At 46.7% G+C, this 115,343-nt stretch carries 111 protein-coding genes and 1 pseudogene (1 of these 112 running past the window's edge); 83 read left to right on the top strand and 29 right to left on the bottom strand.

From position 1 onward, the window contains the following. On the bottom strand, positions 1–132 hold the start of the coding sequence (hmpA, locus tag ACXAG2_RS18455) for an NO-inducible flavohemoprotein (RefSeq protein WP_474869393.1). The gene continues 1,059 nt to the left of window position 1, outside the view; only the first 132 of its 1,191 coding nucleotides appear in the window; its start codon is at positions 130–132; the stop codon falls past the left edge of the window. Between the two features lie 197 nt (positions 133–329). On the opposite strand from hmpA, the gene norR reads away from it, so the two are divergent. Continuing rightward, positions 330–1,910 carry a nitric oxide reductase transcriptional regulator NorR gene (norR, locus tag ACXAG2_RS18450; RefSeq protein ID WP_474869390.1) on the top strand — a complete coding sequence of 527 codons (1,581 nt, stop codon included), beginning with the start codon at positions 330–332 and terminating at the stop codon, positions 1,908–1,910. A gap of 67 nt (positions 1,911–1,977) precedes the next feature. Then, the gene (locus tag ACXAG2_RS18445; protein WP_474869388.1) at positions 1,978–2,883 is read left to right on the top strand and encodes an HPP family protein; all 906 of its coding nucleotides are present in this window, start codon (positions 1,978–1,980) and stop codon (positions 2,881–2,883) included. Positions 2,884–2,910: 27 nt separating this feature from the next. Here the strand turns inward: ACXAG2_RS18445 and ACXAG2_RS18440 are convergent. Further along, a protein-coding gene (locus ACXAG2_RS18440) for an IS3 family transposase (RefSeq protein ID WP_474869385.1) occupies positions 2,911–4,046 on the bottom strand; the annotation gives its coding sequence in 2 pieces (ribosomal slippage) (positions 2,911–3,806 and positions 3,806–4,046; 1,137 coding nt in all). A 144-nt stretch (positions 4,047–4,190) separates the two neighbouring features. Here ACXAG2_RS18440 and ACXAG2_RS18435 point away from each other — a divergent pair. From ACXAG2_RS18435 to ACXAG2_RS18425, 3 genes are all read left to right on the top strand, one after another. Beyond that, complete coding sequence (locus tag ACXAG2_RS18435; protein WP_474869383.1) at positions 4,191–4,493, top strand: DUF4113 domain-containing protein; 303 nt, start codon at positions 4,191–4,193, stop codon at positions 4,491–4,493. An 84-nt stretch (positions 4,494–4,577) separates the two neighbouring features. After that, positions 4,578–5,087, top strand: a complete 510-nt coding sequence (locus tag ACXAG2_RS18430) for an HAD family hydrolase (RefSeq protein WP_474869380.1) — start codon at positions 4,578–4,580, stop codon at positions 5,085–5,087. 276 nt (positions 5,088–5,363) lie between these two features. Then, on the top strand, positions 5,364–9,278 hold the full coding sequence (locus ACXAG2_RS18425; RefSeq protein ID WP_474869377.1) for an ATP-binding protein: 3,915 nt from the start codon (positions 5,364–5,366) through the stop codon (positions 9,276–9,278). 29 nt (positions 9,279–9,307) lie between these two features. Here ACXAG2_RS18425 and ACXAG2_RS18420 read toward each other — a convergent pair whose 3' ends face one another. Further along, on the bottom strand, positions 9,308–10,228 hold the full coding sequence (locus tag ACXAG2_RS18420; RefSeq protein WP_474843601.1) for a LysR family transcriptional regulator: 921 nt from the start codon (positions 10,226–10,228) through the stop codon (positions 9,308–9,310). Positions 10,229–10,340: 112 nt separating this feature from the next. Between ACXAG2_RS18420 and ACXAG2_RS18415 the strand changes: the two genes are divergently transcribed. Then, complete coding sequence (locus ACXAG2_RS18415; protein ID WP_474843599.1) at positions 10,341–10,937, top strand: glutathione S-transferase family protein; 597 nt, start codon at positions 10,341–10,343, stop codon at positions 10,935–10,937. A 10-nt stretch (positions 10,938–10,947) separates the two neighbouring features. Here the strand turns inward: ACXAG2_RS18415 and ACXAG2_RS18410 are convergent, their stop codons facing one another. Then, positions 10,948–11,238 carry a hypothetical protein gene (locus tag ACXAG2_RS18410; RefSeq protein ID WP_474843597.1) on the bottom strand — a complete coding sequence of 97 codons (291 nt, stop codon included), beginning with the start codon at positions 11,236–11,238 and terminating at the stop codon, positions 10,948–10,950. A 20-nt stretch (positions 11,239–11,258) separates the two neighbouring features. Between ACXAG2_RS18410 and ACXAG2_RS18405 the strand changes: the two genes are divergently transcribed. Together ACXAG2_RS18405 and ACXAG2_RS18400 are read left to right on the top strand one after the other, a co-directional pair. Next, on the top strand, positions 11,259–12,545 hold the full coding sequence (locus ACXAG2_RS18405) for an ammonium transporter (protein WP_474869375.1): 1,287 nt from the start codon (positions 11,259–11,261) through the stop codon (positions 12,543–12,545). Between the two features lie 203 nt (positions 12,546–12,748). Further along, positions 12,749–13,492 (top strand): sugar-binding protein, encoded by a 744-nt coding sequence (locus ACXAG2_RS18400; protein ID WP_474869373.1) that lies wholly within the window; start codon positions 12,749–12,751, stop codon positions 13,490–13,492. A gap of 30 nt (positions 13,493–13,522) precedes the next feature. On the opposite strand, the gene ACXAG2_RS18395 is transcribed toward ACXAG2_RS18400, so the two are convergent. From ACXAG2_RS18395 to ACXAG2_RS18380, 4 genes are all read right to left on the bottom strand, one after another. Next, positions 13,523–14,206, bottom strand: coding sequence for a chemotaxis protein CheB (locus tag ACXAG2_RS18395; RefSeq protein ID WP_474869371.1), 684 nt, complete (start codon positions 14,204–14,206; stop codon positions 13,523–13,525). Then, positions 14,190–17,858: a chemotaxis protein CheB gene (locus tag ACXAG2_RS18390; RefSeq protein ID WP_474869369.1), complete on the bottom strand. Its 3,669-nt coding sequence runs from the start codon at positions 17,856–17,858 to the stop codon at positions 14,190–14,192. Before ACXAG2_RS18390 ends, ACXAG2_RS18395 begins: the two co-directional genes overlap by 17 nt. 86 nt (positions 17,859–17,944) lie before the next feature. Then, positions 17,945–19,117 (bottom strand): flagellar assembly protein T N-terminal domain-containing protein, encoded by a 1,173-nt coding sequence (locus ACXAG2_RS18385; RefSeq protein ID WP_474869366.1) that lies wholly within the window; start codon positions 19,115–19,117, stop codon positions 17,945–17,947. 4 nt (positions 19,118–19,121) lie between these two features. After that, complete coding sequence (locus ACXAG2_RS18380) at positions 19,122–19,877, bottom strand: flagellar basal body L-ring protein FlgH (protein WP_474869364.1); 756 nt, start codon at positions 19,875–19,877, stop codon at positions 19,122–19,124. A gap of 183 nt (positions 19,878–20,060) precedes the next feature. Here ACXAG2_RS18380 and ACXAG2_RS18375 point away from each other — a divergent pair, with 183 nt between their 5' ends. Then, the gene (locus tag ACXAG2_RS18375; RefSeq protein ID WP_474869362.1) at positions 20,061–20,888 is read left to right on the top strand and encodes a hypothetical protein; all 828 of its coding nucleotides are present in this window, start codon (positions 20,061–20,063) and stop codon (positions 20,886–20,888) included. Positions 20,889–20,940: 52 nt separating this feature from the next. On the opposite strand, the gene ACXAG2_RS18370 is transcribed toward ACXAG2_RS18375, so the two are convergent. After that, a complete protein-coding gene (locus ACXAG2_RS18370) occupies positions 20,941–23,163 on the bottom strand; it encodes an ATPase, T2SS/T4P/T4SS family (protein ID WP_474869359.1) in 2,223 nt (740 codons plus the stop codon). 513 nt (positions 23,164–23,676) lie between these two features. On the opposite strand from ACXAG2_RS18370, the gene rpsJ reads away from it, so the two are divergent. The 12 genes from rpsJ (at position 23,677) to ACXAG2_RS18310 (ending at position 30,711) form a co-directional block, all read left to right on the top strand. Beyond that, the gene (gene rpsJ / locus ACXAG2_RS18365; protein WP_008845776.1) at positions 23,677–23,988 is read left to right on the top strand and encodes a 30S ribosomal protein S10; all 312 of its coding nucleotides are present in this window, start codon (positions 23,677–23,679) and stop codon (positions 23,986–23,988) included. An 18-nt stretch (positions 23,989–24,006) separates the two neighbouring features. Beyond that, the gene (gene rplC / locus ACXAG2_RS18360; protein WP_119499828.1) at positions 24,007–24,645 is read left to right on the top strand and encodes a 50S ribosomal protein L3; all 639 of its coding nucleotides are present in this window, start codon (positions 24,007–24,009) and stop codon (positions 24,643–24,645) included. Between the two features lie 18 nt (positions 24,646–24,663). Then, on the top strand, positions 24,664–25,269 hold the full coding sequence (gene rplD / locus ACXAG2_RS18355; protein WP_119499829.1) for a 50S ribosomal protein L4: 606 nt from the start codon (positions 24,664–24,666) through the stop codon (positions 25,267–25,269). Beyond that, a complete protein-coding gene (gene rplW / locus ACXAG2_RS18350; protein WP_119499830.1) occupies positions 25,266–25,565 on the top strand; it encodes a 50S ribosomal protein L23 in 300 nt (99 codons plus the stop codon). The genes rplD and rplW overlap by 4 nt, the downstream gene beginning before the upstream one ends. 14 nt (positions 25,566–25,579) lie before the next feature. Next, a complete protein-coding gene (gene rplB / locus ACXAG2_RS18345) occupies positions 25,580–26,404 on the top strand; it encodes a 50S ribosomal protein L2 (protein WP_119499831.1) in 825 nt (274 codons plus the stop codon). 15 nt (positions 26,405–26,419) lie between these two features. Continuing rightward, positions 26,420–26,695: a 30S ribosomal protein S19 gene (rpsS, locus tag ACXAG2_RS18340; RefSeq protein WP_119499832.1), complete on the top strand. Its 276-nt coding sequence runs from the start codon at positions 26,420–26,422 to the stop codon at positions 26,693–26,695. A gap of 10 nt (positions 26,696–26,705) precedes the next feature. After that, positions 26,706–27,038, top strand: coding sequence for a 50S ribosomal protein L22 (rplV, locus tag ACXAG2_RS18335; RefSeq protein ID WP_119499833.1), 333 nt, complete (start codon positions 26,706–26,708; stop codon positions 27,036–27,038). 9 nt (positions 27,039–27,047) lie between these two features. Then, positions 27,048–27,752 carry a 30S ribosomal protein S3 gene (gene rpsC, locus ACXAG2_RS18330; RefSeq protein WP_119499834.1) on the top strand — a complete coding sequence of 235 codons (705 nt, stop codon included), beginning with the start codon at positions 27,048–27,050 and terminating at the stop codon, positions 27,750–27,752. Positions 27,753–27,755: 3 nt separating this feature from the next. After that, positions 27,756–28,169 (top strand): 50S ribosomal protein L16, encoded by a 414-nt coding sequence (gene rplP / locus ACXAG2_RS18325; RefSeq protein WP_070125803.1) that lies wholly within the window; start codon positions 27,756–27,758, stop codon positions 28,167–28,169. Beyond that, positions 28,169–28,360, top strand: a complete 192-nt coding sequence (gene rpmC / locus ACXAG2_RS18320) for a 50S ribosomal protein L29 (protein WP_119499835.1) — start codon at positions 28,169–28,171, stop codon at positions 28,358–28,360. The genes rplP and rpmC overlap by 1 nt, the downstream gene beginning before the upstream one ends. Then, positions 28,360–28,617 carry a 30S ribosomal protein S17 gene (gene rpsQ / locus ACXAG2_RS18315; RefSeq protein WP_119499836.1) on the top strand — a complete coding sequence of 86 codons (258 nt, stop codon included), beginning with the start codon at positions 28,360–28,362 and terminating at the stop codon, positions 28,615–28,617. The genes rpmC and rpsQ overlap by 1 nt, the downstream gene beginning before the upstream one ends. Positions 28,618–28,833: 216 nt before the next feature. Then, the gene (locus ACXAG2_RS18310) at positions 28,834–30,711 is read left to right on the top strand and encodes a DUF885 domain-containing protein (RefSeq protein WP_474869356.1); all 1,878 of its coding nucleotides are present in this window, start codon (positions 28,834–28,836) and stop codon (positions 30,709–30,711) included. A 49-nt stretch (positions 30,712–30,760) separates the two neighbouring features. Here ACXAG2_RS18310 and ACXAG2_RS18305 read toward each other — a convergent pair whose 3' ends face one another. Then, complete coding sequence (locus tag ACXAG2_RS18305) at positions 30,761–31,393, bottom strand: MOSC domain-containing protein (protein ID WP_349583541.1); 633 nt, start codon at positions 31,391–31,393, stop codon at positions 30,761–30,763. 122 nt (positions 31,394–31,515) lie between these two features. Between ACXAG2_RS18305 and ACXAG2_RS18300 the strand changes: the two genes are divergently transcribed. The 5 genes from ACXAG2_RS18300 to dnaB all read left to right on the top strand — a co-directional run bounded on the left by ACXAG2_RS18300 (position 31,516) and on the right by dnaB (position 35,699). Further along, on the top strand, positions 31,516–32,082 hold the full coding sequence (locus tag ACXAG2_RS18300) for an RNA polymerase sigma factor (RefSeq protein WP_474869352.1): 567 nt from the start codon (positions 31,516–31,518) through the stop codon (positions 32,080–32,082). Then, on the top strand, positions 32,075–32,596 hold the full coding sequence (locus ACXAG2_RS18295) for a hypothetical protein (RefSeq protein ID WP_474869349.1): 522 nt from the start codon (positions 32,075–32,077) through the stop codon (positions 32,594–32,596). Before ACXAG2_RS18300 ends, ACXAG2_RS18295 begins: the two co-directional genes overlap by 8 nt. Before the next feature lie 14 nt (positions 32,597–32,610). Next, positions 32,611–33,588: a DUF4097 family beta strand repeat-containing protein gene (locus ACXAG2_RS18290; protein WP_474869346.1), complete on the top strand. Its 978-nt coding sequence runs from the start codon at positions 32,611–32,613 to the stop codon at positions 33,586–33,588. Between the two features lie 154 nt (positions 33,589–33,742). Continuing rightward, complete coding sequence (locus ACXAG2_RS18285) at positions 33,743–34,237, top strand: hypothetical protein (RefSeq protein WP_474869343.1); 495 nt, start codon at positions 33,743–33,745, stop codon at positions 34,235–34,237. Positions 34,238–34,310: 73 nt separating this feature from the next. After that, entirely contained in the window at positions 34,311–35,699 is a 1,389-nt protein-coding gene (gene dnaB, locus ACXAG2_RS18280) for a replicative DNA helicase (RefSeq protein ID WP_119503267.1), read from the top strand. Positions 35,700–35,807: 108 nt separating this feature from the next. Here the strand turns inward: dnaB and ACXAG2_RS18275 are convergent, their stop codons facing one another. The 4 genes from ACXAG2_RS18275 to ACXAG2_RS18260 form a co-directional block, all read right to left on the bottom strand. Then, positions 35,808–36,938: an OmpA family protein gene (locus ACXAG2_RS18275; protein WP_349583555.1), complete on the bottom strand. Its 1,131-nt coding sequence runs from the start codon at positions 36,936–36,938 to the stop codon at positions 35,808–35,810. Between the two features lie 108 nt (positions 36,939–37,046). Continuing rightward, positions 37,047–37,481, bottom strand: coding sequence for a secondary thiamine-phosphate synthase enzyme YjbQ (locus ACXAG2_RS18270; protein WP_474843563.1), 435 nt, complete (start codon positions 37,479–37,481; stop codon positions 37,047–37,049). Beyond that, the gene (locus ACXAG2_RS18265; RefSeq protein WP_119499843.1) at positions 37,471–37,935 is read right to left on the bottom strand and encodes a chemotaxis protein CheX; all 465 of its coding nucleotides are present in this window, start codon (positions 37,933–37,935) and stop codon (positions 37,471–37,473) included. Before ACXAG2_RS18265 ends, ACXAG2_RS18270 begins: the two co-directional genes overlap by 11 nt. Next, entirely contained in the window at positions 37,925–38,398 is a 474-nt protein-coding gene (locus ACXAG2_RS18260; protein WP_119499844.1) for a transcriptional repressor, read from the bottom strand. Before ACXAG2_RS18260 ends, ACXAG2_RS18265 begins: the two co-directional genes overlap by 11 nt. A gap of 212 nt (positions 38,399–38,610) precedes the next feature. Between ACXAG2_RS18260 and nudC the strand changes: the two genes are divergently transcribed. Together nudC and hemE are read left to right on the top strand one after the other, a co-directional pair. After that, positions 38,611–39,444, top strand: coding sequence for an NAD(+) diphosphatase (nudC, locus tag ACXAG2_RS18255; protein ID WP_474843560.1), 834 nt, complete (start codon positions 38,611–38,613; stop codon positions 39,442–39,444). A 265-nt stretch (positions 39,445–39,709) separates the two neighbouring features. Beyond that, complete coding sequence (gene hemE, locus ACXAG2_RS18250) at positions 39,710–40,801, top strand: uroporphyrinogen decarboxylase (protein ID WP_474869340.1); 1,092 nt, start codon at positions 39,710–39,712, stop codon at positions 40,799–40,801. A 30-nt stretch (positions 40,802–40,831) separates the two neighbouring features. On the opposite strand, the gene queG is transcribed toward hemE, so the two are convergent. Further along, a complete protein-coding gene (gene queG, locus ACXAG2_RS18245; RefSeq protein WP_474869337.1) occupies positions 40,832–41,974 on the bottom strand; it encodes a tRNA epoxyqueuosine(34) reductase QueG in 1,143 nt (380 codons plus the stop codon). Between the two features lie 7 nt (positions 41,975–41,981). Between queG and ACXAG2_RS18240 the strand changes: the two genes are divergently transcribed. The 15 genes from ACXAG2_RS18240 (at position 41,982) to ubiG (ending at position 59,564) form a co-directional block, all read left to right on the top strand. Next, positions 41,982–43,481: an NAD(P)H-hydrate dehydratase gene (locus ACXAG2_RS18240; RefSeq protein WP_474869334.1), complete on the top strand. Its 1,500-nt coding sequence runs from the start codon at positions 41,982–41,984 to the stop codon at positions 43,479–43,481. 20 nt (positions 43,482–43,501) lie between these two features. Then, the gene (tsaE, locus tag ACXAG2_RS18235; RefSeq protein WP_474869331.1) at positions 43,502–43,984 is read left to right on the top strand and encodes a tRNA (adenosine(37)-N6)-threonylcarbamoyltransferase complex ATPase subunit type 1 TsaE; all 483 of its coding nucleotides are present in this window, start codon (positions 43,502–43,504) and stop codon (positions 43,982–43,984) included. 41 nt (positions 43,985–44,025) lie between these two features. Then, on the top strand, positions 44,026–45,360 hold the full coding sequence (locus ACXAG2_RS18230; protein WP_474869329.1) for an N-acetylmuramoyl-L-alanine amidase: 1,335 nt from the start codon (positions 44,026–44,028) through the stop codon (positions 45,358–45,360). 19 nt (positions 45,361–45,379) lie between these two features. After that, a complete protein-coding gene (mutL, locus tag ACXAG2_RS18225; protein WP_474869328.1) occupies positions 45,380–47,188 on the top strand; it encodes a DNA mismatch repair endonuclease MutL in 1,809 nt (602 codons plus the stop codon). Next, the gene (gene miaA, locus ACXAG2_RS18220; protein ID WP_474843546.1) at positions 47,185–48,117 is read left to right on the top strand and encodes a tRNA (adenosine(37)-N6)-dimethylallyltransferase MiaA; all 933 of its coding nucleotides are present in this window, start codon (positions 47,185–47,187) and stop codon (positions 48,115–48,117) included. The genes mutL and miaA overlap by 4 nt, the downstream gene beginning before the upstream one ends. A gap of 80 nt (positions 48,118–48,197) precedes the next feature. Further along, on the top strand, positions 48,198–48,452 hold the full coding sequence (gene hfq, locus ACXAG2_RS18215; RefSeq protein ID WP_119499852.1) for an RNA chaperone Hfq: 255 nt from the start codon (positions 48,198–48,200) through the stop codon (positions 48,450–48,452). 17 nt (positions 48,453–48,469) lie between these two features. After that, positions 48,470–49,759: a ribosome rescue GTPase HflX gene (hflX, locus tag ACXAG2_RS18210; protein ID WP_119499853.1), complete on the top strand. Its 1,290-nt coding sequence runs from the start codon at positions 48,470–48,472 to the stop codon at positions 49,757–49,759. Between the two features lie 113 nt (positions 49,760–49,872). Next, positions 49,873–51,021 carry an FtsH protease activity modulator HflK gene (gene hflK / locus ACXAG2_RS18205; protein WP_119499854.1) on the top strand — a complete coding sequence of 383 codons (1,149 nt, stop codon included), beginning with the start codon at positions 49,873–49,875 and terminating at the stop codon, positions 51,019–51,021. Between the two features lie 3 nt (positions 51,022–51,024). Beyond that, positions 51,025–51,909, top strand: coding sequence for a protease modulator HflC (hflC, locus tag ACXAG2_RS18200; RefSeq protein ID WP_474843541.1), 885 nt, complete (start codon positions 51,025–51,027; stop codon positions 51,907–51,909). Between the two features lie 214 nt (positions 51,910–52,123). Next, on the top strand, positions 52,124–53,722 hold the full coding sequence (locus tag ACXAG2_RS18195) for an AbgT family transporter (RefSeq protein WP_474869325.1): 1,599 nt from the start codon (positions 52,124–52,126) through the stop codon (positions 53,720–53,722). A 187-nt stretch (positions 53,723–53,909) separates the two neighbouring features. After that, positions 53,910–54,989, top strand: a complete 1,080-nt coding sequence (hemH, locus tag ACXAG2_RS18190) for a ferrochelatase (protein ID WP_474848904.1) — start codon at positions 53,910–53,912, stop codon at positions 54,987–54,989. A gap of 60 nt (positions 54,990–55,049) precedes the next feature. Continuing rightward, positions 55,050–55,466 (top strand): DUF4112 domain-containing protein, encoded by a 417-nt coding sequence (locus ACXAG2_RS18185; RefSeq protein WP_474843535.1) that lies wholly within the window; start codon positions 55,050–55,052, stop codon positions 55,464–55,466. 102 nt (positions 55,467–55,568) lie between these two features. Continuing rightward, on the top strand, positions 55,569–57,209 hold the full coding sequence (locus tag ACXAG2_RS18180) for an acetolactate synthase large subunit (protein WP_474869322.1): 1,641 nt from the start codon (positions 55,569–55,571) through the stop codon (positions 57,207–57,209). An 11-nt stretch (positions 57,210–57,220) separates the two neighbouring features. Beyond that, complete coding sequence (locus ACXAG2_RS18175; RefSeq protein WP_474869319.1) at positions 57,221–58,648, top strand: aldehyde dehydrogenase family protein; 1,428 nt, start codon at positions 57,221–57,223, stop codon at positions 58,646–58,648. Between the two features lie 151 nt (positions 58,649–58,799). Then, positions 58,800–59,564, top strand: a complete 765-nt coding sequence (ubiG, locus tag ACXAG2_RS18170) for a bifunctional 2-polyprenyl-6-hydroxyphenol methylase/3-demethylubiquinol 3-O-methyltransferase UbiG (RefSeq protein WP_474869318.1) — start codon at positions 58,800–58,802, stop codon at positions 59,562–59,564. 32 nt (positions 59,565–59,596) lie between these two features. On the opposite strand, the gene ACXAG2_RS18165 is transcribed toward ubiG, so the two are convergent. Continuing rightward, a complete protein-coding gene (locus tag ACXAG2_RS18165; protein ID WP_474869316.1) occupies positions 59,597–61,291 on the bottom strand; it encodes an alkaline phosphatase D family protein in 1,695 nt (564 codons plus the stop codon). A gap of 147 nt (positions 61,292–61,438) precedes the next feature. Here ACXAG2_RS18165 and rnr point away from each other — a divergent pair, with 147 nt between their 5' ends. From rnr to rplQ, 21 genes are all read left to right on the top strand, one after another. Next, positions 61,439–63,838, top strand: a complete 2,400-nt coding sequence (gene rnr, locus ACXAG2_RS18160) for a ribonuclease R (RefSeq protein ID WP_474869313.1) — start codon at positions 61,439–61,441, stop codon at positions 63,836–63,838. Next, a complete protein-coding gene (gene rlmB / locus ACXAG2_RS18155) occupies positions 63,839–64,579 on the top strand; it encodes a 23S rRNA (guanosine(2251)-2'-O)-methyltransferase RlmB (protein ID WP_119499863.1) in 741 nt (246 codons plus the stop codon). A 292-nt stretch (positions 64,580–64,871) separates the two neighbouring features. Continuing rightward, positions 64,872–66,248: a DUF4397 domain-containing protein gene (locus ACXAG2_RS18150; RefSeq protein WP_474869311.1), complete on the top strand. Its 1,377-nt coding sequence runs from the start codon at positions 64,872–64,874 to the stop codon at positions 66,246–66,248. Between the two features lie 129 nt (positions 66,249–66,377). Further along, complete coding sequence (locus tag ACXAG2_RS18145; RefSeq protein WP_474869309.1) at positions 66,378–68,435, top strand: GAF domain-containing hybrid sensor histidine kinase/response regulator; 2,058 nt, start codon at positions 66,378–66,380, stop codon at positions 68,433–68,435. A gap of 220 nt (positions 68,436–68,655) precedes the next feature. Next, on the top strand, positions 68,656–69,024 hold the full coding sequence (rplN, locus tag ACXAG2_RS18140; RefSeq protein ID WP_070125772.1) for a 50S ribosomal protein L14: 369 nt from the start codon (positions 68,656–68,658) through the stop codon (positions 69,022–69,024). A gap of 12 nt (positions 69,025–69,036) precedes the next feature. Continuing rightward, positions 69,037–69,351, top strand: a complete 315-nt coding sequence (rplX, locus tag ACXAG2_RS18135; RefSeq protein WP_119499867.1) for a 50S ribosomal protein L24 — start codon at positions 69,037–69,039, stop codon at positions 69,349–69,351. A gap of 16 nt (positions 69,352–69,367) precedes the next feature. After that, a complete protein-coding gene (gene rplE / locus ACXAG2_RS18130; RefSeq protein WP_119499868.1) occupies positions 69,368–69,907 on the top strand; it encodes a 50S ribosomal protein L5 in 540 nt (179 codons plus the stop codon). Between the two features lie 13 nt (positions 69,908–69,920). Next, a complete protein-coding gene (gene rpsN, locus ACXAG2_RS18125; RefSeq protein WP_070125769.1) occupies positions 69,921–70,226 on the top strand; it encodes a 30S ribosomal protein S14 in 306 nt (101 codons plus the stop codon). 13 nt (positions 70,227–70,239) lie between these two features. Next, the gene (gene rpsH, locus ACXAG2_RS18120; RefSeq protein WP_119499869.1) at positions 70,240–70,632 is read left to right on the top strand and encodes a 30S ribosomal protein S8; all 393 of its coding nucleotides are present in this window, start codon (positions 70,240–70,242) and stop codon (positions 70,630–70,632) included. A 14-nt stretch (positions 70,633–70,646) separates the two neighbouring features. After that, the gene (gene rplF / locus ACXAG2_RS18115) at positions 70,647–71,180 is read left to right on the top strand and encodes a 50S ribosomal protein L6 (RefSeq protein ID WP_474843514.1); all 534 of its coding nucleotides are present in this window, start codon (positions 70,647–70,649) and stop codon (positions 71,178–71,180) included. Positions 71,181–71,192: 12 nt separating this feature from the next. Continuing rightward, positions 71,193–71,546 (top strand): 50S ribosomal protein L18, encoded by a 354-nt coding sequence (gene rplR, locus ACXAG2_RS18110; protein WP_119503270.1) that lies wholly within the window; start codon positions 71,193–71,195, stop codon positions 71,544–71,546. 12 nt (positions 71,547–71,558) lie between these two features. Beyond that, a complete protein-coding gene (rpsE, locus tag ACXAG2_RS18105) occupies positions 71,559–72,059 on the top strand; it encodes a 30S ribosomal protein S5 (RefSeq protein WP_119499871.1) in 501 nt (166 codons plus the stop codon). A 6-nt stretch (positions 72,060–72,065) separates the two neighbouring features. Then, entirely contained in the window at positions 72,066–72,245 is a 180-nt protein-coding gene (gene rpmD / locus ACXAG2_RS18100; RefSeq protein WP_014950907.1) for a 50S ribosomal protein L30, read from the top strand. Positions 72,246–72,248: 3 nt separating this feature from the next. Next, positions 72,249–72,683 (top strand): 50S ribosomal protein L15, encoded by a 435-nt coding sequence (gene rplO, locus ACXAG2_RS18095; RefSeq protein WP_119499872.1) that lies wholly within the window; start codon positions 72,249–72,251, stop codon positions 72,681–72,683. A 5-nt stretch (positions 72,684–72,688) separates the two neighbouring features. Beyond that, a complete protein-coding gene (secY, locus tag ACXAG2_RS18090; RefSeq protein ID WP_119499873.1) occupies positions 72,689–74,008 on the top strand; it encodes a preprotein translocase subunit SecY in 1,320 nt (439 codons plus the stop codon). 25 nt (positions 74,009–74,033) lie between these two features. After that, positions 74,034–74,150, top strand: a complete 117-nt coding sequence (rpmJ, locus tag ACXAG2_RS18085; protein ID WP_073325329.1) for a 50S ribosomal protein L36 — start codon at positions 74,034–74,036, stop codon at positions 74,148–74,150. 161 nt (positions 74,151–74,311) lie between these two features. Further along, complete coding sequence (gene rpsM, locus ACXAG2_RS18080) at positions 74,312–74,668, top strand: 30S ribosomal protein S13 (protein WP_119499874.1); 357 nt, start codon at positions 74,312–74,314, stop codon at positions 74,666–74,668. 16 nt (positions 74,669–74,684) lie between these two features. Further along, positions 74,685–75,077 (top strand): 30S ribosomal protein S11, encoded by a 393-nt coding sequence (rpsK, locus tag ACXAG2_RS18075; RefSeq protein ID WP_070125761.1) that lies wholly within the window; start codon positions 74,685–74,687, stop codon positions 75,075–75,077. Between the two features lie 24 nt (positions 75,078–75,101). Beyond that, positions 75,102–75,722 carry a 30S ribosomal protein S4 gene (gene rpsD / locus ACXAG2_RS18070; RefSeq protein ID WP_119499875.1) on the top strand — a complete coding sequence of 207 codons (621 nt, stop codon included), beginning with the start codon at positions 75,102–75,104 and terminating at the stop codon, positions 75,720–75,722. 19 nt (positions 75,723–75,741) lie between these two features. Continuing rightward, complete coding sequence (locus tag ACXAG2_RS18065; protein ID WP_119499876.1) at positions 75,742–76,731, top strand: DNA-directed RNA polymerase subunit alpha; 990 nt, start codon at positions 75,742–75,744, stop codon at positions 76,729–76,731. Between the two features lie 41 nt (positions 76,732–76,772). Further along, positions 76,773–77,171 carry a 50S ribosomal protein L17 gene (gene rplQ / locus ACXAG2_RS18060; protein ID WP_119499877.1) on the top strand — a complete coding sequence of 133 codons (399 nt, stop codon included), beginning with the start codon at positions 76,773–76,775 and terminating at the stop codon, positions 77,169–77,171. Between the two features lie 803 nt (positions 77,172–77,974). Here the strand turns inward: rplQ and ACXAG2_RS18055 are convergent. Further along, positions 77,975–79,107: pseudogene (locus ACXAG2_RS18055) on the bottom strand (IS3 family transposase); the annotation flags it as partial. Positions 79,108–79,600: 493 nt separating this feature from the next. Beyond that, complete coding sequence (locus ACXAG2_RS18050) at positions 79,601–81,277, bottom strand: hypothetical protein (RefSeq protein WP_474869306.1); 1,677 nt, start codon at positions 81,275–81,277, stop codon at positions 79,601–79,603. A 596-nt stretch (positions 81,278–81,873) separates the two neighbouring features. Between ACXAG2_RS18050 and ACXAG2_RS18045 the strand changes: the two genes are divergently transcribed. The 13 genes from ACXAG2_RS18045 (at position 81,874) to ACXAG2_RS17985 (ending at position 93,248) form a co-directional block, all read left to right on the top strand. Further along, positions 81,874–83,571, top strand: a complete 1,698-nt coding sequence (locus ACXAG2_RS18045; protein ID WP_474869303.1) for a GspE/PulE family protein — start codon at positions 81,874–81,876, stop codon at positions 83,569–83,571. Continuing rightward, the gene (locus tag ACXAG2_RS18040; protein WP_474869300.1) at positions 83,568–84,773 is read left to right on the top strand and encodes a type II secretion system F family protein; all 1,206 of its coding nucleotides are present in this window, start codon (positions 83,568–83,570) and stop codon (positions 84,771–84,773) included. The genes ACXAG2_RS18045 and ACXAG2_RS18040 overlap by 4 nt, the downstream gene beginning before the upstream one ends. Positions 84,774–84,809: 36 nt before the next feature. Continuing rightward, positions 84,810–85,241, top strand: coding sequence for a type II secretion system major pseudopilin GspG (gspG, locus tag ACXAG2_RS18035; RefSeq protein ID WP_474869298.1), 432 nt, complete (start codon positions 84,810–84,812; stop codon positions 85,239–85,241). 3 nt (positions 85,242–85,244) lie between these two features. Next, entirely contained in the window at positions 85,245–85,664 is a 420-nt protein-coding gene (locus ACXAG2_RS18030) for a prepilin-type N-terminal cleavage/methylation domain-containing protein (protein ID WP_474869296.1), read from the top strand. Between the two features lie 3 nt (positions 85,665–85,667). Further along, entirely contained in the window at positions 85,668–86,096 is a 429-nt protein-coding gene (locus ACXAG2_RS18025) for a type IV pilus modification PilV family protein (RefSeq protein WP_474869293.1), read from the top strand. A gap of 2 nt (positions 86,097–86,098) precedes the next feature. Then, a complete protein-coding gene (locus tag ACXAG2_RS18020) occupies positions 86,099–86,734 on the top strand; it encodes a prepilin-type N-terminal cleavage/methylation domain-containing protein (protein WP_474869290.1) in 636 nt (211 codons plus the stop codon). After that, a complete protein-coding gene (locus ACXAG2_RS18015) occupies positions 86,731–87,813 on the top strand; it encodes a hypothetical protein (RefSeq protein WP_474869288.1) in 1,083 nt (360 codons plus the stop codon). The genes ACXAG2_RS18020 and ACXAG2_RS18015 overlap by 4 nt, the downstream gene beginning before the upstream one ends. Further along, positions 87,767–88,861, top strand: a complete 1,095-nt coding sequence (locus tag ACXAG2_RS18010) for a hypothetical protein (RefSeq protein WP_474869286.1) — start codon at positions 87,767–87,769, stop codon at positions 88,859–88,861. Before ACXAG2_RS18015 ends, ACXAG2_RS18010 begins: the two co-directional genes overlap by 47 nt. A gap of 7 nt (positions 88,862–88,868) precedes the next feature. Further along, positions 88,869–89,462, top strand: a complete 594-nt coding sequence (locus ACXAG2_RS18005) for a hypothetical protein (protein ID WP_474869284.1) — start codon at positions 88,869–88,871, stop codon at positions 89,460–89,462. Then, positions 89,459–89,923, top strand: coding sequence for a hypothetical protein (locus ACXAG2_RS18000; protein ID WP_474869281.1), 465 nt, complete (start codon positions 89,459–89,461; stop codon positions 89,921–89,923). The genes ACXAG2_RS18005 and ACXAG2_RS18000 overlap by 4 nt, the downstream gene beginning before the upstream one ends. 70 nt (positions 89,924–89,993) lie before the next feature. Continuing rightward, complete coding sequence (locus ACXAG2_RS17995; protein WP_474869279.1) at positions 89,994–92,003, top strand: secretin N-terminal domain-containing protein; 2,010 nt, start codon at positions 89,994–89,996, stop codon at positions 92,001–92,003. 39 nt (positions 92,004–92,042) lie between these two features. Then, positions 92,043–92,570 carry a ribonuclease E inhibitor RraB gene (locus tag ACXAG2_RS17990; RefSeq protein ID WP_474869277.1) on the top strand — a complete coding sequence of 176 codons (528 nt, stop codon included), beginning with the start codon at positions 92,043–92,045 and terminating at the stop codon, positions 92,568–92,570. 15 nt (positions 92,571–92,585) lie between these two features. Beyond that, on the top strand, positions 92,586–93,248 hold the full coding sequence (locus ACXAG2_RS17985) for a DsbA family protein (RefSeq protein WP_474869275.1): 663 nt from the start codon (positions 92,586–92,588) through the stop codon (positions 93,246–93,248). A gap of 75 nt (positions 93,249–93,323) precedes the next feature. Here ACXAG2_RS17985 and ACXAG2_RS17980 read toward each other — a convergent pair whose 3' ends face one another. From ACXAG2_RS17980 to ACXAG2_RS17935, 10 genes are all read right to left on the bottom strand, one after another. Further along, complete coding sequence (locus tag ACXAG2_RS17980; protein ID WP_474869273.1) at positions 93,324–95,078, bottom strand: sulfotransferase; 1,755 nt, start codon at positions 95,076–95,078, stop codon at positions 93,324–93,326. Positions 95,079–95,116: 38 nt separating this feature from the next. Beyond that, positions 95,117–95,752, bottom strand: coding sequence for a sulfotransferase family 2 domain-containing protein (locus ACXAG2_RS17975; protein WP_474869272.1), 636 nt, complete (start codon positions 95,750–95,752; stop codon positions 95,117–95,119). Between the two features lie 66 nt (positions 95,753–95,818). Then, complete coding sequence (locus ACXAG2_RS17970; protein ID WP_474869269.1) at positions 95,819–97,264, bottom strand: hypothetical protein; 1,446 nt, start codon at positions 97,262–97,264, stop codon at positions 95,819–95,821. Between the two features lie 285 nt (positions 97,265–97,549). Further along, complete coding sequence (locus ACXAG2_RS17965; protein ID WP_474869268.1) at positions 97,550–98,482, bottom strand: GSCFA domain-containing protein; 933 nt, start codon at positions 98,480–98,482, stop codon at positions 97,550–97,552. A gap of 35 nt (positions 98,483–98,517) precedes the next feature. After that, positions 98,518–99,585, bottom strand: coding sequence for a glycosyltransferase family 61 protein (locus ACXAG2_RS17960; RefSeq protein WP_474869266.1), 1,068 nt, complete (start codon positions 99,583–99,585; stop codon positions 98,518–98,520). A 45-nt stretch (positions 99,586–99,630) separates the two neighbouring features. Beyond that, positions 99,631–102,030, bottom strand: a complete 2,400-nt coding sequence (locus tag ACXAG2_RS17955) for a rhamnan synthesis F family protein (RefSeq protein WP_474869264.1) — start codon at positions 102,028–102,030, stop codon at positions 99,631–99,633. Positions 102,031–102,032: 2 nt separating this feature from the next. Continuing rightward, complete coding sequence (locus ACXAG2_RS17950) at positions 102,033–103,187, bottom strand: polysaccharide pyruvyl transferase family protein (RefSeq protein ID WP_474869262.1); 1,155 nt, start codon at positions 103,185–103,187, stop codon at positions 102,033–102,035. A 2-nt stretch (positions 103,188–103,189) separates the two neighbouring features. Continuing rightward, the gene (locus ACXAG2_RS17945; RefSeq protein WP_474869259.1) at positions 103,190–104,353 is read right to left on the bottom strand and encodes a hypothetical protein; all 1,164 of its coding nucleotides are present in this window, start codon (positions 104,351–104,353) and stop codon (positions 103,190–103,192) included. 26 nt (positions 104,354–104,379) lie between these two features. Next, positions 104,380–105,591, bottom strand: coding sequence for a glycosyltransferase (locus tag ACXAG2_RS17940; protein ID WP_474869256.1), 1,212 nt, complete (start codon positions 105,589–105,591; stop codon positions 104,380–104,382). Continuing rightward, positions 105,588–107,267 carry a glycosyltransferase family 2 protein gene (locus ACXAG2_RS17935; RefSeq protein ID WP_474869253.1) on the bottom strand — a complete coding sequence of 560 codons (1,680 nt, stop codon included), beginning with the start codon at positions 107,265–107,267 and terminating at the stop codon, positions 105,588–105,590. Before ACXAG2_RS17935 ends, ACXAG2_RS17940 begins: the two co-directional genes overlap by 4 nt. A gap of 325 nt (positions 107,268–107,592) precedes the next feature. Here ACXAG2_RS17935 and rfbA point away from each other — a divergent pair, with 325 nt between their 5' ends. The 6 genes from rfbA to ACXAG2_RS17905 all read left to right on the top strand — a co-directional run bounded on the left by rfbA (position 107,593) and on the right by ACXAG2_RS17905 (position 114,048). Beyond that, positions 107,593–108,474 carry a glucose-1-phosphate thymidylyltransferase RfbA gene (gene rfbA / locus ACXAG2_RS17930; protein WP_474869250.1) on the top strand — a complete coding sequence of 294 codons (882 nt, stop codon included), beginning with the start codon at positions 107,593–107,595 and terminating at the stop codon, positions 108,472–108,474. A 42-nt stretch (positions 108,475–108,516) separates the two neighbouring features. After that, a complete protein-coding gene (rfbC, locus tag ACXAG2_RS17925) occupies positions 108,517–109,062 on the top strand; it encodes a dTDP-4-dehydrorhamnose 3,5-epimerase (RefSeq protein ID WP_474869248.1) in 546 nt (181 codons plus the stop codon). A 9-nt stretch (positions 109,063–109,071) separates the two neighbouring features. Further along, positions 109,072–109,950, top strand: coding sequence for a dTDP-4-dehydrorhamnose reductase (gene rfbD / locus ACXAG2_RS17920; protein ID WP_474869245.1), 879 nt, complete (start codon positions 109,072–109,074; stop codon positions 109,948–109,950). Further along, a complete protein-coding gene (gene rfbB, locus ACXAG2_RS17915) occupies positions 109,947–111,029 on the top strand; it encodes a dTDP-glucose 4,6-dehydratase (protein WP_474869242.1) in 1,083 nt (360 codons plus the stop codon). Before rfbD ends, rfbB begins: the two co-directional genes overlap by 4 nt. 84 nt (positions 111,030–111,113) lie before the next feature. Beyond that, positions 111,114–112,829, top strand: a complete 1,716-nt coding sequence (locus ACXAG2_RS17910; RefSeq protein WP_474869239.1) for a glycosyltransferase family 2 protein — start codon at positions 111,114–111,116, stop codon at positions 112,827–112,829. 34 nt (positions 112,830–112,863) lie between these two features. Then, positions 112,864–114,048 carry a nucleotide sugar dehydrogenase gene (locus tag ACXAG2_RS17905; RefSeq protein WP_474869237.1) on the top strand — a complete coding sequence of 395 codons (1,185 nt, stop codon included), beginning with the start codon at positions 112,864–112,866 and terminating at the stop codon, positions 114,046–114,048. A gap of 43 nt (positions 114,049–114,091) precedes the next feature. Here the strand turns inward: ACXAG2_RS17905 and ACXAG2_RS17900 are convergent, their stop codons facing one another. Continuing rightward, positions 114,092–114,862, bottom strand: coding sequence for a hypothetical protein (locus tag ACXAG2_RS17900; protein ID WP_474869234.1), 771 nt, complete (start codon positions 114,860–114,862; stop codon positions 114,092–114,094). Positions 114,863–115,343 lie beyond the last annotated feature (481 nt).

Genomic DNA, 115,343 nt, shown 5'->3' with positions numbered 1-115,343 from the left:
GTTAAATATATTTTTAAGCTCAGGATTATGTAAGAACATTCGGGCGTAAAAATGTTCGGTAATTGCGGTTCCTCCCGAAGCAAGTAGTGGAATGGTCGCTTTGACAGTATCTATATGAGTTTGAGTAAGCATTAACATACCTTTAATGACGTTAAGTATTTGGTAGCTATGAGTAATGCGACTCGTGTGCCAAATTTTATTTCACTTAGTATCAATGTGTTACGAATAACTCTTTAAGATATGTGTCAAAATGACTCATCACTTAATCGGCTAATTAGGATCGTTTGTGTCATAATGACCTATACTTCGTGTTAATACAAAATGGTCTCATGAGTAAAATATCTCAATTTAGTTTGGTTAACTTTGCCCTTGATCTGTCCGCCGCAGTTTCGATGAATTGTTTTTATGAAAGTTTGATTTCTGCCGTTTGTGCAACTATTAAAGCAGATGCTGTAGCACTATTGATTTTTCGACAAGAGACACTTGTTCCCGTTGCGCAGAGAGGGTTGTCCGATGACGTCATGGGGCGACGGTTTATTCCAGAGCAACATCCACGTTTAAAAGCAATCTGTAGCACGAGAGCGGTCACTCGCTTTTCAGCTGATTCGCCGTTACCAGACCCCTATGATGGAATGATTGCAAGTCATAACCATAATATGAACGTACATTCCTGTATGGGAATTCCTTTATATAAAGATGAAACGTTGCTAGGTGTAATTACTCTCGATAGCATGGAGCCTAATGAGTTTGATGCGCTTGATGCCGCTTCAGTTGACACACTGTCCAGGCTGGCAGCCCGGCTTTTATATGCTGCGTTATATATCAGAGAGTTAAATAAACAGAAGACTCATACTCAGCATGTATTACGGGCAATGAATGAGAATAGCTCTGAGCATCATCAGGGTGAAGAAATAATAGGAAATAGTGTTACGACAAAAAAATTAAAGCAGACCATTCGACTGGCAGCTTCGTCCGACCTCACAATTTTAGTGCAAGGTGAAACTGGTGTGGGCAAAGAACTTGTTGCCCGTGAGCTACATTATCAATCAAACCGGCGGAATAAACCGCTCGTATATGTAAATTGCGCTGCTATTCCTGTTCATCTGATAGAAAGTGAACTCTTCGGCCACGTGAAAGGTGCGTTTACCAGTGCCGCAAACGACCGCGATGGTAAGTTCTTACTTGCTGATGGCGGAACATTATTTCTGGACGAAATTGGAGAGCTTCCGCTTGAAATTCAGGGTACATTGTTGAGAGTAATACAGAATCAGGAAATCCAGGTGGTCGGTCAGGATAAGAGCCGAAAAGTGGACGTTAGAATTATTGCTGCTACGAATAGAGAGTTAGGGCATGAAGTTCAAAATAAACGCTTCCGGGCCGATCTTTATCATCGTCTCATAGTGTTTCCGATATATGTCCCGCCTCTTAGAGACAGACAAAGCGATGTTCCGCTTCTGGCTGGCTATTTTGCAGAGAAAATGCGGCGAAGTCTGGGACTGCAAAAGTTGATACTGGCTAAAGAAGCAATTTATAAACTGACAGTTTATCACTGGCCGGGAAATGTAAGAGAGTTAGAGCACGTCATATCACGCGCAGCACTTTATGCTCGAGAGAAGAATCCAACCGGAAATACAATAATTGAGCCATCTGACATTACCGGTTTAACCGTGTCTTCAGACTCTTTAACAAGTAAAGACACAGATTCGTCCACCGTATGTTTCGAGACCGATAGCCATACCGACTTACGGGAAGCAACAGATAAATTTCAACGTCAACTCATTATCAAGGCATTGCATCACGCAGAAAACAACTGGTCTAAGGCAGCCAGATCTCTGTCAATGGACCGTGCAAATCTTGTCAGACTGGCGAAGCGCCTTAATATCACCCTAGTGAAAAAGATAAGAACGTAGCTTTTCGTTCACAGAAATTATAGATATTGTCTATACGTTTCCTATATCTGACCTTACAAAGGAATATATGTTAAATACGCTAAAACGGTTTTGGGGTTTTCAAAACAACGTAGTTGTATCAGAAAAAGTCGTTGCCACTATCGGTGGAATGCTCGCTATATTTTTATGCTTTTTTCTTACAACATGGTTGCTAGGCACGGAGGGAGCAGCGGCAATTTTACCATCCATGGGAGCGTCAACGGTCCTTCTTTTTGCTGTTCCTCATGGCCAGCTATCGACGCCATGGGCATTCTTCGCTGGCAATGTTCTTTCTGCTATTGTCGGCGTTACAAGTGCACAATACATTGAAAATCTCTTTATTGCCGCTCCGGTAGCAGTGTCGCTTTCGATATTTATTATGCACCTATCCCGCTCACTACATCCTCCAGGTGGTGCTACCGCTTTGGCAGCTGTAATTGGTGGGTCTGCGATAACGGATTTAAGTTATTGGTACGTGCTCACTCCAACTATTATCAACTGCATGATTCTGTTTGCTGTTGCGATACTGTTCAACAATCTTTTTCACTGGAGGCGTTACCCGCAAAGTCTTATGCGATATAAGGAGATAGGCTATAACCCTGACACGAGACGCATAAAAATGCGACATATCCATGAGGCAATCAACCGGTCAGAATTGGTTATTGATGCCAGTGACGAGCAAATTAAACATATCATTGACTTAGCTGATACGATTTTACACGAAGAATTAATAGCCGGTTTTGAGCTCGAAATGGGCGCATTCTACACAAATAACCAACCCGGGCGTTTATGGTCTGTTCGTCAGGTTGTAGACGAAAGAAAACATAATAGTAAGCATAAGTACTTGCTTATATATAGGGTGGTTGAAGGTGATGGGAAGGGATTCTCCGATTGCTGTACCTATCAAGAATTTGCCGAATGGGCAAAAATGAAAATGACGCCATCGCAAGTTTAGCATGCTGGTTAATAGTCAAACTGATACTTAGTTTAATAAAGACGTAAACTTGTTGTCTTGATTAGCAAGTCTACGTCGCATTCTCGGATTATGGAACCGTTCAACATAATCAAATATATCTGCTCTGGCTTCATCTCTTGTTCGGTACTGCCGATAGTTGATGCGTTCACGTTTCAACACCCCGAAGAACCCTTCGCAGGCTGCGTTATCTGCACAATGCCCAACGGCGCTCATACTGCTGGTTAAGTTTTTCTGCTTCAGTAACCGCTGATAATCGCCACTGGTAAATTGTGTACCGCGATCAGAGTGTAGGATCACGTTATGTTGTTCCTGACGTTGCCATACGGCCATCTCAACAGCCCGCATCACCATATGACGGTCCTGCCGATGATGCATCGACCAGCCGACAATGAGTTTGCTGAACAGATCCAGCACAACACACAAATAGAGTTTTCCTTCCAGCGTCCCGACCTCTGTGATATCAGTCACCCACTTGGTTTCTGGTTCACTGGCGTAAAAGTCACGTTTTAAATGATTGGATAGTCCAGTTGGTCGCACTGATTTACGCTTTGCTCCCCGGCCTTTCTTACGCGGCCAGCCATAAAGTCCATTTACAGCCATCAACCTGGCTACACGATTTAAGCTTGCCTTTATCCCTTCAGCCAGGAGATCTTCGTGCATGCGAGGCGCACCAATAATGCCTCCACTGTCGTCATGGATTTCGCGCATTCGCTTTAGCAGTTTTGCGTTTGCCTGTTCTCTCGCACTTGGCTGACGCTCCACCCAAGCGTAATAACCGCTGGGAGAGACATTAAGACAACGACACATAAGACGAACAGAGAAGGTATCGCGGCAACGCGATATCGCCAGATACCTTACGGTAACTCTTTGGCGAAGAACGTTGCCGCTTCGCGCAAAAAATCCCGTTCCTTTTTAACTTTGGCAAGTTCTCGTTTCAATCTTGCCATTTCCTCATCACGAGGGGAGCCGCTGCCTTTGAATGCTTTATCTTTAGATTGCTCAGCTTCGCGCTTCCAGCGACTCAGAAGATTGGGATTGATACCGATATCCAACGCAATCTGACGACAACTTGCATCAGGCTGCTGGGCAAGTAATACCGCTTCGCGTTTAAACTCTGGAGAATACTTTCTTCGTTTGGTCATAGACACTCCTTTCAGGCACAGTATGCCTCTTTATGGATGTGTCCGTAAAATCTGGGTAGAACCCATGCGAATCCTTTCGCTGCCAGCGGACATTATCATAAAGTTGTACAGCACCGTTTTGCCATTGCCACGGCGGATACACGAATGCTGTCGGAGGCCGCCGGTAATGCAGCTGATACCTTGTATAAGGAAGGGGTTTTGTTTCATAAGTGCGGCGTGGGAGCAATTGAAATTCAGGATGAAGATGTAAAACAGCCGGATTTATTCGCACAAAGTGAAGGGAATACAAAGCTGATGGCATGCATGGACGCCATTAACAGAAAATACGGCAGCAGTACCATCGGCATCGCGGCGAAAGGTGACCATCAACCCTGGCGTATGAAGCGGGCGTATTTATCTCCTCAGTACACAACTAACTGGCGGCATTTACCCCAAAGTCAGTGTTGATGACATAAATGTTAGATTCAAAAGCGACATGGTTCGCTACACTAGGGATGTACCGAATGCTTGGCAACAAAAGGGAGAAAAGAGATGAAGTTAGATTTGACGAATGTCAGCGGAGTAATATTTGATTTAGACGGTACGCTGGTGGAGTCTGTCCTCGACTTTTCTCAAATGCGCCGCGAAATTGGTTGCCCTGCCAGCGAAGATATCCTTACCTTTATCGATAACCTGCCTGATGAAACCTCAAGAGCATCGGCACAGCAGATCATTCTGGATCACGAAATGGCAGATGCAGAGAATGCGAAATGGCTGCCGGCTGGAAAATCCATGGTAGATGCCGTAATCAACGCTGAGCTGCCCGTTGCTATTGTTACCCGCAACTGCAAACAGGCCACAGCGCTTAAAATCAGCAACAACCAAATCCCCATTTCAACGGTCCTTACCCGTGAATGCGCCCCTGCCAAGCCCGATCCCACGGCACTACTTATGATTGCCGGACAATGGCAAATAGCCCCCGCACATATCCTTTATGTGGGAGACTATATCTACGATCAGCAAGCTGCAGAAAATGCGGGCATGCAGTGGTTGTTGGCTTAATCTAAACTTGAAGGATAAACAGGTAACTTAGGCGGAGCCTTTGGTATTACGGCCGAAGTCTGCTCAATCGTATTTGTCTCCGGTAACGTTCCTCCACTGATAAACTCCAAAATATCGGCATTACCCAACTCATCCGATGCGTTAATTTTATACAATATTTCCATTGTAATCTTCTCCATGTTTATGATTAATATAAATAAGAACTCATTAAAAGCGTGATGATTATCTCGTTTTTCAAAGCAATGGATTGTCTTAAAAGGTCATGGAGTGTCCAAAATGAAGTTTTTTGGTGTATTTGTCCTATTTTGTATATTAAATGTCTCATTGAGTGTAATTGCCTCCGGTTTCCAGTCTGAACTTGACTATTCCTACGAATCTCCTGACCTGACCATAGGTATCCCCTCTGCGATAATTGTATCGGAAGACGGTGTCTGGACCGGCGGTGAGAATGGGTTAATGGATATAAGGGCCGGAGAATTATTAAAATTCTCAAAGGCAAAAAATAGTGCAGGAATATCGACATGGGTAACTGATATCGACCGCCTGAATAATCGCTATTTGCTTATAAGTGTTTATGGGAATGGCTTGTACTTAATGGATACAAGTAGCAACGAAGTAAGGCCTGTTAACACATCAGGTATTAAGAACAGAGGCTTTTGGAAAACAGATATCGGCCACGACAAAATCATCGTTAGTACGCTCTCAAACATCCACATTTATGATATTGCGACAATGCAGGAGAGTTCAAATTTAAGGGGTAAAGGAATTGTCATTGGTGACCAGGTCGTTGATTTGGCAGTTGACGATTCATCAGACGGAATTTGGTGGATTGACAGAGATGAAGGACTTTTCTTCTATTCTTTTGCTAACGAATCGTGGGCACAATTTAATCTCTCAATCGAGCCTTCTCAAAAACTGCATACACTGACCATTGACGAAGAACACCTGTACATTGGCGCAGATAGTGGTGTGCTTATTTTTAATATGATGACAAAAGGTGTGAGATTAGTCAGTTCCAGAAATATTCCCGACGAGGATTCACAACCAGTCCGTTCAATTTTCATCGATCAGAATGAGAAGGTATGGGTGGCAGCAGAAAATTTATATTATCTGGATTCGAAACAGGAACAACTGATAGCACACGAATTTTTGCAAGCTGAAAATGAACTTCTTATAGTCACAGATATGGCTGAAGACAGATACGGGAATTTGTTTGCAGTTGATACAACCCATGGCCTGGTTGTCCTCTCTGACTTAATCACATCCATCTCCGCTACGAACCTGCCATTCACCGGGCAGGAGGTAATGTCTGTAGAATCCATGACTAATTCAGATATTCTGCTGTTAAGAAATAATTCTCAAGTTGCTGTTACGAGTATTTCCGAAGATAGCGAAATGGAGAATACTATTTTCCAGGTTGAAGGGAGAAGGGTGCTCTATGGTCATGAGGCTGTATATCTGTTTGATGAAGAGTTTAACCTTTACCCGTTAGATAAAGAAGTAAATGAAAGCCATCCCCCTTCCGGCATATCAGAAAAAATCGACGAAGTAGTTTTTAAGAGTGTTTTAGAGGCATTTGAGGTAGGCGGGATAATCTACGCGCTGGTTCAGGATTCAGAAGGGAACAAGTTGCTTAATCTCAGCCATGGCTACAAAGAAGTATTACCTTATTTCATTTCAAATATACGAAGAACGACAAATGATTCTTTAATCCTGACCGTCGACGGAGTGGGGATTTTCGAGATTGCAGGTAACTCCGGAATAAAGCAAATTGACTTCGGAATATCTCACCAATATCAGGTATATACATCTATTTATTCTGATAATGAAAGTTTACTGATCGGTACATCAGGTAACGGATTCCTCTTTAAAGATTTAATGTCAGGCGACGCCGGGATAAAAAATTCCGGCCCCGGATTCATTCGTGATGTTGTTTCTTTGGATAAATACTGGCTTGTAGCTGCAAACAACGGATTATTCGCTATTGGTAAAGAGCATGGAGAAAACATTTTTATAGGAAAGAGCTTTGGAATTACCGATTCAGACTTTCAGTTTGACGGGATCGAGGTTACGAAGAACTTCATCTTGGTAAGGGGTGACAAGCAAAGCAATTTGCTTGAAAAAAATAGCTTTTTGGGAAATCTGAAGCAACTCAGTCAGAATAAGCACAACATCGATACATCAAAGATTAAAATTGAAGTTGCTGATAGTTCTGTGGAAATGCTGGGTAGCGAAAAGGGGATCTCCACTGTAGAAGACAGTTTTACAATTGGTCTTCCTTCGACAAATTATGTTGCCAGAGGTTTACTCAGCTACGAATACAAATTGACGGGCAGAGATTCCGACTGGATCAAATTAGCTCCGGAAGAAAGAATAATTACTTTAAGCGAGCTTCCTGTCGATAGTTACTCGCTGAAGATCCGCATCCACGATCCCAGAAGCCATGTAGAGCAGCCTGTTACTACTATCCCATTGAACGTACTTCCACCGTGGTGGCGCACGTGGCAGGCAATGATGGTCTATCTGTTGATAGTCATTATTGGTCTTTATCTCGCTTACAGAAGCTATTTGAAACGGGTTGATGAACAGGGGGCTATGCTTACAACGCTGGTAGAAGAGAAAAATAGTGTCATTCAGGATACCAACCAGTTTATGCAGCGGATGCTGCGGAATAAACAACGTGCCATGGCGAATTTGTCACACGAAATCCGTACACCACTCACGCTTATACTCGGGCCTTTGAAGGAAGTGCTGGAAGCGCCGGATTCAGACAAAACGGTGGAGCGGGTTGAGCTCGCTACGCGAAATGCAGACCGGATCAGTGTGCTGGTTGACCAGATGCTGGAACTGGAAAAACTGGAATACATCAAGACTCTGCCTCCCCAGCATTATGAGCTGGATCATGATATGCCCCGCATCATGTTTGACTTAAAAGCATACGCGGCGCTGAAAAAACACCAATTAACATGGCAGTGCTCTGGCCAGAAGCGAATTACGTTATTCACTGACAGTCTCGAAAAAATTCTCAGTAACCTAGTCTCCAACGCAGTGAAATATACACCTGAAGGCGGAAAGATCGGCGTATCGGTAAAACAGCGGCAGTTGCAGCTGGTCATCGAAGTGAGTGACAACGGAGCCGGCATGACTGAAGAGCAGGTGGATAAGATTTTCGACCGTTACACCCGTCTGGAAAATGAAGCCGAAGGTACAGGTGTGGGGCTGGCGCTGGTGAAGGAACTTGTTATTGCTAACGGCGGGCATATTAAAGTGGAATCTGAGCCCGGAGCCGGTTCCTGTTTTACCGTATTTTTGCCTATGACGGGATCAACAACAAAGTCGCAGGCCATAGCGAAGGAAGTGAAAGAGAACCCGGCACGTCATTACAACATCGATCGTGAACTGGTGGGTGAAGGAAAAGTCATTCTGGTAGTGGATGATAACGAGGAATTGCGCACCTATATCCGGGACTTACTGGGAGGCGTTTATCGTTGTCTGATGGCATCGAATGGCAAAGAAGCGCTGGATATCATTGCCAGAGCAAAGCCTGACCTTGTTCTGACTGACTATAAAATGCCGGATATGGATGGTCTGGCTTTCGCAAAAGCCCTGCGCAGAGATGACTCTCTGGCGAAAGTGCCGCTAATTTTCATGTCTGCCTTTGGCGATCCTAAAAGTATACGGCTGGCACTTGAAGCCGGTGCCGACAGCTATATGACCAAGCCGTTAGAGAAACCGCTGTTGCTATCCAGAATAAGTAATTTATTTGAACGCTATCAACCTGTGGAGCCGGAGGTGACTGAACATGTCACAGAAGAACCAGAGGACGAATTACCCGAATTTGAAAATGAGCAGGGGCAGCGGTTCTATTTTAAAGCACTGGAATTAATGGAAAAACACTATGGAGATGAAGATTTCACAAAACCTGTGTTCGCTGAAATGATGGCGGTCAGTGACAGGCATCTTCAGCGCTTGTTCCTGTCGTCTTTTGACAAGCCATTCAATGCCGTGATCAGAGAATTCAGACTTGAAAAGGCCAGAGGCATGCTGGAAGAGGGGATGCAAATCACTCAGATTTCTTACGATACAGGGTTTGCTTCACCTTCCCACTTCAGCAGGGCTTTCAAAGACGTTTACCATACAACGCCGTCGAAATATCAGAAAGAGCACTATCACTTCAAACGAAAGGCGTAGAAGCGGGCTAAGCTACGCACACGGTCTTTTTATCGTTCTGCCCCGGATTCAGCTATTTGAATCAAATCCTGTTGCAACGGCCTTGTCAGCCAGTCCGTCATCGTCCGCAGTCGTTTCGTTTGCAGCTTTACCGGCGCATAGAGTAAGTGTACCGGCAGCGGGTGAGGCTCATAATCCGGAAGTACGATAACCAGTTTGCCTGCCTGCACCAGTTCCGCTACCTGATAGTGCAAAAAACGACAAAATCCCACGCCACTGACACAAGCTTCTAACGCTGCATCCACCTGATTGGTGGTAAGACGACTGCTGAGGGCAATCTTCTGACTCTTCCCGCCTTTTGTGAACATCCACTCTGACGGGCTTTCCAGTACGCTTAAATGAATTGCCGGCAAGCCGTTGAGTGAATCCGGTGACAACACTGACTGGTGAGCAGACAGAAATACAGGGCTGGCACAAAGCACATGGCGCATGGTGCCCAGTTGTCTGGCAACCAGATTATGATTACCGATGCGTCCTATCCTTACCGCTACGTCCACGCCTTCACTGAGCATATCCACCGGCCGGTCCAGCAGTAACAAATCTACCTGCATTTTCGGATACCGTGACAGGTACTGGCTGATCTTAGGCATGACATGGCGTTTGCCGAAGGTGACCGGTGCCGTCACTGTGACTTTTCCCTGAGGTTCCGTTTGCCGGTCTGTCAGGCGACTCTCAGCTTCTGTAACTTCGGCCAGTATTGTCTGACAGCGGGTGTAGTATTCGCGCCCCTCATCAGTAATGACAATACTGCGTGTAGTGCGGTGAAATAACCGCACTTCGAGATGATTTTCAAGGGCCGCCAGAGTGCGTACTACGGATGTCAGAGATGTGTTCAGATGCTCTGCTGCCCCGGTCAGGCTGCCCTTGTCTGCGATGGTCACAAACACCTGCATGGCTTTAAACTTGTCCATAACCCTTCTATTAGTGCGAAAAACGGTTTACTGAAATTAACTATCGCATCTTTATTGCGATATGCATACGGTTTAACGTGAAACAAATCGTTAACAACGTGGTGGAAAATACATGAAGCTTTATGATTTGGAATTATCAGGAAACTGTTACAAAGTGAGATTATTCGCGGCTCTGGCGAACATTGAGCTGGATATTGTGCCGGTGGATTTCATTAATGGTGAACACAAAAGTGATGCCATGCTTGCCCTGAACCCCTGGGGCGAAATTCCGGTGCTGACAGATGGCGATATTACGCTCAGAGATGCTCAGGCCATCCTTATTTATCTCGCCCGCAAGCACGACCTTGAAAGCTGGTTGCCGGCAGATGCTCAGGGTATGGCAGAAGTGCAGCAATGGTTGTCAGTGGCGTCGAACGAAATACAGCATGGTCCGAACGCCGCACGGCTGGTAGATAAATTTGGTTATGCGCTGGATAAAGTCACCACGCTGGGTACCTCTGAACGTATATTAATGTTACTTGAGCAGCGTTTGTCAGTGCACGACTGGCTGGCGCTGGAGCGTCCGACAATAGCCGATTGCGCGGTAATGCCTTACGTGGCGCTGGCCCCTGAAGGTGGCGTGAGTTTATCAGATTACCCTGCTGTGAACCGATGGATTGCACGTATCAAAGAATTGCCGGGGTTTGAACCTATGCCTGGTGTTGAATAATTCCCAGCTGTCATGCTGCGCCTGTCAGAAGGTGCAGCATCATATTCTGATGTCCTGCCTGATTATTGAACGAAAACACAGCAAACCATAAATAATTGCTTAACAGTGCATAAATATTCATTAATTTAGACTTTTTACTAATACGAAGGTCAGGTATATTTTTGATAAAAATGCGTCTCGCAAAAAATAAAAGCAATAAGCGCGACAAGGAGGCGTTTCCGATCCGGTAATCCGGCACGGGGTTGCAACCTACGATATGGAAATAAAAGACGCCACAAAGGCGCGATAAATCCAAACTCATTAAAAAATCAGGACAACATTATGCGTAACTGGCTTCCAGCTGTTGCTTTACTCTTGCCGTGCCCGGTATTTGCTCAGGCGTCTGCCGATACGGGCGATACCGCCTGGATCCTCACTTCAACTGCACTGGTACTGTTTATGACATTACCGGGGTTATCCTTCTTCTATGCTGGCCTGGTACGCAGTAAAAACGTGCTGTCGGTACTGATGCAATGTTTTGCTATTGCCTGCGGCGCATCGCTTATCTGGCTGATTGCCGGTTACAGCCTGGCGTTTGGTGAAGGAAACAGCTTCATCGGCGACTTCTCAAAAATGTTCTTAGATGGCGTGACGAAGGACAGTTTGTCCGGCACCATCCCTGAAGCATTATTTTTTATGTTCCAGCTCACATTTGCGGTTATTACACCTGCGCTGATGGTGGGCGGCTTTGCCGAGCGTATGAAGTTCTCTTCCGTGCTGATATTTGCGCTGGTGTGGCTGGTACTGGTTTATCTGCCAGTTTGTCACTGGGTATGGGGCGGCGGCTGGCTGGCTGAAATGGGACTGCTGGACTTTGCCGGTGGTACCGTTGTCCACATTACTGCAGGTGTGGGTGCTCTGGTGGCTGCACTGGTGATTGGAAACCGCACGGGCTATGGCAGTGCTTCCATGATCCCGCATAACCTGACGATGACTGTAGGTGGCGCAGGTATGTTATGGGTAGGCTGGTTTGGCTTTAATGGTGGTAGCGCTGTGGCTGCGAACGGTGATGCTGCAATGGCGATGCTGGTGACTCATATCAGTGCTGCAGCAGGCTCGCTGGCATGGATGACACTGGAATGGAAAAAATACGGTAAGCCTTCTGTACTGGGTATTGTCACCGGTATGGTTGCCGGACTGGGTACAATTACGCCAGCTTCGGGGTTTGTTGGCCCTGCGGCCGGTCTGGTTATCGGTTTATCTGCCGGTGTGATTTGTTTCTACTGCACCAACCTGATCAAACAGAAATGGAAAATCGACGATTCTCTGGACGTTTTCCCTGTGCACGGTGTTGGCGGTATTCTGGGAACGTTCCTTGCCGGGATCTTCTGCTCACCAGATTTAGGGCTGTTCAGCGGCTATGGTTTCGGTGGCGACAACACCAGTATTTCTGAGCAGTTAACCGTGCAGGTGATTGGTATTGTGGCGGTATTTGCTTACACAGCCGTGGTCTCCTGGTTACTGCTTAAAGTGGTATCTGTAATGACTAACGGTCTGCGTGTGGATATGGAAACCGAGCAGAAGGGCCTGGATATCTCAAGCCACGAAGAGCGCGGATATAATCTGTAATCCCGCTGCTTTGTTGTGAACAGACGCCGCGTTATGACACGCGGCGTTTTTGTATCCTCACGAAGAATGCTGTTTAAAACAACTCTGCTCAGTCGTAATAAATAAAACCCTCTGATCAGGGGTTCACATTATGTGCAGAGCGTGTAAAAATTCTGTGAATGTTATCGGTAACGTTGAGCGTATTTTCCACACAAGGAACCAGTATGTATAAAAGATTGCTCACCGCGGGGGCGTTAAGCTTCAGCTTACTTTCACCTGTTGCCATGGCGATGGATGCTACATTTGCCAAAAATGGTGTCACTGTAAACGGTGCCGGTGATGATGCTGTGTGGCAGGAAGCACAATGGCACCCGCTTGAACATTTGATGGTAGGAAGCATGCCATCAAAAGAAGATTTTTCCGGTCGTTTTAAACTGGCATGGGACGAGGGCAAGCTCTATCTGCTGGTGGAAATTGTGGATGATATTCTCATTGATACCCATCCGGATCCAAAGGATAAATACTGGGATGATGATTGCCTGGAAGTGTTCATAGACGAAGATGCATCAGGCGGCAATCACCAGTACAGTTATAATGCGTTTGCCTATCACGTTGCGCTTGATGGCAATGCTGCTGACTTTGGTGATGAGAATGATGGTAATGGCGTGGTGTTGCTGAACGACCATGTGGAAAGTGAATGGCATCGCGATGAATCATCGCCGTATACCATTACCTGGGAAGTGGCGATTGATATTTATGATGATTCATTCAGTACCGCTAAGCCGGGCGACCCGCTGTCATTAGAAGAAGGTAAGATAATGGGGTTTATGCTGGCGTACTGCGATAACGACGGCAGCCCTGAGCGTGAACACTTTGTGGGTTCTCATGAAATTACGCCGGTTAACGGTGATAAAAACTTGGGTTTCATTGATGCCTCGGTGTTTGGCAAAATTACGCTGGTGAAGTAATCAGATAAAAGAAGTAGCAGCGGTGTACTGCTACTTCAGTTTCTTTTTCAGTTCCCCGGCAACCTTTGCCGATTCAATGGCTACACTTTCCTGATCGTCAAAATGAGGATGTCGGCTAAGCTCACACATAAGCTTGGGGATATCTTTTAACGGCAGTACATGTGATGGATGGTCGTTCATAACAGCATTCAGCGGCAGGTAGGGCGCATAAGCATCTTCCGGAGACTGTGCTACGGTGATACCGCCCTGTGCCGATGTTTCCCGTAAACCCTGAACACCGTCGTCCAGATTCCCGGTAAGCAATATGGCAACCGTTCTGTCGGTATACTCCCGCGCAGCAGATTTAAACATCACATCGATGGCAGGTCGCCAGTAAGACTCATCAGGGGTTTCATAAAATTTAATACGGTTGTCCTCCACCCCTATGTGAAGGTTATCCGGAGGCAGATAGATATGACCTGATCTGACAACCTCTCCTTCAACAGCGTTTTCCACGGTTAGCCGGGTTTTTGCCTGCAATACCATGCGCATATCACCGGCTTTTATATCGCTGTTTTTTATCCGGTGTAACAGCAGGAAAACCGGAGCAGGAAAGTCGTCAGGCAGATTTTCCATAAGATGAATAAACGCCTTAACGCCACCTAATGAGGCACCGATAAAAAATACCGGACTGACCTCAGGGTATCTGACCACGCTATCAACTTGATTTTCCATCCAAATATTTCTCCAGCAAGCCATGAAGTTTAGCTATTTCTACGGGCTTGGGAAGAAAATCGCTCATTCCGGCCTGTTTGCAGCGGTTGATGATGTCCTGATGAACATGGGCGGATACTGCTACAACCCGGGTATTCTGAAGCTTGTCACCGGGGAGTTTTTTAAACTCTTCGAAAAAGGTAAAGCCATCCATTTCGTCCATCTGCAAATCCAGCAAAATAAGTGCATAAGTGCTGTCTTTCACTTCATTGAGGCCTTCTTTACCATTGCGGGCTACATCGTACTGCACACCCAGCTCATCCAGGTAAGACGACAAAATGAAAATATTGGCTTCGTTATCCTCGATAATGAGTACCCTATGGTCGCCTGTATTGCGAAGCTTAAGCTGGCTCACCGGTACATTGGTGACCGCTTCCCTGACCACCTTGGGCGTTTGCATGGGCAGATTAATTGTAAAGGTAGTGCCTTTGCCTTCTTCACTTTCAACGTCGATGCTGCCGGCCATCAGACTAACCAGTTCTTTGACAATAGACAGCCCGAGGCCGGAGCCGCCGAAGCGTCTGGCAATGCTTGAATCTGCCTGCGTGAACTTATCGAATATTTGTTTGATATGTTGCTCAGACATACCAATTCCGGTATCCGAAACTTGCAGAACCAGTTGATAAACCGGTTTGTCCCAGTGACCTTTAGCAATAATCTTTATTGTGCCGTTTTCAGTGAACTTAATGGCATTTGACAGCAGGTTAGTGACTATTTGCTGTATTCTTAACGGGTCGCCGATAAATGTGTCTGGCAGATCTTTGTCAAAAACAGCCGAAATCTTGCGGTCGCTGTTCACATTATCCATGGAATACAAGTCAATGAGATCGCGGATGATGGCTTTAGGCGAAAATTCCGTATATTCCAGTGACAGCTGCCCGGATTCCAGCTTGGCAAAATCCAGTAAGTCGTTGAGTAGATCCCGTAACTTCTTCGTGGCGTTATCGAGAATTTTGAGCAGCCTGGCCCGCTTTTCTTCATTATCAATTTGCAGGCCGAATACTTCATTTACACCCACAATAGCGTTGAGAGGTGTACGAATTTCGTGGCTGACATTAGCCAGAAACTCTGTCTTCGCCAGGTTAGCTTTCTGAGCCTGTTCCCGTTTCAGATCCAGCTCTTTTTGCTGATGCACCAGTTCAGTATTGTCGATGAAACTGAGGATCGCGCCTTCAATCGACTGGTTAGTCGCGTAGTAGGGGGTGATGTGCACCCAGAAATGTTTGTCTTTGTATTCTGCCTGGATGGTTTGAGTACCGGCAGTAGACGCCACTTTTTTGATGATTTTATGCAGATCAAAGCTCTCGAACCGCTCCTGAAGACGTTCGGCGAAGTGTTCCAGCTCCGTTGTTAAAGAGAAGAACTTTCGGGCAGCCAGGTTTGCCCTGACGGCATTCGAATCACTGTTAACACATACCAGCGGGAACTGCAGTGAATTCTTGATATTAACCAGTTGATTCGTCACCTGCTCCAGTGAGGTGGTTTTGTCATTTAACTGGTCGTTCATCGTCACTAATTCTTCATTAGTGGACTGCAGCTCTTCGTTAGTGGTTTCCAGTTCCTCGTTAGAGGACTGCAGCTCTTCATTGGACGATTGCAGTTCTTCGTTCATGGACTGCAATTCTTCGTTAGATGTCTCCAGTTCTTCCACTACGGTCTGGATGTGCTCCCGCGCCATTGAAAGTTCGTCTTCCAACTCTTTAATGCGCTCTGACGATTCGTCATGAATTTCCTGACTTGCCGGCTTTTGTACATCAGCCGTTCTGGTAAAACAGACAAGCAGGAACTTCTCATCCTGCTCTTCTATTTGTACCGGCAGCACCTTCATTCGTACCTGGCAAGGTTCACCGTCAATGGTCAGGCGGCGTAACTGACTTTCAGACTGCTTTTTGGTGCGGGTCACTTTATATACCAGAGGCCGGATTTCATGGCGGAACATTTCAATGACAATCTCGTTTAAGTTAAACGAGGGTTTGCCTTTGGGAAACTTAATATAGTGGGCACTGTTACCGTATATGTGCTCAACATCCAGGTTATCGTTAATTAATACACAGGCATCGCCGAGTTGCTCTACCAGTGCATCCGGTAAGCTGGGTGGCCGGGAGGTGTCTGTAACGCGCTGAGGTAACTCTCCGATAGATACAGAAGATTTGCCGCTTAAATGGAACCGTTGCGGATTAAACGAAGTAACGCTGCGCTTCTGGAAGATTTTGTCCTGAGAGTTCACAGAACGGAATATATCCGTTACCTGTGATGTACTTTCAGATTTCCCTAAGAACAGGTGACCGCGTTCACGCAAGGCGTAATGGAAAATACGGTACACCTTCTTCTGCAATTCCTGATCGAAGTAAATCAGCAAGTTGCGGCAAGTGAGCATGTCGATGCGCAGGAAGGGAGGATCGTCAATAATATTATGACCGGAGAAGAGAATGATGCGTTTGAGTTCGTCTATGACCTCATAAGCATTTCCTTTCTTTTTGAAGTATCTCTCTTTGTATTCTTTCGGCACATCCGCCATGGATGCTTCGCTGTACAGGCCGCGTCTGGCTACTGCCAGTGCATCGGTGTCTACGTCTGATGCAAATATCTGGTGCTCTTCGCTGCTGATTTTATCCGGCCCGCCAAGTGCTTCTGACAGCATGATGGCCAGACTGTAAGCTTCTTCACCGGTAGCGCAGCCAACAACCCATAAGCGAACCGGTTCGCCGGAGGATTTGCCTGATTTAATGTCCTCAAGAACAGGGGCCAGTTGACTGAACGTAGCGGGGTCGCGGAAAAAGTTGGTCACAGAGATAAGAATGTCTTTGTATAACATCCGCACTTCTTCTGAATCGTGGCTCAGCAGTTCCACGTAGTCGTTAAACTCGTCCACCTTCCTGGCCAGCATTCTGCGCTCAATGCGTCGCTGGAGCGTCGCCTTTTTATAATGCTTGAACGATACACCACACTGTTTCCTGACAATATTGACCAGGTCAATGAATTTGTCCTGTACCTCGTCAGCTTCGATTTTTACTCTGAGTTCCTGAGGCAGTTTGGTGCTGAGATCTTTAAGATGTTTGCCGATACCGGACGGGCCCAGACAAAAGTCTACACACCCGGTGTCAATTGCCGAACGGGGCATGCCGTCGTAACCGGCAGTCTTTGTATCCTGCGCGTAGGTGATGCCACCATTGGCTCTGATCACCTTAATACCATGAGCGCCGTCAGTCCCCGTGCCTGACAAAATTACTCCAACCGCATGCTCTTTTTTCGCTTCAGCCAGCGAAACAAAAAGTGCATTCACTGAAGGTTTGGCTAGTGAGTTGGTTTCTTTATCTGACAAATACAGTTTATCACCCTGAACGGTGACGTCATATTTAGGTGGCGTGACATGAATGACGTTAGGTTGGGCAACCATTCCGTTGGTAATGGTTTTGACTTTCAGCCGGGTATTGCGCTGAACCAGTTCAGTCAGTTTGCTATCGTGTTTAGGAGACAGGTGCTGGGCGATGATATAAATCATATTTGAATCGCCGGGGAGCTCCTCACACAGATTTTGTATGGGTTCCAGTCCACCCGCTGAGGCACCAATACCTACCCAAAAATAACGCTGTTCAGGTGACGGAGATTGCATCTAACCAACTTGAAGATAAAGAAATATTGGCCTCATCTTATCATTTAGTCTAACGAGATCCATCAAAACCGGGGTTGGATTATGGTTTACGGAGCAGGGGCGGGCATCACAAGGTCATACAGGTCCGCCAGCGCAGGAGACTGCGCTGCAGCACTCTTCAACAGCGCAGCATGAGGGTTCACTTCTGCAACGGTAAACAGTACATCGCCCAGTGTATTTTGCATGGCAAGGCCAGTGTAGGTAGTTCTGCTTAACGTGCGCTTTTTCAACAGAGCGAACGTGTCTCCGACGACCACGCCGTCTGCACTGCCCATACCAATCACCAGTTCACCTGACAGTTTGTCGACAACCTGCGTTACGGTGGCCTCGCAGGTGATAATGCTGGTAATGTCGGACACGGCAGCATTCACTGTGTTCAGCGCCACACGGCCAAAGTCGCCGCGCCAGAACAGGCTGTTATTGGTATCTACACTTTGTCCTTCCGGGTAGCTCCAGTTCGCTTCGGCATGGTAGCTTTCCTGAAACAACAGGGAGTTTCTGAAGGCATCAACAACATACACATCCAGGGTAAAGTTTCGCCGTCTTGATACATCATCATCGTCTTCAATGTTGATTTGTTCGAACAGGCTGATGTCGCGAATATAGCCAAAAACAATGAACTGCCGCCCCTGGGTCTGTGCCAGATAGGAGGCTTTGTCGTAAATAATCTGCGGCGTCAGTGAGTTGAACGCGCTGGTAGAGGCAAACGCCTTATCCAGCAACTGCACATTGAGTTGCTGTTGCTGGCGGATTAACTGTTGCTCCAGCCGTTTACTGATTTGGTGGCCAAAATCGTAAATATCGCCGTGGGCGGCCTGTCTTGGTCGTAATAACTGAAATTGTGTCACCAGTACTGAGCGGCTGTATTTGTCGCTGTCACAGGCAAAAATAGGTGTGATGTTCACTTTTACTGAAACAGTGAGGTAGCCGTCCTCTAATGTTTCATCGATGATTTCAACCCGTTGAATACGTCCGGTGGAGTGGATCTCAGCTTTGCTGCTTATGAGGAGTCCGTTTAAAACCACATCTTCAGCCGTAATGAGGCTGCCTGATTTAAACGACGCATCGGCGATAGCATTTTTTATGGCCATAATGCGTACGTCGTCCAGCGGTGCATTTTTAACTGCCAGCTTTGCTTCGCCCTGTACCCATTCTGCATGGACGGGACGAGACAGCATCACCATTGCAACGACAGCACATAAACAGCGGATTAAATACATACAGCTACCCGAAAATAGAAAACAGTTTACTTAACAGGCTGCGCTTCTGATTATCCTGCAGCTCGCCTTTACCGCTGTATTCAATAAGTGCATTACCGACTTTTGCAGAGCTGACGGTATTGTTCACATCAATGTCTTTAGTCCTTACCTCGCCGGAAAAACGGATAAACTCCTTCCCCTGATTCATGGTGATCCACTTTTCACCGGCCACCACCAGGTTGTTGTTCGGGAGTACTTCTACCACGTAAACCGTGATCTTGCCCTCCAGGGTATTGGACTGGCTGGCATTAGCAGAGCTGTTAAATTCACCCCCCTGTTCATGGTCAACATTTAAATCGTCATCGCTGATGTGTATCGGACCTGCGTTCACAGTAAGCGGTTGGATCTGAAAGCTCGCGCTTTTGTCTTCATTGTAGTCGACAGACTTTTGCGAAGATGTTTGTTCGTCCAGTTCTATCAGCACCATATCGCCTACACGGAAGTTGTGATGCAGCTCGTACAAGCCCGCTGCATTGTCCGGGTCAAACAGCGAACCTGTAGGAACACGGACTACTGACACAGTCTGACTGCGCGGCGGACGGAAAGTGGCTTCCCCCTGTGAGACTTCCTGCTGACTGGTATCAATGGCGCGCTGTTTTACGTTCGGATTTGTCGGACTGGACGCCACCACTTCCTCTTCTTCAGACAGGGTTGATGTGCAGCCTGCCAGAGCCAAATGTAAAGAAGCGAAAATCAGTAAATACTGGCATTGTAATTTCATAGCTGTTTAACCAAATGTGCTTGCTGTGCACGAAATTTATTATGTTCTATATGGAGTAAATGGCCGCCGTCCTTTGCGATTCGAAACAAATACTAACTGACAAACTCGTAAAAACACGCTCAAACATGAGCGATTTGCGAAACCTTTACAATGTTGACAAATGCCTGCCGGGTAGGGGGATTTATGCGTATTTTCGATGCAATTGGCGATTATTTTACCACAGCAGATGAGTCCGCTCAGGCCGTTTCAGACGTGGCAACTACCGCTGCGGAAGTGGTATCTGACAGTAACGGCTTTACTGCGATGCTGGCTATGCTCACATCCGCTGACGATGACACACAAACACAGGCGCAGGATGCGACGATTGCGGATATTCAGTCTCATTTCACCTCTTCACTGGGGATCCCGGGACTGGATGAAGACGTGCTGTCATCGCTGACATCAGACTCCGGGCTGGCAAAAATGCAGAACGCATTTCTGGCTATGTTGCAGGCTGATTTGCTCTCTTCATCTGAGGCATCCTCTGAAGACACCGGAGAGACTGCGGCCTCAGATTCTGAGGCTGAAAGTATTGCGCTGGCAGACGGGGAAACAGGCTGGGACAGCTTCATGAATGCCGCTTTTGGTGAGGACGGGGTCGACTGGAACGATGGCTTTGATGCGGTGAATCTGCTGCATCATATACCCATTGTCGCCGATGTGTATCAGTCGGTATCGTCAACAAATATCAGTGCGGTATCTGATCTGGCTGGCAGCTTTATGTACGGTGGTCCGGCTGGCCTTGCGTACTCTGCAGCGAACCTTACCGTGCAGGAGTTTACCGGCAGTTCGATTACCACAAACCTGTGGGAACTGGGTTACGACTGGCTGTTTAACCGTGACGTGACCGGTGGTAATGAAAGTTTAACTGAAGCCGTTGCCGGGGAAGGCGGAGAAGCTGTTGCCCATTCAGCTTATCAGTTTGCCAGACGGCAATTTGATGCTGATGCGGCGGAAGAAAGCGGCAACTGATTGCCGCTTTTTTGATTGTTAGCCGGTGAAGCCTGCCGGAATTGCTGAAATATTATTCGGCACCACTGACAATCTGGACCTGCGCCAGATCGGTGTCGCCCTTAATGACTTTATAAATGGCATCCTGCACCAGCGTGCGCATGCCATCTTTCATAGCCTGTTCTTTCATATCAGACACACTGCCTTCTTTATATATCAGGCCACGAAGTTCCGGCGTCATCCCTAACAGTTCGTGAACGCCGGTACGGCCACGGTAACCTGTTCCGCCACACTCTTTACAACCGTCCGCTTTATGCAGCATCAGAGGGGAGGGCAGATCCAATTCGTTCAGGTAGCTTTCACCGTACTGACGTTTAATGAACGCAATATCATTTTCTGACGCAGGATATTGTTGCTTACAGCTTTTACACAGGGTGCGGATAAGACGCTGGGCGAGAATTCCCACACAGGCATCAGAGAAGTTCACCGGGTCAAGACCCAAATCAAGCAGACGGGTTATCGTTTCCGGTGCTGAGTTGGTGTGCAGTGTGGATAATACAAGGTGACCGGTGAGTGATGCCTCAATGCCGGCATGAGCCGTTTCTTTATCACGCATCTCACCGATAAGAATAATATCCGGGTCGGCCCGTAAGAATGCCCGTAATGCATTAGCAAACGTAAATCCGATTTTCGGGCTTACCTGCACCTGTTGCAGGCCGGCCTGGGTAATTTCCACCGGGTCTTCTGCTGTCCAGATTTTCTTTTCAGGGGTGTTGAGATAACCGAGTACGGCGTGCAACGTAGTTGTTTTACCTGAACCGGTGGGGCCTACTACCAGCAGAATACCGTGAGGCTTGCGGATCATACTCTCCAGCCGGTTCATATTAGATGGTGCCAGGTTCATCTTATCGATGGGCATAGCGCCGCCGGAGGCAAGAATACGCATTACCACGCCTTCACCGGCCACAGTCGGAATGGTTGCTACCCGAACTTCAACCAGCTGACCATTCATCCGGAAAGCCAGTTTTCCATCCTGAGGTACACGTTTCTCTGCGATATTCAGATTGGACAGGATTTTAATCCGCGCAATAACTGCACTGTGGTGAGACTGAGGTATCTGACTCATATCCCGGCAAACACCGTCTATGCGCATGCGAACCCGTGTGGGGCCACCTTTTTCAGGGTCAACGTGAATATCGGAGGCATTCAGTCGTTTAGCATCGTGCAGAACCCGGCTTACAAGGCGGACAACTGCCGGCGCATCGTCCGACATCTCATCGACCTGGTCTTCGCCTTCGTCATCACCGGCGCTGATTTCATCGAGGATCTCACTCATCTCGCCGGGCGCACCATTGCCACCGCCTTCACCCAGGTATTGTAAAACCTGATTAGGCAGCGCCACGGCGATTTCGTAACTGTCGATACCCATGGCGCTTTCAATTTCCATGAGCAGGGCGGCGTTGTTCGGCTCTGCCATCAGAACAATAGGGCGCTCATGAACATCTGCAATCACGGCAACGAGGTTACGTTTCAGATAAGACAGGTTCAGGCGGCTGTCATTCTGAAACAGATGGTACTTTTCCGGCAGATAAGAGATATAAGGAACCTGATAATGCACCGAAAGGGTATTACCGATATCGTGTTCACGGATGCTGTGTTCAGACATAAGACGCTGCACAATCGTGCGCTGGTCGTTGGTGCTGTTCAACAGGTCTGTGAGCGCAGCGGGTGCTATCTGATTTTTATGCAGTAATAAGTCAAAGGGGTGATTAGTACCACCCAGCTCATAGCGGAACTTATTGCCGAGTAGCTCAGTAAGTTGTTTCGCGACGGTAAGGTCGCTGCCATTGAACGGACCGGTCTGCTTATTTATAAGCTGCATGACACCGAGTAGTACGCCGGCATTTAATACCGGTACACAAAGAATGTTGTTGGTCCGGAAGTTACTGCTCTTATCGAATTTATCTGCAAAGCGCAGGCGGGGATGAATACCTTCGAGTTCTTCTTTATTATAGGGATCTGCAATGACGATGGGGCGTTGGGCAAGTGCTACGTAACCGGCAATAGACAGCGGCGAGATGGGTACTTTAATTTCCTGCGTCGCTTTACCGGTTTTGAACCGTGCGACCAGATCCTGGTGCTGACGTCTGCGCTGGAAAATACTCATTCGCTGTGCATCGAACAACTCAAGAATGATGGGTTCGATTTCACTGAAAGCATCTAATAACGACGAATGCTTCGCCAGAATCGTATTAATTTTATCAAAAGCGAGTTGCTGACTACTGTTTCCAAGCATAAATAAAGTATCTGTCTGTGACTTATAATACAAAAAGGCAGTGCTGCCCGGCACAACCCGGAACCGGTATACAAAGAAAAACCGGTACCTATATAAAGAGGTTTCACAATAACCCTTTATGACCAAAGCGGCAACTTGACCGTCAGACCAGAAGCGACATTTACGCTTTATTACAGTCCGGTCCGCACCATTCTTTTCCGGTTCACACCCTGTTGAATAAAAATAGATCAGTTTTTCGCATTTGTGAGTTGCGCTTAACCGATAATTCTGTATAATTCGCGCCCACTTGCCCTGTACAACATGTAACAGGAGCATGGTTTCGGCCGCAGCTACACTGCTTTTAGGGTAGATGCCGAAGCTACAACAGCGAGTAATCGGTGACGTAGCGGGCGTGTCAGAAACAAAGAACAAGATTCCAATTGGGAATCACTGGTTTATACGCACATCTTTTCGTCCCATCTAAAGAGGGAGTGAGAAGATGATTTTTTTGTTCTTTCGATTGGAGCTTAATCGATGCCAAATCAAAGAATTCGTATTCGTCTGAAAGCGTTTGATCACAAGTTGATCGATCAGTCTACGGCTGAAATTGTAGAAACGGCGAAACGTACTGGTGCTCAGGTAAGCGGTCCTATTCCTCTGCCTACTCGCAAAGAACGCTATACAGTTCTGGTTTCTCCGCACGTTAATAAAGACGCGCGTGACCAATACGAAATCCGTACTCACAAGCGTTTGGTAGACATCATCGAGCCAACTGATAAAACAGTTGACGCGCTGATGCGTTTGGACTTGGCTGCTGGCGTTGATGTTCAAATCAGCCTGGGCTAATAAGAGAGGGTATTAACAATGGCGATTGGTCTAGTCGGTCGTAAAGTGGGTATGACCCGCATCTTCACTGAAGATGGCACGTCTATCCCTGTGACTGTTATTGAAGCGACCCCAAACCGTGTTACTCAGTTACGTACTGAAGAAACTGACGGTTATCGCGCTCTTCAGGTTACTGCTGGAACTAAGAAAGCGAACCGCGTAAACAAAGCTGAAGCAGGTCACTTTGCTAAAGCTGGCGTTGAAGCAGGCCGCACTCTGGTAGAATTCCGCCTGGAAGATAACGAAGGTGCCGAAATTGAAGTGGGCAGTGAAATCACTGTTGAAATCTTCAACGACACTAAAAAAATTGATGTAACTGGTACTTCTAAAGGTAAAGGTTTCCAAGGTGCAATCAAACGTTGGAACTTCAGTTCTCAGCGTATGACTCACGGTAACTCTTTGTCTCACCGTGCACCTGGTTCAATTGGTCAAAACCAATCACCTGGTAAAGTTTTCAAAGGTAAGAAAATGGCTGGTCAGCTTGGTAACAAGCAGGTGACTACCCAATCTTTGGAAGTAGTACGTGTTGACGTAGAAAATAACCTGATCCTGGTTAAAGGTGCCGTACCTGGCGCAACTGGCAACGATGTAATCGTAAAGCCAGCTGTTAAAGCGTAACGTCTGGGGAGTGAAGTGATGGAATTAACATTGAAAGATGCGCAAAGCGCTCTTGAAGTATCCGAAGCGACCTTTGGACGTGAATACAACGAAGCTCTGGTTCACCAGGTAGTTGTAGCATACGGTGCAGGTTCTCGTCAGGGTACTAAAGCGCAAAAAACGCGTTCTGAAGTACGTGGTGGTGGTAAGAAGCCATGGCGTCAAAAAGGTACTGGCCGTGCACGTGCCGGTACAATCCGCAGCCCAATCTGGGTTGGTGGTGGCCGCGCATTTGCTGCTAAGCCTCGTGACTTTGATCAAAAAGTTAACAAAAAAATGTACCGCGGTGCTATCAAAAGCATCCTGTCTGAACTGATTCGTCAAGACCGTCTAGTTGTTGTTGAGAAGTTCGCAGTAGATGCGCCTAAAACTAAGGCTCTGGTAGCTAAGCTGAACGAACTGGAACTGAACGACGTTCTGATCGTAACTCCTGAAGTTGATGAGAACCTGTTCCTGTCTGCACGCAACCTGTACAAAGTTGATGTACGTGACGTTGCGGGTATTGACCCGGTCAGCCTGATCGCTTTTGAAAAAGTGCTGATTACTGCTGATGCAGTTAAACAGCTTGAGGAGGCGTTAGCATGAACGAAGAACGTCTACTGAAGGTGCTGAAAGCACCTCACGTTTCAGAAAAGTCTACAATGGCGGCTGAAGCCAGCAACACTGTTGTATTCAAAGTAGCTAAAGACGCGAACAAAGCTGAAATCAAAGCAGCAGTTGAAAAACTGTTTGAAGTTGAAGTAGCTGACGTACGCACTGTGAACGTTAAGGGTAAAACCAAGCGTCACGGCATGTCTTTCGGTAAGCGTAGCGACTGGAAAAAAGCGTATGTATCGCTTAAAGAAGGTCAGGACATCGACTTTGTCGGTGGCGCTGAATAAGAAGGGGATTAGAAATGCCATTAATGAAAGCTAAGCCAACTTCTGCCGGTCGTCGTCACGTTGTTCAGGTTGTTAACCCTGATCTGCACAAAGGTGCTCCTTATGCGCCTCTGTTAGACAAGAACAACAAGTCTGGCGGCCGTAACAACAATGGTCGTATTACCGTACGTCACATTGGCGGTGGTCACAAACAGCACTACCGTATCGTAGATTTCAAGCGTAACAAAGACGGCATCCCTGCCAAAATTGAGCGCTTAGAATATGATCCTAACCGTTCTGCAAACATTGCTCTGGTACTGTATGCAGACGGTGAGCGTAAGTACATCCTGGCACCTAAGGGCCTGCAAGCTGGTGACACTATCCAGTCTGGTTCTGATGCTGCAATTAAAGCAGGTAACGCCCTGCCTATGCGCAACATCCCTGTAGGTACAACTGTACACGCTATCGAAATGAAGCCTGGCAAAGGCGCGCAAATCGCTCGCTCTGCTGGTCAATACGCTCAGATCCTGGCACGTGAAGGTAACTACGTTACTTTACGTCTTCGTTCAGGTGAAATGCGTAAAGTATTGTCTGACTGCCGTGCAACAATCGGTGAAGTTGGCAATGCAGAACATATGCTGCGTTCACTGGGTAAAGCTGGTGCGACTCGCTGGCGTGGTGTTCGTCCTACAGTCCGTGGTGTTGTAATGAACCCGGTTGATCACCCGCACGGTGGTGGTGAAGGACGTACATCAGGTGGCCGTCACCCAGTTACTCCATGGGGTGTTCCTACTAAAGGTAAGAAAACCCGTAGCAACAAGCGTACTGATAAGCTTATCGTACGTCGTCGTAACAAGTAATAGCGAGGATTCACCATGCCACGTTCTCTCAAGAAAGGTCCATTTATCGACCTTCACTTGCTGAAGAAGGTAGAGGCTGCAGTGGAAGCGAACGACCGTAAACCAATTAAAACCTGGTCACGTCGTTCGATGATCATCCCAGATATGATTGGGTTGACCATTGCGGTCCATAACGGTCGCCAACATGTACCTGTCATCGTAAGTGACGAAATGGTCGGCCATAAGTTGGGCGAATTTGCGCCAACGCGTACTTACCGCGGCCATGTCGCGGACAAGAAAGCTAAACGTTAAGGGGTAGGAAATGGAAGCATTAGCTAAACATCGCTTTGCCCGCACGTCGGCTCAAAAAGCACGCTTGGTTGCGGATCAAATTCGCGGCCTGCACGTTGAAAAAGCTCTTGAAGTTTTAGCGTACAGCCCGAAGAAAAGCGCAGCATTAGTTAAGAAAGTACTGGAGTCTGCTATTGCTAACGCAGAGCATAACGAAGGTGCTGACATCGACGAGCTGAAAGTTGCGAAAATCTTCGTTGACGAAGGTCCAACGATGAAACGTATCAAGCCACGTGCCAAAGGCCGTGCCGATCGTATCTTTAAGCGCAGCAGCCACATCACTGTAGTTGTAGCGGATAACTAGGAGTAGAAAATGGGACAGAAGGTACATCCTACAGGTATACGCCTGGGTATCAGCAAACCATGGACTTCGACCTGGTACGCTAATACTGCAGACTATGCAGACAACCTGTATAACGATCATCAGGTACGTCAGTATCTGACTAAGCAGCTGAAAAACGCTTCACTTTCTAAAATCGTGATCGAGCGTCCTGCTAAGAGCATCCGTGTGACTATTCACACTGCTCGTCCGGGCGTTGTTATCGGTAAGAAAGGTGAAGACGTAGAAAAGCTGCGTAATCACGTATCTAAGCTGGCCGGTGTGCCTGCTCAGATCAACATTGCTGAAGTACGCAAGCCAGAGCTGGATGCACAGTTAGTAGCTGACAGCATCTCTAGCCAGCTGGAGCGTCGTGTAATGTTCCGTCGCGCCATGAAGCGTGCGGTACAAAATGCAATGCGCCTTGGTGCCAAAGGTATCAAAGTTGAAGTTAGCGGCCGTCTGGGCGGTGCAGAGATTGCACGTTCTGAATGGTACCGCGAAGGCCGTGTTCCTCTGCACACTTTCCGTGCGGACATCGATTACGCGACTTCTGAAGCTTTAACTACCTACGGTATCATCGGTACTAAAGTTTGGATCTTCAAAGGTGAGGTTCTGGGCGGTCTGCCTACAAACCAGGAGCCGGCTGCGCCAGCTCAACCTAAGAAGAAAGGCCGCAACGCTAAGCGAGAGGGCTAAATCATGTTACAACCAAAACGCATGAAATTTCGTAAAATGCATAAAGGTCGTAACCGTGGTCTTGCTATTGCTGGTGGCAAAGTAAGCTTCGGTACTTATGGCCTGAAAGCAGTTGGCCGTGGTCGTATGACTGCACGCCAAATCGAAGCAGCGCGTCGTGCTATGACTCGTCACGTTAAGCGTCAAGGTAAAATCTGGATTCGGGTTTTCCCTGACAAACCAATTACTGAGAAGCCTCTTGAAGTGCGTCAAGGTAAAGGTAAAGGTAACGTTGAGTACTGGGTATGCCAAATTCAACCTGGCCGTGTTCTGTACGAGATGGAAGGTGTTCCTGAGTCTCTGGCACGCGAAGCGTTTGAACTGGCAGCGGCAAAACTGCCATTTAAAACAACCTTTGTAACTCGGACGGTGATGTAATGAAAGCGACTGAACTGAAAGAAAAAAGCGTAGAAGAGCTGAACGCAGAGTTGTTAAACCTGCTACGCGAACAGTTCAACTTGCGCATGCAGCATTCAACTGGTCAGCTTGAAAAAACAGACCAGCTGAAGAAAGTGCGTCGTAACATCGCGCGTGTTAAAACCATTCTGACTCAAAAGGCTGATGCGTAATGACTGAGCAAAAAATTCGTACAGTACAAGGTCGTGTGGTTAGCAACAAAGGTGATAAGTCTATCACTGTTGTTGTTGAGCGTTTCGTTAAACACCCTATCTACGGGAAGTTCATCAAGCGTTCTACTAAGCTTCACGCCCACGACGAAAGCAACGTTGCTAACGAAGGCGATACAGTCACTATCCGTGAGTGTCGTCCTGTTTCCAAGACTAAGACTTGGACACTGGTTGACGTTGTAGAAAAAGCTAGCATGTAATTGCTCGTTATTTTCTTAAAAAAGCCCGGTAAATCCGGGCTTTTTTGTGCCTGCAATTTGCCATTCATAATTACTTACATACTCTTCAGGCGCGAATCTCTGTTTAACGATATCCTTTGTGTTTTAAAATAGTGTTACTGTGCGTGTGCGAAAACACACATCTGCACTGACTTCACAGCGCAATAAGAAATAATAATGAATAACACGGAGACGGAAATGAAACCCAATATGAAAACCCTCGCAGGCTTTGCAGTGAGCCTGGTAGCTGCATCTATCATCGGATGTTCACCTGCCAGCGAAAAGACGCAGGAAACCACTGCCCCTGTTGCAGCGGAACAAACTGCGCAATCAGAAACAGAAAGGCTTAATGCCTGGTTTGAAGAGCAGTATGAGAAGCAACTGCAAATGTCACCCATCACTTTAACCATGCGTGGCCGCAAAGAGCGCTACGGTGAAATTGATGATGCATCGGAAAAAGCTGCTGAAGAGCGTTTTGCCATGCTGGAAGCCGCTGTTGAAGAAATGAAATCCACCTTCGATTACGACAAGCTGGATGATGCGGCAAAGATCTCATGGAATATCCTGGTTTACTCTTATGAACAGGATAAGCTGATGAAGCCTTTTGAGCGCCGTGAATATATCTTTAATCAGATGTTCGGTATGCACACGTCACTTCCTACAGTATTGATTAATTATCATAAAGTGGAAAGCGAACAGGACTTAAAGGACTACGTAAGCCGCCTGGGTGAAACCGGTCGGGCGATGGATCAGTTAATCGACCGCGCGCGCATCAACGCCGATGAAGGTGTGAAATCACCGTACTTTGCCTATCAGGGCGTCATTGAACAAAGTAAGGGCATTATCTCCGGAAAGCCCTTTGACGATTCTGAGAACGACAGCGCCCTGTATGCAGATTTTAAAGCCAAAGCACAATCTCTTGTCGACGCCGGTGAGCTGACACAGGAACAGGCTGAAGGTTACCTTAAAGACGCCGAAACCATGCTTACCACTAAGCTTGGGCCTGCATATCAAACGCTGATTGACTGGTTTGAAGCTGATCTGCTTTCGCTGGATAAGAATGCTGAAGGTGTCTGGGCACTGCCGGACGGCGAAGCCTATTACAATGCCATGCTTGCACGCTCCACTACCACAGACATGACTGCGGATGAAATTCACGAACTGGGTTTAAAAGAAGTCGCCCGTATTCGTAAGGAGATGGAAAAGGTAAAAGCAGAGCTTGGGTTTGAAGGTTCTCTTCGTGAGATGTTTGATTACTTCCGTGAAGATAAAACCGATGAACGTCTCTATTATCCGAATACCGATGAGGGCCGTGAGGGTTATCTGAGTGATACCCGTACCTACATCAACAACATGAAAGAAATGCTGCCTGATTACTTTGGCCGTCTTCCTAAGGCAGACCTTGTGGTGAAACGGGTTGAGCCTTTCCGTGAGCAACCGGGTGCTGCACAGCATTACTATCCCAGCTCTCCTGATGGTAAGACGCCTGGTGTTTATTACGTGCACCTGATTGATATGACCATGATGCCAAAAAGCGAAATGGAAGCGATTGCTTATCATGAGGGCGTACCGGGCCACCACATGCAAATTGCCATTGCTCAGGAACTGGAAGATATTCCCACCTTCCGCACACAAATGTTTTTCACCAGTTATGTGGAAGGCTGGGCACTTTATGCAGAGCGTCTTGCCAGCGAAATGGGCGCTTACAAAGAGCCGGTAAATAACTTTGGCCGTTTGCATTCTGAAATGTGGCGTGCAATCCGTCTTGTTCTGGATACCGGAATTCACGCGAAAAAGTGGACAGAGCAACAGGCTGTAGACTATTTCATTGATAACTCGCCGATCTCAGAAGGTCAGGCGAAATCAGAAGTACAGCGCTATTTTGTTATGCCGGGTCAGGCGACTGCTTACAAAATCGGTATGCTGAAAATTCTGGAACTGCGTGAGAAAGCAAAAACTGCGCTGGGTGATAAGTTCGACATCCGCGGATTCCACGACCTGGTATTGGGTGGCGGTGCCGTGCCACTAAGCACGCTGGAGCTGATGGTAGACGACTGGATTAAATCTCAGTCTTAATGTTGCCAGAGGTTGTTCAGGGGCGTTCCCCTGAACAACCTGCTTCATACTATTGTCCGCGTTTAATTACACGTTCGCATTTTCCCTTCCACTCATCGTCCAGTACATCCAGTTGCATATACTCTGCTGCTTTTTCAGGATTGCCCTTGTCATAAACGGCCGTCATTAAATCAGCAACGCTGACCGTTTTATCTGCTCTGGAAATCAGCTTTACTTCATCGCCGGCTTTCAATGTGCCTGTTTCAATCACTCGGAAATACCAGCCGGTAATGCCTTCATTTCCGACGAAGCGATCAAGGTTCTTTATATCGAAGCGTTGGGAAATTTTATTACAGGGGGCGCGGGGTGCACCAACCTGTACAACAATCTCACCCATCTGCCAGACGTCTCCGATGAATACGTTAGTGTCGTCCATGCCTTCAACTATCAGGTTTTCGCCAATGGTGCCCGGGACAAAGTTACCCTCAGGAAACGCTTCTGATAAACGTTCATAACCACGGTGACTGAATTGATGGAGCACTTTCTCCGGACCACCGTGCAGCTTTTTATTACCCTGTTCGTCTTCCTCAGTACCCGACATCAGTACAGTGAGAAAAGGAACGGGTTGTTTCTGAATGGCGCTGGGCGCTCCCCGCGGACCAAAGGGGACCGGTTTAGCTGCGTATAAAGCTTCGATATGCATGATAGTTTCCACAACAGAGAAGGGTTAGCGTGTTACTTTAAAAAAAACTGCAGCGTATTTAAACCTTTTACATGTCGTCTGCGACTAACCTGAAAACACACCGGATAAAACGGAATATGGACATGGCAGAGTCTGAAACGGAAGCACACTCCCGTTCAGAACAACAACAATTAAACAGACTCGTTGCATTGGCTGTAGCCGGCGATCGTGATGCCTATCGTCAGATCTACGAAACACACGTGAACCAGGTTTACGCCCTTTGCTACCGGCTAACCGGAGACAAGTCGCTGGCTGAAGATGCGACACAGGAAGTCTTTATACAGGTATGGCGGAAGCTCGGTAATTATCAGGGACAAAGTCTGTTCAGTACCTGGCTGCACAGCGTAACCGCGAATGTGACTATCAGCTATATGCGTAAGCAAAAAAGCTGGATGCGGCGGCTATTCGATACCACTGAGCAAATTGACAACGAGGCCGGTGTAACATCATGCAGCAGCGAAGTGGATCTGGAACGATATATCCGGCAATTGCCGGAGCGGGCACGGGTAGTGTTTGTGTTGCACGCCATAGAAGGTTACAGGCACGACGATATCGCCGTAATGCTGAATATTGCACAGGGCACCAGTAAAGCGCAGTTTCACCGTGCGCGGCAGCTATTAGAAGCGTGGATGGGAGAGAGTGATGTCTGATAAAGAGTCTGAACTTAATAAAGCGCTTGAGCGCCTGCCAAAGGAAATTAAACCTGATCGTGATCTGTGGACCGGCATTGCGCTTTCTATCGAAGCCGGAGAAATGGAAATGCAGGAAACCGCCGGAAAGGCGCCGGTGAACCGGTTGCGGTATATGGCGATGGCTGCCAGCCTTTTACTGGTGACCTCCCTGTTTATCTTTATCAAGCCTTCTGAGTATTTCGGCAGCGACAGCGGCGCCGGAGATGCCCGGGGACAGGCTCTGGTGAATGTACTGAGCCGGCAACACGAACAGCAAAAACAACAACTGCTGGTGCGTTTTCAGGACCAGACAGCGGTCACTGACGACTGGCAGACACAAATTCAGGAACTTGAAGATGCTGCAGCCGCAGTAAAGCTTGCTCTGAAGCAGGATCCTGACAACACAGCGTTACTGGGTATGCTGCAACATATTTATCAACAACAACTGTTACTGATTGAGCGGGTGCACGCGCCCAAATGGCAACAAATTTGATAAAAGGACCGACAATGCGGTTAATTCAACATTTACACCCCACAATAAAACAAACATTTCTGTTAGCGGTAATACCGGCAATCAGTTTCAATGCAATGGCCGGAGAAAAGGTGGATAAAACGCTTACCACTTCCGCATCGCCTATTGTTGAAATAGAGCATGTGGCAGGCAAGGCAACGATCACCGGCTGGGACAAAAAGGAAGTGAAAGTGACCGGTGAATTAGGTGACCGGACAGAAGCGTTTATCTTTGAGAAAAAAGGCGATGACGTCATTCTGAAGGTAGAAACAAACCATCGTAAAATTGACTGGCGGGATAAAAATCCGGGCGATGGTGATGATTTAACTATTTTTGTACCGGCTAAATCCGGTTTGTCTTACACCGCCGTTGTGGCGAATGTGGAAGCCAGCGGGCTGACTAATTCTGTTCAGTTTGATGTGGTCAACGGCGATATCGATGTGTCGGACCTAACCGGTAAGGTGAAACTGGAATCAGTAAACGGAGATATTAAGCTGGATAACATTTCAGGGCTGCTTCAGGTCGAAACCGTCAATGGCAACATTTCCGGCAATCATGAAGGGGATAAAAGCACCCGGATCATCACGGTTAACGGTGATATCAAATTGAAAACGTCCAGCCCTGATGTGCAACTGGAATCAGTGAACGGCGATGCCAAACTGGAACTGTCTGAAATTGACGTGCTTTCTCTCACTACAGTAAACGGCGATATCACTGCCAGTTTAACGCTGGCAGAGAAAGGGGATGTGGATGCCTCGTCAGTTGGCGGAACACTGCATCTTAAAATGCAGAAAGGTGTGTCTGCGAGGGTGGAGATGCAGGCACATGCCGGTGGCGATATCGTGAACAGGCTCACTGCAGATAAACCATCTTCAGCGAAATATGGTCCTAATGAATGGCTGGAATTTACGGCAAACGGGGGCAGAGCCACAATAGAAATGTCTACGGTTCATGGAGAGCTCATCGTTGAGTAAAGGCTGTGATGTTATTTTTATGTAAATAAACTGAACGAATCCTCTGGCTAAAAGACTAACTATCCGGAAACGACGATAAGCCGCAGGGTATGTGGCTTGTCGTTGGACTTTATACCCCCATATTCGTATACGTATGAAAATTATGGAGAAGTAGATGACAGCGCGTCGATTAAGCGCAAGAGGATGTTCACCGGTAGCCTGGTTCACAGCCTTATTTTTAACTGCAGGCTCAGTGCTGATGAGTTGTGCCGTAAAGGAACCTGCCAGCGTGGAAGGTACCTGGGTAATCACCTCGTCGGTAACACCGGGCATTAGTGCTATGTTGCCTGAGCAGGCTGAAATGTGGCTGGGTCAGTCATTTCAGTACACCCCCGATAACGTGATCCTGGGACAAACGCAGTGTGGTCCCGCTGAGTGGAAAGAAACCTCTCTGTCCGGCGATGATTTTCTTCGCGAATATCATGTATCGTTTGAAAGACTCGGCATTGTTGCCAATCGTGTAGCCCGTTTCGATGTCAGTTGCCACGGCGAACATGTACCCGGCCAGTCAATACTGGTTGCCGGTAAAGACAAAGCGTTTACTCTGTGGGACGGAGTTTTCTTTAAAATGGAAAAAGCCGGACCTGACCCGCAACAATTCGCCGGATAAAAAGCCCTCAGGCATTGCTTTTCGCTCTGATTCACGGAAAATATCAGATCCCTGATTTTTGGATGTGCGTATTGTGAAAGCTGTTTCCACCTCAAAAGACAAAAATGTCGAAAAGCTGAAAGTACCGCCGCACAGCATCGAAGCTGAACAAGCGGTGCTGGGCAGTATGCTTATCGATCGTGAGAGCTGGGATAAAGTCGCAGAACTGGTCACAGACGCAGATTTTTATAATCATTCCCACCAGGTCATATTCAAAGTTATTCTGAAATTGCTGGGCGAAAGTCAGCCTGTGGATTTGATCACTGTTTCAGAAGCCCTGGAGCATCGCAATGAGTTAGAAGACGCCGGTGGTTTCGCTTACCTGGCTGAGCTTGCCAAGAATACCCCCAGTTCTGCCAACGTGACGTCCTATGCGAAAATTGTCAGTGAACGGGCAATTACCCGGGAGCTCATTGGTGTAGCCCACGAAATTGCAGAAGTGGGATACAACCCCGAAGGCCGGGACAGTGCCGATATTCTCGATATGGCCGAGAGTAAAGTATTTGAAATCGCCGAGAAGCGTACCGGTGAAAATGAAGGTCCCCGTGACGTCGACTCGGTACTGGATAAGACTATCAAGCGGCTTGAGTCGCTGATCGAAACCAGTAAAGAAGTAACCGGGGTAACCACAGGTTTCAGTGATCTGGATAAGAAGACCAGCGGATTACAGCCCTCCGACTTAATCATTGTCGCGGCCCGTCCTTCGATGGGTAAAACCACATTTGCCATGAACTTATGTGAAAACGCTATGATGGCTGAAACAAAACCTGTACTGGTTTTTAGTCTTGAGATGCCGTCGGAACAAATCATGATGCGTATGCTCGCATCACTCAGCCGTGTTGACCAAACCCGTATCCGTACAGCACAGCTGGACGATCAGGAGTGGGCCAGGGTATCTAATACAATGGCTATGCTGAAAGACAAAGATAACCTGTTTATTGATGACTCCTCCGGTCTGACGCCCATGGACGTGCGTTCCCGTGCCCGTAAGCTGGCCAGAGAGCGCGGGGGGATCAGTCTCATCATGGTGGATTACCTTCAGCTTATGCGTGTACCTTCGTTAAGTGATAACCGTACGTTGGAGATTGCTGAAATCTCCCGCTCACTGAAAGCGCTGGCAAAAGAACTGGAAGTGCCTGTTGTGGCGCTGTCACAGCTGAACCGTAGTTTGGAGCAACGGGCAGACAAACGGCCGGTGAACTCTGACTTGCGTGAATCCGGTTCAATCGAGCAGGATGCCGACTTAATCATGTTTATTTACCGTGATGAGGTGTATCACGAGAACAGTGAGTATAAAGGTATTGCTGAGATCATCATCGGTAAGCAAAGAAACGGTCCAATCGGAACCAGCCGGTTAACCTTCCAGGGGCAGTTCTCCCGCTTTGATAACTATGCCGGTCCGGCATTTGATGACGAATATTAATCAGCCCGGGAAAGGTGAGTTCGTACCGGAAATGCTTAACTGCTTTGCCAGATAAACAGACACAAAAAAGGCGCCGTAAGGCGCCTTTTGCATATCTGATTTGTTGAATTAACGCTTTTCAGGTACTTCAACAATCGCTGTTACGCGAATAGAGATACGACGGTTTACACGGTTAGCTTCTGCAGAGCTACCTTCCATCAGCAATTCTGATTCACCGAAACCTTCAGTGCTCAGACGTGATGCATCGATACCATATTCGTTAACCAGTACATTTTTGAATGCTTCAGCACGACGCTCAGACAGCTCCATGTTGTAGCTTTCAGTACCAGGCGCAGATGCGTGGCCTTCGATTACCGCTTCAGTTTTACCGTAGCGCTTGAAGAAAGCAACGAAGTCTTCGATGTCAGCAGAGTGAGGTTCTGCAACTTCAGCACTTTCGTTTGCGAACAGTACACGCAGGTTGTGGGTTACTTCTTCTTTATCAAATACAGTACAACCGTCAGAATCAACTTTGTCGTTCATTGGTGTGTCAGGGCACAGATCTTTACCATCTGCTACGCCGTCTTTATCGCTGTCCGCGATAACAGCACAACCTTTAGAATCAACTTGCGTACCGGCAGGCGTGTTAGGGCACTGATCCATGCTGTTCAGTACGCCGTCATTGTCGCTGTCGCCGTCTACAACAGGCGCTGGCTTGCTGTAGCTTGAAGTCTTAGACTGGCCAAACGGGAATGCCAGACCTACTTTTACACTGTAATCGTAGTAAGAATCATCAAAATCACGGTAAGCAGCGATTTCAGTTGTCAGCTTAACGTCGTCATTGATGTCCCAGTGTTTACCAATACCAACATTGGCAAGGTTGTAGTTTTCGTCTAACAGTTGGCGCTTAACACCACCGAATACGTACCACAGGTCGTCTGGCAGGAAGTATAAAGCGTCAACACCGAACATGTGACCAGAGATGCTGTCTTTTGAACCCAGCACTTGTTGGTAGTCTAAATCCAAAACAGTATATTCACCACGCACCGCCCAGCTCTCGTCGAAACGCCAGCCGTATTCGAAACCGAAACCAAAACCGTCGTCCATCAGATCCGGTGCTGGCTTAGTCTCTTCCGTGTTGTAATACATGCCATGCAGCCCTAACCAGCTGTCAAATGGCTTGCCGTCTTCCTGAGCCGCTACATTCGCAGATGCTGCAACAGCAAAAGCAAGAGCAGTAAATTTAAAAGTTTTGTTCATTTTCACATCCTGTATAACGTTGAGTGATTAGTAAAATCGAGTGGATGATAGCTCTTAGCACACGCCGTGCCAATAGACAAAAGAGCATAAAATAGATAATAACTAATATTATCGCCAAATTCCTTGCAAAGTGGCTATGATGCGCCGGTTGCCACCAGAATTGCGATGTTCGCCTAAAATTATGCCTTGCCAGGTGCCAAGTTGTAACTCCCCGTTTTTAACGGGAATTGTTACCTCACATCCTAATAAACTGGACTTAATGTGTGCGGGCATATCATCACTTCCTTCATAGGTATGTGTAAAATATGCCGTGCTTTCCTGTACAGTATGGTTAAACCACGCTTCCAGATCACTTCTCACCGACGGATCTGCATTTTCATTGATAGTCAGACTAGCACTGGTGTGCTGTAACCAGAGGTGCAATTGCCCAATCTTTACATTGTGAAGTTCAGGCAGGGCGCGCTCTACGTGGGAGGTAATTAAATGAAAACCCCGCCTGAAAGCGGGGAGAGAGAATTCCTGCTGATGCCAGTTACTTGTCAAAGCAGATTTCCATATGCGCCAGACCCGCATCACACATAAACGGCATAATAAGCTTTGCACCATCTACCTGATGACTGATGGTATGTTGCTTTCCGGATACAACGATAGGCGTAGCCATACCAAAATCAAAGCCCTTTTCAGCAAGATCCCGTTTTGCGTTGCCGCAAATCATGTTGGTTACTTCACCCACCATGTCGCCAACTTCCGCATCCAGTTTCTCCGGACGTTCACCCACCATACGCTCCATAATGGTCAGCGCGAGACCTTCATCAAACGTAATCGACATTGACCCTTTTACCTGCGGGCCCACCATGCCAATTAACCCTGAGACATCACCCTGAGCAACATCGCTTTGTTTTCTCTTGGGTTTTCCGGGCTTTAACGTGGTTTGTGCCATGGTTTCCATGACATTTAGTAAACCATTGATGAAAGGATTAACAAACTCAACATTCATGATTTTTTTCCTCAAGCTCCGCACTTTCTGCATCCTGACAATCTGCACAAAGGCCGTGAGCTTCAATTGTTTGCTTTGATACTTTGAATCCGTGCTGTTTTGCCTGACTGTCCAGCGTTTCCTGCAGCCCTTCTGACTGTATCTCGGCAACATCACCGCAACTGTCGCAAATTAGGAACTGTACCGGATGGTGACAACCAAAATGATGACATGCAACAAAAGCATTGGTCGATTCCAGCCGGTGAATGAAACCGAATTCCAGTAGAAAATCCAGTGCACGGTACACCGTGGCCGGTTTTGCGCTTGATTCCGTTTCCTTGAGGGCATCAAGTAATTCATACGCCCCCATAGGCCCGTGTTTACCCAACAAGATTTCATATACTTTTTCCCGCAGAGGGGTGAATCTTGCTCCCCGTTGTTCACAATAGGCACGGGCTTTATTAATGAGGGTAGTACTATTCATGATGTTTTACCGGCAAACGTCTGATTTTTTTTGTCTGGTGATCATGCGATTAAACAGCAGACTGCGTTCAATGCATCTGATTTCTATTCTCAGTATAACATTGGCCCGTACCTTAACAATGATATCGCGTTGAGTGAAATGCATTTACTGTAAATTGTTGTGTAAAAAAACTAAACTGGGCGGCATTCTCAGCTCTCACCGGGGTATGTTCAATGATCAAAGCGGTATCTGACCGGCAGTTGCAATCTGCTCAGGCACACTGGCTGATATTCAGCCGCGATAAAATACTCGTTCCTAAATCCACTACTTCACTTTATCTGGGCGGCTGGTCTGCACTGGAATTTATTGCTCATCATCAGGCCAGCATTGTGGAGCTGCCGCCGCTTTCAGAACATCATGCTGTGGGCGCGCCTGTATACATTATTGATACGGGGGCAGAGCACATTGAACAGGATGACTGGGAACTGACATCCCTGCGCACCTTACTGGCGGCTGGTACTGATGAGCAATTTAATGTTCTGGCCAGAGCCTGGCAGTATGTGCATTTTCTGCGCACACACCGCTATTGCGGTCAGTGCGGGGCTAAGATGGAACAGGTTGACTGGGAAATGGCGATGCAGTGCCATCAGTGCAAGCACCGTGTTTATCCACGCATCTCGCCATGTATTATTGTTGCTATTTACCGGCATAATCAGATTTTGCTGGCCAAAGGGGTGAGGCACAAGGACACCAATATGTATTCCACCATCGCCGGATTTGTCGAAAGTGGTGAGAGCCTCGAGCAGGCGGTACACAGGGAAGTGGAAGAAGAAGTGGGCGTAAAGGTGAAAAATCTCACTTACTTTGACAGTCAGCCCTGGCCATTTCCTCACTCATTAATGATGGGTTATCTGGCAGAATATGAAAGCGGTGACATTGTGCCCGAAGAAGGAGAAATCGTTGATGCGCAGTGGTTCGATATTGATGCACTGCCGGACATTCCGCCCAAACTATCTATTGCAGGACGTCTTATTGAGGCAGTGTTGAATAAGCACAAAGGAGGATAACAGATAATAAAAAGCCCCGCGATGCGGGGCCTCAGGATTGTGCGTCGGTCCCTTTTAATGATGTTAAACAAAATTAAAGGGCTTCTTTATGTTGTGTCTATTATTATCGACATGTACTTAAGTAGCAAGACTAAAGTCTTATACTTTTGGTTATTTTTATGCCATTTGGTGTCAAAAACTGTGATTACTTGATCTGTGACCGCCGTTTCAACCTTATTTATTGGTATACTCCCGCCAGAATCAGTATTGAAAACAGAGGAAATGCATGACGGCTAACAGCCCTTCCACAGCGCGTCCGGCGCTGAAAAATGACAGATATCTACGCGCATTGCTGAAGCAACCTGTTGATGTAACGCCGGTTTGGATGATGCGACAGGCCGGTCGTTATTTGCCTGAATATAAAGCAACCCGGGCTGAAGCCGGTGACTTTATGTCGTTATGCAAAAACGCAGAACTGGCTTGTGAAGTGACTTTACAACCCCTGCGTCGCTTTCCTCTGGATGCTGCGATTTTATTTTCAGATATCCTGACGATTCCTGATGCAATGGGATTAGGTCTGTATTTCGAAGCCGGAGAAGGTCCGCGTTTTAAAAATCCGGTTACGTCAAAAGCGGATGTGGACAAAATTGGTGTCCCTGATCCCGAAGGGGAGCTTCAGTATGTGATGAATGCTGTGCGCACCATCCGCAGAGAATTAAAAGGTGAAGTACCGCTTATCGGTTTCTCAGGCAGTCCCTGGACGCTGGCTACTTATATGGTAGAAGGCGGATCAAGCAAGGCATTCACGAAAATTAAGAAAATGGCATTCGCAGAGCCTGCGATACTGCATGCGCTGCTGAGCAAACTTGCCGACTCTGTCACCAGTTATCTGAATGCACAGATTGCTGCAGGCGCGCAGTCAGTGATGATTTTCGATACCTGGGGTGGTGTACTTTCTCCGCGGGATTACAAAGAATTTTCTCTTCAGTATATGGCACGTATTGTCGAAGGGCTGACCCGTGAAAGTGAAGGGCGCCGGGTGCCGGTGACACTGTTTACCAAAAACGGTGGCATGTGGCTGGAAGCAATTGCTGCGACAGGTTGTGATGCAGTTGGTCTGGACTGGACAATTGATATTGCAGATGCCAAAGCCCGCGTGGGGGATAAAGTCGCGTTGCAGGGCAATATGGATCCGTCCATGCTGTACGCGCCACCTGTGCGTATTGAAGAGGAAGTGGCGGGCATTCTGGCCGGCTTCGGTGAAGGCTCAGGGCACGTGTTTAATTTAGGCCATGGTATCCATCTGGACGTGCCGCCTGAGCACGCCGGCGTTTTTGTTGATGCGGTTCACCGTCTGAGTCGTCAGTACCACAAATAAAAACGACGCTGTTTTTCTTTTTGGAAGGGGCTACGCATCACGCGGCAGCCCTTTTTTTATTACCCGGGTGAGACGCTGCTGTTGCCGGTTGCTGACTGTTTCCCTGTCTTGCTTCCCTGCCTGTTGTGTCAGCGCCCAGTCAATGTGTTCCTGAACCATCTCTGACACACTTCCCGAACGACCTTCAAGAGCCGATACAATGGCTTCACTGGCCGATGCATTGCCCATGGCGACGGCAATATTACGTAACCATTTTTCATGCCCTATCCGCCGTATAGGTGAGCCTTCAGTATTCTTCAGGAACGTGGATTCATCCCAGGCAAACAGGGTGGTCAGAGGCTGACCGTGCAATTGCTTGCGGGCGTGGAAGTCTGTTTCTTCTGTAATTGAAGCATAGCGGTTCCAGGGACACACCAACTGACAGTCATCACAGCCGTAGATGCGGTTTCCCATCAGCGGGCGATATGTTTCCGGTATCGGCCCGTTATTCTCAATGGTGAGATAAGAAATGCACTTTCTGGCATCAACGGTATAAGGCGCGACGATGGCTTGTGTGGGGCAAATCGTCAGGCAGGCAGTACAACTGCCGCATCCTTCTTCTACCGGCTCGTCTACAGGCAGCGGCAGGTTGATGAACAATTCGCCGAGAAAAAACCAGGAGCCGGCTTCTTTACTGATAGTGAGGGAGTGTTTACCTGTCCAGCCGGTACCGGCTTTTTCAGCAATAGCGTGTTCCAGCACCGGTGCGGAGTCGACAAAAGGTCGCCATTGCGCATCCTCAAACTGCGCAGATATTTTTTCACCCAGTTGTTTCAGACGTTGCCGCAGTACTTTGTGGTAGTCACGGCCAAGCGCGTACCGGCTGACATAACCAATATGATCATCAGAAAGATGGCGGGCAAAAGACGCATCCGGAGGAAGATAGTCCATGCGCACACTGATTACTCTCACGGTGCCGGGCAGTAACTCTGCGGGCCGGGCCCTTTTGGTGCCGTGCGCGGCCATATATTCCATATCACCGTGATAACCCTTTTCCAGCCATGCCATCAACTTCTCTTCATGCTGACTGAGATCAACATCACTGATACCCACGTGCTGAAAACCTAGCGCGCGGCCCCAAGCCTTGATATCGTTTGTTAATCTATTGAGATCGATTGATTGCAACGCGGACATGGAAACTATGCTGGATACTAAACTCGCGACAAGCTTATCACATAAACTCTTTCGCGCCGAACAGGTAAGAGAACACGAGCAGGCCGCAGCGGAGCAATCCGGCTGCGATCTGGCCACCCTGATGGAGCGTGCAGGTGCTTCGGTATTCCGTCAGTGTCAGAGCCTGCTGCCAAACACCCACGTTTATCTTGTGATGGTAGGGCAGGGTAACAATGCCGGCGACGGTTATATCGCTGCACTGAAAGCGAAAGAAGCAGGCAAGCAGGTGCATGTGTGCGCCGTCGAACCTCACCGTATTCTCGATGGCGATGCTGGCCGGGCACAAAAACGCTGGCTTGATGCCGGTGGTAAAATTGAAGTCTTCGATAAAGGCTTGCTGGATAAAGCGGGACTGGTTGTCGACGCAATGCTGGGTACCGGAATCACCAGTTATATACGCAATGAATTTGCTGACATTATTGATGCCATCAACGCTCATACTATTCCGGTGGTCAGTATCGATGTGCCCTCCGGTCTGGATGCTAATACCGGTCAGTCATTAGGTCGCTGTATTGAAGCTGATGTCACCGTCACATTCGTGGGTATTAAACCCGGCTTGTCTACCGGTGCCGGTAAGCAGTCCTGCGGTAAGTTAGTTTACGATGACCTCGGAATCGGTAAAGCCTTCTCTGAACTCGCCCGTTCGTCAGCCAGCTTACTGGATATCGAACAGTTTCGCGGTATGGGTCCGCGTGCTGTACACAGTCACAAAGGTACATACGGCCGGTTATTGTGCGTTGGCGGCAATAAAGGCACTGCCGGGGCAATCCGTCTGTCCAGTGAAGCTGCGTTGCGCAGCGGTGCCGGTATGGTGCGGGTTTTTACCCATGAAGCGTCAACCATTCAGGTCAGCGCCGGCCGTCCGGAACTGATGGTGACAGATGAAAACCTGGAAGATGCATTGAGCTGGGCGACCTGCGTGGTGATCGGACCCGGTCTGGGGCAGGATGACTGGGCAGAAACCGTATTTCAAACGGTGATGAAGCATTGTCAGACTCATCCGAAGCCCATGGTGCTGGATGCCGATGCGTTGAATTTGCTCAGCCGTCAGGCCACTGCGTATACCATTAATGACTGTATTTTAACGCCACATGCCGGAGAAGCGGCGCGCCTGCTGGGTGTGTCTGTGGATGATGTGGAAGCCGAACGTTTTAACTATGCCAGACAATGCGCCCAGCGTTATCATGCCACCTGTGTGTTGAAAGGCGCGGGAACCATTATTGATAACGAGCGGTCTACCTGGGTAAGTAAACACGGTAATCCGGGTATGGCAACGGCGGGTAGCGGTGATGTGCTCAGTGGTATTCTGGGAGCGCTGCTAGCGCAGGGGCTCTCACGGGATATCGCAGCAAAATATGGCGTCACTGTGCATGCTAAAGCCGGTGATGATCTGGCTGACTTGTACGGCCAACGTGGTATGATTGCCAGCGATTTATTTGACGCCGTCAGGGTGCTCATCAACCAGTAGTATTTGTTGAAGCAGAGTTTATGTCGTACGCAGAACATGTTTTCCGGTCAGATTCACCGGAAGCCACACAAAAAATTTCAGAGCAAATAGCCAGCGCTGTTAAGAGCAGACTGCCAGCCGGCCTGGTGATTTATCTGGAAGGCGACCTGGGCGCCGGCAAAACGACATTTTCCCGCTTTTTCATTCAAACACTCGGACACGCGGGGCACGTAAAAAGCCCCACGTATACCCTGGTGGAACCTTACGAACTGGATGAAGTCTCTGTTTATCATTTTGATCTGTACCGTCTGGCGGATCCTGAAGAACTGGAATTTATGGGGATCCGTGATTACTTCGGTGAAAAGAGCGTTTATCTGATTGAATGGCCTCAAAAAGGGGCCGGGTTCTTGGCATCTGCGGATTTAGTGATTAGTATTAACTCACATGATGATGTGCGGACATTGCACATTGCCGCGAAATCAGCGGCCGGTGATGCTGTTGTTTGTGCACTGAGTGCCCCATAAAAAATAAAAAAGCTGACGAAAGGAAATTTTCAGGGCGAAATATGTTGCGCGTAATCGTTTACACAATCTTTTTGTGGTCACTGGCATGCGCTGCCTGGGCACAAAACCAGATTAGCGGAGTCAGGGCTGCACCTTCCGGTGACAGGACCCGCGTTGTGCTCGATCTTAAAACGGCGCCTGTATTTACCTATTTTTCATTAGACAACCCTGCCAGGCTGGTTATTGACCTTGCGGATACCGATAACGGCAGCGATTTGTCACAGGCTGATATCACCGGTGACCTGGTAAAGCGGGTGCGCCACTCAACACCGAAGAACAGTCAGTCAGCCCGTATCGTTATCGAAATGGCGAGAAAGGCAAAGCCATCCATTTTCCCTGTTGAGCCTGATGGTCCCTACGGACACCGCCTGGTGGTTGATTTAATTGATCCGAACCCCGGCCCTGCTGCGCCGCTGGCGTCTACTTCCGTCGTGCTGGATACGAAAAACAACAGTCGGGACCGCGATATTATTGTTGCCATTGATGCGGGTCACGGCGGTAATGACCCCGGTTCTATCGGCCGTGCCGGTACTTACGAAAAACACATTACCCTGAGTATTGCCAAATACCTTGAAAAACTGGTTAATGCTGAATCCGGCATGCGTGCAGTAATGACACGGGAAGGCGATTATTACGTCGGGCTGAACCGCAGACCAGAAATCGCCCGCAAAAGTAAAGCTGACTTACTGATTTCAATACACGCTGATGCCTTTACCACAGCCGGTCCGAGAGGCGGATCTGTGTGGGTATTGTCAATGCGCCGTGCTGATACTGAATTGGGTCGCTGGCTGGAAAGAACCGAACAGCATTCTGAATTACTGGGCGGCGCAGCAGAAGTGATTTCTGATAACGCCAGCGAGCGTTATCTGGCAGAAACCATTCTCGGTTTGTCCATGGATCATTCTATGTCAGCCAGCTACGACCTCAGTCAGAAAGTGATAAAAGAGTTGCGTGGCGTAACACGTATGCACAAGTCTTCTCCGCAGGCGGCCAGTCTCGCCGTTCTGACAGCGCCGGATATTCCGTCAATTTTGGTAGAAACCGGTTTTATCAGTAATCCGCAGGAAGAAAAAAACCTGAACTGGAGTGAATACCGCGAGCGGCTGGCCACCTCAATGTTTGAGGCAATCAAGACGTATTTTCGTCAGGTCCCGCCGGACGGCACCTTATGGGCTTCACAAAAATCCCGTAATTTAATTCACAAGGTTCGCAGTGGTGAGTCATTGTCCTTGCTGGCGCAACGTTACAATGTCAAAATCAGTACCATTAAAGCGGCAAATAACCTTAGCGGCGACACCGTACAGATTGGTCAGGAACTGACCATCCCGAGAACCTGAAACAAAGTCTGGAATTCCCTTGCCTATACAGCTACTCCCACCGCAGTTAGCGAACCAAATCGCTGCCGGCGAAGTGGTAGAAAGACCTGCGTCTGTTGTTAAAGAACTAATTGAGAACAGTCTCGACGCCGGTGCCACACGTATCGAACTGGATATTGAAAAAGGCGGGCATAAGCGCATCAGATTGCGTGACAACGGTGGCGGCATCTGTAAAGACGAATTACCCCTGGCGCTCAGCCGTCATGCAACCAGTAAAATTGCAACGCTGGATGATCTCGAACAAATCATGTCGTTAGGGTTCCGCGGTGAAGCACTGGCCAGTATCAGCTCAGTCAGCAGGCTTACTCTGACTTCCAGACCGGAAGATCAGGAACAGGCATGGCAGGCTCACTGTGAAGGTCGTGACATGGAGGTCACCGTAAACCCGGTTGCCCATCCGAATGGCACGACTATCGACGTGGCTGATTTGTTTTACAATACGCCGGCAAGACGCAAGTTCTTGCGCACTGAAAAAACCGAATATCAGCATATCGAAGATGTGGTCCGCAGGATTGCACTCAGCCATCCCGACGTGTCCTTTTTGCTGAAACACAACGGCAAGATGACAAAGCGTTATCAGGCTTCGTCAGCTGATCCTCTGACCCGCCGTATCAGTGCGGTAATGGGGCAAAAGTTTCTGAGCAACGCGGTTTACGTGAAAACCGGCTATGACGGCATGACACTTGAAGCCTGGCTGGGCAATGAGACCATGCTAAGAAGCAGTACCGACAGCCAGTTCAGTTTTGTAAACGGCCGGGGTATGCGGGACAAACTCATCCTGCACGCAATCCGTCAGGCTTATGAAAGTGTGTGGGGGGTGCTGGAACAACCGTCTTTCGTGGTTTACCTGACCGTTGATCCCCGTGATGTGGATGTGAATGTGCATCCGGCTAAACATGAAGTCCGTTTTCAACAAAGCCGCCTTGTACATGATTTTATCTGTAAGGCTGTGGCTGACGCGCTCAGTGACGGTGACACCGGTGAGACTGCGCAATTTGATGAGCCGGAACACGATTACATTCGCCCCCTTGCACCGGCGCAGCCGCAGGGTACACATCAGGGGCATTCCCCGGAAAATAACGGATACAGCACAACAGCAACGCAATCCGTGCCGCGGTCTTCACAGTCTTTTGCTGGTTCCTCTGCCGGAACTGCACAGGGACGCTATCACGGAAGCGGGGCGGCAGCAGGAACGGGCCGTCACCGCAGTGCACCGGTGCCTGCCGCAACGGTGGCCGATTACGGGCAGCGCTACAGCACTTTGCTCAGCTCACAGATTGATACGCAGGAGACCTCTGCGTTATCATTCTTGCACTTAAATGAATATGTAAGAATTTACTGTCATAAAAACAACTGTTTGCTTTTATCTGTAAACGCTATAATCGCCCAATGGGTGGCGGCTCAAATTGAGCTGGCCGGCACATCGCAACCATTGCTGATGCCGGTATCAGTGGCCAATACGAACGTAAGTGAACAAACCGTTGAGGTTTTGCAGGATCACCACTTTGAAATCAGTCTGGTGGCAGGTAAATACCGGTTACAACAGGCACCTTCAGGATGCAGACATTTTCCGTGGGTGAACTGGTTTCCGGTCATGCTGACTTCCGGCGGGCAGAACCTGAATGATGTGCTAAAGTCTTTAATATCAGTGACAACCGTACCGGCTGATATTCTTACAGCAGTGTGGCACGGATTTGAATTGATGCCTGTCAGTGAACAGATTACCGTGCTGGAGCAACAGGGTCGCAGCCAGCCGGCAGGCAGATTAATAGAGACGTGGCCGGAATGAGTGAAAGTCAGAATATGAAGCCCGTCGTAAGTATTATGGGGCCTACCGCTTCCGGTAAAACAGGTCTGGCGCTGGAGCTGTCACAACGCGTACCTTGTGAAATTATCAGTGTTGACTCGGCGCTGGTGTATAAAGGCATGGACATCGGTACGGCAAAGCCGACCGCGGAAGAACAGGCGCTGGCGCCACACTGGCTGATTGATATTATCGATCCGTCTGAAACGTATTCCGTGGCGGAATTCCGCCGCGATGTTATTTCGCTGGTTAACGATATCCATCAGCGTGGCAAACTGCCGGTGCTGGTGGGTGGTACGATGATGTACTTTAATGCCTTGATAAATGGTATATCGCCCTTACCTAAGTCTGATGATGAGGTGAGAGCGGGCATTGTCCGGGATGCCGGGGCGCATGGATGGCAAGCCTTACACGATGAATTATCTCGTGTAGACCCTGTAAGTGGCGCCCGCATTCACCCGAATGATCCGCAGCGTGTAACACGGGCGCTTGAGGTTTACCGGTCAACCGGCCGCAGCCTCACTGACTGGCAGGCCGAAAAGGGCGAGCCATGTCCTTTTCAGGTGACGCAATTTGCGATAGCACCGGAAGACAGAGCAGTGTTACACGGTCGTATTGAACAGCGGTTCGATATGATGCTTGAAGATGGCTTCATTGATGAAGTGAAGACATTGTTTGCCCGGGGTGATCTTCATGAAGATTTACCCTCTATACGTTCAGTAGGATACCGTCAGGCGTGGCAGTATTTACAAGGGCAACTCGACTATGCAGAAATGCGTGAGAAAGGTATTATTGCAACGCGTCAACTTGCAAAACGGCAGCTGACCTGGTTAAGAGGCTGGCCGGAACTGCACTGGCTTGACACGTTTGCTAACCATAATTTGACGAATATTTTGTCAAAAATCACACTTTAAGTGTTGGAGTGTGTTATACATTAAGCGCGGTGGCAAACGTATATGTTTGCCATGGAAATAATAAAAACTAAGGATATCAAATGGCTAAAGGGCAATCACTACAAGACCCATTCTTGAATGCGTTAAGAAAAGAGCGTATTCCCGTATCCATTTATCTGGTAAATGGGATCAAACTTCAGGGGCAAGTGGAATCGTTCGACCAGTTCGTGATTCTGTTGAAAAACACAGTTAGCCAGATGGTTTACAAGCATGCCATTTCAACGGTTGTACCATCACGTGCTATCACTATGCCTAGCTCAACCCAAGGGGATGCTGAAAATAGTAAAAGTGAATAATTTAAAAGGTACATTGCTTGTTTGACCGTTATGAAGCCGGTGAACAGGCTATTCTTGTTCATGTAAATTTTGCTGACGAGAACAGCAAAGAAGATCTCGCCGAGCTTGAATTGCTCGTATCTTCTGCGGGAGTGAATGCGGTAGACGTACTTACGACGTCGCGCAGTGCTCCACATGCTAAGTATTTCGTTGGTTCTGGTAAAGCCGAAGAGATTGCTGCTTCTGTGAAAGCGCATGATGCTAACGTAGTGATTTTCAATCATGCGTTATCGCCGTCTCAAGAGCGGAATCTCGAAGCCATCTGCAAATGCCGGGTCCTAGATCGTACCGGCCTTATCCTCGATATCTTCGCACAACGTGCCCGGACACATGAAGGTAAGCTGCAGGTGGAACTGGCACAGCTTCGACATATTTCTACCCGGTTAATTCGCGGATGGACACACCTTGAGCGTCAGAAAGGCGGGATAGGTCTGCGTGGTCCGGGTGAAACTCAGCTCGAAACTGACCGCCGGTTGTTACGTGGCCGGATTAAGGCCATTCTCCGCAGGCTGGAGAAAGTACAGAAACAACGTGAGCAAGGGCGCAGATCGCGCAAACGTGCCGAAATTCCCACGGTTTCTCTGGTTGGTTATACCAACGCAGGGAAATCGACGTTATTTAATACCATCACAAATTCCCACGTGTATGCAGCTGACCAGCTGTTTGCTACGCTGGATCCTACTCTGCGCAAAATTGACTTGCAGGATGTGGGGCCGGCCATTCTGGCAGATACCGTCGGGTTTATCCGTCATCTCCCTCACGATCTGGTTGCAGCATTTAAAGCCACGTTGCAGGAAACACAGGAAGCGGATTTACTACTTCATGTTGTTGATGTGGCAGAAGCAAACTATCGTGAAACGATGGATGAAGTGAATGCGGTGCTTGAAGAAATTGAAGCAGATGATATTCAACAATTAATAATCTGTAATAAGATTGATAAACTTGATGAAATATCACCGCGTATAGATAGAGACGACGAGGGTGTACCTGTTCGTGTATGGGTGTCTGCTCATTCCGGAGAGGGGCTCGATTTATTGAGTAAAGCACTTACCGATTGCTTAGGACAGAGCATGGTAAGTTACACACTGCGGATCCCCCCGGCGCAAAGTAAATTGCGCGGGGTGTTGTATGATTTAAATTGTATCGCAAATGAGGCCTATGACGACGGCGGTGACTGGGTAGTGGATGTAAGAATGCCCACCAGCGACTGGAACCGTTTAGAAAAACGCCTCGATGACGGCTTGTCCGGCTATGTGGTACATCATTAAATGACAGATTCGTAACGACAGATTTTAAAATCAGATCCCAAAATAATTGAACGGCTGTTCATCGCGGGCAGTATATTCAGTTATCGGGGGTTAACCACTTATGGAGTATCAGCATGGCTTGGAATGAGCCGGGTGGCAAAAATAACGACCCGTGGAAAAACCGCGGCGGTCGCGATCAGGGGCCCCCGGATTTGGACGACGTGTTCAAAAACCTGTTTGGTAAATTCGGAAAAATGGGCGGTGGCAACGGTGGTTCAGGTAAAAGCCTGGGCACAGTCGGTGCCGCTATTCTAATCGCACTGCTGGCCGTAATCTGGGTGGTAAGCGGGTTCTATACCATCCGTGAATCAGAACGTGGTGTAGTGCTTCGTTTCGGTGAATATTCTCAGCAGGTAGAACCGGGACTTCGCTGGAAGCCAACCTTTATCGATACCGTTATTCCGGTTGATGTCACATCTATCCGCGACCAGGCGTCCAGCGGCTCCATGCTGACTGAAGACGAAAACGTGGTGCGTGTTCAGATGGAAATGCAATACCGCGTGGTAGACCCGTATCGCTGGACGTTTGCGGTAACCAGCCCTGAAATGAGCCTGAGCCAGGCACTCGACAGTGCAATCCGTTACGTTGTAGGTCACTCACAAATGGATGACGTATTAACCGATGGCCGTGAAGTTACCCGTCAACGTGTCTGGGAAGAGTTGCAATCTATCCTTGAACCTTATGACCTTGGTGTCACCATCACCGATATGAACTTCCGTGATGCCCGTCCGCCTGAAGAAGTGAAAGATGCATTCGATGATGCTATCGCCGCTCAGGAAGATGAACAGCGTTTCATCCGCGAAGCCGAAGCTTATGCACGTGAAATTGAACCCCGTGCCCGTGGTCAGGTTAACCGGATGAATGAAGAAGCGCAGGCTTACAAAGAGCGTGTCATTCTGGAAGCGCAGGGTGAAGTGGCCCGATTCTCTGAGCTTCTGCCTCAGTTTGAAGCTGCGCCTCAGGTTACCCGTGAGCGTATTTATCTGGAAACGATGGAAGAGGTACTGGGTAAAACCAGTAAAGTGCTTATCGACAGCAAAGGTGGAAATAACATGATGTATCTGCCGCTGGATAAAATGATGGAACAAAAATCATCATCTGCGCCGGCCCGTTCATCTTCGTCTTATCAGTCGCTGCCATCTTCATCCGGCAGTAACTCATCCGGCTCAGCAACGCAGAGTTCTGGTTTCCGTGACAGTCGTTTCGGTAACGGAGGAGAATAACGCATGAAGAACTTACTCATTGCAGTAGTAGTACTGTTTGTTATTTTGCTGTCCGGCTCGTTATTTGTGGTAAGCGAAGGCGAAAGAGCGATAGTTATTCAGTTCGGTAAAGTACAACGTGATGACGCCACCGGCGAAACACGCGTATTCGAGCCCGGCCTGCATTTCAAATTGCCGTTTATCGATTCTGTCCGTCGTCTGGATGCCCGCATTCAAACGCTGGATGATGTGCCTGACCGCTTCGTGACTTCAGAGAAGAAGGACCTTATCGTCGATTCTTACGTGAAGTGGAAAATTGCTGATTTCGCAAAATATTATCTCTCTACACAAGGTGGTAATAAGTTGCAGGCAGAGGCGCTTCTGAAACAGAAGGTGAACAACGGTCTGCGTTCTGAATTCGGTGCCCGCACTATTGCACAAATTGTATCCGGTGAGCGTTCTGCACTGATGAATCAGGCAATGGAACAAGCCAGCGAATCCTCTAAAGAACTGGGTATTCAAATTGTTGACGTGCGGGTTAAGCAAATTAACCTGCCTAACGAAGTGAGTAACGCGATCTTCCAGCGTATGCGTGCAGAGCGTGCTGCGGTAGCCCGTGAACACCGTTCGGAAGGTCAGGAACAAGCTGAAGTGATCCGTGCAGATATCGATGCAAAAGTTACCGTTATGCTGGCAGACGCCGAGCGTAATGCCCGTCAGGTACGTGGTGAAGGTGACGCACTGGCAGCACAAATCTATGCAACGTCTTACTCTAAAAATCCTGATTTCTATAGCTTCCTTCGCAGTATGGATGCCTATCGTAAGAGCTTCAATGGTAAAGATGATGTGATGGTGCTTGCACCGGACAGCGATTTCTTTAAATACCTGGATAATTCCAAGGGTAAATAAATCGTAACTTACTGAAAAACCCGCTTTAAGCGGGTTTTTTTATGCCCTTAAAACCCACTGTCAGACGTTTTTTTCGTCGTCCTAAAGTATGGAAAATAGCCGCTTTACAGCCCTTTTGCTGCGAAGACGCTGTTTATTCGCTATACTGTGCGCGACATTATTATAATCAGGCTGCATAAAATGCAGATCTGAATAAAAACGACAGAGGTTTATCTTGAGTTCCAATCAGTCTCAGGTGCCGTCCCGCGGGGATGCTGCACAGAGCGGATGGTTCGCACGATTTTTGGCTACCGTAGAGTGGCTCGGGAATTTGTTGCCGCATCCGATCACATTATTCGCATTACTTTCTGTATTCATCGTCATCTTAAGTGGCATCCTGGGCTACTTCGATGTGGCTGTGGCCGATCCCCGTCCTGAAGGCGCAAAAGGCCGGGAAGCAGACGGCATGATCGAAGTCATTTCGCTGATGAGTGCTGAAGGTCTTCAGCGCATCGTTACCGGTCTGGTGACCAATTTCACAAGCTTTGCGCCGCTCGGTACTGTGCTGGTGGCATTGTTGGGTGTCTCTGTGGCTGAGCACTCCGGTATGCTTTCCGCGCTGATGCGTTCCCTGGTTATGGGTGCACCTAAGCGCGTGGTCACATTCGCCGTGGTGTTTGCCGGTATTCTTTCAAATACCGCATCTGAGCTGGGTTATGTTGTCCTTATTCCGCTGGCTGCTATGATTTTCCATTCTCTGGGGCGTCATCCGCTGGCCGGGCTGGCTGCTGCATTTGCCGGCGTGTCGGCGGGTTACAGCGCTAACCTGTTACTTGGCACCGTTGATCCGTTACTTTCCGGCATCACTGAAGCTGCCGCGCATATGATTGACCCTGAATATGTGGTTGGCCCGGAAGTAAACTGGTATTTCATGTTCATCAGTACCTTTGTCATTGCCATCATGGGCACCTTTGTGACTGAAAAAATTGTCGAGCCAAGGCTGGGTAAGTACAACGAATCGGATGCGTCTGTGGAACTGGAAGGCCAGTCCATGGAAGCGCCAACGGCTCTGGAAAAGAAAGGTCTGAAAATGGCCGGCTTTGCATTCGTGGCAGTGTGTGCTGTGCTGGCACTTACCGTCGTACCTGAAAATGGCCCGTTGCGAAATCCGGAAACCGGCCTTATTACCGGGTCACCTTTTCTTAAAGGCATCGTCGCTTTTATTTTCATTACCTTTGCGATACCCGGTTTCGTATACGGCAGGGTAACAGGCTCGATGAAAAATGACCGCGATGTGATTAACGCCATGTCGAAAAGCATGGGAGCAATGGGTCTCTACATCACGCTGGTATTCTTCGCCGCCCAGTTTGTAGCCTTCTTTAAATGGACAAACCTTGGTACGTTCCTCGCCGTTAAAGGTGCTGCGTTGTTGCAGGCCGCGGGTCTTGACGGGCCGTCGGTGTTCATTCTGTTTATTTTAATGTGCGGACTGGTGAATCTGTCGCTGGGTAGTGCCTCGGCGCAGTGGGCTGTGACTGCGCCCATTTTCGTACCCATGCTGATGTTATTAGGTTATGCACCGGAAGTGATTCAGGCTGCATATCGTATCGGCGACTCGGTTACCAACGTGATCTCGCCGATGATGAGCTATTTTGGTCTGATCCTCGCTATGGCGGCTAAGTATCGTAAGGATGTCGGAATGGGCACTCTGATTGCCATGATGCTGCCTTATTCTATGGTATTTATCCTTGGCTGGTCGCTGCTGTTTTTCTTCTGGGTATTCCTTCTTGGTATGCCTGTTGGACCGGGTGCGGCAACCTTCTATACACCTTAACGAAATGTAATGTCCCTGAGGCCGGCGAATACCGGCCTTTTTTATTGGCGACCCGCAGCGATAGTAATCGCTTAAACTGAATCAAATAATCGTTATAAATGTCTGATTCCGGGGATCAAAATTGTCTCAGGTTCAGTATAATTAATTGTCTTTTTGATTAGTTGGCAGCGATTCCAGGTAAAGCAGCATGAAATATATTAACTCTACCCATTTCACACATGGCCAGGCAGACCGGCTGGGCGTGCTGATCACCAATTTAGGTACACCTGAGCAGCCGACTAAAGCAGCGCTGAAGCCTTACCTGAAAGAGTTTCTTTCCGATCCCCGGGTTGTCGAAGTTCCCCGCCTGATTTGGTGGTTCGTACTCAACGGGGTGATCCTTAACTTCCGGCCCGGACGGTCTGCAAAAGCCTATTCCACAGTGTGGACAGACGAAGGTTCACCGTTAATGGCGATCACTAAGGCTCAGCATGCAGCACTGGCAGAGAAGTGCCGGGAGAAATACGGCGACGATGTGGTAGTTGATTTTGCCATGCGCTATGGGCAGCCGTCCGTGGCGTCTGCCATCGACAGAATGCTCAGTCAGGGCGTGAGAAAGCTGGTAGTACTGCCGCTGTATCCGCAATATTGTGCATCCACCACTGCGTCGACTTTTGATGCTGTGGCAGCCGATTTTACCCGCCGCCGCTGGATGCCGGAATTGCGCTTTGTCACGCACTACAATGACGAACCCGCTTACATCGAAGCGCTGGCTGCAAGTGTCAGGCAGCATTGGGAGGAAAACGGCAAAGCTGATTTGCTGGTTATGTCCTATCACGGGATCCCGAAGCGTTATCTGACCAATGGTGATCCATACCACTGCGAGTGTCATAAAACATCAAGATTGCTGGCTGAAGCGCTGGATCTGAAATCGGACGAATACATGACCACCTTCCAGTCCCGTTTTGGCCGCGAAGAGTGGCTTCAGCCGTACACTGACGAAACCATGAAAGGATTGCCGGGTAAAGGCGTGCGGTCCGTGCAGGTACTGTGCCCCGGGTTTTCTGCGGACTGCCTGGAAACCATTGAAGAAATCGGTGAGGAAAACAAAGACTACTTCATGGAAGCGGGCGGAAAGCGTTTTGAATATATCCCTGCGCTAAACGACTCACCGGCACATATAGATACGTTAATGACGCTCATCGAACGTAATCTGCACGGCTGGCAGGCATCTGCACAAAACCGTAAACGGGAAGCACTGGCGAAAGCCCTCGGTGCAGACAGGTAAGCTGTCCGGTGATAAAAGCCGGATCAGCCCGGCTATTTATCGTTGAACAGGAGAATGACCATGGACAGTAATGTAAAAGCTCCGGAAGAGCTGCTCAAGGCACAAAAATGGGCAAACATGCTGGATACGGCGATAAAGTTGCCTGTTATTCCCTTCCGTATCGGGCTTGATTCTATTATCGGTCTCATCCCGGGCGCCGGTGACGCAGCCATGCTCATTGCCGGTTTTCGTATTATCTCTCTTGGAAAAAAGATGGGCATGCCATCCGGCTTGCTTAAAACTATGGTACGTAATTCTATTATGGACTTCGCTCTCGGCTTCATCCCGTTTGTTGGCGATATTGCCGACTTCTTTTATAAATCTAACAGTAAAAATGTGCAGATTATGGAGAAGTGGTGGATAAGTAATAATAAGGCTGCGGTCGACCGCGCCACGCAGGAAAAATTGTCAGCCTGGCAGGAGCAACTCACCGACTGACCCGGCGTTCCGGCCCGGAACTGTAAACAAACCTAATCGCTTTTAGCTTTCCCGCCGTAGCACACCTTACCAGCTAGTAAACGTAAGGAGCGACAGAACGGAATGAAAGCCTCAGACCTCTTTGTTAAAGCGCTTGAAGCTGAAGGTGTGGAATACATCTTCGGTATTCCGGGTGAGGAAAACCTCGATTTACTGGAATCTCTCCGCACATCTGACATTAAACTTGTGCTGACCCGCCACGAACAGGGAGCGGGATTCATGGCCGCCACCTACGGCCGGCTCACCGGTAAAGTTGGCGTGTGTTTATCTACCCTCGGCCCCGGCGCAACGAATTTAGTGACGCCCGCCGCCTATGCGCAACTCGGCGCTATGCCGGTGTTAATGATCACTGGCCAGAAGCCGGTAAAAACCAGCAAACAGGGGCGTTTTCAGGTCATTGATGTGGTAGATATGATGCGTCCTATCACTAAATACACAACCCAGATTGTCAGCGGTGACCGTATCCCGTCTGTGGTGCGTGAAGCTTTCCGCCTTGCATCAGAAGAACGCCCCGGCGCAGTGCACATTGAATTGCCGGAGGACATTGCTGATGAAAGCACTTCAGCGTCCCTGTTGAAGCCCAGTTATACCCGCAGACCGATAGCAGAGTATAAAGCCATCCGCGAAGCTGTTGAGATGATTGAAAGGGCTGCGTCTCCATTGTTACTTATCGGTGCCGGCGCAAACCGTAAACTCACAGCAAAAATGCTCAGAGAGTTTGTAGATAAAACAGGGATCCCGTTTGTCACCACCCAAATGGGAAAAGGGGTGCTTAATGAAAGTGATCCTCTGTTTGCCGGAAACACTGCGTTATCCGACGGTGACTTTGTCCACCGTGCCATCAGCCGTGCTGATCTCATTATCAATGTAGGCCATGATGTGGTTGAGAAGCCGCCGTTTTTTATGCACGACGACGGAAAGAAAGTTATTCATATTAATTTTGAGCCGGCCGCTGTTGACCCTGTGTACTTCCCTCAGGCAGAAGTTGTCGGCGACATCGCTAACAGTATCTGGCAAATAATGGAAAAGGTATCGCCTCAGTCCGGCTGGAAGCTGGATTTTTATAAAGATGTGCACGATGCCTATGTCAACCACAGGCGGGAAGCGGAAGATGATGACCGGTTTCCGGTTCTGCCGGAACGTTTTGTCCGCGATATCCGCAAAGTGATGCCGGATGAAGGTATTGTGACGCTGGATAACGGCGTGTACAAAATCTGGTTTGCCAGAAACTATCCGGCTTACCACCCCAACACATTACTGCTTGATAATGCCCTTGCCTCTATGGGGGCCGGTCTTCCATCTGCTATTGCTGCAAAACTCGTTAACCCTGACAAGCCCGTAATCAGTGTATGCGGTGACGGTGGCTTTATGATGAACAGTCAGGAACTGGAAACTGCCGTCAGACTCAATCTCGATCTGACTGTCATTATTCTCCGGGATGACGCTTACGGCATGATCAAATGGAAACAGGCTCATATGTCTTTCGACAACTTCGGGCTGGACTACGGGAATCCTGACTTCGTGCAATATGCCAACAGCTATGGCGCCAAAGGCTGGCGCATCGAAGATACCACATCACTCAGCGAGGTTATCACCCGGTGCATTAATACGCCCGGCGTTCATGTGGTGGACTGCCCGGTTGATTACAGCATGAATGATGAAACGCTGAATCAGACAATCCGCGAATTAAGTGACAAGCTTTAAGGAGTTCTTACATGTTGAATGAAAGCTATCCCTACTATCTTGCAAGCAAACCTGTGTTTGCTAATACCGATCTGGAAGTTACGAACAAGTATACCGGTGAAGTGGCAACCAGAGTGGCCAAAGCCGGTGCTGATGTTATCGACAAAGCCATTGCTGCGGCAGAAAAGGCGCAACCGGCCATGGCGGCTATGAAGCCCTATGAACGTAAAGCGGTACTGGAACATTGCGTAAAACGCTTTACGGAACGTAAGGACGAGTTGGCAATGGCGCTCTGTATTGAAGCCGGAAAACCGATAAAAGATGCGCAGGGAGAAGTAACCCGCCTGATTGATACTTTTCAGATAGCGGCTGAAGAATGTGTGCGTATAGAAGGTCAGGTGCTGAACCTAGAGATATCCGCCCGCGCTTCCGGCTACCAGGGCATGACAAAGCGGGTGCCCATTGGTCCCTGTTCATTTATCTCGCCGTTTAACTTTCCGTTAAATCTGGCCGCGCATAAAGTCGCGCCGGCGATTGCTGCCGGTTGTACGTTTGTTCTGAAACCTGCTTCAAGAACACCCATCGGCGCGTTGATTATCGGTGAAGTGCTGGCAGAAACAGATTTACCTGAAGGGGCATTTTCCATTCTGCCATGTAACCGTGACGGTGCGGATTTGTTTACTACTGACGAACGGTTGAAGCTGTTGAGTTTTACCGGCTCCCCCGATGTGGGCTGGGCACTTAAAGCCAAAGCCGGTAAAAAGCCAGTAGTATTGGAACTTGGCGGTAACGCTGCCTGCATCGTGGATGAAGATGCTGATATTGATGATGCTATCAAACGCATTATCGTTGGCGCCTATTACCAGTCCGGTCAGAGCTGTATCAGTGTGCAGCGTATACTGGTACACAAAAACATTTATGAAACCTTCCGTGAAAAATTCGTTCATGAAGTATCGGCATTAGTGGCCGGCGATCCTGCAGATGAAAACACGTTTATCGGCCCTATGATTTCAGAGTCTGAGGCAGAAAGGCTGGAGGATTGGATCCACGAAGCCAGAGAGGCCGGCGCAACGGTTCTGTGTGGTGGCACACGAAAAGGCGCTATGCTCGATGCCACCGTCATGGAAGGCGTACTGGCAGACTGTAACGCCAGTGCAGAAGAGGCTTTCGGGCCGCTCTCGGTATTAGTGCCATTCGACGATTATGACGAAGCCTTAAAAGAGGTTAATAACAGCCGCTATGGTTTGCAGGCAGGCATTTTCACCCGTGATTTGTATAAAGCTCATAAAGCGTGGGATGTTCTGGAAGTCGGCGGCGTAGTGATCGGCGATGTGCCAAGCTGGCGGGTTGACAATATGCCCTATGGCGGAGTGAAGGATTCCGGTCTTGGCAGGGAAGGGATCCGCTATGCCATCGAAGATATGACCGAAACCAGGTTGATGGTTATCAGAACACCCTGATCCACCGTCAGTAAGGGAATAAACCCGGGCCGGTGTCACAACCGGCTGTAACCCTACGTGAGATTTTTTTCATTTGCTATCATCCGCCAGGTTGATTTAATAAAAGAAAAGTTGTCTCTATTATCCCTGATAACAGTGAACAGGCCTCAATATGTTAGATAAAAGTCAGTTAAGCCCACCGGTTGCGACAGCGAATGTGAACGCTCAGGAAATCGCCCGCTTTGATGCGCTGGCTGATGCATGGTGGGATCCTGACGGTAAATATAAAACCGCGCTGTCTTTCAATGCCGCGCGGGTAGATTTTATCGAACAGGCTATCAATAAGCATTTTCGTCCTAAGGGATTGGCCGATGCATTGTTTGAGGGCTTATCAGTATTGGATGTTGGCAGTGGCGGCGGGTTGATTTGCGAGCCTCTGGCTAAGCGTGGCGCAGACGTGACCGGCATTGATGCCAGTGCGACCAGTGTCGAAGTTGCAAGACGGCATGCACTGAAGCAAAACTTGCCTGTAAGCTACCACCATTGTCTGGCCGGTGAATGGGCAGATAAAGGACAACAGTATGATGTGGTTATCAATGCTGAGGTGGTAGAACATGTACCTGATCAGCAAACGCTGATTCAGGAATGCGCCTCCATGGTTAAACCGGGCGGGTTACTCATTCTGGCAACCTTAAACCGTACTTTTCGCAGTTTTATTGTTGCTATTGTGGGGGCCGAATATGTTATGCGCTATCTGCCGGTGGGTACGCACAGCTGGTCAAAGTTCGTGACACCTGAGGAGCTTGACAGCTGGACAGGCAGTCAGTTTGTACGTCACACACAAAGCGGGTTTAAGCTTAACCCGCTCACCGGACACTGGAAAACCAAGCCTTCCATGGCGGTAAACTATCTCTGCTGCTATAAAAAGCAGACCTGACAGTGCGGTCTTCCCGTCCGGTAGTGGGTTGGTCAGCTTAGCAGCTCAGGTTGGGTGAACCTGGCGGTATGGACACTGGCTATGTGAACATCTTCCGATGAAATACTGCTTACGTATAACCAGTTAGCCTCTACCTCCTGAGGCGTAAAGGTCACTGTCATGTATCCTCTCAGGTTCAGATTGCAGTATTCAAGATCTTTCACCAGCAGGGGCAGAGCTTGTGCCAGGCGGTGTGCCTCATTGTTATCCATCGTCAGATAACTTTCCATTCCGGGAGACGAGACACTGGATGTGCCGAACTCTATACCCACAGCCTGATTGTCGCCGGTGGTCAGTTTGTTGCACCAGCCGTTATGCGTATCGCCGGCAAAGACGACTGCCGCTTTCCCTTTTTCCCTGAACTGCTTATAAAGTGTTTCCCGCTCTGCCGGATAGCCGTCCCATGCATCGAGGTTGTATGCCATCGTAGTGTTTAGCCGCGCGGTTTCCTCATCGCTCACCGGTTGTCCGGCCATTTGTTTGCGGCGGATATCAGCAAGAGCATGGATTTTTGAAGGAATTTCTTCCCGTGGTGTACCGGAGAAAATTTCTGCCGGGAAAAACATTTTTCCCATTAATACCTGTTGTCCCAGCACCTGCCAGGTCGCTTTACTCTTTTCCAGGGATTCAAATAACCAGTCCCGTTGTTGCAAGCCCAGCATAGTGCGGTCTTCTGCCATCAGCGCGGCAGTGAAGCCGATGTCATCAAACTGGCCGGTCTCTTCGTCAGTAAAAGCGGCGTAACTAAGTTGCTTATCCCGTCCGATAATACGGGTGTCCAGCATGTACAGTGACAGCAAGTCACCAAATTCGAACGTACGGTAGATTGTTGGATCTGTGTCGCTCACCGGTGGCCGGATGGGCAGCCACTCATAGTAGGCCTGTACCGCAGCGGCGCGGCGTTTAAAGAAGTCGCCTTCATCCGGCTGGTGGTTTTCGGCACCTGTGGTGTAGGTATCGTTTGCCACTTCGTGGTCGTCCCACACTACAATCCAGGGCTTATTCTGATGCAGGGCTTTTAAGCCTTTATCAGTGCGGTAAATCGCGTACCGGTTCCGGTAGTCCGCAAGGGTGATAATTTCTTCATTGTTATCAGTGGCGAATGTGCGGCCTAATTCAGCAGCACGCTCTGTGGCGTAGCCGTCCCCGGCATATTCGTAAATATAGTCACCGAGATGCAATACAAAGTCGATACTCTCATCTGCAGAAGCTGCCAGATAGGGCGTAAAAAAACCGGCAGGGTAGTTTGAGCAGGAGAACAATCCGAGTTTGACGTTGTCGACCTTTCCCGCCGGTAAAGTAAGTGTTTTCCCCACAGGTGATGTTTCTGTGGCAGTTGAAAACCGGTAAAAATAGCGGGTGGACGGTGATAACTCCCGTACATCTACTTTTATTGTGTAGTCACGGGCAGCGATGGCTTTGGCATGTCCCGAACGGATGATATCTGAGAAGTTACTGTCTGCTGCAATTTCCCAGAAAACCGTTGCCGAAGGGGAGTTGCCGGCAGGCACTGCTCTGGTCCATAAGATAATGCTGTCCGCAGACGGGTCACCACTGGCAACACCATGAGAAAAAGAAACCGGATTCTCCGGTAAGCCTGCAGTTGAAGTGCACCCGGTTAAACCGGTAGAAATAACCATACTGCCGCTCAGTGCGGCGGATAATTTAAGAAATAAACGGCGGTCCATGTGTCATCCTGAGCCGGGTAAAAGCTCATACTAGTCAGCATATATGACGAATTCGTGGCAGGTGGAGTTGGATAACTGTTGAACAGTGCAATGCTTTTGGCAAATAACTGTTATAATGGCGCCAAAGCAAAATCAATAAGTGAGTACATGAGCGACGATCCCCATTTTCAGCGAGAAAAAGAGAAATACGATAATCCGGTAGCCAGCCGTGAGTATTTAATGTCTGTCATGAAAGAGCAGGGCAAGCCCTTGTCTTTTTTAGAAATCTGCTCGCTGGTGGACGCGTTCGAAGAAGACAGCCGGATTGGCATTCAGCGCCGCCTGCGCGCCATGGAGCGTCAGGGCCAGGTGCAGTTCACCAAGCAGAAGAAATATGCGCTGCAAAACCGTGATGAACTGATCCGTGGCCGTATTATCGGTCACCGTGACGGGTACGGCTTCCTTCGCCCTGAAGACAACAGCGGCGATTTATTTATCAGTGCCGGACAGATGAATCTGTTCATGCACGACGATTTCGTTGAAGCCCGTGAAAGCGGTACCGACCGCCGTGGACGCCGGGAAGCTTTCATCAATCAGGTTATTGAGCCCCGCAGCGAGCCCATTGTCGGCCGGTTCTTCGTAGAAAAGGGCATTGCCGTTGTGATGCCTGATGACAGCCGTCTTCAGCATGAAATTGTGATCCCGCCGGAAGCAACGAAAGGTGCCCGTATGGGGCAGGTGGTGGTTGTTGAGATCACTCAGCGTCCCCGCCGCCGCATCAGTCCTGTCGGAAAAATTATCGAAATCCTCGGTGACCACATGGCGCCCGGCATGGAAATCGAAATGGCCCTGCGTACCTTCGATATCCCTCATGTCTGGCCTGACGCCGTTGAGCGCTACGTTAAGCGGTTTACTGAAGACGTACCGGAAGAATCTAAAGAAGGACGCATCGATCTGCGTCAGTTACCACTGGTAACGATAGACGGTGAAGATGCCCGTGACTTCGATGATGCTGTGTTCTGTGAGCCGCTGGATGAAGGGGGCTGGCAGTTGTGGGTGGCCATTGCCGATGTGAGTACTTATGTGAAGCTGGGTACGGCCCTCGATAAAGAAGCACAGAATCGTGGTAATTCCGTGTATTTCCCTGATCAGGTTATTCCCATGTTGCCGGAAGTGCTGTCGAACGGGTTATGTTCACTGAATCCGGAAGTAGACCGCCTGTGTATGGTCTGCGAAATGACAATTACTGAGCAGGGAAAGCTGGATAAGTATCAGTTTTATGAAGCGGTGATGAATTCTCACGCCCGTCTGACCTACACCAAAGTGTGGCAGATCCTGGAAGGCGACAAAGAACTTCATCAGCGATACGAGGCTCAGGTGCCTCATCTGCGTAACTTGCATGATTTGTATCGGGCATTGAAACGTGCCCGTGCCCAGCGTGGTGCCATCGAGTTTGAAACGCAGGAAAGTAAATTCGTTTTCAATGCTCAGCGCAAGATAGAAAACATTGTACCGGTAGTCCGTAACGACGCGCACAAAATGATTGAAGAGTGCATGATCATGGCGAACGTCAGTGCGGCAAAAATGCTGGAGAAGCATAACCAGCCTGCATTATACCGGGTGCATGACAAACCTGATGCAGACCGTTTGACGGCATTTACCTCCTATTTAGGAGAAGTAGGCATTCCCCATCGTATCACTGAAGGGGCAAGCCCTGCAGATTTCACCGATGTGGTAGATAAGATCAGAGCCCGTCCGGACCAGGAGCTTATTCAAACCATGCTGCTTCGCTCTATGAAGCAGGCGGTTTACGATTGCGATAACGTAGGACACTTTGGTCTTGCGCTGGAAGAGTATGCACACTTTACCTCGCCAATCCGCCGTTATCCGGACTTAGTGGTGCACCGCGCCATTAAAGCGATTCTTAAAAAGCAGAAGCAAAAGGTTACCGGCCCGAAAGCGTATACCGTTGAGGAAGTGGAACAACTCGGTGAACAGTGCTCCATGACCGAACGTCGTGCCGATGATGCTACCCGTGATGTGGCCGACTGGCTCAAGTGTGAGTTTATGCAGGATCACGTGGGTTCTACCTTTGAAGGTGTTGTCAGTTCAGTGACTAACTTCGGTTTATTTGTGCGTATTACGGACTACCATATTGATGGCCTGGTTCACATTACGTCTCTGGACGATGATTACTACCGCTATGATGATGTTAAACAAACTTTGCAAGGTGAGTCCGGCGCACGGCAGTTCCGCTTAGGCGATACCTTATCGGTGAAAGTGGCAGCGGTGAACCTGGATGAAAGAAAGATTGATTTAATTCTCGACGGCACTATGCTGCGCGGCCGCGGTGGCAAAAAAGTGCAGGTGAGAACGGCAGCATCAAAATCTGCCGGTGATCGCAGGAACACGACTGACCGCAGAGAAGGCGGTAAATCGTCTGCCACCGGAAAAGGGCGTAAATCGCGGGAGAAAGGTAAAACCGATCGCCGTTCTGACAGTAAGAAGCCGGCAACCCGTGCGCCGAAGAAATCCCGTAGTAAATCAGGTAAAGGTAAGAAAAAGTAAATGGCGCAACAAGAATGGTTATATGGTCTGCATGCCATGCAGTCGGTATTGGAAAACGAGCCGGAGCGGGTACTGGAAGTACTGGTACTCAAAGGCCGTGATGACGACCGTCTCAAGAATATTATTAATCAGGCCAGACGGTTTGGGATCAGCGTGCAGTTTTGTCAGCGCAAGGTACTCGATGATAAAGTGCAGGGCGAACAGCATCAGGGCGTGGTTGCACGTGCCAAGCCTGCACGGGCGCTGGATGAAGCCGATCTTGATGCTATCCTGAGCCGTCACGCAGAACCTTTTCTGCTGGTGCTTGATGGTGTTACCGACCCTCATAACATTGGCGCCTGTTTACGTACCGCCGACGCTGCCGGTGTGCATGCGTTAATCGTACCCAAGGATAAATCCGGTGGCCTTACTGCTACAGCCAGAAAAGTTGCCTGTGGTGCCGCAGAGTCTGTTCCGCTTATTCAGGTTACCAACCTTGCCCGTACGCTCAAGCATTTGCAGGAAAAAGGCGTGTGGATTGCCGGTACTGCCGGAGAAGCAGAACAGCTTATTTATGATGTTGACCTGAAAGGGCCCACAGCACTGGTAATGGGCGCTGAAGGCAAAGGCATGCGCAGACTCACCCGTGAGCATTGTGACCAGTTAGTTAAATTACCCATGGCCGGCGCTGTGTCGTCACTCAATGTGTCGGTGGCGACGGGGGTGTGTTTGTACGAAATAGTCAGGCAACGCCAGAGCTGATTTTCAAATCAAGGCCACATTTTGTGGCCTTTTTTACACCTGCAGCCCGCACCGCTTCTGACCTGATTAATAAGCTTATTTTCAGCATACAGTGTAACGGCCGGTGTTTACCGGCCTTTTTGTTGCTTAAATGGATCAAATTGTTCGATTCTTCAGTTCAATGTAAACAGTGCAAAGATTGCGTAAATCGTCGAACTGACGCGGGTTTCAGAGAGACTTAACGGGGTAAAATAACGACGTTCCGGTTAATCCGGACATCAATCACTACTTTCAGTTAAGGATTTACGTTTTTATGGTATCCCGCACACTTAAGTCGCTTATTAAGTTGTTTGCTGCCGTTGGCGTTGCTGTTGGCCTGACCGCCTGCGGCGGGTCAGACAGCAGTTCAGACTACTCGTACGCATACATTCAGTTTTACAATGCTTCACCTAACGGAGCAACTGTCACAATGCGTGAAGTTGACGGCGACGATTTAGGTTCTGCACAATTCGGTGACACAACCTCACTGATTTCAGCTGATTCCGGTGACCTGGAATTGGAATTCATCCGCACCGACTCTGACGATCAGGAAATCCTGCTTGAAGAGATGACGGTCAACCTCAGTACCGGTTACAAAACGTTGATCGTTCTGAGCGGTGATTTCAGTCAGCCTGAATTCATCGAATACAAATTTGAGCGTGAGTCTTTAGATGACCATTTCCGCCTGTTCGTTACCAGCATGATGGTGGATGAATCTCAGTACGATTTTTACCTGGCTGAAGACGGCGACCCGTTTGAAGCGGCAAACTATCTGGGTACTGTGTCTTATCAGGAATTGTCTGAAATGACTTTCTGGGATCCGGATGACGACAGTGGAGATTTTGATTCAGATGAATACACGATTTACCTCACAGAACCGGGCTCTACCGAAGTGGTTTTCGAATCACAAACACTGGATTTCACTTACGATACTGAGTATGTGCTAGCTATTCGTGACGTCAGTGGTGCTATTCAGGCAGGTATGTCTATTGATACTATTTTGAATTCTTCATATGTGACAAATGTGACAGACGTAGATGCTGATGCACAATACCGTATCTACAACAGCACAGAATCCACATCACCGCTGACGGTTACCTTCGGTGGCAATGACGGTGAAGAAGACACAGAATTCACATTGTCTGCCGGTGAACTCTCTGATTTTACCGAAATCAAATACGGTGACTACCGTGTCACTGTGCAAACTGAAGACGGCAGTGCAACAGCGCTGACTAACAAGCTGATCACCCTTAATCAGGGCGAAAGTAAGGCGATTATGATTTACGAAGCTGACGGCAAACTGGCTGCAGCAACGTTTGTTGAAAGTGGTCTGCCCCAGTCTTACGACAAAACCGTTAACTTCATCAATCTGGTAAGCGATTTCGATAATATCGATTTCTATCTGGTGCGCAGCGATGAAACTATCGACACTGCCGATTACTACACCATGAATCTTGAGCTTGCTGAAAGCAGCACGCTGGTTCTGCCTTCTGACTACTACGAAATCATCGCAGTATATGAAGACGAGAACGATGAGCAGGTACTGCTTGACCGTACTGCACTGTACGGTTTCACAGAAGAAGAAAACTACATCGTTACTGTCGAGCCGGCAGATACAGCAACAGGGTATGAAATCAACGTATTGTACTGATACGTGATTAACGAAAGCACCGGCGCCCCTTTCCGGTGAACAGCGGGGTGGAAACAGGGAATGTTTCCACCCCGTTTTATTTTGTGTGTTAATCTTTAAGGAGAGTCCTAAGCGTTCAAACGGGGCAATATGAAACTGATAAAAGCGCTACATGCTATTTCTGCAGACGGTAAAAGCTCGACTGAAGACAAATTAAAGCGGCTGTTACAGCTTGGTCTTGATGCCTTCGACATGGAGCTTGGCATTGTCAGTCATATCAAAGATGGCGTCTATACGGTCGTTTCTGCCATTTCTCCAGAAGATGCTCTTCAGAAGGGCGACAGTTTTGAGCTGAAAAATACTTACTGCCGTGACACCCTGGCAGCTGACGGTATTGTCGCTTATCACGATGCTGAAAAATCCCCCGGCGTGTCTCATCCTGCTTATCAGGCTTTTGCACTTAAAAGCTATATCGGTATTCCTTATTTCGTCAACGGCGAACGCTACGGCACAGTGAATTTCTCCCGGGTTGATGCCAAAGAACGCCAGTTCGACAATGACGAGCTTGATTACATTGTGCTTCTGGCGGAGTGGGTGGGTACTGAGATTGCTCGTGAACATCAACTTCAGGCCATCGTTGAACAGCAAAAAGCATTACAACATCAGCATTTGCTGCATTTACAGATGTCAGAGCTGGCGAGGGTGGGTACCTGGGAAATAAACCGCAATACCGGTGAAATCTCTCTGTCTGATTCTCTGGTAAAACTTTTCGAAATCCCCGAAGGGGATCACATCACTTTCGACACCATGCAACGGGTGGTAAAACACGATAAAGACGTGGGAATCTTGCGGGGACTGATGGAAAAGTCCGTTGAAGATGAAGCGCCGTGGTCTCATGAGTTTGAAGCTGTTTCACTGGGAGGGCGGCAATTCTGGGTGCAGACACAGGGGGCCGTGGACACCAGTGATCCTGACAATATCCGGTTTTTCGGTGCTACGCAGGATGTGACCCACAGAATACAAGTGGCCAGGGAACTGGAGAGCCGCCGTCATGTGGCAGAGCAGGCACTGGAGTCACGGAGTCTTTTCCTGGCGAATATGAGCCATGAAATCAGAACGCCCATCAATGGTATTGTCGGTATGCTGGAGGCCCTGAAGAAAACATCGTTGACGGAGCAGCAAAACGAATTTTGTAAACTTGCGGGGCAGAGCGCGTCCAGTTTGCTGCAAATCGTTAACGATGTGCTGGATTTCTCAAAAATAGATGCCGGAGGTCTTGAGCTTGAAAGCATTCCGGTGAACTTAAGCCGCATTGCTGAAGAACAATACCGGCTGTTCTCTATGCCGGCTCAGAAAAAGCAACTCTCATTGACCCTCGATACCCGTGGTACTGACGATCTGGTTTTTCTTACCGATCCAACACGGATACGGCAAATTTTTACAAACCTCATCAGTAATGCGATTAAATTTACTGACCGTGGTGCAATAAATATCAAACTGAAAGCGATTAAGCAGGCCCGCCAGCAATATCTGGTTCAGATTATGATCCGTGATGAAGGAATTGGTATCGCACCGGAACATCAGGCGACCATATTCTCTCCGTTCAGACAGGGTGACAGCAATACGACAAGACGCTTTGGTGGCACAGGACTGGGCTTGTCTATTGTGTCTCAGATAGCCGCGCACATGCATGGCGGTATTCGTGTTAACAGTAAACCCGGAGAAGGGGCAACGTTTATCGTTGCGCTGAAGCTGAATGAAGCGTCAGACCATGAAAATGAAACAGAAGACGCCGGTGACATACTGAGACCGGCGGACCTGGCAGGAAAGCGGGTACTGGTAGTTGAAGATAACGAAATCAATCAGATAGTCGTAAAAGAGCAGCTCAAAGAATTCAGTATCGGGAGTGATATCGCCGGCCATGGCGCTGAAGCTATTGAGATGGTGATCAGAAGCATCGCTGGTAACCATCCCTATGATTTGATATTGATGGATTGCCAGATGCCGGTCATGGACGGTTACGAAGCATCGAAAAAAATTCGTCAGCTTGGCGGACAGGCGGAGATTGTCCCTATAATCGCACTGACTGCAAATGTGCTGGTGGGTGAACGGGAAAAATGCTTACTTGCCGGTATGAATGACTATTTAACTAAGCCCGTTGACAAAGAACAGTTTACCCGCTGTTTGCATCGATATTTACTCGCTTAGCATACCTATTCACAGCCACGGCCATTAAGGCGCACAGGCCCGGTACCACCGTAAGCAAATCGTCTAAAATTAATTCAAAAACGCACTATCACTTCCCAATCTTTTCTGTTATAGTTTCGCGCCCTTTTTATGGGGGTATGTACATAAAAGCGGCAATATCTGCTGCTTTTATCAGCGCAAACGACTCGAGAGAGTCTTAATTATCGAGCGGAGCACTAACATGATCCAAATGCAAACTAACCTGGATGTAGCCGACAATAGCGGCGCTCGCAGGGTTCAGTGTATTAAGGTTCTTGGTGGCTCGCATCGCCGTTATGCAGGTATCGGTGACATCATCAAAGTTACTGTTAAGGAAGCAATTCCTCGCGGTAAAGTAAAAAAAGGTGACGTACTGAACGCAGTGGTGGTGCGTACTAGAAAAGGCGTTCGTCGTGCAGATGGTTCTACCATCCGTTTTGACGCAAACGCGGCTGTATTGTTAAACAACAATAAGCAACCTATTGGTACGCGTATCTTTGGACCGGTTACACGTGAGCTGAGAAGTGACAACTTCATGAAAATCATCTCACTGGCCCCAGAGGTACTATAAGGAGTCACGATAATGGCTAGAAAAATTCGTCGTGATGATGAAGTAGTCGTATTAGCGGGTAAAGATAAAGGCAAACAAGGCAAAGTCCTGAAAGTGCTGGTGTCTGAAGACCGTGTAGTTGTAGAAGGTGTAAACCTTGTCAAGAAGCACCAGAAGCCAAACCCTCATATGGGCGTAGCTGGCGGTATTGTTGAGAAAGAAGCATCTCTGCACGTTTCTAATGTTGCGGTAGTTAACCCTGCTACGGGTAAAGCTGACCGTATTGGTTTCCGTACTGAAGACGGTAAGAAAGTTCGTTTCTTTAAGTCTAACGGTGAACTTGTTTAATTAATTGGAGAGTACGATGGCGAAACTGCATGATTTCTATAAAGAAACGGTAGTAGCTGACCTTGCTAAGCAGTTCAGTTACCAAAGCGTCATGCAAGTCCCTCGGATTGAAAAAATCACCTTAAACATGGGTTTAGGTGAAGCCGTAGCTGACAAGAAAGTTCTTGAGAATGCGACTGCCGATATGGCTGCTATCGCAGGTCAAAAACCTATTGTTACCGTTGCGCGTAAATCTGTTGCGGGTTTTAAAATCCGTGAAGGTTATCCGATTGGCTGTAAAGTAACCCTGCGTGGCGAGCGTATGTGGGAATTCTTAGAGCGTTTGATTTCAATCGCAATTCCTCGTATCCGCGACTTCCGTGGCCTGAGTTCAAAATCTTTTGACGGTCGTGGAAACTACAGCATGGGCGTTCGTGAACAAATCATCTTCCCTGAAATCGATTTCGATAAAGTGGATAAAGTACGCGGTATGGATATCACTATCACTACCAGTGCAAAAACTGATGATGAAGCACGTGCTCTGTTGACCGCGTTCAACTTCCCATTCAAAAAATAAGGGGTGTAGGGTTATGGCAAAAGAATCAATGAAGGCCCGTGAAGTAAAGCGTGCAAAGCTTGTCGCTAAGTATGCTGAAAAACGTGCCGCACTTAAAGCGATTATCAGCGATGTTAACGCCTCTGAAGAAGAGCGTTGGGATGCTGTTCTGAAGCTACAACAACTGCCACGTGACAGTGCTAAATCTCGTCAGCAAAACCGCTGCCGCGTTACTGGCCGTCCACACGGTTTCCTACGTAAGTTCGGTCTGAGCCGTATCAAGTTGCGTGAAGCAGCGATGCGCGGTGAAGTCCCTGGCCTGAAAAAAGCCAGCTGGTAAGGAGTAGCTAAAAATGAGCATGCAAGATCCTATCGCGGATATGTTTACCCGCATCCGTAACGGCCAGATGGCACAGAAAGTTTCTGTTGTTATGCCTTCTTCAAAACTTCGCGTAGCAATCTGTGAAGTACTGAAAGCTGAAGGTTATATCACTGACTTCGCTGCTTCTGGTGACGTTAAGCCTACTTTAGAAGTTACTCTTAAGTACTTCGAAGGTAAGCAAGTAATCGACACAATTGAACGTGTAAGCCGTCCTGGTCTGCGCATCTATAAGAAAAAAGATGAGCTGCCAAAAGTAATGGGTGGTTTAGGCGTTGCTATCGTGTCAACTTCTAAAGGTGTGATGACTGACCGTGCTGCGCGTAAAGCAGGCATGGGCGGTGAGATCATCGGTTATGTAGCGTAATCGGAGGAGTTGAAATGTCACGAGTAGCAAAAGCCCCTGTTAACGTAGCATCTGGCGTTGAAGTTAAAATCAACGGTCAGGAAGTTACTGTTAAGGGTAGTAAAGGTACACTGGTACGTGTATTCAACGACGCTGTTGAAGTTGTACAAGAAGAGAACCAGCTGAAAGCACTTCCTCGTGAAGGTTTTGCTGATGCATGGGCTCAGGCTGGTACTGCGCGCGCGCTGTTGAACGGCATGGTCCTGGGTGTATCTGAAGGTTTCGAGAAAAAACTGCAGTTGCAAGGTGTTGGTTACCGTGCACAAGCACAAGGTGCCAAATTGAACCTGACTTTAGGTTTCTCACACCCTGTAGTTTATGAAATGCCTGAAGGCATTACAGTTGAAACTCCTACACAAACTGAAATCCTCGTTAAAGGCGCGGATAAGCAGGTTGTAGGTCAGGTTGCGGCAAACATTCGCGGCTACCGTCCACCAGAGCCTTACAAAGGTAAAGGTGTTCGTTATGCTGATGAAAACGTTCGTCGTAAAGAAGCTAAGAAAAAGTAGGTGGGTGATACGATGGATAAGAAAACATCACGTTTACGTCGCGCAACTCGCGCACGCGCTAAAATCCGTGAATTGGCCGCGCATCGCCTGGTAATTAACCGTACACCTCGCCACATCTATGCCCAGTTAATCGCGCCTAGCGGTTCTGAGGTACTGGCGGCGGCTTCTACCGTTGAAAAAGGTCTGGCAGCAGATCTGAAAGCAACTGGTAATGCAGAAGCAGCTGCGGCAGTGGGTAAAGCTATCGCCGAGCGTGCAATCGAAAAAGGCATCAAAGTTGTTGCTTTCGATCGCAGCGGTTTTAAATACCACGGTCGCGTAAAAGCATTAGCTGATGCAGCTCGCGAAGCTGGTCTTCAGTTCTAGGAGTGAAGAATAATGGCTAAACAAGAAGTTCAAAACGGTGAATTTTTAGAGAAATTGATCGCTGTAAACCGCGTTTCTAAAGTGGTTAAAGGTGGTCGTATCTTTAGTTTCACTGCACTGACTGTAGTTGGTGACGGCAATGGCCGTGTTGGTTTTGGTTACGGTAAAGCACGTGAAGTGCCTGCTGCTATCCAAAAAGCGATGGAAAAAGCGCGTCGCAACATGGTTAACGTAGATCTGAACGGTCACACGTTGCAGCACCCAATTAAAGGTCGTCACTCTGGCTCTAAAGTTTACATGCAGCCTGCATCTGAAGGTACCGGTATCATTGCCGGTGGTGCGATGCGTGCAGTACTTGAAGTAGCTGGTGTACAGAACGTACTTTCAAAATGCTACGGCTCTACAAACCCAATCAACGTTGTTCGTGCAACAGTAAACGCGCTGACTGAGATGAACTCTCCAGCGGGTATTGCAGCGAAGCGTGGATTGTCTGTAGAAGAAATTTTGGGGTAATCAGACATGGCAACGATTAAAGTAAAGCAAACTAAAAGTGCAATTGGCCGTCTGCCAAAGCACAAAGCGACGCTTAAAGGCTTAGGTCTTCGTAAAATCAACCATGTCCGTGAACTGGAAGATACCCCAGCAGTACGTGGCATGATCAACCGTGTATATTACATGGTTGAGATCGTGGAGGAGTAAGACATGCGTTTAAATACAATTTCTCCTGCAGAAGGTTCAAAACCAGCAGCTAAGCGTGTAGGTCGTGGTATTGGTTCAGGTCTGGGTAAAACCGGTGGCCGTGGTCACAAAGGCCAAACCAGCCGTTCAGGCGGTACCATCAGACAAGGCTTTGAAGGTGGTCAGATGCCAATTCAGCGCCGTCTGCCTAAGTTTGGTTTCACCTCTCGTAAGAGCTTTGTTACCGATCAGGTAACTCTGACTGAAATCGCTAAGGTTGAAGGTGATACGGTTTCTCTGGACTCTTTAAAAGCTGCTGGTCTTGTTAAGAAAGACGTGCAGTTCGTTAAAGTAGTTAAGAGCGGCGAAGTATCGCGCGCTGTTACAGTTAGCGGGTTAAAGGTTACTAAAGGCGCTCTTGCAGCGATTGAAGCCGCCGGCGGTAAAGTAGAGGAATAAGCTAGATGGCTAAACCAGGATTGGATTCAGGCGCGAAAAGCGGCTTGAGTGAGCTGAAGTCAAGGTTGTTGTTCGTACTAGGTGCGATCGTCGTATTCAGACTGGGCTCTTATGTGCCTCTTCCTGGCATCGATGCGGCAGTTCTTGCTGAGTTGTTTGAGCAACAAAAAGGTACCATCGTAGAAATGTTCAACATGTTCTCCGGTGGTGCGCTTGAGCGTGCATCCGTTCTGGCTTTGGGCATTATGCCATACATTACTGCATCAATTATTATGCAGTTGCTCACGGTGGTTCATCCACCGATGATGGAGCTTAAAAAAGAAGGCGAAGCAGGCCGTCGTAAAATCAGTCAGTATACGCGTTATTTGACGCTGGTACTGGCCACGTTCCAATCTATTGGAATCGCGACGAACCTGCCTAACCTGATTAATGGTTTGGTTATAAACCCTGGCTTCGGATTCTACTTTACAGCGGTAGTTAGCTTAGTCACAGGAACGATGTTCCTGATGTGGTTAGGTGAGCAAATTACTGAACGTGGTATCGGTAACGGTATCTCGATATTGATTTTTGCTGGTATTGTTGCCGGTCTGCCAACAGCGATTGGTCAGACAGCGGAACAAGCAAGACAGGGCGACATTAATCTGTTGTTCCTGATGTTGATTGGCGTGATTGTCATCGGCCTGATTTACCTGGTAGTGTTCGTAGAACGTGCCCAGCGTCGTATTGTTGTGAACTATGCTAAGCGTCAGCAGGGCCGTAAGGTTTTTGCAGCGCAAAGTACACACTTACCGCTGAAAGTGAACATGGCTGGTGTTATTCCACCAATTTTCGCATCCAGCATCATTCTGTTCCCGTCCACCATTGCTGGTTGGTTCGGTCAGAATGAATCTACAGCGTGGTTGCAGGACGTAGCATTAATGCTTTCTCCTGGTCAGCCGCTGTACGTGATGTTATACGCAACTGCGATTATCTTCTTCTGCTTCTTCTATACAGCGCTGGTTTTCAATCCGCGTGAAACAGCAGATAACCTGAAGAAGTCCGGTGCGTTCATTCCTGGTATCCGTCCAGGTGAGCAAACATCACGTTATATCGATAAGGTAATGACTCGTCTGACTCTGGCTGGCGCACTTTACATAACCTTTATTTGTTTAGTGCCTGAATTCATGTTGATTGCGTGGAATGTGCCGTTCTACTTCGGTGGTACGTCGCTTCTGATTATCGTGGTTGTTATCATGGACTTTATGGCACAGGTGCAGACACATCTGATGTCCAGTCAGTATGAGTCTGTTCTGAAGAAAGCTAATCTGAAAGGCTACGGCCGCTAAGATTAGTGCACTACGGAGTGATGTAATGAAAGTTCGTGCATCAGTAAAGAAGATTTGCCGTAACTGTAAAATCATCAAGCGCAACGGTGTTGTGCGTGTGATTTGCAGCTCTGACCCTAAGCATAAGCAGCGTCAAGGCTAATCTAAAACGCGGTTAAAATTCGAAATGTAAGCTGAACCTCGTACTGGGTTCAGCTTGCTCTATTTCGATTTTATGAACCTTAAGTTGCAATTTTGTCGTCGGGTAAGTATCCTATCGGGCTTTTTAGGTCGTCGACATTAAAATTAAGAGGAGTGCTGTTAATGGCCCGTATCGCTGGCATTAACATTCCTGAACACAAGCACACTGTAATCGCGCTTCAAGCGATTTACGGTGTAGGCGCAACTCGTGCAAAAGAGATCTGTGCTAACGCTGGTGTTGCAGAATCAACAAAAGTAAAAGAGCTTGACGAAGCAACTGTAGAGAAGCTTCGTGAAGAAGTGGCAAAGTTCACCGTTGAAGGTGATCTGCGTCGTGAAGTATCTATGAGCATCAAACGTTTGATGGACCTGGGTTGCTTCCGTGGTATCCGCCACCGTCGTAGCTTGCCTCTACGTGGTCAGCGCACTAAAACTAATGCGCGTACCCGTAAAGGTCCTCGTAAGCCAATTAAGAAGTAAGCGGGGAGATTAAGTTATGGCAAAAGCACCTACTCGTACTACGCGTAAACGCGCTAAGCGTCAGGTTGCAGACGGTATGGCTCATATCCATGCGTCTTTCAACAACACAATTGTGACTATCACTGACCGTCAAGGCAATGCATTAGCATGGGCGACATCAGGTGGTTCAGGTTTCCGTGGTTCACGTAAATCTACCCCTTTTGCTGCACAGGTTGCTGCTGAGCGTGCTGGCGTAGCCGCACAAGACTACGGTCTGAAAAACCTTGAAGTTTTCGTTAAAGGTCCGGGTCCAGGCCGTGAGTCTGCTATCCGTGCACTTAACGCAACTGGTTATAAGATCACAAACATTACCGATGTGACCCCTATTCCTCACAACGGTTGTCGTCCACCGAAAAAACGTCGCGTTTAATCGCCGGACAGTTGGAGAAAGAACATGGCAAGATATTTGGGTCCTAAACTCAAACTTAGCCGTCGCGAAGGAACTGACCTGTTCCTGAAAAGCGGCGTTCGCGCAATCGATTCTAAGTGTAAAATCGATAATGCGCCTGGTCAGCACGGTGCCCGTCGTGGCCGTCTGTCTGACTACGGTGTACAGTTGCGTGAAAAGCAAAAAGTTCGTCGTATGTACGGCGTTCTGGAAAAACAATTCCGTAACTACTATAAAGAAGCTGCCCGTCTGAAAGGCAACACCGGTGAAAACCTGTTGCAACTTCTTGAGCAGCGTCTGGATAACGTAGTTTATCGTATGGGATTCGCCAGCACTCGTGCAGAAGCACGTCAGCTGGTTAGCCACAAGGCGATCATGGTAAATGGTCAAGTTGTGAACATTCCATCGTTTAACGTTTCTGCCGAAGACGTGGTTTCTGTTCGTGAAAAGGCTAAAAAGCAAGCGCGTATCGTTGCTGCTTTGGAACTGGCTGACCAACGTGAGAAGCCAACCTGGATTGAAGTAGACAACAGCAAAATGGAAGGCACTTTCAAGCGCGTTCCGGAAAGAACTGATCTGTCTGCTGAAATTAACGAACAGTTGATCGTCGAACTTTACTCTAAGTAAAGCTAACTAAAGAGGAAGCATTGTGGGTTCTGTGACTGAATTCCTGAAACCGAGATTAGTTGAGATCGAAAACGTTTCTCCTACTCGTGCCAAAGTAACTTTGGAACCACTGGAGCGCGGCTTTGGCCACACTCTGGGTAACGCCCTTCGCCGTATCTTACTGTCATCCATGCCTGGATGTGCGGTAACTGAGGTCGAAATTGACGGCGTATTACACGAGTACAGCACCAAAGAAGGTGTGCAGGAAGATGTAATCGAGATTCTGCTGAATCTGAAAGGTTTAGCGGTTCGCCTTGAAGGTAAAACTGAGGCAACCCTGACAATAGTGAAATCTGGCGCTGGCCCTGTTGTTGCTGGTGATATTCAGCATGACGGTGACGTAGAAATCGTTAACCCTGAGCACGTTATCTGTACTTTAACCGGCGAAGCTGAAATCAGCATGCGCATTAAAGTTGAAACTGGCCGTGGTTACATTCCTGCTGCTACTCGTCGCTCCTCCGAGGAAGATGATCGTCCAATTGGTCGTTTGTTAGTTGATGCTTCATACAGCCCTGTTGAACGTATTGCTTATTCAGTTGAGTCTGCCCGTGTTGAACAACGCACAGACTTAGACAAACTGATCATCGATATGGAAACGAACGGTACTCTGGATCCTGAAGAAGCGATCCGCCGCGCAGCCACTATTCTGGCTGAGCAATTAGATGCCTTCGTTGATCTGCGTGACGTTTCTGAACCTGTTCAGAAAGAAGAGAAGCCGGAATTCGATCCGATTCTGTTACGTCCTGTTGATGACCTGGAATTAACTGTACGTTCTGCAAACTGTTTGAAAGCAGAAGCTATCCAGTACATTGGTGACCTGGTTCAGCGTACTGAGGTTGAGTTACTTAAGACGCCTAACCTTGGTAAGAAATCGCTAACTGAAATCAAAGATGTTCTTGCATCTCGTGGATTGTCTCTGGGCATGCGCCTGGAAAACTGGCCACCAGAGAGCATCGCTGAGAAAGATTAATCAGGTTTTTATCAAACTGATTTGTAGAGAAGGATAAAACTATGCGCCATCGTAAGAGTGGTCGTCAGTTGAATCGCAACAGCAGCCATCGTCAAGCTATGTTCAAAAACATGGCCGGCTCACTGGTCAAGCACGAAGTGATCAAAACGACGTTACCAAAAGCGAAAGAATTACGTCGCGTAATCGAGCCTTTAATCACACTGGCTAAACAAGACAGCGTTGCAAACCGCCGTCTGGCTATGGCCCGTACAGGTGATAAAGAGGTAGTAGGTAAACTGTTCAACGAGCTTGGTCCTCGTTACGAAGCTCGCCCTGGCGGTTACACTCGCATTCTCAAATGCGGTTTCCGTACAGGCGACAACGCTCCTATGGCGTTTGTTGAACTGGTAGACCGTCCTGAAGTTGAAGTTTCTGAAGAAGCTGAAGCGACAGAAGAGTAGTTAATACTCTTATACCAAGCCTCTGTTTATAGTCGGCTAGTATTTGTAGAAACCCCTTCCTAAAGGTAGGGGTTTTTTTTCGATTTAATTTTGTCCTTGAATGTACTTTGAGTATTCCCCGATTCATCCGTCCGCGTTCAGCGGCACTGAGTGTTTTCAAATCTTTTATACGCTGTTTGAGAACACACCACTTTGTGCCGAAGAACTTAAAAACTGCAATGAACAAAGCTTTAAAAAGCGACCTTGATGTGGACTCGGATCATCAGTATGTGGCGGCTTACTATTGTACGGCGGTCGATCCTGCCAGATATTACAAACCCAAATATAAAGTGCGGGCCGATGCAGGTGCTCAAATAATAGAACGGTGGATAATAGACTCATTTTGTCATTACACCTCCCTCGCGCCGTATGAGCCCAACCTATGTATCAGCATCTTGCTAACGTGGGGAATAGAAAGCCATTCAACCAGGCGGCTGGCAAATGCCTGTAGCAGTTCTTTGTACTGAGTAACGTTGCCATAAACACGCTCTGAGCAATGACCTGATGTTAATCATGGTCGACTATAGGGAAGTGGTAAAACCATCCTCATAACCTAGTTGACTACCGGTTAATCGTACAAAACAATTGATGAAAACACGCTTGCTGATGCCATACTCGCGTTCCTCATGTACAACGCATACAGGGTAAAACTGAAAAATAAACTTAATAGAACGCTTACCAACTTTGATGCTACCTGAACACTAAGCTATAAATTAAATAGCTAACGATGCCGGCGTTTTTCAAGGTAGTTGTCGCCTGAGCTGTTAAGCTGCTTCTTTTCTAATATCCGGTTTTAACTCCACGCTTCCGATCTTATTCCAGTTTCTGGTTTCACCAGACCAACGACTTGGATTTCTCACTTTTGCCTTGGCATATAACTCAGTGCGCTCCGCCAGTATCTGTTGGTCCTCGCCTTTGTGTCGCAGCCCTGGGGTAACGAATCTTATGCGGCTGTGGCGATGTTCGGTGTTATACCAGAGGGCAAAATCGCGTACGCAGGCTCGCACTTCTTCCAGTGACTTGAAGCCTTCACTCGGCTATCAATGGCAGTATTTAACTGTGCGGAACAGAGGTTCTGAGTAGGGATTATCATTACTGACACCGGGTCGGCTACGTGAGCCGATAACGCCCATTTCAATCATCTTTGCTTGCATGGTCAGGCTCTTCATCGGACTGCCATTATCAGAATGTAAGATTATCTCTTCATACCCGCATTTCTCAGACCATAGTGTACGCTCCAATAGGTTGGCGGCATGCTCACCTGACTCGCAATCATACACTTCCCATCCCACTACTTTGCGGCTAAAGATATCCATTATCATGTACAGATAAAAGAACCGACCAATGACCGTAGAGGGGCAGTACGAGATATCCCTGGTCCACACTTGACAGGATCCCTTAGTGGTAAACCCATCAGGTTTTGTCAGTGTACCTTTGGGTTTTGCTTTACCTTTGTGGGTAAGCTGATTATTGGCTTTTAATATACGGTAAAAGCTGGACTCCGAACCCGGATAAATTCATTCATCAGCCAATATGGGAACAATCCGGATAGGCGGGAGACTGGGAAACTGTTCTTCATTGCAGATATCCAAAATGGCTTGTTGCTCTACCTCCGTTAGCTTATTCGCAGGCGTCGGCCTTACCGCCTCCGGGCGCTTATCTGCACAAATCCCATCCGTGTCCCGCCATCGTTGCAACGTGCGCAGAGAAAAGCCAATGATGCCACAGGCTTTGCCCTTTCTGGTCCCCGCGCTAACGGCTTCGTCAACCAGTGAAACATAGTGTTGCCTATCTGAGTACGTGGTTAATTGTCCTCGTCTTCCCCACTGTAGGTATTTAACTTTTTTCTAAGCACCAGTAGCGCAGCAGTCTCTTTCACCGCAGAAAACTTCCGCCTCCTGTCTAATACTATAAAAAACTGAGACGACAACTATCCTGACACAGGGGGATGCGTTGACAAGAAGTGTTCAAATAAAACCGGAACGGATGCTCAAGCAAATTGTATTACGCATACCGCATACGATTGTGGATCATAACTGTTCAGATAAGTCAGTAATGGGATATAGCTTTATAAATGCGCGAGTATAGCGTTTAGGGATAAGTACTGTTTTTGCTGCCACGTGTGTACGTCTTTTGTAATATAGCTTCGACAGCAGCTTTGTGGCTCTTTCTGCGCAGTTATTTCTTGATACTTTGACGATTTCTGTACTACCGGTGGTCCGGCGTTAAAATAGACAAGTAATTTAAGTGTCGACCATCGGCCATTTAATTTTAACTACTGAGGGGGAGGCTGCTTTTCTGGAAACTGATTTGAATATAGACGTTAATGTTCTGGAAATAAAAAAAGGTGGCATAAGCCACCTTTTTTTTCTAACAAGAGTAAAAACGGATTAGTTACCGTTGTTACCAGCGTTAGGCAGAGCTGCTTCGTTACCCTGAGTGGTAGATGTCATGTTGAACAGTGAACCACCAGCAGTACGGATCAGGCCTTGACCTTCACAAGTATCGAATGCACCTTTCAGTACTAAGCGTGCACGACCTTTATAGTCAGTAGAACCAGTTACACCGAATGCAGTTTCGATATCGATGATATCTTGACCAGCAGCAGTTGTACGGTCCGCACCTTCAGTAGAGAAGATTTGCGTAGCGTGAATTGCTAAGTCTGGAGCAACTGTGATGTCCTGACCAAGTACAGTACCGTCTTGAGCATACAGAGTACCGCGGATGTCACCTTCGTTAGTAGTAGAGGTGTTAGTCAGACGGATATAAGCCATGTCTGAGTTACCAACCGCTGGTACGTTGAAGAAGCTAGCGATACAGCCGTTGCGCAGTAAGTCACCGAACTCACCAGCAGTTTCTTCTACGTTATCGTAACGAGCGTTGAAGAAGTCGATGTTCCAAGTCGCAGAAATCATACCAACTTCTGGAATTGTATCTGCATCAGTACCAGTTTTAACTGCATAACAAACTTCATAAGCAGAAGTCAGTTCAGTAGTTGTACCGGAAATCTCGATATCGAAAGAAGTCAATTCTTCGTCAGAGATAGTGTTAGCAGTGAAAGCTGTAGTAGAACAGTCAGCAGAAGAACTCAGGTAAACTGAAGAACCTTCTTGCAACTGGCCTAAACCAACTGCGAAAGCCAGAGAGTGAACATCACCGCCCTGGAAGTCGAAGTCATCGCCATTTTCTTTCTTAATTTTCTCACCGATTGGTGCAGTAGTGAAAACAGTGTTGTCGATGTCTTCAAGAGACAGCTGCAGGGTACCCAAGCTAACTACAGAAACATCGCCAGCTTCGTCGAAGTCTGAACGACCATCTTCAGCAGAAGTGAAGTCACTGTTAAGGTCAGTGAAAGTAGTTTCGCCGTTACCAACGTTAATACGAACAGTGCTGGTGAAATCTACTGGAGTAGCAACCAAATCTACAGGCGCTTGAGAACCGAAGATTACCAGAGGAGTGTCAGTTGCAGTTAATGCAATCGCATCAGCAGTAGTATCAATTGATTCTACGTATTCAACACCCAGGCGAACGAATTTAGAAGCGCTGTCCGGGTTCAGAGCAGAAGTCAGGTTTTTAACTGCATAACCAACAAAAGTTACGTCTGTTAAAACGTCGTCATTAGCGCCGAAAGTCAGTTCGAAAGTGATAGTGTTATCACCGATAGCACCACCCTGAACAACTTCATAAGCAACCGCGCCAACACCAGTGTTTAATGAAAACGCACCTGCACCACCGTTTGAGTTATCAACAAGAGTAGTTGTAGATAAGTCTTCACCAAAAACAGCGCCACCACCTAAAGTGAACTTAACTGTTGCAACAGAGGCAGTGCTACCGTTATCACCAACGTTAAGTCCGCCGCTTGTCAAGTCGAAAGTAACTGAAGGTGCAGTGATCAGAGTTTCTTCAGAACCTGTACCAGGCTTGCCGTTACCGAAGATTACGTCAGCAAGAACTACTGTTTCGTTCGCGCCACCTGTGAATTCCAGTACTTCGTCAGCGGCCAGAGCAGGAGCCGTGGCTGCAGCAGAAAGTGCTACCGCAAGCGCTGTTCTTTTAAATAGTTTCATTTATTAAATCCTTAATATCGTTATAAAGCTTAAGCCGTTTCGATCATTTGCTATAGCTATACTTGCAGTTAGCGCACGAACATATAACAAATGCCTAAACTAGTTACTAAACGCATCAATTGAGATAGGGCACCCGAGTGATTGATGCGCCTTTCACACACCAAGAGTTTATTCTGAACTTGCCAGAAGTCAACCCCTTCATTTATGCACCACATCAAATTAACCATAAATGTTGGCTAATTATTTTTGTCACTATTGTGGTCTGGCTAAACTAACAGCGGTTTGAGACGTTTGCAACAACCATGAAATGTATAAGGAAATACTATTTTTTCTTTAACAATCATAATTTTGATTGTTTCTATGTACTGTATTAAGTCAATCGTGAATTTTTGATGACAGTTGTGCATATTGCGGCATCCAGTTTATACAGGCTTGTATATTTTCATACGCAATTGTTTAGCATTGCACTTCCTGTCCGGTTGTTTGTCAGTTCGTTTGCACAACTTAACATTTATTGTTCCCGCATTGAGTTAGCATTTCTGTTGCATTACTATGCTTGCCGCAACGAAGTTCACACTGGTTTCTAGAGAAAATGAATGGTTAATACGATTGGGGCACGCTTGCAGGCGAAAGGTGTTTTATCTGATGCCGATTTGCAAAAAGCGCTTAATATTCAATCCGAGATTGGGGGCAAGCTTGGCGCCATTCTTATCAGGATTGGTGCAGCGTCTGAATCTTTGGTACTTACTACCCTGGCCGAGCAATTAGATTTACCACTGGTTGGCCACAATCTTGATACACCTGAGCCTCTGCAAATTGTCGAGACCTGCCGAGAAAATAGTATAGATATTGAATGGATGCTTGACCAGAAGGTGTTAGTTTGGCAGGCGACGTCAACTGATAATAAACTCTTCTGTGTTTCCCGTGACCCGCTAGCTGGCGGTTTGCTTTCTTCATTGGAAATGTTGTGTCCTGCCATGGAAGTCATGCCCGGATTTATTCTGTCTCAGGATTATGACGCGCTTGCCCGCAGTGTTGACAAATACAAAAACCAGTACACCTTTGCCGCCTCAGAAAGTGAAAGCTATTTGAAAGAATTGGCCGAGGAAGCACCCACTATTGAATTGGTCAATAACCTGTTTGCCCAGGCCGTGGATGCAAATGCGTCGGACATTCACTTTGAACCGGAAGAACACAGTTTCAGAGTCCGGTTCAGAAGCGATGGTGTGTTGACTACCAAACTAACACTGGGGCGCGAAAAGTTCGATGCTCTGGTATCACGAATCAAACTTATATCAGGCATGGACATCGCTGAAAGGCGCTTGCCACAGGATGGAAGTATTTCAACCAGAGCTGGAGGTCAGGAAATTGATATTCGTGTTTCTGCATTGCCCGGTGTATTTGGTGAGTCGATGGTCCTGCGTCTCCTGCCGAAAGACAGAAAGCAGTTGAGCCTGGAAAAACTCGGCATGGCCCCTGATCAAATGGCAATGATGTCGAAGCTCGTCCGTCAACCCCATGGCATTGTTTTGGTTACCGGACCAACCGGTTCGGGGAAATCAACAACGCTTTATACCGCACTCGATGAATCCAACGAGAATGATAAAAAAATCATTACAGTTGAAAACCCTGTAGAATTTAAACTGGAAGGGATTACCCAAACGCAAACTAATGAAGAGATTGGGTTAACCTTTGCTGCATGTTTGCGGACGATTCTGCGTCAGGATCCGGACGTCATTATGATTGGTGAAATACGTGATCTGGAAACGGCCGAAATTGCCATGCAAGCATCAATCACCGGTCACCTTGTGTTATCAACGTTACACACTAACGATTCGCTGAGTGCTTTTGCCCGCCTGATTGATATGGGTGTAGAACCTTTTATGGCCGCTACACCGGTTATTGCCACTCAGGCACAGCGTCTGGTCCGGAAATTATGTAACCATTGTGCTGAACCGGCAACAACACTCCCGCCTGACGCCGCTGACATTGAAGGCCTGGCCGCACAATGCGGCCTCCATCAACCCGCTGCCTGGCGTATTGCTAAAGGCTGTAGTGAATGTCAGGGAACAGGGTATCGCGGTCGGGTAGGTATTTATGAACTCATTGAGATAAAAGATAAAATGCGGGAGCTTATATTGGCACAGCGACCGGTGAGTGAGATGTACGAACTGGCAAAAAAACAGGGGTACAGGAACTTATATGAAGACGGCATGCTCAAAGCCTTTATGGGGTTAACCAGTATCGAAGAAGTATTCCGTGTTTGCCGTACAGGTGATGCAGGCGATTTATGAATCAGTATGCATATGAAGGCATAGATAAATCTGGTGAAAAAGTCAGTGGCACTATCTCAGCCGAAAGTTTCCGTGCCGCCGCACGCCAGTTAGAAGCGCGGAACTTAAGCGTCACGGTATTAGATATAGACGAGGGAACCGCTGGTAAGCCGGATAGTAGTCGTAACAGCAAAATATCTAAAAATGACGTTATCCTTATTTTTTATGAAGTTGCAACGATGTTACGGGCCGGTGTTAGTCTTAAAGATGCCATAGAAGCGCAATGTGAGTCTGCTCACTCAGATGCAGTACTTGATATCTTTCAAAAGCTACTTAAGCAATTGAAAACCGGTACAGCTTTTTCAGCTGCTGTGAGAAGCACTGCTCTGAAAGTACCTGACTATATGCACCATCTCATCGAGTCAGGGGAAATTACCGGTCGCCTTGCTGCATCAATCGAGCAAGGTGTTGAGCAGATGGAATATGATTTAAAAGTACAATCAGAAACCCGCAGCGCACTGATTTACCCCAGTATCCTTGTTATGTCGGGAGTTATTGCTGTTGGTATTATGTTTTTGTTCGTTGTCCCCAAATTTGCTTCATTATTAAGCAGCGCAGATGAAATGCCTTTACTGGCCTGGCTGGTCATTACATCCGGAGTCTGGGTAAATGAAAACAAGCTGGGTGTATTTATCGCTTTAGGGGCGCTGATCGCCGGAACTGTATTCGTTTCTACTCAGGAGCAGTTTAAAATTCCCTTACTAAATTTTTTTAGTAGAATGCCTGTTATCGGCACGTGGCTAAATGAAAGCGATATGGCTGTCTGGTCGAAAATGCTGGGCATATTGCTTTCCAGTAAAGTGCCCATGCTGGATGCATTAACCCTTGCTGCTAAATCGAGTCGTATTCCATGGCGGAAGGCAAGGCTGGCGCAGGTAAAATCCAGTGTTAAGTCAGGTGTGGCCTTGTCAGCGGCTTTGCGACAGGAAAATGTAGTATCTCCTACCACTGTTAACCTTATTAAGGTAGGAGAAAAATCCGGTGATTTATCCACTACGTTAGCGTCGGTGTCACGTTTGTATGACCAGGCCAGTAAAAAGCGAATGCAAACATTATTGTCACTCATTGAACCCATCGCAATATTGGTGATAGGCGTAGTGATAGGTGTCATCATTATGGGGATCATTCTGGCAATAACCAGCGCGAATGACATCGCCATTTAATAACTCATCTAAAAGATATACACGAAAGAGGTTCCAATGCAAAATACCAAAAATCGCGGTTTCACACTGCTTGAGATGATTGTTGTACTCGTGATTATTGGTTTACTTATGGGTCTTGTAGGTCCGCGGGTATTTAAGCAGGCGGATAAAGCTAAAGTGCAGACTGCAGAGGCCCAGGTCGTCATGTTGAAAGGCGCTTTGCAAACCATGCGGCTCGATATCAGTCGCTTTCCAACTAATGAAGAAGGTCTGGATTTGCTGATTAACAATAGTACACCAGCTAATCCAAACTGGGACGGGCCGTACCTCGAAGAGGAAATTCCTCTTGATCCCTGGGACAGACCATATATTTATTCCACTAAAAAGCCTAAGAACCAGCCTTTTGAACTTTATTCGTTGGGAGCGGATGGTAAGCCCGGAGGTGAAGAATACGATACTGATATTGGTTATATTGCGGATAAATCCTAATCAATGATATCTGAAGATGCGTTGTCAGGAACATCACGCAATGCAGGCTACACCCTTCTTGAATTGATTATTGTTTTAGTTCTGATGGGGCTTCTTATGGGCTTAACTACGCCGCGCCTGATGCAGCTTTATGAGTCCGTAAGCTTTTCACTTCAACGTGATGAGATACTCTTTCAATTAGAAAGTTTGCCTTTCGAATTGTTTCAGAGGGGAGAAGCGTTTAAGTTATCCCAGATCGGCAATGGGTCAACGTCCGGTTTGATGTCTCTGCCTGATGGATGGGTTTTCGATCCTCATTTTTCGGAGGACGTGACTTACAGTCCTTTTGGTTATTGTTCCGGAGGCGAAGCACGGTTTACTAAAGGTAACCGTGAGCTGCGTTTAAAGCTTACTGCCCCTCTGTGCCGGCCGGAAGTCATGTAAATCGTGAATAATCATCGGTTTCATTTTTCTCAGAAGGGATTCTCCCTCCTTGAAGCTGTTGTAGCACTTATGCTGGTTACTATGCTCAGCATGACTTCTTTCGCATGGATCAACAACCTTCTATTGTCCGTTACAAAACTCGAAAGTAATGCATATGAAAACTACCTGGAACGTAACGTGACTGAGTTTTTATCTGATATTAATGTCATGTTGATTCCGTCAGGTAGTCAGAAGTTTGCAACGGTAACGATTACCTGGGACGCAGAGTTGATAGAGCCCGTGAAACGGGGCAAAAATATGAATGGTGGCGCCACGCCCTTTGAACTTGGACTTTACAATGTTGTTGTAACCGCTGCCGACGAAGAGCATAAGCCGGTTACGTTTAACATGATAAAAGTGGGCTATCGTGGTTTGCCTGACAGCAGTTTCTGATCATGAGATATAAACCTTCAACTTTACGTCCGGCGGCCGGTTTTACGTTATTAGAAATGATGGTAGTTCTGCTGCTTGTCAGTTTGATATCTGTACTTCTCATGCAAGGTTTCAGTTATGTAACAGGGATCCAGGAGCGGCTGAGAAGTCAGTTGGTAAGAATACAGAATACCGAACTTAAGGAACACTGGTTCAGGTTAGTTGTCCGGTCTTTTCATTACAGCCGCAATGCTGATGCTGCTCATTTTAGTGGCTCTCCTACTGAATTATCAGCGCTTACGCTCCAACCGCTGGACGGTATCGCCGGTGTTCCGACAAAGGTAACATGGACCCTCGGGCAGAATGGTGAAGAAACCATTCTTTACTACCAACAAGCCTCTGAGCCCCCGGTCAGTATCGCTCGCTGGCAACAGGAAAAACCTGAATTCAGGTACCTCAACAGTGCCGGCAAATTACTGACAGAATGGCCCGGCGACACGGTTGATGATGGCTTGCCTTTCAGTTTTGCTCAGACCGGCAACACAAAGCCGCTCTTGCCTAAAGGGGTAGTACTCATGGATGTCAGCCAATCCAGCGATTTCTTTTGGTATGTTTCAATAGCAAGTAATGCCATTCAAGAGCCGGACTTTGCGTTATGAAAACATCTGCTAAAAAGCAAAAAGGCTTTATTCTGGTGGCTTCCATTTGGGTGATGGCGGCACTTATTCTTATGGTAAGCGCATTTGCATTATGGGTCGAAACAAGTCTCAACAGAGCGATAAAGCAAGAGCAGTATCATCAGGGAAATATCGACGCCATTGCTACCCGGGATATCTTGTTTTACATCGCTGCTACAGAGCAGTCCACTGTTGCTGGTATCAACCTGCCCGGCGACACAGATCCGGCAGCGGAAGTGAGTGGCATGTCACTGGATGATTTTTTAGGTGGTGCCGCCATTGATGACATTGGCGCTAAAACGACTGCTGTGCAGGGAAATGAGCTGGCGGTCGATGCGTCAGTGTATAGTGGCCGGGGCGTTTCGTTGTTCTCAACTTTAGACCTCGCCGGATTAATTCCACTTAATTCCCGTTCGACAGAATACGTCGGGTCGCTGTTGACTCATATTGATACGAACCCGGTATTGCAGGAAAGGTTGATTGCGACATTGCAGGATTACATCGACAAAGATGATGTACTAAGAGTTAACGGTGCTGAAGCCTTTCAATACCAACAAAGGAAAATGCCTCCTCCGCCAAATACAAACCTCTTTACGGAGTATGAACTGCAACGTGTACTCGGGTGGAAGGACAATTCTGCGTTATGGTCTGATTCCAGTCTGATGTCTGCCCTCACTACAGCAAATGTTGTTCCCTACAATATCAATGCTATGCCCGAAATTGTCGCACAAATTGCGTTTGATATGGATAAGCCCAGCGCAGAAAAATTTGTTAATGAAAGGAGGAAGCGCGCTTTTTCAAGTTTCAGGGATGTATCAGAGCGAACAGGTATTAGTTTGTTCGCCCACCTTGATAAAATAAGGGTTCTTCCCTCCCAGTATATTCGCTTTTCGTTTTGGCCCCGCGGGGCAAGATTCAAAAGAGAAATTGATGTATACTTTTTGCTAACGACTAGAGCTGGCGACACGCCATGGATTATAAGTCGGGATTTAATCGTGCCTATTTCGGAATCTGATGCCCTTGCTGAACCCAAACAACCTAAAACAGACCTTCTCCGCTAACCGGTATTTGCAAACTTCTCAGGATGTCATCTTTCCGGAAAAGCTGACTACACGTGCACAATGGGTGATTGGCAGAAACTTATGTCTCTACCGTATTTTCGACATATCAGGTTTGCCAAATAAGCAGAGAGAAAGTGCACTGGCGATGCAGATCCGGCGGTGGGCGCCATTCTCTAATCCGGGTTACCACATTGTCTGGTCAGAGAGCATTGCGGGTGTTTGGGTGTGGGATAAAGACAAAGCGAACAACAGTATTGAGGAAGTTGGTGTTCAGGCAATATCTGTACTCCCTGAAAGCGTATATTTTCCCCGCATGGATAACACTACCGCATTGTGGTTGCCGGCTGCCGAACAAGGCTTTATCTTCCAGCTGTGGGTAAAGGGCTTTCTGTTTGTCGAAAAATGGTTTCTAAAAAAACCGGATGCGCGGCGCTTTGATTTGTTTATCCGGTCAATTGAATTACCTCCGGCTTGCGAATTAAGCTGGGAACAAATCCAGACTATTTGTCAGAAGGCTGCTGACGCACCACTGTCTGAAACATTGAAAACGCCCTGGGGAGCAAAAAATAAAACCTGGTCAATTGTTCAGCAGCTTCCATGGGAGCAGAGCGCGCTTTTACTTGCGGGTCTGTTGGTGATTTGTGCTTATGTATGGCTAATTACTGAAACCGTAGTGAATAGCAAAGCACTATATGAAGTGAATAGCCGCGCTAAACAGTTAGAAGCCAGTGTGGAAGATGTATTGGCAGCACGGACAACTGCAGAACAATTGAACCAAAAGAGTAACCAGCAACTGCTGCTTATTGATTACCCGCCGCAGTTGATGCTTATGACAGAAATAGAAAGTGTATTTGCCCCGTTAAATTTGGTGCTAAAAGAATGGGATTACAAAGGTTCTACACTTGAAGTTACCACAGAAGGTAAAGTGAATACGTTAAACGTCGTCAAAAAACTGGAAGAACTAAATTGGGTTACCAGTGTCTCTGTATCCACATTGCGCAGAAATGAGCAAAACAAATTCACCCTTACATTAGCTTCCGCTCAATAAGTCAATTATGGACAATTTTAAGAAAGAAATACTGTCTCAATGGCAACAAGCAGTTGAGCAATTTAAAAATAATCAGAGGTTTAGAATTAGTTTATGGTTGATCTTTGTGATCATCGTTTGTTACCCGTTGTTGGTGCTTAGTGACTACAACGGGGAAATCAGGTCTGATATTACAAAAGCCCTGAAAAGAGAATCAAAAATTGTAAGGACGTCGAACGAAAAACAATGGTTTAATCGTGCAGATGAACTTAGTTCACTGTCAGAGCGTCTTGATGCTGCTTTCTGGACGGCAGCAACGACGGGGACAGCCAAGGCCACGCTATATCAGACAATCAGTGACTGGTCTCAAAAACATGAGTTAGAAAAAGTGCAAATCAGACTTGAAGATCCGCTTCTTGTCGACGGACATAGCAATCTCTACCGAATTGGCGGACAAATTGATTCAGAATTTGACGCGAATAAAAGTTTGTTTTTTTTGCGGGATCTTGAAAATCATATGCCAAGAGTTGTTGTTGAGAGAATGGAGATAAGCCAGAGAGCAAGACCTGTTCACAGGATCATGATTGCGTCTTATTTTACAATCGACGGAGCCGGTCAATGATGCCGGTTACATTCGTAGTAAAGTCAAAACTGTTTTGGCTGGTTTGTATATCCATTTGCCTGGTTGTTTTACTTGTTGCGACAACACAAGCGCCGGATATTTCCCCGGTGACATCTGAAGAACGGGACAGCGCATGGAAAACCGCTGCTTTTCGTTATAGTTCTGCGGACGCAAAAAAAATAGAAAGGCTCATGACAGGCACGCTTTGGGGGGCCGAACAAGAGCAGGAAACTGAGGTACAGGATGTAGCATGGTCATTAAAGGGTATTGTGGTAGAAAACGGTACTTTTGAAGCTATTGTCGATTTAGACAGCGAATCAAAACAAGTCACTCCGGAGAGATTCGGCAGATTTGCTGAAGGTGACAGCTTACCTAATGGAGCTACGCTTGTTCTTATAGCAAAAGATTACGTAGAGTATGAACTCAACGGTGTAACAAATAGAAAGCGCCTATATGAATAGCGTTACGATCTCTATACATATACAGTGATGGAAGTCTGAAATTAAAATGCAGTGTAAAAAAATGACTAATATGCGATTGAACAAATTGTTAACCGTACTCGTCGCCGTCTCTCTTTCGTCTTGTTCACTTACCCGTGAATTCGACCATGCTCCAAGTCCGCTTGAAGTGAATACCGGCAGAGAAAAAGCGCAGGATAGTGCAGCTACCGGCGATGATGTTAATGATGGTTCTGATCAACAACGTATCAGCCGAAGTCTGCCTAAACCACCACAGCAGAAAACGCTTAATTCTGCGTTGAGTTTTGAAGATGCTATGGAGCTTGAAGGGCAGCCTATTGCCCTTAACGTAGCCGGTCTTCCTTTACCTGAATTTATTCATGAAGTGCTTGGACGCCGTATGGGGTTGTCGTATCACCTGGACCCTAAGTTAGAAAGTAAAAAAGATTTAGTCACACTTAATATTGAGAAGCCTCTGTCACCAAAAGAATTATTTAAAACCGTTCAAACGGTCTTAACGGCTTATGGTGTTACATTGAAAAACGTTGACGGCTTGGTAAACGTTCAGTTTTCTCCGGCAGGCGCCTCGTCTGAACCTCCGATATTGATTAGTGGTGAAGCGCTTCCTACGGTACCGACAACACACCGGCCGGTTTTCTTCCTGATGGATCTGAAAGTCGTTGAAGCGCAAAGAGCTGTGGGCTGGTTATCCCAGGCATTTGAAGGGCAAAATGCAAAATTCAGTTCTGACCCTGAACGCAACGCTGTATGGCTGAGAGGCTCTTTGGATGTGGTCAAACAAGCGGCGGAAGTAGTTAAACTCGTTGACCAGCCTCTTATGCGTGGCCGGCATAGTATGCGAATTGAGCCGAAATATTTAGGTGCAGACACGCTTTCAAAACGTCTTACCGAGATGTTGGGAGCTCAGGGTTACCATGCCAGAGAAGGAAAACCCGGCGCGATTAGCCTTTTCACGATTGAAGAAACTAATAGCATTATTGTATTTGCCAATGATGAGCAGGTCCTTTCTTTTGTAGCGGATTGGGTTGAAGATCTCGACAAGCCACTTAAAAAGACTAAGGGTAACAATGTTTTTTACTATGAAGTAAAGAATACGTCAGCAGAAGATATTTCTGAGTCTATGAACAAGCTGCTGACAAATGGCTTTGCCTCTTCAGAAGAAGATGGCGAAAGTGACGGGGATAAAAAATCCTCGTCAACACAACGGGGCAAACTTGTCGTTGATGAAGGTCGTAATGCACTGTTGTTTTACGGTACGAATAATGATTGGGTTACCATGCTCCCGGCTATTGAGCGTTTAGACCAGAAACCATTACAAGTACTAATTGAAGTTATTGTTGCCGAGGTTCGCTTAACTGATGACTTTTCTTTTGGTATTGACTGGGCAATAAACAATGTAAGTTCAAGCCTCTTTAATGGGACTACACCTGACTCCGTATCAATTACCGAGGATGGATTGTCCTTTTATCCAATAAGCTCTTCAGGCTATACCCGTGCCGTGTTGACAATGCTTGCCAAAGACAGCAAGGTAAACATTTTACAAACACCTCGTATTTTGGTTCGCAGTGGCCAGATAGCCACAATTAATGTAGGCGATGAAATTCCAATTCAGACCGCTTCCCAAACGAGTACTGAAGGGGGCGCGGTAACCCAGGAAATTCAATACCGGAAAACCGGTAACAATTTGTCGGTTGAGCCCATTGTTTTTGCAGGCGGCCAAGTCAATATAAGTCTGACACAGGAAATCAGCCAGAGCGGTTCCACTGGCACAACGACCACGCCTACTATCACTTCACGTTCAGTCTCTACATCTCTTAGTATTCAGGATGGTGGCTCGGTTTTGGTTGGTGGTCTTATTCAAAATTCGAAAACCTCCGGTGAGACTAAAGTGCCATTTTTCGGGGATATTCCGATCATTGGTAATCTCTTTACGGACACGTCTGAATCTTCAGACAGAACAGAGTTGATGGTGCTGATTGCACCTTATGTAGTAAAAGACAATGATGATGCAAGCGCTATTACAGAAGCGTTTAAGAAACAATTACAAGTTATGTATGAGTAATTTATCCTTTTTTTCGCACTATCGTGGAGATGTAAATAAATGCGTTTGATACCTTTAGTTTTCCTTAGCTTCGTACTTACAGCTTGTTCTAACACCAGTAAAAAAGTTGATTCATCTGTCGACAATGATGCCAGTGGCACTGATGTTTCTGAAATTAAAGAAACGAAATCGGTCGAAGTAGTCTCGGATGAGACCAATGGAAAAGTAAGATATGTAATGCAGGGTTATTTAACCAAAGAACAAATTCGGGAGCAGTTTGAAAAAATACAAGCGAGCGGGATTGATACATCAAAGCCCTATAAATGGGAATTCCGCTTTACATCCAAAATCATGTCTGCATTAGAAGATTTTACCCAAACTGCTCACATGCTGGAGTTCTGGCCTGTTGCTTTGGAGAGTAGTGTCAATGCGGATATGTATTGGTTGTATATTCAGAAAACTCAACAGTACGATAAAGAGCAGTTTGTTGACGAGATTAGTAAATTAATGAACATGGCAGAATATTGGAAAATCAGAACGTTTGATGGCTTTAGTGTCGATAATCCGGATTCGGTTGCTGAAAAATAACATTGGGGACGTGGTATGTCGACGCAGTTTGTTTTACTAAAGAGATCTTTGTCTTTCAATCTGAGCTTCTTTTTACTTGTTTTCTTTAGTCTCTCACCTCTGAAGGCAATGGCTACTGCTTCAGACAATTTATTGACCAAAGATATAGTCATCGGTGCTGCACGGGCACCAGTGACAATTGTTGAGTACACGTCGTTTACATGTGGTCATTGTGCGAGATTCCATAATCTTGTGCTGGAGAAAGTTAAAGAAAAGTATGTGGACTCAGGTAAGGTTAAATTCATATTTCGTGAAGTTTACTTCGATAAGTTTGGCCTGGCTGGTTCACTCATTGGGCGTTGTGAAGGGCACCAGGACTTTTATCTGAACTTCTCTAAGCAGCTTTTTAAGCAACAAAGAGAATGGATGTCCACAAAAAACGAAGCTGAACTGTTGTCACGCTTTCAGGATATTGCAAAAGAGCAAGGTATGTCTGAGGCAACGTTCACCGCTTGTTTAAATAACAGTGATAGTGCAGATTTGTTATTAGACTGGTATCACAAAAACGCAGAAAAAGATGGTATCAAAGCAACACCGACGTTTATTATAAACGGTGAAAAATATTCAAATATGAGCTTTGAAGCCATGTCTGAACTGATAGACAAAGAACTTCTAAAAAGCACATCAACTAATCTCTGAAAATAAGAGCTCCTGTGTAATTACCACACAGGACGCTCTGTCCTTTCGCTACAGCCTGTAAGACAATATTTACTATTACTCACTGGTATATCTAAGTTGTCTCATTGTATCGCTGCAGAGTAAGTCTATTGCATATTTATCTTCTGCAGTAATTCCGCTACCTTTGTCACTTCTTCTTACTGTCGAAAGAACTTTTTCAGACAGCGGCTGAGCTTCAATGTATTTACTTACTGCTCCCATGGTTACCCCGGGATTGGCTGTCAGGTCTTCGTAGCGAATAAGTTGTACGCGATCACGCACCCTCAAAATTGACTCTGCCAGATAATTAAAGAAAAGTGCTCTGCGTATGGATGGATTTTCTTCGCCTGAAATCGTATCTAATTGCTTTATTTGCCAACCCGAAAGCAGTGGATCATTGGAGTCTGTAAAAGGAATAACAGACAGGTCAATGTCTCTTAAATGAGGAAAGCTGGTTATCCAGGACGAAATGACGTTATAGGGGTGTCGTACCATCACAAGTTTTGGCATGTCGGGAAGAGATTGGCAAAGTAATTCCAGTCGTGACAAATAGGCGAGGGGGTTTTTCGTGGCCAGGTGGAAACGGGGATCTGATACGTAAGGTTTGTACGTTGTCCGGCTGTCCTGAAATCTGGTATCTTCAATAACCTTACCCTTGGCATCCAGTTTATTTTCAATCGGTCGTTCAAGCAAAATTTCTGTTCTCAGACGCCGGTAGTACAAAGAGAGGGCATGTCCCGCCATGTCATTTTTAAGATGCGAGAAAATTTCTGCCGGCTCATTTATCACAACCATGTTGCAGCCCTGATGCAATAAGTTACACAACAAGCTGGTACCGGAGCGTGGCAAACCTGTGATTATAAAGTCTGTTTTAGAATATTGTTTTTTAGCTGCACGGTTGATAAAGGGAACACGAAACGGCTTCTTCACAACACTATGCCGCTTTGCACGAACCAATACAGCCTGCCAGGCTGCATGTTCATGAATAAGTGTGCTGATATGACTATATTTATCTGACAGAGTTTCAACCAAAGTACAAAGCGCAGGTTCACTGGCGATGACATCGGGTGAATGATAATGACAAAATACAGGAAGGTGTGTTTCATCCAAAGGCTTCAAATGTGCGGGATAATTCCAGTGTTCGCTTAGAACTTCAAAATGATAGGAAAGCGCTTTTGCTGCGACGGGCAGTGTGATTTGGTCGAGCCATGGGCGTTTATTTGTAATGGATTCACATTCGTCAACTTGCTTTGCTATTTCTAACCACTTCTTTGAAAATTTCTTTCCATTAGAAACAGATACAAGGCCGGCATTAAAGTAGGGTAATTCTACATTGCGGGAAACTGTTGTGATTACACGCTCTGAAGGAACATCAGCACCTATCGTCTGGTATACAGTTTGCCACTGGTTCGCGCTTCCTTTAAAGGTAGATAAATCTGCCGGTTTAGACTTCAACCCCTCTGTTTTCAGGTTATCAGCTGAAAACGATACCAGACAGAGAATATCACTGTCTATGAATACTGTTACCGGTGCTTTCGTACTCACGCCGATGGCAGAGAGTTTATTACCTATAGGATATTCAGTTCCAAATGGGCTATCTATGAGCACCTGTCGTACGCCCAGTTCTTCCAGCAGTCTTGAGGTGTTTTCTGATATATCTCCCCATAACGCGGGATCAGGGATCGCTGCGACCATATCAATAGACTGATGTGCAGAAGGAGAACGAAAACGTATGGAAGCTGCCAGCAACAGAGCTTTTAGCTCCAGCTCCCCCTTTTGGCAGACAAATACAAGACACAATTCCGGGGACATACGAATGAATTCCTAAGATTTACAGACACAAATACAGATTAAAAATGATAACCAAAAAAGGCAATGTCTCTTGCGAAGCGCGTTTCTATGATGGATCGGGTATTGGCATCATAATAGTCTCTGTAACGCACGTGATCCGAACGATTCACGTGTGGCAATGTGATGTTAGATGTAATCCCCGTAAACTGGCACATCTTTGCGACGCTGTTATTCAGATCCTCAAACCGGCCAATAAAATCAACCGCGACGTCGCCATTTTCGTCCAACATATAATCAAGCTGGTTATACAAAAAAGGCTTCCAACCAGACCGATCCGTAGCATCACCACAATTTTGTATGAACTCAGAAAAATTAGATGAGCTTTCAAGTACCTGCTGCCACAGCTTGTTGTAGTTAGGGTCCTTGATTCTCTCCTCACTGGTAAGCAGACGGCCATGCTCCCGAATCATTGTATACCAGGACACGAGGCGGTCGAACGGGTTTCTTACGAAAGCAATGGTTTTGTAGCGACTTATACTGTCACCTAAAGTCCCGATGGCGCGAATATAGGGGTCATGGGGGCGACCTGCCTCTTGTATGTCCGGTATAGCGCTACGAAGGAAGTGCGTAAGGCTCGTACCCGCAGTCTTCTGAATATGAATAAATAGTAGGGATTGTGAGTGGCTTATTAGCATGAGTTATCTGTGATTTTGTATGAAAATAAGTAAATTGGATTTAAAATTTTTATGTCCATGTGTTTATTAAGCTCCATCACACAAGCTCTTTATTTTCATTAAAGTTAACATCACAATTTCTCGCTTAGTTAAGCGCACATTTGATAGAAATTCCCTGGCTCCGCTGGAGTGGCTACCTTTACTTGCTTGCTTAATAATTGTTGAATATAAGGCCTTATTCCTGACTTTTAAATATTTAATCAACTTTGCGACATCTGCGTTTATCGAAGTGTCATCAGACTGCTGAGGGAGTCTGTAGGCTTTAACAAGCGTCATAAGCTTTTCTAAATTGAGCGAGGTGTTTACACTTGCGAGTTGGAGAGCTTCGCCTTCGATAACTTTATTTGCTCTGGTCAGCATGATTTCAGGAATACAACTATATGCTTCTTGCGTCTCGCTATACTCTTGTAAAATAATATCCAATTGTTGTTTTACAGTAACACTTGCAAATCCGTTACAAAGCCTCATCAAGTATAAGGCACCGGGGCTATACCGGCGATTCAAAGTAGAATTTTCAGTATTGGAGTTGGGTAGATTGTCGATATCAAGCCTGTGCATGAAATCTGATAATAGAGTGTTGCCGTAGAACAGATTTTTATCAAAATAGGCATAGTTAACTTCGCATTTAAATTCCCTGGCAATACCAGAAATGATTTCTAATGAGTTAAAGCCAATCCTTTCTGGTAGTGAAAAAGGTGTTGTACGTGAGTGTCGCTTTACTTCCTGGCTATATGCTGACTCTATAATTGCAAGAGGGTGCCTGATATAGAAAATGAACGTTGCACCTTGTAAACGGGAAAAAAACCAAATGAGATAATAGTAAAAATGCTCTGACGATAATAATAAAGTGCTCAGGTTGCTATCTTTGAATTTTTCAACAGTATTTCGTAGTTTAATATCGTCGAAATAGAAATCATCAGAAATCGGGTTGAAGCTAAGGATATGCTCAAAGTTACCTGAACTAACGCCATTCTCGTCAGCGGTATGGGTTGGATAGAAGATCCCATGTTCCATGAGCTTTTGCGTATTCCCGACTAACCATGATTGAATTGCAGAGGTGCCAGTTTTGGGAGGACCCAAATGTACAATCACTTTCTTATTTTTTGCTATTTTTTGCTGATATTTCTTTTGGTATAACTCCCATTTTTCTAAAAATATACGCTTAGCTTGTTCATAAATCGCATAGTCATCAGCATACAATTTCCGAATCATGATACGATCTTCGTCGTTGACTTCATGAGTGTTGCAGACCTCTCTGACCGGCAAAGCACTGTAAGGGAACCGGTAAAGAGTAACGTTTAGGTAGTCTGCTAACAAAAGGACTGATTTATTAAAATATTCACGGATTCCGACAAAAGCAAAATTATCAACATCTCTGCCATTTAATAGCCTCTTATAGAAGTTCAATCGTTTTTCATTACTGTAGAATTCTTTAAAAGTGATAGAGATATTATTTTGTGTTTGTTTCATCACGCAATAGGCCGAATACAGTCTTTGCAAAGGGTCCGCAAGCATGAAAGCTATAGAACTGGAAGGGAAATCGCGAGTTTGATTATCACTCAATTTGTCGTGATGAATCACATGCATACAACTCAAGCTTGAGTAGTCACAAATAATCTTCTTTAGTCTGCTCGTATCTGTATTTGGTATCATTACGAGAGACGTTTTCGCACTATGCACTTTTGCTACCCCGGTATCCCATTTCCATTTTTTAAAACAATATAATCACGTTTTCTTTAATAGTTTTTAATGGAATTATCAACTTTCCCGGAAATATGAATCAAAAAATATGCTCATTACATTTTCAACCGCTTCTGCCTGAACATGTATTCCATCTTCCTTGAATGCCTTTGTATATTCGGTGTTAACAATGATTTCATACGATGGGAAGTAATCAACAAAATCGAACTCGTTGGCCATATTTTCGGCAGCACATCGAAGGGTGGATTTGGAAAATTGATTGGCAATCACAATATGCTTTTCAGAAAATGTGGCACTTAAAGGTACTGGCGAAACCGTATAGATTATTTTGATTTCTTTATTTATAGCGCGAAAATTCTCGGTTGCTTGCACAAGCATTTCAGTTACGTCATTTACGTTTAAAATATGAAAGTTAAAATCTTCAGCAAGCGGGCGTAAATTTGGTTCTCCCGGCGATTGATTTACCCACGAACCTGCAGGTTTAAATTGCCAGGCTTCGTTATAGCCAAGTGTTATAATAACTACGTCAACCTTCGATAACCTCGAGTAAGTTTCCAGTAAGCCTTTTCTAATTGATATAGTTTCTTCTTTGGTGAGTCCTTTGAGTCCGTGTGTTAACAGGTCATAGTGCAACCCTTTAACTTCCACAATACTGTGAAACGGGTCGGGATGAGAAATGAGTTTACTCATCTCCAATACTGACCCGGGCGTATATACATTTTGATAGCCTGTCCTGTCAGGACCAGCGGCCTTGAAGTATTCACCTTTAACATAGGGAACTTGGCTAAAATAATTGATTTTCTTTTTATTAAGGTAGTTCTCTATGTTTCTCGCAAAACAAGAACCAATAGTAAAAAATGTTGTGTCCCCGGACAGGCAGAACTTTGGCGAGTGTACCAGGTTAGCATAACTCTCTTTATTTGATACATACTTCACCATGGAGCGATGCTTATTCTTTCTTGCGGCGGTTAAAGCTGTTTGAGTTTCCATATTTATTCTACCTTTAAAAATATATTCATTCAGGATCAACGTTCACTTTCAAAAAAATCGTATTCTTTCCGAAAGCGTTCTTGAAGAGCGGTTATTTCCTGTTGAACTTCCGCGGCACTGGGTTGTTCCCATTTCGAACAGTCAATAAAGCCTGTGCTTTGCATTTGTTGGTGAAGCTGCTCAAAGTCGAGAATCGATTTTTGAGTTGCACTACTGTAATTATCGCATTTCCGGGCGAAGTAGCCTTGTAAACTTGGTAATCCTTTTGTATCTTTGCCGGTAAAAGACCTTAATTGCTCATCGAATAGTGCATGTTTTTTCCTTCTCCAAACAATAAAGACGTCTTGCTCTTGTCTTGCCACTAACACAAATAAATGAAAAGCCGATCCATCTGCAAAAATTAATTTTGTTGCATTCGCGTAATAATTAATCTGTTCATTAATTGTCATTTCCTGAGGGTGAATAATGTCGTAGCCTTCATTCTCCAGGAGCTTCTCGAGATATTTTTCCCTCAGAAAAGCACCCTCGTGTCCTCTCAAATTTGAGCGTGAGACATAGAGCTTTTCCGGATATGTCCGTGCGTCATCTTTAACTGTTAAATCTCGAAGCATCTCAGCGTTATATCGATGATTTAATATGTGTCCATGCATGTTGTGCCCTAATTGAGATGGAACAAGCAGTTCTTCTACTCTGGTGGGCTCATTTAAATAATGAACTTCAAAATTACCAATGAGCTTTGTTATTATTTCTTCGACAAAACTGGCCACTTTCGCCTCAGGAGAACGCAGGTAGAACAAGACTCCATCAATATTTGTACTTTGCTTAACAGCCCACAGCCTTGTAAGACTTTCTGTTAGAAAGTGCCCGAAGTGCCTATTCTGTAACATGCCACAGAATATCCATCTTCCATGAAGGTATTTTTCCGGCCTTATTTGGTCTGGTGGGGAAATATTGTGATAGTTAGTTTTCTTTTGCTCTGCGAGTTTGCAAGGTATACCGTCTTGAGAAACTACACCAGCTTCAAAAGTTCTTTTTTGGATATCGAAATTGCTTATGGGATAAACCGCGGCATTTTCTAAAAATTGTATCTCAGGTAAATTCATATAGGTTTGTCAAAAAAGATATGATGTTTTGCGACAATATTAATGTCATTTCGGATATGGCTGGCTAATATCTGTTTCAAATTCGTCAGCCTCTATGCAAGGAAAAATTATGCGCTCCAGGGCGTGCATTATTGTGCCATCTATCTGTCCAGTTTCCTCGGGAAAGTCTGTATAACTCCATTCCAAATCAGTCAGTTTGCTTATCGCTTCTGGCTTGTACCAAAACATAGATCCGGCTGCGAAATCGATTTGATGTTCCGGTAGTTCGATATTCATTCTGTCCGCTAATTCTTCACACATTTTTTTGTTATCTCCCCAGCCAATGTCGCGCGCTATACCTATGTGGTAAGGAGGGGACACAAGGCCAAGTTTGGGTCGGGCTTTAAATTTTTGGATAGTTTCTTCAATCATTAAGCGACTACCTAAAAGGCTCCAAATTAACTGTAGCCTCCAGCCTGCCAAATTTGAGCTGTGCGACGATGACTTCGTATGAAGTTTCAATACTAAGTCACAATCCTGAAGAAGCGGTGTCGCGTGTATTAACCAGGGAGCAATATCCCGCCCTCTATTCAGGGTTGGAATGAAATATGTTCCAGGAAAACAAGCTTTTATGTCATTTTCAGGAAGTTCAACGCCATCTGTATAAGTTATTACTAATTTAGGTGAGTACGGCAGGTTCGCCAAGAACTCCAGTATCTCGGCAAGTAACTCCACATAAAAAACGTGTATATGAACACCTATTTTCACCTCACTGTTCATTTGGTGTGTGGTTACTAGTGGATATGTTTTTAAGACAGGTCCTGTAAGAAGCTCTGTTTGAAGTACAACTTCCGACCAATACTTTGAAAGGTGATTGAGCATGAAGTCAATAAAACAAACCCTTGCAGCAGGCGATAAGTTTTCCATGCCTTTACTCAGCCATAAGTGATTGTTCCGACAGACAAATGTACTTTTCACAACGTAATCGTCCAGTAACTTTCCCCGTTCATAGTCATTTGTCATTTCGTTGACTACTTTTTGGTAGTCATAAATGACAGGCATAACCGGAAGTTTGGTAAGTGAGTATTTTTGTATGCTTGTCGCTCGCTCTAATCTTTGCTCCGTTAACTTTATTGCTGGTTTGTCAGGATCTAATTCAACAGCTTTTCCAAGTAGCTCATTTGCTTTGGGAATATTCCCTTTGTAGATTTCAATGTCTGCTAATCTGGCAAGAAATGTTGAATTCGCTGGTGCCATTTGACGTGCTCTCGAAAAGCACCGCTCGGCTTCAGGTATCAGTTTTCGTTTAACGTATGTATCGCCCAGATGCATCCAGCGCCATGGCGCTTCTTTACGCTCGAGCATTCTGAATACTGCTGCCTCGGCAGTATCCAACTTGCCATATTTTGTTGATGTTACAAATATCGCTTCTAGATCCCTGGCACTAAGATTTGTCCTGTTCAAGAGTTGTTGCCAGTCAAATCGCGCGAGTTGTTTTTCTGGTAGTTGTTTTACCAGTTCTGCTATTTCAGGAATAGAGAACTGTTCATAGTTTATTTCAGGCAAGAATTCGGGGCAGAGTTGTATTTTTTCTGCTTCGTTTAGTTTGTCAAGCAATTTACGGGTCATTGTATGACCAGAACTTAATTTGCATCGTTCATCAGAATGCAGGCCCTTGCTGTTATCGTAAAGCGTGGCAAGCATTTCATTACATGCTTTCACTATTGAAGGGGATAGCATTTCGATAACTGACTGGGGAATCGATGATTGCAACAGACTATCAGAGTACGATGAGGTACGCTTAAATACATCAGGGTTAAATCCCTTTGAATGCGCTACTTCAAACAGTCTGTCGTTTTGCTTTTGAAAAGCTGAAAAGGGAAGAATCAAAGTATTTTCAGGTGCAAAACGATACCATTCCAGAATCGCTTTTGAGGACGCCAGCCACATTTTGGCGCCAAGATCTGGATATTGCCAAAATGACAGATCAATTTGACGGTGCACCATATCGCTTGTCGTATTAAGTAAATCCCTGCTGTGACGCTTAAGCAAAGAAGAAACTGAATATCGCCAGTCTCTGACCAAAAAGATAGACTTTACATAATTATCAGTTGCTTTGAGCCAGGGTTTAAGAAAATGGACTGCTCTGGGATCTTTTGCACCGGTCAATTCGTCACTGATGCGTCGGCTTTCTACATATTGACGCAATTTTGTATTTAAAAATTCGGGGGGAGAAAGCTGTGCTGCATCATGGCAACGCCAGTCTTTACCACATGAAGCAAGCATTGCATCGTGAATATCGACCAGAGGAAGATCTTCTACATGCCCTGCCGGATTAGCAAAACTTGCACCCATCAAGTTTTGCCCCATATTGACGCCGTTGTCAGATAACGTTTTTGCAACAGCAGAGGTTCCACTTCGGTGAAACCCGCTGACGAGATAGAATGAACTCGCTGAATGACTCACTATTAATTTACTAGAGATTTAAAGTGGCTTGAGGGAGACAACCCATTGTCTTCTACGAATTGAAACGTTTTCTTCGCCAAATCAATCCGGTTTTCGTTGTATTTTTCCCAATCCCATTGGGCAGCAAGCTCCAGAAGTTTATCCATCGATGGCGCTTTTTGAAATTCGCGAGCTGAAATTGTTGGGATCTGCATAGTCTCACAAAGTTCTTTTGTTCTGGAGTCAATATGCAAGCATACAGCAGGAACACCGGCCTGAAGGGCTATTTGACAACCGTGAATACGAGTTCCCGTTACAAAGTCAGTCTTCGAAATATCGCGATACCACTGCGGAATCGATACGTATGTTTGTGCATATGCTTTGAACCATCGATGCATTTGATTTGCAGATATGGTGGGGAAGAATCTTTGATGTACCAAGTTAATTTCATCTTCAGTCAAATCTGAAAGCCAATTCTCAGCAAGGCATATTAAGTCCTTCGGGTGTTGCACAATATACATTCCACCAAACTTATTAATTTGTTCAATAAGAAAATGCTCAAGCTTAACAAGGTTCGCAATTGCAGGATTGCCAGCGGTGATACCTATTTTATTTTCTATTCCATTTTGTAAAAGTGATTTACTTTTTTCCAGGAGTGACTGGCCGAGGTTCTTGTTACTACTTAAAAAGTGAGATGGACATCCAAGAGGTACAACTTTGTGGCCGAGCCCCATCTTTTCAAAAACTCGTTGAGTTAATTTTCCCCGAACTGACACATTAGCCTGATTTGACTTGCTACAAAGTGTCTCAAGCCAACTTTTAGAGGTAGCCGGGATCTGCTCAAAGGCATGATTGAAATCTGCGTCAAGTGGAAATTGAGCACCAAGACCCATGACTACAACAGGAACTTCTACATTCTTAATTTTAGGACCCGATTTTTCGAGATCCATATGCCGGCCTATATTGTTTGCCATCGGAATCAATAAACTTTCGCCTGTTTGATTGATTTCCTCATATGGAGTGGACCACCGTACATCTGTACCGCTCAATTCTATTAATTGTTCCAGGGCGTAATTAAATAGTAAGTTACCAGTGTTGCTTGAGGCTGATAAGTAAAGCTCTTTATAGTTTGTTACGAGTTTGTTATTGCCTGAGCCTAGTCCCATAAGTTTTGTCATTTTTATACCTCCGGACTTGCCAGGTTAATCAGTGTTGCGTCGACGGGTAAACCATTAGTGTCGAGAAAAACTTTATAATGCGCCGCATTCCTTCCTCTGACTGAGTCATAAAGTTGAGCGTCAGCATCAGTCCACCGGCATCGTTCTATAAGCTCTTCTGCGGTTAAATGTTCCACATCATGGTAAGACAAGGTTGGTATCCCCGTTGTCACAGACAACTCCTCGGTGCGCGAATCGATGAAAATAACCTTCCCGGGAACTCCGGCCTGTATTGGCAATGCGACGCCGTGATAACGAGGGCCAATTGCTAACGTAAAATGTTTTGAGTAGTGCATCCAGTTCTGTGCATCAGCAAAAAACACGGCAAAGCTTTCAAACCATGCTTTTATGTCCTCCCAGTTGCCTATACGGGAGTACACCTTTTCATATCGTTTTATGTGAGCCTCTTCAAACTCACCGGTTTCACCTAAAGCCAGCTGGATAAGAGCTTTTGGGTGTTGTAATATGTAATCACCTCTATACTTTTCAACCATTTCCGTTAGCGTGTTTTCAAGGGTCGAAGACGGGTGCCACGGATTGCCTGCTGCCGTCATTATTCTTTCGTATTTAGCTCGTTTTTGGTGTGCTAAACATTTTTGCCCTAGTTGAGTTTGTGTGGAAATGAATTGGGACGGGCATCCAAATGGGGAGCTTTCAACGCCGTAGTGCTCAATTACCTCAGAGCTAAAACTGCCCCTGGTAATGATATTCGGTGAGTTTGGATCAGGTCTCAGTTGTTTTGTTAGTTCAAGGAAGGTTTTGCTGCCTGCTGGTATCTCCGGCATGTTGCCAATTTTATCACTTTGCGCCCCAAGCCCGATGAAGACTGTGGGTAAATCGAAATGTTTTAAACGATCTGCCCAGCCGGCTAAATCTACATGACTGCCAATTTGATTTGCACAACAAATCACAAGCATGTCGTAATGCGCATTTACTGCTTTTGGGTTGTCGCCCCAATAAACAGTACCGAAGCTATCTCCAAGGATGTTCTTAATTCCCTGAACAAACGCTACATTTCCTGTATTGCCGCCAGTCGCTGTCATCCACGCATCAGTATCAGCGGTGGCCATGTCTTTTGCTACAAACTCGTCGATCTTAACCAAGTTGGTAATAACACCAATCTTCATAGAGTACCGGGTCCTAAAATATTAATCTATAGTGCATTTAGCAGAGCAACGTGCTCTTGAAATGCAGTTTTATTGGGGGAGAGTTTTGAATGCCATTTATCAAATACTTCAGTTTCAATGGCGTGGCAGATCGTACTCGCTAACGATGATGGACTACGGGCTTCGAAAGTGAGTCCTGCGATGTTCTCAATTTTTTCCTTCATTCCGCCAATATTTGAGCCGATCAAAGGCCGGCCATGGGCAATCGCTTCCTGGATTACAACGGGGGAGTTTTCCCACCAGATAGAGGGAATGACTACCCAATCACAATCTGCCAACAGTCCGGGTAACTGTTCCGCTTCATATGCGCCGCGTAACGTTACGCAATCACTTAACCTTTCCAGTTGTGCCTGAATGTTTTTTTGGAAAGACTCTTCCTGCTTGTCGAGATTAGCCCCGTGTATATCAAGAGAAATTTGGGCCTTTATTGCTTCGGGTAAACTGTTCAGTGCAGAAAGCAGAATATTAACCCCTTTGTACGGGTTTATCTGCCCGAAAAAGGCGAGTTTCGCACGCTTCTCACCAGGTACCAGTGAACGTGGAGGGATTGCACTGGTTTCGGGTAAGACGTTCTCGATGACGTGCATTTTTTCCGACGGCACACCCCATTCGATATAGCGTTGGGCTAAAAATTGGCTCGGAGAAACAAAGCAATCAACATAATTGAGCTGGTCGAGCAAATAATGCTGCCGGAGGAAAAAGTCGCCGGGAGAGTGTTGGGGAAAACACTGATGACAATCAGATGGAATTGCTTTTTTACATAGTTTTAGCGAGTTTTTTTTCACCATCTGACCATTGTGCATACAAATAGCCATAAACTCATGAATTGTAAAAACGATTTTGGCTGCAGGAGCGGCTTGCCTCAACGCGCAAAAAATTTCAAAACCCATATGCGCATAATGATGTATATGTATAAAATCAGGTGAGTATTTTTTGACTAATTGCCCGAAGTCATCAAACAGCGGCTTTAACTGGTTGGTACCAAGTGTAAACCAGTCATTCATTGAAGTGTGAAATAAGAGCTCATCACCCCTGACTGAAAAAGTTGAACCGCCGTGTGAACCCAGCTCAGCCCGCGCGATATAAAGGCAATCGAAGCCTTCTTCTTTCAACTTTTGATACAAGTTCCAGGATGCGACTTCGGCGCCGCCTTTACTCATTTCCGGGTGGCCATGTGAGATAAATAGAATCTTTTTCATGCTACAACTTCCGACTCACATATTTTTTCAAGCTCTGGCTTCCATCTCTTGTTGTACGTAATCGCATTGATAATGGTAACGCTGTGTTTCCATCTGCCTGCGTCTACCAGATTTTGAGACTGTCTTTCAAGGTGATACAAAACAGCATTACGGCAAATGTAGTTCTTTTTGCCGCTCTCCAGCATTTTCAGGCACAAATCAGAGTCTTCGAAATCGCCTAACACATAGACAGGATCGAAACCTCCCAGAGAAACAAAGTCTGCTTTATTCACCGCCCAGCACGCAGCTGTGACAAGTGAGCATTCCGACAGTGTATCTGAGTGCGGGGATAGCTTTTCTGGCCATCCTTTGAAAGGGTGATCATTAAACAGAAGGCCAGGGTATTCACTTATTGCCATTGGCGCCATACCGTCATGCTGGATTGCTCTGTCTTCAAACAGCAAGCGTGCACCAACTATACCCGTCTTCTCATCGTCCAATGGCGCAAGCATACGCTCAAACCAGTCTGAGGATGAAGGCAATACATCAGAGTTCATCAATATGAGCTTTTCAGATCGGGTTTCACCAACGCCTAAATTGTTAGCTCGCCCAAACCCAACGTTTTCCTCCAAAATCAAAACACTGAATGCCTGTGTGAACATTCTGGAGAGTTTGCGGGCTAAGCTTAGAGATTCAGATGCAATTTTAGGGTCATCTACAACATAAATTATTTCACAGTTCCTTGCGTATCCGGCACGCTCAAAATGTGTAATCTGAAATTGCATAAAGTCGTAGCGCCCATAAAGGGGAATTACGAAGGAAGCCACCGGCGTTTCTGAGGCTGAACCAAAATCGTAACGCTGTATTCCGACGTTTCGGTCCCGGGCATATAACGATTGAAGTGGTTTTGCTACCACGTCACTATGCTTAATGTGATCCGGATTTAACGGATTCCAATTGTTGAGAATTCGTTTAGCACTCTGCATCGGGGGAGCGTCACGATAGATTTGTTCAACCTTTACAGATGTATCGCCACTTACTAAGGACATGTTTACATACAGAGCCTTATCTGTTTCAAGAGTTGAATCTTCCTGTAACTCACAAAGTAATAATATGCCCGCATACTCTACGTGGCTTTGTCCAAATGTCTCTGCAACATCTGTACGCCTGAACCGTAGAAACTGATTTTGCGTTTTCACAATTTTAGTCCGGCCATTGCTGATCACGAACTCTTTGGCTTGTCGGCTATCAATTATCCATCCGGCTAAAAATAAGTACTTTCCGGTGATGATCCCGAATTCAAAACAGCCTGCAATCGAACCGGTTGCGGTAGAGTGTATGGGCCCTGCGTGCTCATCAACGGATACATTCCCTAATGGGATGCTGGTAGTTTGTCCGTTTATAAGTTTTGCAATCAGGTTGAGCTCATCAAGGCTTTTATTGGTTTTTACCGTTAATTGAAAGCCTTTAGCATGCTTCCCTGTGCTGGCAACAACATCCTGACGTTCAATGTCTATTTGCTTTCCGGGAATTTCATTGTTTTGTTTGTCTGCTATCGCCAGTGAAATAATCTCATCAGTAAAATACCACCCGATCACACATTGTCCGTCAATAGTCGGCGTAACAATATCGATTGTGAGAGAATGCTGTTTTGATTTACGAAGGAGTTTGCGAAGCGCAGATTTAAATTTTTTCATTGCTTTTAGGATGAAGGACAAGGTTGCTTCTTATTTTTTTGATTTAACTTACCATCGCAACGATAAGCTCAAACTCGTGTGATGCGTGTTTGTCAGATTATCATAGCTGCCAAACCTAAGTCCAACCAAAGCAAGCCGGGAGCTGCAAAAGTGCAGGTGAATATATAATCAGGACTTCTTATCCAATATACTTTTGTTATTTCCTATTGGTGAAAGCCATGTGGTGTTTGATAGAGTTGTCCGGAAAATATTTTGCGACCATCGGTTCCGTCGTGAGAGGGACTGGCGGAAAAGATGCGCAAGTCGCTGTTAATTGAGAATAAATATGAGAAAAGCAATAATCCTGGCGGGAGGCTCGGGAACACGACTTCACCCGCTAACGAAAGTCGTCAGTAAGCAACTGATGCCGGTTTATGACAAACCGATGATTTATTACCCGCTTGCTACACTGATGATGTCGGGTATAAGGGATATTCTGATCATCACCACACCACAGGAACAAGACCGGTTCATTGAACTGATTGGAGACGGTTCAGAATTAGGTATTAATGTGCAGTATGCTGTGCAACCATTTCCTGACGGGCTTGCCCAGGCATTTTTAATTGGTGAAAAGTTTATTGGCCGCGACGCTTGTACCCTTATTTTGGGTGACAACATTTATTATGGTCACGACCTGAAAGTCTCTCTTAAAAATGCATATCAACAGGAAACCGGGGCGACCGTTTTCGGCTACCATGTGAACGATCCCGAGCGCTATGGTGTGGTAGACTTCGACAACGATTGGAATGCATTGTCAATAGAAGAGAAGCCCGCCAACCCCAAATCTAACTATGCGGTGACCGGCCTTTACTATTATGACAATCGTGTTGTTGATTTTGCGAAAGAAGTAAAGCCGTCCTCCCGTGGCGAGCTTGAAATTACAGACCTGAATAATCTCTATCTTAAGGATGGCAGCCTGAAAGTGGAGTTAATGGGCCGGGGTTCTGCGTGGCTTGATACCGGTACGCTGGACAGTCTTTTGGACGCGGCTAACTTTGTTGCAGCTATTGAAAAGCGTCAGGGGCTGAAAGTGTGTTGTCCCGAAGAGGTCGCATATCGTATGGGATTCATCGATGCTGCTCAGGTGGAGAAGCTGGCAGCGCCTCTTATTAAAAGTGGCTACGGTGATTACTTAATGAAGATAATTAGTGGTCGTGTTAAAAGCTAGTCACGCCACCTCAACGTTTCGAATATTTGGATATAGCATTTCATGCAAGTACTAACGACTGACATTCCGGATGTCAAAATTATTGAGCCCCGCGTCTTTGGAGATGAGCGTGGTTTTTTCCTTGAAACCTTCCGCACCGATTGGTTCAAAGAAGAATGTGCTGACGTGGATTTCGTCCAAGACAATCACTCCAAGTCTAAGCAGGGCATTCTGCGTGGCCTGCATTATCAGCTTGAGCAAACACAGGGCAAGTTAGTTCGTGTAGTCAGTGGTGAAGTGTTCGACGTGGCGGTTGATATGCGTAAAAGCTCGCCGACCTTCGGCAAATGGGTAGGCGTAATGCTGTCTGCTGAAAACAAGCGTCAGTTGTGGGTACCGGCCGGTTTTGCACACGGTTTTTACGTCACCAGTGAATCGGCAGAGTTCGTGTATAAGTGTACCGATTATTACCATCCGGCTTCAGAAGTGTCGGTTAAATTTGATGACCCGACTATCGGTATTGACTGGCCGTTGGTAAACGGTGAAGCGCCGTCGCTATCTGCAAAAGATGCAGAAGGACTGGCCTTTATTGATGCCCCCGCGTTTTAAGGAAAGCCCATGTCAATTGTTGTAATAGGGAAATCAGGACAGTTAGCGTATGAGCTTCAACAGGCTGGCGGTGACAATATTGTTTGCCTTGGCCGTGATGATATCGATATTACGGACAAAGGCGTACTGGCGGACAAACTGAACAGCATAAAGCCGGATGCCGTTATCAATGCCTCTGCGTACACCGCCGTAGACAAAGCAGAGTCCGAACCGGAAGCGGCGGCGCTGATTAATACGCAGAGCGTGGCGAATCTTGCAGAGTACTGTAAAACAAACAGCATTTTCCTGGTGCATGTGTCGACAGATTATGTGTTCAATGGCAAGAAAGGCTCGCCTTACGCGGTGGATGACACTATTGAACCGCAGGGCGTCTACGGCAAGACCAAAGCCGGAGGCGAGAAATCGGTACTTGGCACCATTCCGGATTCCAGCTGCCTGATCCGAACGGCCTGGGTGTATTCCATCCATGGCAACAACTTCGTGAAAACTATGCTGCGCCTGATGGATGATAAACCACAGCTTACAGTGATTGACGACCAGATTGGTTCGCCCACATTGGCCAGCGGACTGGCGCAGGCATGCTTGTATGCCGCACGAAACAAAGTCGCCGGTGTTTACCACTGGACCGACGAAGGCGTGACCAGCTGGTATGATTTTGCACTGGCCATACAGGAACTGGCAGTCGAAAAAGGCCTGCTGGAGAACAAGATTCCTGTGTTGCCTATTCCGTCGTCACAATATCCCACGCCGGCTAAGCGGCCGCACTACAGTGTGCTGGATAAAACCCTGACCCGCGAAACTTTTTCATCACTGCATCCTGCTCACTGGCGTGAACAGCTCTCCGCCATGCTGGATGCACTGAAAGCCCAACAGAGCAACACACAATGAGCAAAACACTATTAGTCACCGGCGGTGCCGGCTTCATCGGTTCAGCGGTAGTCCGTCATCTTATTAATGACACAGACCATACGGTTGTCAACGTAGACAAACTGACCTATGCCGGTAATCTGGAGTCACTGACTACCGTGGCAGACAGCGACCGCTACTTTTTTGAAAAAGTAGATATTTGCGATGCCGACGAAGTAAAACGCGTGTTCACCGCGCACCAGCCTGACATCGTTATGCACCTGGCGGCAGAATCACACGTTGACCGCTCTATTGACGGTCCGGGTGAATTCATCCAGACTAACGTCGTCGGCACTTACACGTTGCTGGAACAGGCCCGCGCCTATTGGTCAAAACTGGAAGGCGGGAAAAAGGACTGCTTCAAATTTCACCACATTTCGACCGATGAAGTGTATGGCGACCTGCCGCATCCGGACGATGTGGAAGATGGCACTGAACTGCCACTGTTTACTGAAACCACGCCCTATGCACCCAGTTCACCATATTCTGCTAGTAAAGCGTCTTCGGACCAGCTGGTCCGCGCCTGGCTGCGTACCTACAAGTTGCCCACACTGGTTACCAACTGCTCGAACAACTACGGCCCGTATCACTTCCCGGAAAAACTCATTCCGCTGGTTATCCTGAATGCACTGTCCGGAAAGCCACTTCCGGTATATGGCAAAGGCAATCAAATCCGTGACTGGCTATATGTGGAGGACCACGCCCGCGCACTGATTGTGGTAGCGCTTAACGGTGAAATAGGTGAAACCTATAACATCGGCGGTCACAACGAGAAACAGAATATCGACGTGGTAAAAACCATTTGTACCATTCTGGATGATGTGAAGCCGAAAGATACAAAGTACGCTGAGCAAATCACTTACGTAGCTGACCGGCCCGGACACGATATGCGTTATGCAATTGATGCGTCCAAAATTCAGAAAGAGCTTGGCTGGACCCCGCAGGAAACCTTCGAAAGCGGTATTCGCAAAACCGTAGAGTGGTACCTGAATAATGAAGCCTGGTGGAAAGCCGTGTTAGACGGTAGCTATCAGGGAGAGCGTCTAGGCACAGGTAACTAAGCACCATCGTATTCAATCATGCTAAGATAATGGGGCCGCTATCGACTGCGGCTTTTTTGATGCACGCATGGAAAAAATGGCAGTATGAAGAAAATCGCGATGATGACGGTAAAGGGGGCAGTTGGTTTACTGCCGAAATCCGTTAAAGCTAAATTAAAAGATAGTCATAAGCTGACGGAATTTTACAGTCGCTCATTACAACGCTCAGGTTTGTTCTATGGCTTCCCTTCAAAGAAAAAAAGATTGGCGTTGTATAGTGCTTATTTGAAAAAGCAGGGGGACGTACTAAAAAGTTTTCCTGAGACTGACAGTGCCAAAGATCTTTTTTTAATCATTTTAGGAAGCAGGCAAATAGAGCTGACTTTGGACTCAGCTGAAAAATGTGGCTTACCTTTTAGCAGAGTTTGCATCGTAAATACAAAAAGTTCAGTAAACAGTAACAACGAGTTTTCGACTCTGGCTGAAGCTGTTGCTGGTATATCTGCATCATCCAAAGTGCTTCTGGTAAACAGCGGTGATACGTTTGTTAAGGAAGCGGCAAGGGTTTTTGCGTCTTTGGGAACTGATGCAGAGATAGTCTATTGCGATACAGATAAGTTTGATAAAAAAGGCAGACTATCATCCCCCCATTTTTTTCCCGACTGGAATCCGGATCTGCAGTTTTCGTCCGCTTATATTCAAACTGGCCTTTTGACACGTGCGGATCTGATTCAAAATATTGTCTGTGAAGTAAATACTATTGCGGGACTGCTGGTGCAAATTTCGGTACATAGAAAAGAAACTACCTTCAGGCACATTCCTTATACGCTGATTCATCGCGGCAAGGGGTCTTCAGGAGAAAATGCCGTAAATGAAGTTGCATCTGTTCTGCGTCGTTCGGGAGCGGCGGCCCCGTTGTACAATAAAGAGTTGAACATTAATCACGTTAAGTGGCCGGTGCTGAACAACCCCTTAGTGTCGCTAATTATACCCACTAAAAATGGAAAAGAACTGGTTCAGGCGTGTATTGAGTCCATATTACAAAAAACAACGTACAATAATTTTGAAATACTATTAATTGATAATGGCTCAGACGAGCAAGAAAGCCTTGATTACTTTGAAGAATTGAAACTTCAACCAAAAATTCGGGTGTTGTCGTACCCCGGGGCGTTTAATTATTCAGCAATTAATAATTTTGGCGTACAACATGCTAAAGGAAAGGTTGTTGGTCTCGTCAATAATGATATAGAGGTTATTGAACCTGAATGGCTGACATATATGCTTGGTCATGCGTTGCGGGATGACATAGGTTGTGTGGGAGCGAAGCTGCTCTATTCCGATGACAGGATTCAACATGCGGGTGTTGTGCTTGGTTACGGCGGTGGTGCAGGACACGCCCACAAGTATTTTCCTGCAAGTCATGCAGGCTATATGAAGCGTCTGATTGCAACGCAAAATTATTCAGCAGTAACTGCAGCATGTTTGTTGGTGAAGAAGTGCAAATTTACCGAAGTCGGTGGGTTGAATGAAGAAGATCTTACTGTCGCTTTTAATGATGTAGATTTTTGTCTCAGGGTCAGAGAAACTGGTGTCAGAAATCTTTATTGCGCGGAAGCTGAACTCTATCATTATGAATCTGTAAGCCGCGGTTTGGATCTATCGCCAGAGAAAGCAGCCAGATTCAAAAAAGAACTTGAATACCTACAGACTCAATGGGGCAGTTACATTAAGCAAGATCCCGCCTACAGTCCGAATCTCACGTTAAGACGGGAAAATTTTTCCGTAAAAACAAAAGAAGAGTTCAGTGAGTTCGATATTTAACGGAATTAAGAATTAAAATTGGAGATAGATATAAATGGAAGCAAATAAGAAGCTCAAAGTCGCAGTAGCCGGCACTGGCTACGTAGGGTTATCAAATGCGGTTCTGCTGGCGCAGCACAACGAAGTCGTTGCTGTTGATTTAGTTCCGGAGAAAGTTGAGCTGCTTAACGCACGCAAATCGCCAATTGAAGATAGAGAAATTACTCAATATTTGGCAGAGAAAGATCTCAACCTCAGAGCGACTCTTAATGCAGAGGAAGCATATCGTGATGCCGATTACGTGGTTATCGCAACGCCTACCGATTACGACCCTCAAACCAATTATTTTAATACTGGCAGTGTTGATGCAGTCATTAAAACGGTCATGAAGGTTAACCCTGATGCGGTAATGGTAGTTAAGTCGACCGTACCTGTAGGCTTTACAAAGGAAGCGAAAATAGAGCACGGTACTGAAAACCTTCTTTTCTCGCCGGAGTTCTTACGTGAAGGCCGCGCCCTTTACGACAACCTTTATCCCAGTCGTATTATCGTGGGCGAAATCAGCGAAAGGGCGGAAGTTTTCGCTGGTCTGCTCAAGCAGGGGGCAATTAAAGAAGATATTGAGGTGCTTTTTACCGATAGTACGGAAGCTGAGGCTATTAAGTTGTTTGCTAACACTTACCTGGCAATGCGGGTTGCTTATTTCAATGAGCTGGACAGTTATGCAGAAAGCAATGGTCTGGATTCTAAACAGATCATCGAAGGTGTTGGCCTCGACCCGCGTATTGGTAAACACTATAACAATCCAAGTTTCGGTTACGGTGGTTACTGTTTACCTAAAGATACAAAACAGTTGTTAGCAAATTATAGCGCAGTGCCAAACAACATGATTCAGGCTATTGTTGACGCTAACCGTACCCGTAAGGATTTTGTTGCCGATTCAATTATTAACCGTCAGCCCAAAATCGTCGGCATTTACCGTCTTATCATGAAGTCCGGTTCTGATAACTTCCGCGCCAGTGCGATTCAGGGCATCATGAAACGTATTAAGGCGAAAGGTATCGAAGTCGTGGTATATGAACCTGTCATTAAAGAGGATGAGTTCTTCAATTCGCGTGTGATCAATAACCTGGATGAATTTAAAAAAGTGTCGGATGTTATTGTTGCTAACCGAGTGACAGATGATATTAATGACGTTCTTGATAAAGTGTACAGCCGCGATTTATTCGGTGCTGACTAATCAGTGAATAAATGAAGAAGGGGAGCGTTTGCTCCCCTTGTTTTTATCTGTTTAGCACTATGTGGATATCTTCATCTGATAAACCAATGGACTGACCATATTCAACCAGCTTCTCGTCACTCACTCCGTAACTCTGGGCCGTTTCTAAAATCCGGATTGCTTGTTCTGTCTCTGCATGGGTTTGTTGCAGGGCGGTTGTAATTACTGCATCTGACTGAGAAGGAAATACAGCCAATAAGGCGTCGACTACATATTCACCAACATAAGGTACAGTATTTAGTGCCGTAGACAGGATCTCAATTACCTTGTTTGGATGTTCCTGAGATAATGTCTGTACGATACGGTCGGCGGAGTCTGGTTCTGTCTGTACAGCGACCCGAACAATTTCATCTAATTCTTCCGGTGTCGTATCCGCAGCAGCTTGTACAACAAAATCTACATAACTGGGCTCTGCACGGATCGCTAATTTGACTATGTTTGTGCAAGTACTGACATCTTTTTTAATTGCCATTTGCACTATGTCCTGAGTAGAAGCTGGTTGTGCCGATATGGCGGCAAATATAATTTCGCGGTATTTATCGGGATAAGTATCCAATGCTACGTCTACAATTGATACCACATCTTGAGGATAGTGACTGGCAATAGAACGAATCGCCCGACCAATAGACATATTCTGATCTACCTGCCGCTTCAGGAACTGGATCTGAAAATCGTCGTTATTATCTTTAACTGTATCTGCGTTAGATGCTGCGAAACATAGTGCGGGTAAACACATAGCTACTACAAAAAACGGTATGCTAACTCTGGGAGTCATACTCCACCCTCATTAAAATACGTCCCTAATGGACGCTATTATTGCTCTTATAATAGAGCTATCGTATTCGCAATTAGTTCAAATTGTCTAATTATTGTATGTATAGTTTATAAAGTAATCATTCGAACGCCCGAACACAACTTTTTTAGGTATAAGTGTTGACGTGCGGTGATAAATCTCTAAAATGCGCCCCACTTCTGACGGGGACTCATTTAAATGAAGCTTTCAGAAAGTGTTATAACACACACAGGCGTGATGAGTTATAACAGTTTTCACTGAAAACACTTGAGAAATTAAATTTCAAAAAGATGTTGACACTGAAAACGAAGCGCGTAGAATACGCGTCCCGCTTCAGGGAGAAACACTGAAGCAGCTAAGAAAATTCTTAGCATTGTTCTTTAAAAATTTATAACAAGACAATCTGTGTGGGCACTCGTTAAGAGTGTCAACCGACGATTCATAAAAGTTTTTCGATATATTT

It is taken from the genome of Alteromonas sp. ABH4_456, assembly GCF_056160645.1.
Note: the sequence above shows the minus strand (reverse complement) of the source record. Positions and strands in the feature narration are given on the sequence as shown.

Coding starts and splice junctions, on each gene's coding strand:
- norR (WP_474869390.1), top strand. CDS start 330: ATGAGTAAAATATCTCAATTTAGTTTGGTTAACTTTGCCCTTGATCTG.
- ACXAG2_RS18445 (WP_474869388.1), top strand. CDS start 1,978: ATGTTAAATACGCTAAAACGGTTTTGGGGTTTTCAAAACAACGTAGTT.
- ACXAG2_RS18435 (WP_474869383.1), top strand. CDS start 4,191: ATGCTGTCGGAGGCCGCCGGTAATGCAGCTGATACCTTGTATAAGGAA.
- ACXAG2_RS18430 (WP_474869380.1), top strand. CDS start 4,578: ATGAAGTTAGATTTGACGAATGTCAGCGGAGTAATATTTGATTTAGAC.
- ACXAG2_RS18425 (WP_474869377.1), top strand. CDS start 5,364: ATGAAGTTTTTTGGTGTATTTGTCCTATTTTGTATATTAAATGTCTCA.
- ACXAG2_RS18420 (WP_474843601.1), bottom strand. CDS start 10,228: ATGGACAAGTTTAAAGCCATGCAGGTGTTTGTGACCATCGCAGACAAG.
- ACXAG2_RS18415 (WP_474843599.1), top strand. CDS start 10,341: ATGAAGCTTTATGATTTGGAATTATCAGGAAACTGTTACAAAGTGAGA.
- ACXAG2_RS18410 (WP_474843597.1), bottom strand. CDS start 11,238: ATGAGTTTGGATTTATCGCGCCTTTGTGGCGTCTTTTATTTCCATATC.
- ACXAG2_RS18405 (WP_474869375.1), top strand. CDS start 11,259: ATGCGTAACTGGCTTCCAGCTGTTGCTTTACTCTTGCCGTGCCCGGTA.
- ACXAG2_RS18400 (WP_474869373.1), top strand. CDS start 12,749: ATGTATAAAAGATTGCTCACCGCGGGGGCGTTAAGCTTCAGCTTACTT.
- ACXAG2_RS18395 (WP_474869371.1), bottom strand. CDS start 14,206: ATGGAAAATCAAGTTGATAGCGTGGTCAGATACCCTGAGGTCAGTCCG.
- ACXAG2_RS18390 (WP_474869369.1), bottom strand. CDS start 17,858: ATGCAATCTCCGTCACCTGAACAGCGTTATTTTTGGGTAGGTATTGGT.
- ACXAG2_RS18385 (WP_474869366.1), bottom strand. CDS start 19,117: ATGTATTTAATCCGCTGTTTATGTGCTGTCGTTGCAATGGTGATGCTG.
- ACXAG2_RS18380 (WP_474869364.1), bottom strand. CDS start 19,877: ATGAAATTACAATGCCAGTATTTACTGATTTTCGCTTCTTTACATTTG.
- ACXAG2_RS18375 (WP_474869362.1), top strand. CDS start 20,061: ATGCGTATTTTCGATGCAATTGGCGATTATTTTACCACAGCAGATGAG.
- ACXAG2_RS18370 (WP_474869359.1), bottom strand. CDS start 23,163: ATGCTTGGAAACAGTAGTCAGCAACTCGCTTTTGATAAAATTAATACG.
- rpsJ (WP_008845776.1), top strand. CDS start 23,677: ATGCCAAATCAAAGAATTCGTATTCGTCTGAAAGCGTTTGATCACAAG.
- rplC (WP_119499828.1), top strand. CDS start 24,007: ATGGCGATTGGTCTAGTCGGTCGTAAAGTGGGTATGACCCGCATCTTC.
- rplD (WP_119499829.1), top strand. CDS start 24,664: ATGGAATTAACATTGAAAGATGCGCAAAGCGCTCTTGAAGTATCCGAA.
- rplW (WP_119499830.1), top strand. CDS start 25,266: ATGAACGAAGAACGTCTACTGAAGGTGCTGAAAGCACCTCACGTTTCA.
- rplB (WP_119499831.1), top strand. CDS start 25,580: ATGCCATTAATGAAAGCTAAGCCAACTTCTGCCGGTCGTCGTCACGTT.
- rpsS (WP_119499832.1), top strand. CDS start 26,420: ATGCCACGTTCTCTCAAGAAAGGTCCATTTATCGACCTTCACTTGCTG.
- rplV (WP_119499833.1), top strand. CDS start 26,706: ATGGAAGCATTAGCTAAACATCGCTTTGCCCGCACGTCGGCTCAAAAA.
- rpsC (WP_119499834.1), top strand. CDS start 27,048: ATGGGACAGAAGGTACATCCTACAGGTATACGCCTGGGTATCAGCAAA.
- rplP (WP_070125803.1), top strand. CDS start 27,756: ATGTTACAACCAAAACGCATGAAATTTCGTAAAATGCATAAAGGTCGT.
- rpmC (WP_119499835.1), top strand. CDS start 28,169: ATGAAAGCGACTGAACTGAAAGAAAAAAGCGTAGAAGAGCTGAACGCA.
- rpsQ (WP_119499836.1), top strand. CDS start 28,360: ATGACTGAGCAAAAAATTCGTACAGTACAAGGTCGTGTGGTTAGCAAC.
- ACXAG2_RS18310 (WP_474869356.1), top strand. CDS start 28,834: ATGAAACCCAATATGAAAACCCTCGCAGGCTTTGCAGTGAGCCTGGTA.
- ACXAG2_RS18305 (WP_349583541.1), bottom strand. CDS start 31,393: ATGCATATCGAAGCTTTATACGCAGCTAAACCGGTCCCCTTTGGTCCG.
- ACXAG2_RS18300 (WP_474869352.1), top strand. CDS start 31,516: ATGGCAGAGTCTGAAACGGAAGCACACTCCCGTTCAGAACAACAACAA.
- ACXAG2_RS18295 (WP_474869349.1), top strand. CDS start 32,075: ATGTCTGATAAAGAGTCTGAACTTAATAAAGCGCTTGAGCGCCTGCCA.
- ACXAG2_RS18290 (WP_474869346.1), top strand. CDS start 32,611: ATGCGGTTAATTCAACATTTACACCCCACAATAAAACAAACATTTCTG.
- ACXAG2_RS18285 (WP_474869343.1), top strand. CDS start 33,743: ATGACAGCGCGTCGATTAAGCGCAAGAGGATGTTCACCGGTAGCCTGG.
- ACXAG2_RS18275 (WP_349583555.1), bottom strand. CDS start 36,938: ATGAACAAAACTTTTAAATTTACTGCTCTTGCTTTTGCTGTTGCAGCA.
- ACXAG2_RS18265 (WP_119499843.1), bottom strand. CDS start 37,935: ATGAATGTTGAGTTTGTTAATCCTTTCATCAATGGTTTACTAAATGTC.
- ACXAG2_RS18260 (WP_119499844.1), bottom strand. CDS start 38,398: ATGAATAGTACTACCCTCATTAATAAAGCCCGTGCCTATTGTGAACAA.
- nudC (WP_474843560.1), top strand. CDS start 38,611: ATGATCAAAGCGGTATCTGACCGGCAGTTGCAATCTGCTCAGGCACAC.
- hemE (WP_474869340.1), top strand. CDS start 39,710: ATGACGGCTAACAGCCCTTCCACAGCGCGTCCGGCGCTGAAAAATGAC.
- queG (WP_474869337.1), bottom strand. CDS start 41,974: ATGTCCGCGTTGCAATCAATCGATCTCAATAGATTAACAAACGATATC.
- ACXAG2_RS18240 (WP_474869334.1), top strand. CDS start 41,982: ATGCTGGATACTAAACTCGCGACAAGCTTATCACATAAACTCTTTCGC.
- tsaE (WP_474869331.1), top strand. CDS start 43,502: ATGTCGTACGCAGAACATGTTTTCCGGTCAGATTCACCGGAAGCCACA.
- ACXAG2_RS18230 (WP_474869329.1), top strand. CDS start 44,026: ATGTTGCGCGTAATCGTTTACACAATCTTTTTGTGGTCACTGGCATGC.
- miaA (WP_474843546.1), top strand. CDS start 47,185: ATGAGTGAAAGTCAGAATATGAAGCCCGTCGTAAGTATTATGGGGCCT.
- hfq (WP_119499852.1), top strand. CDS start 48,198: ATGGCTAAAGGGCAATCACTACAAGACCCATTCTTGAATGCGTTAAGA.
- hflK (WP_119499854.1), top strand. CDS start 49,873: ATGGCTTGGAATGAGCCGGGTGGCAAAAATAACGACCCGTGGAAAAAC.
- hflC (WP_474843541.1), top strand. CDS start 51,025: ATGAAGAACTTACTCATTGCAGTAGTAGTACTGTTTGTTATTTTGCTG.
- hemH (WP_474848904.1), top strand. CDS start 53,910: ATGAAATATATTAACTCTACCCATTTCACACATGGCCAGGCAGACCGG.
- ACXAG2_RS18185 (WP_474843535.1), top strand. CDS start 55,050: ATGGACAGTAATGTAAAAGCTCCGGAAGAGCTGCTCAAGGCACAAAAA.
- ACXAG2_RS18180 (WP_474869322.1), top strand. CDS start 55,569: ATGAAAGCCTCAGACCTCTTTGTTAAAGCGCTTGAAGCTGAAGGTGTG.
- ACXAG2_RS18175 (WP_474869319.1), top strand. CDS start 57,221: ATGTTGAATGAAAGCTATCCCTACTATCTTGCAAGCAAACCTGTGTTT.
- ubiG (WP_474869318.1), top strand. CDS start 58,800: ATGTTAGATAAAAGTCAGTTAAGCCCACCGGTTGCGACAGCGAATGTG.
- ACXAG2_RS18165 (WP_474869316.1), bottom strand. CDS start 61,291: ATGGACCGCCGTTTATTTCTTAAATTATCCGCCGCACTGAGCGGCAGT.
- rnr (WP_474869313.1), top strand. CDS start 61,439: ATGAGCGACGATCCCCATTTTCAGCGAGAAAAAGAGAAATACGATAAT.
- rlmB (WP_119499863.1), top strand. CDS start 63,839: ATGGCGCAACAAGAATGGTTATATGGTCTGCATGCCATGCAGTCGGTA.
- ACXAG2_RS18150 (WP_474869311.1), top strand. CDS start 64,872: ATGGTATCCCGCACACTTAAGTCGCTTATTAAGTTGTTTGCTGCCGTT.
- ACXAG2_RS18145 (WP_474869309.1), top strand. CDS start 66,378: ATGAAACTGATAAAAGCGCTACATGCTATTTCTGCAGACGGTAAAAGC.
- rplN (WP_070125772.1), top strand. CDS start 68,656: ATGATCCAAATGCAAACTAACCTGGATGTAGCCGACAATAGCGGCGCT.
- rplX (WP_119499867.1), top strand. CDS start 69,037: ATGGCTAGAAAAATTCGTCGTGATGATGAAGTAGTCGTATTAGCGGGT.
- rplE (WP_119499868.1), top strand. CDS start 69,368: ATGGCGAAACTGCATGATTTCTATAAAGAAACGGTAGTAGCTGACCTT.
- rpsN (WP_070125769.1), top strand. CDS start 69,921: ATGGCAAAAGAATCAATGAAGGCCCGTGAAGTAAAGCGTGCAAAGCTT.
- rpsH (WP_119499869.1), top strand. CDS start 70,240: ATGAGCATGCAAGATCCTATCGCGGATATGTTTACCCGCATCCGTAAC.
- rplF (WP_474843514.1), top strand. CDS start 70,647: ATGTCACGAGTAGCAAAAGCCCCTGTTAACGTAGCATCTGGCGTTGAA.
- rplR (WP_119503270.1), top strand. CDS start 71,193: ATGGATAAGAAAACATCACGTTTACGTCGCGCAACTCGCGCACGCGCT.
- rpsE (WP_119499871.1), top strand. CDS start 71,559: ATGGCTAAACAAGAAGTTCAAAACGGTGAATTTTTAGAGAAATTGATC.
- rpmD (WP_014950907.1), top strand. CDS start 72,066: ATGGCAACGATTAAAGTAAAGCAAACTAAAAGTGCAATTGGCCGTCTG.
- rplO (WP_119499872.1), top strand. CDS start 72,249: ATGCGTTTAAATACAATTTCTCCTGCAGAAGGTTCAAAACCAGCAGCT.
- secY (WP_119499873.1), top strand. CDS start 72,689: ATGGCTAAACCAGGATTGGATTCAGGCGCGAAAAGCGGCTTGAGTGAG.
- rpmJ (WP_073325329.1), top strand. CDS start 74,034: ATGAAAGTTCGTGCATCAGTAAAGAAGATTTGCCGTAACTGTAAAATC.
- rpsM (WP_119499874.1), top strand. CDS start 74,312: ATGGCCCGTATCGCTGGCATTAACATTCCTGAACACAAGCACACTGTA.
- rpsK (WP_070125761.1), top strand. CDS start 74,685: ATGGCAAAAGCACCTACTCGTACTACGCGTAAACGCGCTAAGCGTCAG.
- rpsD (WP_119499875.1), top strand. CDS start 75,102: ATGGCAAGATATTTGGGTCCTAAACTCAAACTTAGCCGTCGCGAAGGA.
- rplQ (WP_119499877.1), top strand. CDS start 76,773: ATGCGCCATCGTAAGAGTGGTCGTCAGTTGAATCGCAACAGCAGCCAT.
- ACXAG2_RS18050 (WP_474869306.1), bottom strand. CDS start 81,277: ATGAAACTATTTAAAAGAACAGCGCTTGCGGTAGCACTTTCTGCTGCA.
- ACXAG2_RS18045 (WP_474869303.1), top strand. CDS start 81,874: ATGGTTAATACGATTGGGGCACGCTTGCAGGCGAAAGGTGTTTTATCT.
- ACXAG2_RS18040 (WP_474869300.1), top strand. CDS start 83,568: ATGAATCAGTATGCATATGAAGGCATAGATAAATCTGGTGAAAAAGTC.
- gspG (WP_474869298.1), top strand. CDS start 84,810: ATGCAAAATACCAAAAATCGCGGTTTCACACTGCTTGAGATGATTGTT.
- ACXAG2_RS18030 (WP_474869296.1), top strand. CDS start 85,245: ATGATATCTGAAGATGCGTTGTCAGGAACATCACGCAATGCAGGCTAC.
- ACXAG2_RS18020 (WP_474869290.1), top strand. CDS start 86,099: ATGAGATATAAACCTTCAACTTTACGTCCGGCGGCCGGTTTTACGTTA.
- ACXAG2_RS18015 (WP_474869288.1), top strand. CDS start 86,731: ATGAAAACATCTGCTAAAAAGCAAAAAGGCTTTATTCTGGTGGCTTCC.
- ACXAG2_RS18010 (WP_474869286.1), top strand. CDS start 87,767: ATGCCCTTGCTGAACCCAAACAACCTAAAACAGACCTTCTCCGCTAAC.
- ACXAG2_RS18005 (WP_474869284.1), top strand. CDS start 88,869: ATGGACAATTTTAAGAAAGAAATACTGTCTCAATGGCAACAAGCAGTT.
- ACXAG2_RS18000 (WP_474869281.1), top strand. CDS start 89,459: ATGATGCCGGTTACATTCGTAGTAAAGTCAAAACTGTTTTGGCTGGTT.
- ACXAG2_RS17995 (WP_474869279.1), top strand. CDS start 89,994: ATGCGATTGAACAAATTGTTAACCGTACTCGTCGCCGTCTCTCTTTCG.
- ACXAG2_RS17990 (WP_474869277.1), top strand. CDS start 92,043: ATGCGTTTGATACCTTTAGTTTTCCTTAGCTTCGTACTTACAGCTTGT.
- ACXAG2_RS17985 (WP_474869275.1), top strand. CDS start 92,586: ATGTCGACGCAGTTTGTTTTACTAAAGAGATCTTTGTCTTTCAATCTG.
- ACXAG2_RS17980 (WP_474869273.1), bottom strand. CDS start 95,078: ATGTCCCCGGAATTGTGTCTTGTATTTGTCTGCCAAAAGGGGGAGCTG.
- ACXAG2_RS17975 (WP_474869272.1), bottom strand. CDS start 95,752: ATGCTAATAAGCCACTCACAATCCCTACTATTTATTCATATTCAGAAG.
- ACXAG2_RS17965 (WP_474869268.1), bottom strand. CDS start 98,482: ATGGAAACTCAAACAGCTTTAACCGCCGCAAGAAAGAATAAGCATCGC.
- ACXAG2_RS17960 (WP_474869266.1), bottom strand. CDS start 99,585: ATGAATTTACCTGAGATACAATTTTTAGAAAATGCCGCGGTTTATCCC.
- ACXAG2_RS17950 (WP_474869262.1), bottom strand. CDS start 103,187: ATGACAAAACTTATGGGACTAGGCTCAGGCAATAACAAACTCGTAACA.
- ACXAG2_RS17945 (WP_474869259.1), bottom strand. CDS start 104,353: ATGAAGATTGGTGTTATTACCAACTTGGTTAAGATCGACGAGTTTGTA.
- ACXAG2_RS17940 (WP_474869256.1), bottom strand. CDS start 105,591: ATGAAAAAGATTCTATTTATCTCACATGGCCACCCGGAAATGAGTAAA.
- ACXAG2_RS17935 (WP_474869253.1), bottom strand. CDS start 107,267: ATGAAAAAATTTAAATCTGCGCTTCGCAAACTCCTTCGTAAATCAAAA.
- rfbA (WP_474869250.1), top strand. CDS start 107,593: ATGAGAAAAGCAATAATCCTGGCGGGAGGCTCGGGAACACGACTTCAC.
- rfbC (WP_474869248.1), top strand. CDS start 108,517: ATGCAAGTACTAACGACTGACATTCCGGATGTCAAAATTATTGAGCCC.
- rfbD (WP_474869245.1), top strand. CDS start 109,072: ATGTCAATTGTTGTAATAGGGAAATCAGGACAGTTAGCGTATGAGCTT.
- rfbB (WP_474869242.1), top strand. CDS start 109,947: ATGAGCAAAACACTATTAGTCACCGGCGGTGCCGGCTTCATCGGTTCA.
- ACXAG2_RS17910 (WP_474869239.1), top strand. CDS start 111,114: ATGAAGAAAATCGCGATGATGACGGTAAAGGGGGCAGTTGGTTTACTG.
- ACXAG2_RS17905 (WP_474869237.1), top strand. CDS start 112,864: ATGGAAGCAAATAAGAAGCTCAAAGTCGCAGTAGCCGGCACTGGCTAC.
- ACXAG2_RS17900 (WP_474869234.1), bottom strand. CDS start 114,862: ATGACTCCCAGAGTTAGCATACCGTTTTTTGTAGTAGCTATGTGTTTA.